General features: G+C 70.6%; 109 protein-coding genes and 3 pseudogenes (1 of these 112 cut by a window edge). 43 read left to right on the top strand and 69 right to left on the bottom strand.

Annotated features, from left to right (window positions below; genetic code table 11):
- The 4 genes from ABEA24_RS22355 to ABEA24_RS22340 all read right to left on the bottom strand — a co-directional run.
- Positions 1 to 1,313, bottom strand: the 5' portion of a protein-coding gene (locus ABEA24_RS22355) for a RecQ family ATP-dependent DNA helicase (protein ID WP_345432927.1). Its footprint begins 802 nt before the window's first position; the window shows 1,313 of its 2,115 coding nt (coding positions 1-1,313); it begins with the start codon at positions 1,311 to 1,313; the stop codon falls past the left edge of the window.
- Positions 1,314 to 2,891: 1,578 nt separating this feature from the next.
- Entirely contained in the window at positions 2,892 to 3,221 is a 330-nt protein-coding gene (locus ABEA24_RS22350) for an ArsR/SmtB family transcription factor (RefSeq protein ID WP_345432926.1), read from the bottom strand.
- Positions 3,222 to 3,235: 14 nt separating this feature from the next.
- Positions 3,236 to 3,619, bottom strand: a complete 384-nt coding sequence (locus ABEA24_RS53625) for an ATP-binding cassette domain-containing protein (RefSeq protein ID WP_425551219.1) — start codon at positions 3,617 to 3,619, stop codon at positions 3,236 to 3,238.
- Positions 3,620 to 3,709: 90 nt separating this feature from the next.
- A complete protein-coding gene (locus ABEA24_RS22340) occupies positions 3,710 to 4,843 on the bottom strand; it encodes a lactate 2-monooxygenase (RefSeq protein ID WP_345432925.1) in 1,134 nt (377 codons plus the stop codon).
- A 159-nt stretch (positions 4,844 to 5,002) separates the two neighbouring features.
- Here ABEA24_RS22340 and ABEA24_RS22335 point away from each other — a divergent pair, with 159 nt between their 5' ends.
- Entirely contained in the window at positions 5,003 to 7,519 is a 2,517-nt protein-coding gene (locus tag ABEA24_RS22335; protein ID WP_345432924.1) for a DNA gyrase/topoisomerase IV subunit A, read from the top strand.
- Positions 7,520 to 7,605: 86 nt separating this feature from the next.
- On the opposite strand, the gene ABEA24_RS22330 is transcribed toward ABEA24_RS22335, so the two are convergent.
- The 7 genes from ABEA24_RS22330 to ABEA24_RS22300 form a co-directional block, all read right to left on the bottom strand.
- Entirely contained in the window at positions 7,606 to 9,018 is a 1,413-nt protein-coding gene (locus tag ABEA24_RS22330; RefSeq protein WP_345432923.1) for an MFS transporter, read from the bottom strand.
- Between the two features lie 66 nt (positions 9,019 to 9,084).
- Positions 9,085 to 9,702: a TetR/AcrR family transcriptional regulator gene (locus ABEA24_RS22325; RefSeq protein ID WP_345432922.1), complete on the bottom strand. Its 618-nt coding sequence runs from the start codon at positions 9,700 to 9,702 to the stop codon at positions 9,085 to 9,087.
- Positions 9,692 to 10,207 carry a GNAT family N-acetyltransferase gene (locus ABEA24_RS22320; RefSeq protein ID WP_345432921.1) on the bottom strand — a complete coding sequence of 172 codons (516 nt, stop codon included), beginning with the start codon at positions 10,205 to 10,207 and terminating at the stop codon, positions 9,692 to 9,694. Before ABEA24_RS22320 ends, ABEA24_RS22325 begins: the two co-directional genes overlap by 11 nt.
- A gap of 121 nt (positions 10,208 to 10,328) precedes the next feature.
- Entirely contained in the window at positions 10,329 to 10,685 is a 357-nt protein-coding gene (locus ABEA24_RS22315) for a hypothetical protein (protein WP_345432920.1), read from the bottom strand.
- A gap of 151 nt (positions 10,686 to 10,836) precedes the next feature.
- Positions 10,837 to 11,493: a response regulator transcription factor gene (locus ABEA24_RS22310; protein ID WP_345432919.1), complete on the bottom strand. Its 657-nt coding sequence runs from the start codon at positions 11,491 to 11,493 to the stop codon at positions 10,837 to 10,839.
- Positions 11,490 to 12,653: a sensor histidine kinase gene (locus ABEA24_RS22305; RefSeq protein WP_345432918.1), complete on the bottom strand. Its 1,164-nt coding sequence runs from the start codon at positions 12,651 to 12,653 to the stop codon at positions 11,490 to 11,492. The genes ABEA24_RS22310 and ABEA24_RS22305 overlap by 4 nt, the downstream gene beginning before the upstream one ends.
- Entirely contained in the window at positions 12,650 to 13,126 is a 477-nt protein-coding gene (locus ABEA24_RS22300) for a hypothetical protein (RefSeq protein WP_345432917.1), read from the bottom strand. Before ABEA24_RS22300 ends, ABEA24_RS22305 begins: the two co-directional genes overlap by 4 nt.
- Positions 13,127 to 13,473: 347 nt before the next feature.
- On the opposite strand from ABEA24_RS22300, the gene ABEA24_RS22295 reads away from it, so the two are divergent.
- Positions 13,474 to 14,775, top strand: a complete 1,302-nt coding sequence (locus tag ABEA24_RS22295; RefSeq protein ID WP_345432916.1) for a cation:proton antiporter domain-containing protein — start codon at positions 13,474 to 13,476, stop codon at positions 14,773 to 14,775.
- A 141-nt stretch (positions 14,776 to 14,916) separates the two neighbouring features.
- On the opposite strand, the gene ABEA24_RS22290 is transcribed toward ABEA24_RS22295, so the two are convergent.
- From ABEA24_RS22290 to ABEA24_RS22260, 7 genes and pseudogenes are all read right to left on the bottom strand, one after another.
- Positions 14,917 to 17,178, bottom strand: coding sequence for an MMPL family transporter (locus tag ABEA24_RS22290; RefSeq protein WP_345432915.1), 2,262 nt, complete (start codon positions 17,176 to 17,178; stop codon positions 14,917 to 14,919).
- Positions 17,179 to 17,295: 117 nt separating this feature from the next.
- Positions 17,296 to 17,568: a hypothetical protein gene (locus tag ABEA24_RS22285; RefSeq protein ID WP_345432914.1), complete on the bottom strand. Its 273-nt coding sequence runs from the start codon at positions 17,566 to 17,568 to the stop codon at positions 17,296 to 17,298.
- Positions 17,565 to 17,900, bottom strand: coding sequence for an ArsR/SmtB family transcription factor (locus tag ABEA24_RS22280; RefSeq protein WP_345432912.1), 336 nt, complete (start codon positions 17,898 to 17,900; stop codon positions 17,565 to 17,567). Before ABEA24_RS22280 ends, ABEA24_RS22285 begins: the two co-directional genes overlap by 4 nt.
- 162 nt (positions 17,901 to 18,062) lie before the next feature.
- Positions 18,063 to 18,233: pseudogene (locus ABEA24_RS22275) on the bottom strand (hypothetical protein); the annotation flags it as partial.
- A 9-nt stretch (positions 18,234 to 18,242) separates the two neighbouring features.
- Positions 18,243 to 18,527, bottom strand: coding sequence for a hypothetical protein (locus tag ABEA24_RS22270; RefSeq protein ID WP_345432910.1), 285 nt, complete (start codon positions 18,525 to 18,527; stop codon positions 18,243 to 18,245).
- Between the two features lie 4 nt (positions 18,528 to 18,531).
- The gene (locus ABEA24_RS22265; protein WP_345432909.1) at positions 18,532 to 19,818 is read right to left on the bottom strand and encodes an LAGLIDADG family homing endonuclease; all 1,287 of its coding nucleotides are present in this window, start codon (positions 19,816 to 19,818) and stop codon (positions 18,532 to 18,534) included.
- A 224-nt stretch (positions 19,819 to 20,042) separates the two neighbouring features.
- On the bottom strand, positions 20,043 to 22,136 hold the full coding sequence (locus ABEA24_RS22260) for a DNA gyrase/topoisomerase IV subunit B (RefSeq protein WP_345432908.1): 2,094 nt from the start codon (positions 22,134 to 22,136) through the stop codon (positions 20,043 to 20,045).
- Between the two features lie 186 nt (positions 22,137 to 22,322).
- Between ABEA24_RS22260 and ABEA24_RS22255 the strand changes: the two genes are divergently transcribed.
- The 4 genes from ABEA24_RS22255 to ABEA24_RS22240 all read left to right on the top strand — a co-directional run bounded on the left by ABEA24_RS22255 (position 22,323) and on the right by ABEA24_RS22240 (position 25,462).
- Positions 22,323 to 23,225, top strand: a complete 903-nt coding sequence (locus tag ABEA24_RS22255) for an ABC transporter ATP-binding protein (protein WP_345432907.1) — start codon at positions 22,323 to 22,325, stop codon at positions 23,223 to 23,225.
- Complete coding sequence (locus ABEA24_RS22250; protein WP_345432906.1) at positions 23,222 to 24,286, top strand: ABC transporter permease; 1,065 nt, start codon at positions 23,222 to 23,224, stop codon at positions 24,284 to 24,286. The genes ABEA24_RS22255 and ABEA24_RS22250 overlap by 4 nt, the downstream gene beginning before the upstream one ends.
- A 133-nt stretch (positions 24,287 to 24,419) precedes the next feature.
- The gene (locus tag ABEA24_RS22245; RefSeq protein ID WP_345432905.1) at positions 24,420 to 24,650 is read left to right on the top strand and encodes a DUF7455 domain-containing protein; all 231 of its coding nucleotides are present in this window, start codon (positions 24,420 to 24,422) and stop codon (positions 24,648 to 24,650) included.
- An 89-nt stretch (positions 24,651 to 24,739) separates the two neighbouring features.
- A complete protein-coding gene (locus tag ABEA24_RS22240; RefSeq protein ID WP_345432904.1) occupies positions 24,740 to 25,462 on the top strand; it encodes a YaaA family protein in 723 nt (240 codons plus the stop codon).
- 199 nt (positions 25,463 to 25,661) lie between these two features.
- Here ABEA24_RS22240 and ABEA24_RS22235 read toward each other — a convergent pair whose 3' ends face one another.
- The 3 genes from ABEA24_RS22235 to ABEA24_RS22225 all read right to left on the bottom strand — a co-directional run bounded on the left by ABEA24_RS22235 (position 25,662) and on the right by ABEA24_RS22225 (position 30,520).
- On the bottom strand, positions 25,662 to 27,293 hold the full coding sequence (locus ABEA24_RS22235) for an RNA polymerase sigma factor (RefSeq protein WP_345432903.1): 1,632 nt from the start codon (positions 27,291 to 27,293) through the stop codon (positions 25,662 to 25,664).
- Positions 27,294 to 27,491: 198 nt separating this feature from the next.
- A complete protein-coding gene (locus tag ABEA24_RS22230; RefSeq protein ID WP_345432902.1) occupies positions 27,492 to 29,549 on the bottom strand; it encodes a SpoIIE family protein phosphatase in 2,058 nt (685 codons plus the stop codon).
- 398 nt (positions 29,550 to 29,947) lie between these two features.
- On the bottom strand, positions 29,948 to 30,520 hold the full coding sequence (locus tag ABEA24_RS22225; RefSeq protein ID WP_345432901.1) for an HhH-GPD-type base excision DNA repair protein: 573 nt from the start codon (positions 30,518 to 30,520) through the stop codon (positions 29,948 to 29,950).
- A gap of 245 nt (positions 30,521 to 30,765) precedes the next feature.
- Between ABEA24_RS22225 and ABEA24_RS22220 the strand changes: the two genes are divergently transcribed.
- From ABEA24_RS22220 to ABEA24_RS22180, 9 genes are all read left to right on the top strand, one after another.
- Positions 30,766 to 31,452: a molybdopterin-dependent oxidoreductase gene (locus ABEA24_RS22220; RefSeq protein WP_345432900.1), complete on the top strand. Its 687-nt coding sequence runs from the start codon at positions 30,766 to 30,768 to the stop codon at positions 31,450 to 31,452.
- The gene (locus ABEA24_RS22215; protein ID WP_345432899.1) at positions 31,449 to 32,162 is read left to right on the top strand and encodes a cytochrome b/b6 domain-containing protein; all 714 of its coding nucleotides are present in this window, start codon (positions 31,449 to 31,451) and stop codon (positions 32,160 to 32,162) included. The genes ABEA24_RS22220 and ABEA24_RS22215 overlap by 4 nt, the downstream gene beginning before the upstream one ends.
- An 81-nt stretch (positions 32,163 to 32,243) precedes the next feature.
- Positions 32,244 to 32,495, top strand: a complete 252-nt coding sequence (locus ABEA24_RS22210) for a hypothetical protein (RefSeq protein WP_345432898.1) — start codon at positions 32,244 to 32,246, stop codon at positions 32,493 to 32,495.
- A gap of 238 nt (positions 32,496 to 32,733) precedes the next feature.
- Positions 32,734 to 34,230 (top strand): hypothetical protein, encoded by a 1,497-nt coding sequence (locus ABEA24_RS22205; RefSeq protein ID WP_345432897.1) that lies wholly within the window; start codon positions 32,734 to 32,736, stop codon positions 34,228 to 34,230.
- A 255-nt stretch (positions 34,231 to 34,485) separates the two neighbouring features.
- Entirely contained in the window at positions 34,486 to 35,253 is a 768-nt protein-coding gene (locus tag ABEA24_RS22200) for a TetR/AcrR family transcriptional regulator (protein ID WP_345432896.1), read from the top strand.
- 56 nt (positions 35,254 to 35,309) lie between these two features.
- A complete protein-coding gene (locus ABEA24_RS22195) occupies positions 35,310 to 36,095 on the top strand; it encodes a putative hydro-lyase (protein ID WP_425551226.1) in 786 nt (261 codons plus the stop codon).
- Positions 36,092 to 36,835: a LamB/YcsF family protein gene (locus ABEA24_RS22190; protein WP_345432894.1), complete on the top strand. Its 744-nt coding sequence runs from the start codon at positions 36,092 to 36,094 to the stop codon at positions 36,833 to 36,835. Before ABEA24_RS22195 ends, ABEA24_RS22190 begins: the two co-directional genes overlap by 4 nt.
- The gene (gene pxpB, locus ABEA24_RS22185; RefSeq protein WP_345432893.1) at positions 36,832 to 37,479 is read left to right on the top strand and encodes a 5-oxoprolinase subunit PxpB; all 648 of its coding nucleotides are present in this window, start codon (positions 36,832 to 36,834) and stop codon (positions 37,477 to 37,479) included. Before ABEA24_RS22190 ends, pxpB begins: the two co-directional genes overlap by 4 nt.
- Positions 37,476 to 38,321 carry a 5-oxoprolinase subunit C family protein gene (locus ABEA24_RS22180; RefSeq protein WP_345432892.1) on the top strand — a complete coding sequence of 282 codons (846 nt, stop codon included), beginning with the start codon at positions 37,476 to 37,478 and terminating at the stop codon, positions 38,319 to 38,321. The genes pxpB and ABEA24_RS22180 overlap by 4 nt, the downstream gene beginning before the upstream one ends.
- A gap of 16 nt (positions 38,322 to 38,337) precedes the next feature.
- Here ABEA24_RS22180 and ABEA24_RS22175 read toward each other — a convergent pair whose 3' ends face one another.
- Positions 38,338 to 38,736, bottom strand: a complete 399-nt coding sequence (locus ABEA24_RS22175; protein WP_345432891.1) for a tautomerase family protein — start codon at positions 38,734 to 38,736, stop codon at positions 38,338 to 38,340.
- A gap of 230 nt (positions 38,737 to 38,966) precedes the next feature.
- Here ABEA24_RS22175 and ABEA24_RS22170 point away from each other — a divergent pair, with 230 nt between their 5' ends.
- Positions 38,967 to 39,209, top strand: a complete 243-nt coding sequence (locus tag ABEA24_RS22170) for a type 1 glutamine amidotransferase family protein (RefSeq protein ID WP_345432890.1) — start codon at positions 38,967 to 38,969, stop codon at positions 39,207 to 39,209.
- Here ABEA24_RS22170 and ABEA24_RS22165 read toward each other — a convergent pair.
- The 5 genes from ABEA24_RS22165 to ABEA24_RS22145 form a co-directional block, all read right to left on the bottom strand.
- Complete coding sequence (locus ABEA24_RS22165) at positions 39,173 to 39,478, bottom strand: metallophosphoesterase family protein (protein ID WP_345432889.1); 306 nt, start codon at positions 39,476 to 39,478, stop codon at positions 39,173 to 39,175. The genes ABEA24_RS22170 and ABEA24_RS22165 overlap by 37 nt on opposite strands.
- Positions 39,475 to 39,732: a BON domain-containing protein gene (locus tag ABEA24_RS22160; protein WP_345432888.1), complete on the bottom strand. Its 258-nt coding sequence runs from the start codon at positions 39,730 to 39,732 to the stop codon at positions 39,475 to 39,477. The genes ABEA24_RS22165 and ABEA24_RS22160 overlap by 4 nt, the downstream gene beginning before the upstream one ends.
- A 191-nt stretch (positions 39,733 to 39,923) precedes the next feature.
- Positions 39,924 to 40,331 (bottom strand): ChaB family protein, encoded by a 408-nt coding sequence (locus ABEA24_RS22155; RefSeq protein WP_345432887.1) that lies wholly within the window; start codon positions 40,329 to 40,331, stop codon positions 39,924 to 39,926.
- A 96-nt stretch (positions 40,332 to 40,427) separates the two neighbouring features.
- Positions 40,428 to 41,321: an LLM class F420-dependent oxidoreductase gene (locus ABEA24_RS22150; RefSeq protein WP_345432886.1), complete on the bottom strand. Its 894-nt coding sequence runs from the start codon at positions 41,319 to 41,321 to the stop codon at positions 40,428 to 40,430.
- A 23-nt stretch (positions 41,322 to 41,344) separates the two neighbouring features.
- Positions 41,345 to 41,719 (bottom strand): nuclear transport factor 2 family protein, encoded by a 375-nt coding sequence (locus ABEA24_RS22145; protein WP_345432885.1) that lies wholly within the window; start codon positions 41,717 to 41,719, stop codon positions 41,345 to 41,347.
- 101 nt (positions 41,720 to 41,820) lie between these two features.
- On the opposite strand from ABEA24_RS22145, the gene ABEA24_RS22140 reads away from it, so the two are divergent.
- The gene (locus ABEA24_RS22140; protein ID WP_345432884.1) at positions 41,821 to 42,306 is read left to right on the top strand and encodes a MarR family winged helix-turn-helix transcriptional regulator; all 486 of its coding nucleotides are present in this window, start codon (positions 41,821 to 41,823) and stop codon (positions 42,304 to 42,306) included.
- A gap of 104 nt (positions 42,307 to 42,410) precedes the next feature.
- Here ABEA24_RS22140 and ABEA24_RS22135 read toward each other — a convergent pair whose 3' ends face one another.
- From ABEA24_RS22135 to ABEA24_RS22120, 4 genes are all read right to left on the bottom strand, one after another.
- Positions 42,411 to 42,791 carry a DUF2255 family protein gene (locus ABEA24_RS22135; RefSeq protein WP_345432883.1) on the bottom strand — a complete coding sequence of 127 codons (381 nt, stop codon included), beginning with the start codon at positions 42,789 to 42,791 and terminating at the stop codon, positions 42,411 to 42,413.
- Between the two features lie 26 nt (positions 42,792 to 42,817).
- Entirely contained in the window at positions 42,818 to 44,200 is a 1,383-nt protein-coding gene (locus ABEA24_RS22130) for an MFS transporter (RefSeq protein WP_345432882.1), read from the bottom strand.
- Between the two features lie 117 nt (positions 44,201 to 44,317).
- Positions 44,318 to 45,352 carry a zinc-binding dehydrogenase gene (locus tag ABEA24_RS22125; protein WP_345432881.1) on the bottom strand — a complete coding sequence of 345 codons (1,035 nt, stop codon included), beginning with the start codon at positions 45,350 to 45,352 and terminating at the stop codon, positions 44,318 to 44,320.
- Between the two features lie 50 nt (positions 45,353 to 45,402).
- Complete coding sequence (locus ABEA24_RS22120) at positions 45,403 to 46,380, bottom strand: aldo/keto reductase (RefSeq protein ID WP_345432880.1); 978 nt, start codon at positions 46,378 to 46,380, stop codon at positions 45,403 to 45,405.
- 127 nt (positions 46,381 to 46,507) lie between these two features.
- Between ABEA24_RS22120 and ABEA24_RS22115 the strand changes: the two genes are divergently transcribed.
- Positions 46,508 to 47,431 carry a helix-turn-helix transcriptional regulator gene (locus tag ABEA24_RS22115; RefSeq protein WP_345432879.1) on the top strand — a complete coding sequence of 308 codons (924 nt, stop codon included), beginning with the start codon at positions 46,508 to 46,510 and terminating at the stop codon, positions 47,429 to 47,431.
- Positions 47,432 to 47,570: 139 nt separating this feature from the next.
- On the opposite strand, the gene ABEA24_RS22110 is transcribed toward ABEA24_RS22115, so the two are convergent.
- From ABEA24_RS22110 to ABEA24_RS22080, 7 genes are all read right to left on the bottom strand, one after another.
- Complete coding sequence (locus ABEA24_RS22110; RefSeq protein ID WP_345432878.1) at positions 47,571 to 49,307, bottom strand: FtsX-like permease family protein; 1,737 nt, start codon at positions 49,305 to 49,307, stop codon at positions 47,571 to 47,573.
- On the bottom strand, positions 49,307 to 50,032 hold the full coding sequence (locus tag ABEA24_RS22105) for an ABC transporter ATP-binding protein (RefSeq protein WP_345432877.1): 726 nt from the start codon (positions 50,030 to 50,032) through the stop codon (positions 49,307 to 49,309). The genes ABEA24_RS22110 and ABEA24_RS22105 overlap by 1 nt, the downstream gene beginning before the upstream one ends.
- Before the next feature lie 2 nt (positions 50,033 to 50,034).
- A complete protein-coding gene (locus tag ABEA24_RS22100; protein WP_345432876.1) occupies positions 50,035 to 50,541 on the bottom strand; it encodes a PadR family transcriptional regulator in 507 nt (168 codons plus the stop codon).
- Between the two features lie 179 nt (positions 50,542 to 50,720).
- Positions 50,721 to 51,749 carry a helix-turn-helix transcriptional regulator gene (locus ABEA24_RS22095; RefSeq protein WP_345432875.1) on the bottom strand — a complete coding sequence of 343 codons (1,029 nt, stop codon included), beginning with the start codon at positions 51,747 to 51,749 and terminating at the stop codon, positions 50,721 to 50,723.
- A gap of 146 nt (positions 51,750 to 51,895) precedes the next feature.
- Entirely contained in the window at positions 51,896 to 53,062 is a 1,167-nt protein-coding gene (locus ABEA24_RS22090) for an RNA-guided endonuclease InsQ/TnpB family protein (protein ID WP_345432874.1), read from the bottom strand.
- A gap of 334 nt (positions 53,063 to 53,396) precedes the next feature.
- Entirely contained in the window at positions 53,397 to 54,248 is an 852-nt protein-coding gene (locus ABEA24_RS22085; protein ID WP_345432873.1) for an EamA family transporter, read from the bottom strand.
- Between the two features lie 115 nt (positions 54,249 to 54,363).
- The gene (locus tag ABEA24_RS22080) at positions 54,364 to 55,101 is read right to left on the bottom strand and encodes a hypothetical protein (protein WP_345432872.1); all 738 of its coding nucleotides are present in this window, start codon (positions 55,099 to 55,101) and stop codon (positions 54,364 to 54,366) included.
- A 200-nt stretch (positions 55,102 to 55,301) separates the two neighbouring features.
- On the opposite strand from ABEA24_RS22080, the gene ABEA24_RS22075 reads away from it, so the two are divergent.
- Entirely contained in the window at positions 55,302 to 57,188 is a 1,887-nt protein-coding gene (locus tag ABEA24_RS22075; protein ID WP_345432871.1) for an N-6 DNA methylase, read from the top strand.
- A 46-nt stretch (positions 57,189 to 57,234) separates the two neighbouring features.
- Positions 57,235 to 58,014: pseudogene (locus ABEA24_RS22070) on the top strand (serine/threonine-protein kinase); the annotation flags it as partial.
- Between the two features lie 819 nt (positions 58,015 to 58,833).
- Here ABEA24_RS22070 and ABEA24_RS22065 read toward each other — a convergent pair.
- Positions 58,834 to 59,985 carry an FAD-dependent oxidoreductase gene (locus ABEA24_RS22065; RefSeq protein WP_345432870.1) on the bottom strand — a complete coding sequence of 384 codons (1,152 nt, stop codon included), beginning with the start codon at positions 59,983 to 59,985 and terminating at the stop codon, positions 58,834 to 58,836.
- A 119-nt stretch (positions 59,986 to 60,104) separates the two neighbouring features.
- Here ABEA24_RS22065 and ABEA24_RS22060 point away from each other — a divergent pair, with 119 nt between their 5' ends.
- On the top strand, positions 60,105 to 60,734 hold the full coding sequence (locus ABEA24_RS22060) for a TetR/AcrR family transcriptional regulator (RefSeq protein ID WP_345432869.1): 630 nt from the start codon (positions 60,105 to 60,107) through the stop codon (positions 60,732 to 60,734).
- Between the two features lie 240 nt (positions 60,735 to 60,974).
- Here ABEA24_RS22060 and ABEA24_RS22055 read toward each other — a convergent pair whose 3' ends face one another.
- Positions 60,975 to 61,517, bottom strand: coding sequence for a hypothetical protein (locus ABEA24_RS22055; RefSeq protein WP_345432868.1), 543 nt, complete (start codon positions 61,515 to 61,517; stop codon positions 60,975 to 60,977).
- Positions 61,518 to 61,690: 173 nt separating this feature from the next.
- Between ABEA24_RS22055 and ABEA24_RS22050 the strand changes: the two genes are divergently transcribed.
- Complete coding sequence (locus ABEA24_RS22050) at positions 61,691 to 62,401, top strand: hypothetical protein (protein WP_345432867.1); 711 nt, start codon at positions 61,691 to 61,693, stop codon at positions 62,399 to 62,401.
- 150 nt (positions 62,402 to 62,551) lie between these two features.
- Here ABEA24_RS22050 and ABEA24_RS22045 read toward each other — a convergent pair whose 3' ends face one another.
- Positions 62,552 to 62,809 carry a cupin domain-containing protein gene (locus ABEA24_RS22045; protein ID WP_345432866.1) on the bottom strand — a complete coding sequence of 86 codons (258 nt, stop codon included), beginning with the start codon at positions 62,807 to 62,809 and terminating at the stop codon, positions 62,552 to 62,554.
- Between the two features lie 332 nt (positions 62,810 to 63,141).
- Between ABEA24_RS22045 and ABEA24_RS22040 the strand changes: the two genes are divergently transcribed.
- The 4 genes and pseudogenes from ABEA24_RS22040 (at position 63,142) to ABEA24_RS22025 (ending at position 66,386) form a co-directional block, all read left to right on the top strand.
- Entirely contained in the window at positions 63,142 to 64,605 is a 1,464-nt protein-coding gene (locus tag ABEA24_RS22040) for an MFS transporter (RefSeq protein ID WP_345432865.1), read from the top strand.
- A 90-nt stretch (positions 64,606 to 64,695) separates the two neighbouring features.
- Positions 64,696 to 64,905, top strand: a pseudogene (locus tag ABEA24_RS22035) (transposase family protein); the annotation flags it as partial.
- 123 nt (positions 64,906 to 65,028) lie between these two features.
- A complete protein-coding gene (locus ABEA24_RS22030; protein WP_345432864.1) occupies positions 65,029 to 65,835 on the top strand; it encodes an alpha/beta fold hydrolase in 807 nt (268 codons plus the stop codon).
- Positions 65,832 to 66,386 carry a TetR/AcrR family transcriptional regulator gene (locus ABEA24_RS22025; RefSeq protein ID WP_345432863.1) on the top strand — a complete coding sequence of 185 codons (555 nt, stop codon included), beginning with the start codon at positions 65,832 to 65,834 and terminating at the stop codon, positions 66,384 to 66,386. Before ABEA24_RS22030 ends, ABEA24_RS22025 begins: the two co-directional genes overlap by 4 nt.
- A gap of 166 nt (positions 66,387 to 66,552) precedes the next feature.
- On the opposite strand, the gene ABEA24_RS22020 is transcribed toward ABEA24_RS22025, so the two are convergent.
- Entirely contained in the window at positions 66,553 to 66,909 is a 357-nt protein-coding gene (locus ABEA24_RS22020) for a MerR family transcriptional regulator (protein WP_345432862.1), read from the bottom strand.
- A 41-nt stretch (positions 66,910 to 66,950) separates the two neighbouring features.
- On the opposite strand from ABEA24_RS22020, the gene ABEA24_RS22015 reads away from it, so the two are divergent.
- The gene (locus tag ABEA24_RS22015; protein ID WP_345432861.1) at positions 66,951 to 68,192 is read left to right on the top strand and encodes a hypothetical protein; all 1,242 of its coding nucleotides are present in this window, start codon (positions 66,951 to 66,953) and stop codon (positions 68,190 to 68,192) included.
- A gap of 136 nt (positions 68,193 to 68,328) precedes the next feature.
- Here ABEA24_RS22015 and ABEA24_RS22010 read toward each other — a convergent pair whose 3' ends face one another.
- The gene (locus ABEA24_RS22010; RefSeq protein WP_345432860.1) at positions 68,329 to 69,135 is read right to left on the bottom strand and encodes an alpha/beta fold hydrolase; all 807 of its coding nucleotides are present in this window, start codon (positions 69,133 to 69,135) and stop codon (positions 68,329 to 68,331) included.
- 86 nt (positions 69,136 to 69,221) lie between these two features.
- Between ABEA24_RS22010 and ABEA24_RS22005 the strand changes: the two genes are divergently transcribed.
- Positions 69,222 to 69,770: a TetR/AcrR family transcriptional regulator gene (locus tag ABEA24_RS22005; RefSeq protein WP_345432859.1), complete on the top strand. Its 549-nt coding sequence runs from the start codon at positions 69,222 to 69,224 to the stop codon at positions 69,768 to 69,770.
- Positions 69,771 to 69,869: 99 nt separating this feature from the next.
- Here ABEA24_RS22005 and ABEA24_RS53620 read toward each other — a convergent pair whose 3' ends face one another.
- Positions 69,870 to 69,998, bottom strand: coding sequence for a DUF397 domain-containing protein (locus ABEA24_RS53620; RefSeq protein ID WP_425551218.1), 129 nt, complete (start codon positions 69,996 to 69,998; stop codon positions 69,870 to 69,872).
- Positions 69,995 to 70,795 (bottom strand): helix-turn-helix domain-containing protein, encoded by an 801-nt coding sequence (locus ABEA24_RS22000; protein WP_345432858.1) that lies wholly within the window; start codon positions 70,793 to 70,795, stop codon positions 69,995 to 69,997. Before ABEA24_RS22000 ends, ABEA24_RS53620 begins: the two co-directional genes overlap by 4 nt.
- A gap of 100 nt (positions 70,796 to 70,895) precedes the next feature.
- Between ABEA24_RS22000 and ABEA24_RS21995 the strand changes: the two genes are divergently transcribed.
- Genes ABEA24_RS21995 through ABEA24_RS21985 form a run of 3 tightly spaced genes read left to right on the top strand, consistent with a single transcriptional unit; the run spans position 70,896 to position 72,631 of the window.
- On the top strand, positions 70,896 to 71,186 hold the full coding sequence (locus ABEA24_RS21995) for a hypothetical protein (RefSeq protein WP_345432857.1): 291 nt from the start codon (positions 70,896 to 70,898) through the stop codon (positions 71,184 to 71,186).
- Positions 71,167 to 71,430: a hypothetical protein gene (locus ABEA24_RS21990; RefSeq protein ID WP_345432856.1), complete on the top strand. Its 264-nt coding sequence runs from the start codon at positions 71,167 to 71,169 to the stop codon at positions 71,428 to 71,430. Before ABEA24_RS21995 ends, ABEA24_RS21990 begins: the two co-directional genes overlap by 20 nt.
- Positions 71,431 to 71,440: 10 nt before the next feature.
- Positions 71,441 to 72,631: a low temperature requirement protein A gene (locus tag ABEA24_RS21985; protein WP_345432855.1), complete on the top strand. Its 1,191-nt coding sequence runs from the start codon at positions 71,441 to 71,443 to the stop codon at positions 72,629 to 72,631.
- Positions 72,632 to 72,728: 97 nt separating this feature from the next.
- On the opposite strand, the gene ABEA24_RS21980 is transcribed toward ABEA24_RS21985, so the two are convergent.
- On the bottom strand, positions 72,729 to 73,688 hold the full coding sequence (locus tag ABEA24_RS21980) for an alpha/beta fold hydrolase (RefSeq protein WP_345432854.1): 960 nt from the start codon (positions 73,686 to 73,688) through the stop codon (positions 72,729 to 72,731).
- Between the two features lie 86 nt (positions 73,689 to 73,774).
- The gene (locus ABEA24_RS21975; RefSeq protein WP_345432853.1) at positions 73,775 to 74,320 is read right to left on the bottom strand and encodes a TetR/AcrR family transcriptional regulator; all 546 of its coding nucleotides are present in this window, start codon (positions 74,318 to 74,320) and stop codon (positions 73,775 to 73,777) included.
- 89 nt (positions 74,321 to 74,409) lie between these two features.
- Between ABEA24_RS21975 and ABEA24_RS21970 the strand changes: the two genes are divergently transcribed.
- Positions 74,410 to 75,318 carry a TIGR03564 family F420-dependent LLM class oxidoreductase gene (locus ABEA24_RS21970; protein WP_345432852.1) on the top strand — a complete coding sequence of 303 codons (909 nt, stop codon included), beginning with the start codon at positions 74,410 to 74,412 and terminating at the stop codon, positions 75,316 to 75,318.
- A 129-nt stretch (positions 75,319 to 75,447) separates the two neighbouring features.
- Here the strand turns inward: ABEA24_RS21970 and ABEA24_RS21965 are convergent, their stop codons facing one another.
- The 8 genes from ABEA24_RS21965 to ABEA24_RS21930 all read right to left on the bottom strand — a co-directional run bounded on the left by ABEA24_RS21965 (position 75,448) and on the right by ABEA24_RS21930 (position 84,086).
- A complete protein-coding gene (locus tag ABEA24_RS21965) occupies positions 75,448 to 76,515 on the bottom strand; it encodes a winged helix DNA-binding domain-containing protein (protein ID WP_345432850.1) in 1,068 nt (355 codons plus the stop codon).
- Between the two features lie 361 nt (positions 76,516 to 76,876).
- The gene (locus ABEA24_RS21960; RefSeq protein ID WP_345432849.1) at positions 76,877 to 77,569 is read right to left on the bottom strand and encodes a hypothetical protein; all 693 of its coding nucleotides are present in this window, start codon (positions 77,567 to 77,569) and stop codon (positions 76,877 to 76,879) included.
- A gap of 195 nt (positions 77,570 to 77,764) precedes the next feature.
- Positions 77,765 to 78,613 carry a SigE family RNA polymerase sigma factor gene (locus tag ABEA24_RS21955; RefSeq protein WP_345432848.1) on the bottom strand — a complete coding sequence of 283 codons (849 nt, stop codon included), beginning with the start codon at positions 78,611 to 78,613 and terminating at the stop codon, positions 77,765 to 77,767.
- 339 nt (positions 78,614 to 78,952) lie between these two features.
- Positions 78,953 to 79,543 carry a TetR/AcrR family transcriptional regulator gene (locus tag ABEA24_RS21950; protein ID WP_345432847.1) on the bottom strand — a complete coding sequence of 197 codons (591 nt, stop codon included), beginning with the start codon at positions 79,541 to 79,543 and terminating at the stop codon, positions 78,953 to 78,955.
- Positions 79,544 to 79,697: 154 nt separating this feature from the next.
- Positions 79,698 to 82,043: an AAA family ATPase gene (locus ABEA24_RS21945; protein WP_345432846.1), complete on the bottom strand. Its 2,346-nt coding sequence runs from the start codon at positions 82,041 to 82,043 to the stop codon at positions 79,698 to 79,700.
- 185 nt (positions 82,044 to 82,228) lie between these two features.
- Positions 82,229 to 82,861 (bottom strand): HhH-GDP family DNA glycosylase, encoded by a 633-nt coding sequence (locus ABEA24_RS21940; protein ID WP_345432845.1) that lies wholly within the window; start codon positions 82,859 to 82,861, stop codon positions 82,229 to 82,231.
- A 27-nt stretch (positions 82,862 to 82,888) separates the two neighbouring features.
- Positions 82,889 to 83,587, bottom strand: coding sequence for a sugar isomerase domain-containing protein (locus ABEA24_RS21935; protein WP_345433323.1), 699 nt, complete (start codon positions 83,585 to 83,587; stop codon positions 82,889 to 82,891).
- Between the two features lie 85 nt (positions 83,588 to 83,672).
- The gene (locus tag ABEA24_RS21930; protein WP_345432844.1) at positions 83,673 to 84,086 is read right to left on the bottom strand and encodes a hypothetical protein; all 414 of its coding nucleotides are present in this window, start codon (positions 84,084 to 84,086) and stop codon (positions 83,673 to 83,675) included.
- A 319-nt stretch (positions 84,087 to 84,405) separates the two neighbouring features.
- On the opposite strand from ABEA24_RS21930, the gene ABEA24_RS21925 reads away from it, so the two are divergent.
- Together ABEA24_RS21925 and ABEA24_RS21920 are read left to right on the top strand one after the other, a co-directional pair.
- Complete coding sequence (locus ABEA24_RS21925) at positions 84,406 to 85,608, top strand: sensor histidine kinase (RefSeq protein ID WP_345432843.1); 1,203 nt, start codon at positions 84,406 to 84,408, stop codon at positions 85,606 to 85,608.
- A complete protein-coding gene (locus tag ABEA24_RS21920; RefSeq protein WP_345432842.1) occupies positions 85,605 to 86,210 on the top strand; it encodes a response regulator in 606 nt (201 codons plus the stop codon). The genes ABEA24_RS21925 and ABEA24_RS21920 overlap by 4 nt, the downstream gene beginning before the upstream one ends.
- 7 nt (positions 86,211 to 86,217) lie before the next feature.
- Here ABEA24_RS21920 and ABEA24_RS21915 read toward each other — a convergent pair whose 3' ends face one another.
- The 6 genes from ABEA24_RS21915 to ABEA24_RS21890 are packed head-to-tail and all read right to left on the bottom strand — an operon-like array spanning position 86,218 to position 90,508.
- Positions 86,218 to 86,925 (bottom strand): ribonuclease HII, encoded by a 708-nt coding sequence (locus ABEA24_RS21915; RefSeq protein WP_345433322.1) that lies wholly within the window; start codon positions 86,923 to 86,925, stop codon positions 86,218 to 86,220.
- A gap of 60 nt (positions 86,926 to 86,985) precedes the next feature.
- Entirely contained in the window at positions 86,986 to 88,521 is a 1,536-nt protein-coding gene (locus ABEA24_RS21910) for a polyamine aminopropyltransferase (RefSeq protein ID WP_345432841.1), read from the bottom strand.
- Complete coding sequence (locus tag ABEA24_RS21905) at positions 88,521 to 88,946, bottom strand: DUF350 domain-containing protein (RefSeq protein WP_345432840.1); 426 nt, start codon at positions 88,944 to 88,946, stop codon at positions 88,521 to 88,523. The genes ABEA24_RS21910 and ABEA24_RS21905 overlap by 1 nt, the downstream gene beginning before the upstream one ends.
- A 10-nt stretch (positions 88,947 to 88,956) precedes the next feature.
- Positions 88,957 to 89,379, bottom strand: coding sequence for a DUF4247 domain-containing protein (locus ABEA24_RS21900; protein WP_345432839.1), 423 nt, complete (start codon positions 89,377 to 89,379; stop codon positions 88,957 to 88,959).
- 16 nt (positions 89,380 to 89,395) lie between these two features.
- Positions 89,396 to 89,890: a DUF2617 family protein gene (locus ABEA24_RS21895; RefSeq protein WP_345432838.1), complete on the bottom strand. Its 495-nt coding sequence runs from the start codon at positions 89,888 to 89,890 to the stop codon at positions 89,396 to 89,398.
- Between the two features lie 3 nt (positions 89,891 to 89,893).
- On the bottom strand, positions 89,894 to 90,508 hold the full coding sequence (locus tag ABEA24_RS21890; protein ID WP_345432837.1) for a DUF4178 domain-containing protein: 615 nt from the start codon (positions 90,506 to 90,508) through the stop codon (positions 89,894 to 89,896).
- A gap of 168 nt (positions 90,509 to 90,676) precedes the next feature.
- Here ABEA24_RS21890 and ABEA24_RS21885 point away from each other — a divergent pair, with 168 nt between their 5' ends.
- Positions 90,677 to 91,585: a DoxX family protein gene (locus tag ABEA24_RS21885; RefSeq protein WP_345432836.1), complete on the top strand. Its 909-nt coding sequence runs from the start codon at positions 90,677 to 90,679 to the stop codon at positions 91,583 to 91,585.
- A 75-nt stretch (positions 91,586 to 91,660) separates the two neighbouring features.
- On the opposite strand, the gene pgi is transcribed toward ABEA24_RS21885, so the two are convergent.
- From pgi to ABEA24_RS21860, 5 genes are all read right to left on the bottom strand, one after another.
- The gene (pgi, locus tag ABEA24_RS21880) at positions 91,661 to 93,307 is read right to left on the bottom strand and encodes a glucose-6-phosphate isomerase (RefSeq protein WP_345432835.1); all 1,647 of its coding nucleotides are present in this window, start codon (positions 93,305 to 93,307) and stop codon (positions 91,661 to 91,663) included.
- Positions 93,308 to 93,398: 91 nt separating this feature from the next.
- Positions 93,399 to 94,313 carry an IS200/IS605 family accessory protein TnpB-related protein gene (locus ABEA24_RS21875; RefSeq protein WP_345432834.1) on the bottom strand — a complete coding sequence of 305 codons (915 nt, stop codon included), beginning with the start codon at positions 94,311 to 94,313 and terminating at the stop codon, positions 93,399 to 93,401.
- The gene (locus ABEA24_RS21870; RefSeq protein WP_345432832.1) at positions 94,228 to 94,959 is read right to left on the bottom strand and encodes a hypothetical protein; all 732 of its coding nucleotides are present in this window, start codon (positions 94,957 to 94,959) and stop codon (positions 94,228 to 94,230) included. Before ABEA24_RS21870 ends, ABEA24_RS21875 begins: the two co-directional genes overlap by 86 nt.
- 380 nt (positions 94,960 to 95,339) lie before the next feature.
- Entirely contained in the window at positions 95,340 to 96,389 is a 1,050-nt protein-coding gene (gene lplAB / locus ABEA24_RS21865; RefSeq protein ID WP_345432831.1) for a lipoate-protein ligase LplAB, read from the bottom strand.
- Between the two features lie 95 nt (positions 96,390 to 96,484).
- On the bottom strand, positions 96,485 to 97,084 hold the full coding sequence (locus ABEA24_RS21860) for a TetR/AcrR family transcriptional regulator (RefSeq protein WP_345432830.1): 600 nt from the start codon (positions 97,082 to 97,084) through the stop codon (positions 96,485 to 96,487).
- A gap of 102 nt (positions 97,085 to 97,186) precedes the next feature.
- Between ABEA24_RS21860 and ABEA24_RS21855 the strand changes: the two genes are divergently transcribed.
- From ABEA24_RS21855 to ABEA24_RS21835, 5 genes are all read left to right on the top strand, one after another.
- On the top strand, positions 97,187 to 98,305 hold the full coding sequence (locus tag ABEA24_RS21855; protein WP_345432828.1) for a Gfo/Idh/MocA family protein: 1,119 nt from the start codon (positions 97,187 to 97,189) through the stop codon (positions 98,303 to 98,305).
- 37 nt (positions 98,306 to 98,342) lie between these two features.
- Positions 98,343 to 98,831, top strand: coding sequence for a MarR family winged helix-turn-helix transcriptional regulator (locus ABEA24_RS21850; RefSeq protein ID WP_345432827.1), 489 nt, complete (start codon positions 98,343 to 98,345; stop codon positions 98,829 to 98,831).
- 74 nt (positions 98,832 to 98,905) lie between these two features.
- Positions 98,906 to 100,372 carry a DHA2 family efflux MFS transporter permease subunit gene (locus tag ABEA24_RS21845; protein WP_345432826.1) on the top strand — a complete coding sequence of 489 codons (1,467 nt, stop codon included), beginning with the start codon at positions 98,906 to 98,908 and terminating at the stop codon, positions 100,370 to 100,372.
- Positions 100,373 to 100,417: 45 nt separating this feature from the next.
- Complete coding sequence (locus ABEA24_RS21840) at positions 100,418 to 100,912, top strand: TIGR03618 family F420-dependent PPOX class oxidoreductase (protein ID WP_345432825.1); 495 nt, start codon at positions 100,418 to 100,420, stop codon at positions 100,910 to 100,912.
- 186 nt (positions 100,913 to 101,098) lie between these two features.
- Complete coding sequence (locus tag ABEA24_RS21835) at positions 101,099 to 101,992, top strand: esterase/lipase family protein (protein ID WP_345432824.1); 894 nt, start codon at positions 101,099 to 101,101, stop codon at positions 101,990 to 101,992.
- A 17-nt stretch (positions 101,993 to 102,009) separates the two neighbouring features.
- Here ABEA24_RS21835 and ABEA24_RS21830 read toward each other — a convergent pair whose 3' ends face one another.
- Together ABEA24_RS21830 and fusA are read right to left on the bottom strand one after the other, a co-directional pair.
- Entirely contained in the window at positions 102,010 to 102,981 is a 972-nt protein-coding gene (locus ABEA24_RS21830) for a hypothetical protein (protein WP_345432823.1), read from the bottom strand.
- Positions 102,982 to 103,144: 163 nt separating this feature from the next.
- Positions 103,145 to 105,238 (bottom strand): elongation factor G, encoded by a 2,094-nt coding sequence (fusA, locus tag ABEA24_RS21825; protein WP_345432821.1) that lies wholly within the window; start codon positions 105,236 to 105,238, stop codon positions 103,145 to 103,147.
- A gap of 340 nt (positions 105,239 to 105,578) precedes the next feature.
- On the opposite strand from fusA, the gene ABEA24_RS21820 reads away from it, so the two are divergent.
- Positions 105,579 to 106,577, top strand: a complete 999-nt coding sequence (locus ABEA24_RS21820; RefSeq protein WP_345432820.1) for a zinc-dependent alcohol dehydrogenase family protein — start codon at positions 105,579 to 105,581, stop codon at positions 106,575 to 106,577.
- A gap of 42 nt (positions 106,578 to 106,619) precedes the next feature.
- On the opposite strand, the gene ABEA24_RS21815 is transcribed toward ABEA24_RS21820, so the two are convergent.
- Positions 106,620 to 107,171, bottom strand: a complete 552-nt coding sequence (locus ABEA24_RS21815; protein ID WP_345432819.1) for a TetR/AcrR family transcriptional regulator — start codon at positions 107,169 to 107,171, stop codon at positions 106,620 to 106,622.
- Between the two features lie 95 nt (positions 107,172 to 107,266).
- Between ABEA24_RS21815 and ABEA24_RS21810 the strand changes: the two genes are divergently transcribed.
- Positions 107,267 to 108,007 (top strand): SDR family oxidoreductase, encoded by a 741-nt coding sequence (locus ABEA24_RS21810; protein ID WP_345432818.1) that lies wholly within the window; start codon positions 107,267 to 107,269, stop codon positions 108,005 to 108,007.
- A 363-nt stretch (positions 108,008 to 108,370) separates the two neighbouring features.
- Positions 108,371 to 111,334 (top strand): DUF4185 domain-containing protein (locus ABEA24_RS21805; RefSeq protein WP_345432817.1); only part of this gene is annotated, 2,964 nt, incomplete at its 3' end.

Below are 111,334 nucleotides of genomic sequence, written 5' to 3'. Positions count from 1 at the left end.
GCCCACGGTCGGCCGGTCGCGGTCCAGCCGCCCTTCACGCGGTGCACGGCGCCGTCGACGTCGAGCACCTTGAGCATCATCTCCAGGCGGCTGCGCCCCAGGTCGACGCGGGTCTCGAGGGCCGCGGTGGACAGTGTGCCCGTCTCCTCCAGCGCCCCCAGCGCCTGGCGTACGACCGGCTCGGGGGGAAAGGCCAGACCGGCGAAGTAGGCCCAGATGTCCCGGTCCTCGCTGCCCGGCAGCAGGATCACCTCGGCCCGCTCCACGCCGCGCCCGGCGCGGCCGATCTGCTGGTAGTACGCCACGGGCGACTGCGGCGCGCCCAGGTGCACGATGAACCCCAGATCCGCCTTGTCGAACCCCATGCCGAGCGCGCTCGTCGCCACCAGGGCCTTCACCTTGTTGTCGAGGAGGTCCTGCTCGGCCTGCAGGCGCTCGGCCTGCTCGGTCTGCCCGGTGTACGCGGCGACGGCGTATCCGCGGTCGCGGAGGAACCCGGCAACCTCATGCGCCGCCGCGACGGTGAGCGTGTAGATGATCCCGGAGCCGGGCAGGGCGTCGAGCCGTCCGGCGAGCCAGGCCAGCCGCTGCTCGGCCCCCTGGAGCCGGACGACGGACAGGCGCAGGCTCTCGCGCTCCAGCGGGCCGCGCAGCACGAGGGTCTCCTGGTCGGATCCGCCCGTGAGCTGATCGGCGACGTCATGGGTGACCCGCGCGTTGGCGGTCGCGGTGGTGGCCAGGACCGGCACGCCGGGCGGCAGCTCGGCGAACAGCGTGCGCAGTCGGCGGTAGTCGGGCCGGAAGTCGTGCCCCCAGTCGGAGATGCAGTGCGCCTCGTCCACCACGACCAGGCCCGCGCCTGCCGCCAGCTCGGGCAGGACCTGGTCACGGAAGTCGGGGTTGTTGAGCCGCTCCGGGCTGACCAGCAGCACGTCGACGGCACCGTCGCGGACGTCGGCGTAGACCCGCTCCCAGTCGTCGAGGTTGGCGGAGTTGATGGTCGCCGCGTGGATGCCGGCCCGCTCGGCGGCGGCGATCTGGTTGCGCATCAGGGCCAGCAGCGGACTGACGATCACGGTCGGCCCGGCGCCGCGCCGCCGCAGCAGGGCGGTGGCCACGAAGTAGACCGCCGACTTGCCCCACCCGGTGCGCTGCACGACCAGGGCCCGCCGCCGCTCGACGACCAGCGCGCGGATCGCGGTCCACTGGTCCTCCCGCAGCCGGGCGTGGTCCCCGGCGAGCGATCGCAGGCACGCCTCGGCATCCTCTCGCAGGGCGTCTTCGGCCGGTCCCCGGTGCGCTTCGTCAGCCATGCCGTCCTTCGTACCAGCCCGCACCGACCGCGCGCGACGAATCGGCCCGGGAGACCGGCGACCGGTACGGAACATCGGGGTCGGTGACATCGGACCGCGTGGCTCTGGCGCGTCCGCCTGCCCTCGAAGGCGCCCAGGCGACCTCGGTGAGCTCCAGCCGGAGGCGCTTCCGTTGATCCTCGCTACGACAGCGTCATCGCGACCATCACCGAAGAGTTTCGGTCAGCCTCATCCGGTCGCCCCATATCCAGCAGGAGCGACGTTCGGCATCCATAAGGAGTGACGCGTAATAGCCGTGGCTATCGTTCGAAACGGGTCTCATGGAACATCAGGCGGGGTATCCACCTCTCACCACCGCTGCGCTACACCATAAAGCCCGAATCCCCAGCTTGTAACGAAGCGCCCGGAGCTACCGGTGCGGGCGCCACGGGAGCCACCGGAGCGACGGGAGCCACCGGCGCCACGGGGGCAACGGGTGCGACCGGAGCCACGGGTGCAACCGGAGCCACCGGCCCCACCGGCCCCACCGGCCCCACGGGTGCGACCGGAGCCACGGGTGCAACCGGAGCCACCGGAGCCACGGGTGCAACCGGAGCGACCGGAGCAACCGGCGCGACGGGCCCCAGCCGGCGCCACCGGGCCGACCGGCGCGGGCGGGCCGTGCATCGCCGCGGAAACCGCCCCTGGCGAAAGCAACAGAAAGTGGGTCGCTGTGACCCAGAATGGCCAGGTCTTGATCGCACTGGTCGATACGTCAGGCCAGACGCCTACTGTCAGGCCGTTCACGCCGCTCTCCAACTCTGTGTTCCCGACCGGATTCGTGCCGAGCTGCGTCACGTTGTCCAACACCAGCAATCGCCTGCAAGTCACTGTGCTCGGAACCAATGGCGGGGTCCAGGAGTCCGAATGCCCGATCACCGGTAATACGCCGGCGACGCAGCCGCCTGCCAACTGCGGGCAATCGATCCCGATCCCGTTCAGCGCGTTCCTCGCCCGAGCCTTTGCGGCGAACCAGAGGGCCGCTGCAGCCGGCCTACCGCTGCTCAACGGCGGCCAGCGCGCCATTTCGGCCCCAGGTTGCTGCAAGGCCGGAACACCCGATGAAGAATCATCGAGTGTTCTGACATCCACCGATAACTATTCACCAAGCCATGGAGTCCTGGGCGTACTCGAAAGTGGGAGCGCCCAGGACTCCCTGGCACCACCGCGCGAATCGCGGTCCACTGGTCCTCGCGCAGCCGGGGCGCGGTCCCCGGCGAGCGATCGCAGGCACGCCTCGGCGTCCTATCGCAGGGCGTCTTCGGCCGGTCCCCGGTGCGCTTTCGTCAGCCATGCAGTCCTTTGTGCCGGCCCGCACCGGCGGCGCGCGACGGATCGGCCCGGAAGCCCGGCGACCGATCGAGCCTCGAGAGACCGACGACCGGCCCGAGTTCAGGCGACCGGTGACCGGTCCAAGCGCAGGAGGCCGGTGGCCGACCCGAGCCGCGAAAGACCGGTAACCGGTGCGGGCTCGGGGCCGGTGACCTTGCCGGCCCCAAGCCGTGTGACCCCGACTCGTCCGCCCGCCGCCGAGAGCGCTCAGGCGACTTCGGTGAGCTCCGGCTGGAGCACGGCGTCGAGCAGACCAGGGAAGCGGCGATCGAGGTCGTCGCGGCGGAGCGTGAGGAGGCGGCGGGCGCCCTGCACCCGGGAGTGGGTGATGCCCGCCTCACGCAGGATCCGCAGGTGGTGGGACATGGTGGACTTGCTGACCTCCAGCCCCGCGTCGTGCTGGATCCGGCCGCACGCCGACTCGCCCACGCGTGCCAGCGTCTGGACGGTCGCCAACCGCGCCGGATCGGCCAGGGCGGCGAGCACCTTGGGCAGGGTCAGCTCCTCGACTGGGGGATGGAAGACCTCATCGCTCACGGCCCGAGCATATTTCACGACGCCGTGAGTTCGACCATCGTCGTAATCGGCCCGGCACAGTCGCCCCGGAGCCCCGGAGCCGTCTCGGCGTAGTCAGCCCTGAGCCCCGGAGCCGGCCCGGGAGCCGTCCCGGCGTAGCCGGCTCGGAGTCGGCCCGGGAGCCGTCCCGGCGTAGTCGGCCCGGTCTGATCGGACGGATCGGCGCCCAGCACCCGTACGTCGCCGGATCCCGCCCGCTCGTAGCCCTCGATCACGTCGAGCGTGGTCGTCTTGCCCGCCCCGTTGGTCCCGAGCAGGGCGTACACCTCACCCGGACGGACCGCGAACGACACGCCGCGTACGGCGGTGAAGTCGCCGTAGCTCTGGTGCAGATCCCGCACCTCGATCGCCGTTTCCATGCTCCGAGGGTCCCGGGACGACGGGCGGCGCGGCAGTGCGCGGCGTCACCGGACGGGCATGAGGTTCGCGGGTGCCGGCCATGACATTCGTCAGGTCGGCTGCTCGAAGAGGGACTCCGAGGACAGGGCGGCGACGCCGTCGTGGCCGGACAGGCGAAGCGTGAGTTCGAGTTCGGCGAGCAGGCAGCGCAGCACGTGCCGGACGCCCTCCTCGCCGTCGAGCGCCAGCCCGTACACGTACGGACGGCCCAGCAAAACCGCCTTCGCGCCCAGGGCCAGGGCCTTGACGACGTCCGCACCGGTCCGTACGCCGCTGTCGAACAGCACCTCGATCTGGTCGCCGACCGCGTGGGCGACGATCGGCAGCGCGTCGAGCGAGGCGACGGCCCCGTCCACCTGGCGCCCACCGTGGTTGGACACGACGATGCCGTCCATACCGGCGTCCACGGCGCGGCGGGCGTCGTCGCTCTGCTGGATCCCTTTCAACGCGATCGGCCCGTCCCAGTGCTCACGCAGGAACGCCAGGTCGTCCCAGGTCAGGCCCGGATTACCGAAGACGCCGGCCCAGTGGGCGATCGGGTCCTCCCCGGCCTCGGCGGTGAAGACCGGGTCGGCGAGGTAGTTCTGGATCCCGACGCCGCGCAGGAACGGCAGGTAGGCGTTGTCGAGGTCGCCGGGCCGCCAGGCCAGCGTGAACGTGTCGAGCGTGACGACGAGGGCGGTGTAGCCCGCGGCCGCCGCCCGCTCCAGGAAGCTGACCGCCAGGTCGCGGTCGCCCGGCCAGTACAGCTGGTACCAGCGCGGACCCGCCACCTCCGCGACCTCCTCCATGCTGTGCGACGCGGCCGTGCTCAGGACCATCGGCAGGCCGAGGGACCGCGCCGCCCGCGCCACCGCGAGCTCCCCCTCCGGGTGCGCGATGCGGAGCACGCCGACCGGTCCCAGCAGCAGCGGAGCCGGCAGTTCCGCGCCGAGCACCCGCGTGCTGAGATCGCCGCCCGTGACGCCGCGCAGCATGCGCGGGACGATCCGCCGGCGCCGGAACGCCTCGCGGTTGGCGACCGCGGTGTCGCCGGTGCCCGCCGACCCGGCGATGTAGTCGTACGCCTCGGGCGGCAGCTTCTCGCGGGCGAGCGCCTCCAGGCGGGTCAGGTCGGCCGGCAGTGAGGGCAGGACGTCGTTCAGGCCGTTGAGGTAGATCTCGAACTGGAAGTCGGCGTACATCCGCGCTCCTTTTCCCGAGAGGGCCTCACGTTAACCCGCTCCGGCGGCCGCCTCACGTCAGCCGCCCGGGCCTCGCCGGGATCGCCCGTTTCACGATCAAAAACGGGTACGCCGCGGGTACGGGCCGAAGATGTCGTCGGAACCGGCAACAATGTCCTCATGGCACGACGCGGTTCGCAGACCCCTCCCCCGCCGGACTTCGAAGAGAACATCGTCGACGTCGATGTCTCCGAGGAGATGCGGGGCAGCTACCTCGAGTACGCCTACTCGGTCATCTACCAGCGGGCGCTTCCCGACGCGCGCGACGGGCTCAAGCCCGTGCAGCGCCGCATCCTCTACTCGATGAACGAGATGGGCCTGCGGCCCGACCGCGGGCACGTCAAGTGCGCCCGCGTCGTCGGCGAGGTGATGGGCAAGCTGCACCCCCACGGTGACAGCGCCATCTACGACGCGCTCGTCCGGCTCGCCCAGCCGTGGGCGATGCGGATGCGCATGGTCGACGGGCACGGCAACTTCGGCTCGCTCGGCGGCGACGACTCGCCCGCCGCGATGCGGTACACCGAGGCCCGCATGGCCCGCGAGGCCATGCTCATGGTCGAGAGCATCGACGAGGAGACCGTCGAGTTCCGGCCCAACTACGACGGCCAGGAGACCGAGCCGGAGGTCCTGCCCGCCGCGTTCCCGAACCTCCTGGTCAACGGCGCGTCGGGCATTGCGGTCGGCATGGCGACCAACATGGCGCCGCACAACCTCACCGAGGTGATCGCGGCCGCCCGCCACCTGATCGACAACCCCGAGGCGTCGCTCGAGGAGCTCATGCGCTTCGTGCCCGGCCCGGACCTCCCCACCGGCGGAAAGATCGTCGGCCTGGAGGGCATCCGCGACGCGTACGCGACCGGGCGCGGCACGTTCCGCACCCGCGCCACCGCGCACATCGAGCAGGTCACGCCCCGCCGCAAGGGCATCATCGTCACCGAGCTGCCGTACGCCGTCGGCCCGGAGCGCGTCGTCGCCAAGATCAAGGACATGGTCAACGCGAAGAAGCTGGCCGGCATCGCGGACCTGAAGGACCTCACCGACCGGCAGCAGGGCCTGCGCCTCGTCATCGAGATCAAGAACGGCTTCCACCCCGAGGCGGTGCTGGAGGAGCTCTACCGCCTCACGCCGATGGAGGAGACGTTCGGGATCAACAACGTCGCGCTGGTCGACGGCCAGCCGCGCACGCTGGGCCTGCGCGAGCTGCTCCAGGTGTACGTCGACCACCGCATCGAGGTCGTGCGCCGCCGCAGCATGTTCCGCCGCACCAAGCGGGAGGACCGGCTGCACCTCGTCGACGGCCTCATGATCGCGCTGCTCAACATCGACGAGGTCATCCAGGTCATCCGGTCCAGCGACGACTCCGCCGCCGCCAAGGCCGGGCTGATGGAGACCTTCGAGCTGTCGGAGATCCAGGCGCAGTACATCCTCGACACGCCACTGCGCCGCCTCACCAAGTACGACCGGCTCGAGCTGGAGAAGGAGAAGAAGCAGCTCACCAAGGAGATCGCCGCGCTCACCGCGATCCTCGAGTCGGAGCGGAAGCTCCGCAAGGTCGTCTCCGACGAGCTCGCCGAGATCGCCAAGACGTTCGGCACGCCGCGCCGCACCGCGCTGCTGGAGTCCACCGGCGAGACCACGACCGCCGCGGTGCCGCTGGAGGTCGCCGACGAGCCGTGCTTCGTCCTGCTGTCCTCCACCGGCCTCCTCGCCCGCACGATGTCCGCCGAGCCCCTGCCCGCCGACGGCCCCCGGGCCGCACACGACGTGATCGTCTCGGCGGTCACCGCCACCGCGCGCGGCCAGGTCGGCGCGGTCACCGACGCCGGCCGCCTGATCCGGGTGGACGTCATCGACATCCCCGCCATACCGCCGACGGCGTCCCCGCCGTCCCTCGCCGGCGGCGCGCCGGTGAGCGAGTTCGTCGCCCTCCAGCAGGACGAGACGATCGTCGGGATCGCCTCGCTCGACACCCGCGGCTTCGCCCTCGGCACCGAACAGGGTGTCGTGAAACGCGTCGCGCCCGACTACCCGAAGAACGCCGACGAGTTCGAGGTCATCGGCCTCAAGGACGGCGACCGGGTCGTCCGCGCGGTGCAGCTCGGCTCCGAGGACGACGACCTGGTCTTCATCACCAGCGACGCGCAGCTGCTGCGCTTCCCCGCCTCGTCCGTACGCCCGCAGGGCCGCGCGGCGGGCGGTATGGCCGGCATCCGTCTCGGCTCCGACGCCAAGGCCATCTGGTTCGGCGCCCTCGACGGCTCCCGTGAGTCCTTGGTCGTCACGATCGCGGGCAGTTCGACCGCGCTGCCCGGCACCCAGACCGGTGCGATCAAGGTCTCGGACTACGCCGACTTCCCGGCGAAGGGCCGCGCCACCGGCGGCGTCCGGGCGCAACGGTTCCTCAAGGGCGAGGACACCCTGCTGTTCGCCTGGGCCGGCCCGGTCCCGGCGAAGGCCGCCGGGATGACCGGCAAGGCGACCGAGTTGCCCACCGAGCTGGGCCGCCGCGACGGATCCGGCGAAAGGCTGGCAGCGCCGATCGCCGCGATCGCCGGCCCCGTCACGCTCGGCGCCCCAGGCGCAGCCGACCAGGCCGGAGACGCCGCCCCCGAGGCGGGAGAGCCTCCTCAGGAGTAACCCCGAGACGGACGGGCCGCCCACACGGTGGGCGGCCCGCCGTGCGGGAGGCCTGTCACGGGTGCGTGTGGGCACGCGAGGAGATGTCAGGAGACCAGGGCTTCGGGCTTGTCCGTGCTCGGCCGGCGCTGCGCGACCACGGCTCTGGCCAGCCGTGCCGTCAGCACCATCATCGTGAGCACCAGGGCCAATGCGATCCATGCGGCCACCTCTGCCGCCGTCGCGTACCCATCACGGTCGAGCACCGCGAAATAGATCCCGCCCACGACGGCAACACCGGTCACGCCGGCGAACTGCTGGATGGTGGAGAGCGTGCCCGAGGCGACGCCGGCCCGCTCGGGGGTGATCCCGGTCATCGGCGCGCCGACCAGGGACGGCAGGATCAGGCCGTTGCCGACGCCCATCAGGCCCATCGCGGTGAGCAGCCACGGGACCGCGACGCGGTGCCCTTCGGCCTGCAACCCGACCGCGACCAGCAGCACGCTGAGCCCGGTGATCGCCGCGCCCGCGGTCATGACCCGCAGGCCGTACTTGACGATCAGGCGCTTGCCCGCCAGCGACGTGACCATGGCCAGCACCGCCGTAGGGGTGAAGACGAGCCCTGCCCCGAGCGCGCTGTACCCGAAACCGGTCTGCAGGGTGAGGCTGATCACGAAGATGTAGCTGGAGAAGTAGGCCATGAACGCGGCGTTGATGGCCATGCCGATGGTGAACACCTTCCGGTGGAACAGCGTCAGGTCGAGCAGCGGCTGACCGCCGCGGGCGGCCAGGCGGCGCTCCCACATCACGGCGGCCCAGAACGCGGGCACGGAGGACACCAGGAGCACCCAGGTCCACACCGGCCAGCCTTCCTCCCGGCCGAGGACCAAGGGCACGAGTGCCAGCGCCAGCGATCCGGAGACGCCCAAGGCACCGATCCCGTCCAGGGCCGGGCGGCCGTTGGCGGTGGTGCGCGGCAGCAGGGCGGAGGCGAGGGCAAAGACGATCAGGCCGACGGGCAGGTTGATGAAGAAGATCGCCCGCCAGCCGAGGCCGAGGACGTCGGCGCCGAGCAGCAGACCGCCCAGCAGTTGGCCGCACACGCCGCTGAGTCCGCCGGTGACGCCGAACCACGCCAGCGCGCGTGGCCGTTGCTCCCCAGGGATGACGGTGGTGATGAGAGCGAGTACCTGCGGCACCATGGCGGCGGCCGTCAGTCCCTGCAGCATGCGGGCGAGCACGAGTTGGACCGGACTTTGCGCCAGCCCGCAGAGCACGGAGGCCAGGGTGAAGGCCGCCACACCCGTCAGGAACATCCTCCGTCGGCCGAGAAGGTCGCCCAGACGGCCCCCGAGGACGAGCCCGGCGGCGTAGCTGAAGACGTAGCCGCCGACGACCAGTTCCAGTGCCGCCGCCCCGGCACCGAGGTCGGACTGGATGGCGGGAAGAGCGACGTTGACCACGTTGCCGTCGAAGCCGTACATGAAGAAGGCCGCCAGGATGACGGGCAGAAGGGGCATGAAATCCTCCGTTATTGACAGATCAGTCAAAAACTTGGGCACACGAAGACGCTTTCCCGCCAACACTCAGGCGCGCAGGTCGGCGACCACCGCGTCGACGGTCTCGTGCAGCGACCCGGGGTCGTAGCCGGCCTTGGCCTGCACGAGCAGACCATGGAAGGCACTCATCACCTGGCGAGCGAGCAGGCGGGCCGGCCGGTCGGCCCGGATCTCACCCTGGACCCTGCCGTCCTCGATCGCCTCCACCAGCGCCGCTTCGAGCTGAGTGAAGCACTGGCGGGCCAGCGCTGACAGCTCGGGTTCCGCACCGGCCAGTTCAGTGACGGTATTGACCGCAAGGCAGCCGCGACGGTCGGCCACCGTCCGATCCACGCCACTGAGCATGAGCCACCGAATGCGCTCAAGCGGCGGCCGGTCGGCCTGAATCGCGTTCTGCCCGGCCGCACCCTTGTCCCGGTAACGGTGCAGCGCCAGCTCGAACAGGCGCCGCTTGCTGCCGAAGGCGTTGTAGAGGCTGCCGCGGAGCATCCCGGCCCCGTTGATCAGATCATCGGTCGAGGTCGCGGTGTACCCCTTGGTCCAGAACGTCTCCATCGCCGCCTCGACGGCCGCATCGGCGTCGAACTTCCTTGGGCGTGCCATACCGGCAGATTGCCAGTTTTTGATCGACCTGTCAAAAATCATCCAGAGGACGCAGCATGCAGACCCGCGGCCAGCGGCCCAGGCCGAGGGCGGCCTCTCGTCGGCGAATGGCGCGCAGGTCAGGGGTGAGCTCGTCGTCCGTCATCGGCCGGAATCCGCACCGCAGGTAGTACGGAGCGTTCCACGGCACGTGCTCGAAGGTCGTCAGGGTGAGCGCGGACGCCCCTTCGCCCCCGGCCTGGGCGGCCAGGTGGTCGAGGAGTGACCGGCCGATCCGGCGGCGCGCGCTGTCCGGATGCACCGACACCTGCTCCACGTGCACCCCGGCGTCGATGCGCGCGGCGATGAGGTAGGCGACCGGCCGGTCGTCCGCGTCCACCGCCGCCCACGCCATCCCGGCTTGTTGGTAGTGGGCGAGCTCGCCGAGCGGAAGCGGCTCGTCCCCGGCGATCTCCGGCATGTCGACGTCGCGGAACAACCGGCCGGCGACCACCTCGATGTCCTGGAGGATCGGGAGATCATCGGCGTCCACCGCACGGATGCGCATCCGGTCATCTTCCCCGCCCCGCCGGCGACGGGCATCCGAATTTCCGTACGGCCGGTGACGACCGGCGCCCTGTCGCCCGTGCGGCGGGCGCCCGGAGTCCGGGCGCTCGCCGCTCCGCCGGTCAGCGGCGCAGTGAGCGGCCGCCGCCCCGCTGTGCGGGGATCTTGGGAGGTTGGACGGTCTCGGCGATTGCGTCGAGCAGGTCCGCCGGCCCGCCGCAGGCCTCCTCGTAGTGCCAGAAGCGCACGATGCGCTCGGCGACGTCGTTCAGGCGGAACTCATCGCCCGAGAAGCACCCGGCCGCGGCGAGACGGGCGATGACGGCCGCGTCGTCCGGGAGATCGGCGGCGTACGCCGCGGCGTCGAGGAGGGCGACCGCGCTCCGCGCGTTGCGCCCGTCGTCGCGTGCGTCGGCTCGATTGAGTCGCCACCAGGCGTGACGACGCAGGCATTCAGCGATCATGCGGGACTTCCGCATGCGGCCTCCTTGGAAAGGCATTCACTCCGAACAATGGCGCACAGTAGTCGACAAAAGACTCACTGTCACCGCCGATGTCGTCAGACCGCCGAGAACACACCGACCCCTTGCCTTCCGATGAGCCGCGATTGCCCTCACGTCCAGGGTTGGATCATCCGGGCGAGGCGAGCCCCTTGCGGTAGGCGTACGTCACGGCCTGCGCCCGGTCGCGCAGCCCGGCCTTCGCGAACAGGTTGTTGATGTGCGTCTTCACCGTGGCCTCGCTGATGAACAGCTCCTGGGCGATCTCCGCGTTGGACTTTCCCTCGGCGATCAGCACGAGGACCTCCGCCTCTCGCTGGGTCAGCCCGTCCGGCAGGTCGCCCTTGCGGCGCCGCGACGGCTGCGCGCCCGCGGCGAGCGCGTCGACGAGCCGCCGCTGGACGGACGGGTCCAGCTGCGCGTCTCCGTCGCGTACGGCCGCGATCGCGCGGGCGATCTCGTCCGCGCCGGCGTCCTTCGTCAGGTATCCGCGGGCGCCCGCCTGCAGGGCGGCGAACACGGACTCGTCGTCGCTGTAGGTCGTCAGCACGACGATCTGCACGGCGGGATGCGCCGCCTTGATCCTGCGGGTGGCCTCCACGCCGTCGACGCGCGGCATGCGCAGGTCCATGAGCACGACCTCCGGCTCGTGCTCGGCGACGAGCCGCAGCGCCTCCTCACCGTCGGCCGCCGACCCGACCACCTCGATCCCGGGCAGCAGCCCGAGCAGCAGGACGAGGCCGTCGCGTACGACGGTCTGGTCGTCGACCACGAGGACGCGCGTCACAGCGGCACCCTGAGCAGCACTCCGAACCCCTTCTCCTGCGGACCGGCGTCGAGCGTGCCGCCGATCAGTTCGGCGCGCTCGCGCATCCCGACCAGACCGTAGCCGCCCCCGGTCGCGGCGAGCGGCCCGGGCCCGGCAGCGCCCGTGTCCCGGACCTCCAGCTCGCACCAGTCGTCGAGGTAGCGCAGGTCGATCGCGACGTCCGCACCCGGCGCGTGCTTGCGGGCGTTGGTCAGCGCCTCCTGCGCCGTGCGGATGACCGCCAGGCCGGCCTTCGGTTCCAGCTCGCGGGGCTGCCCGGTGATCGTCACCTCGCAGCGGACGTCGGCGAGGGACCGATGCTCGTCGGCGAGCTCACGAAGCACTTCGTCGGTCGGCGGAATGTCCCCGCGCAAGGTGGCCAGCGCCCGGCGCGTCTCCTCCAGCCCGCTGCGGGCCAGACCGCGGGCGCGCTCGACCCGGTCGAGCGCCTCGTCCGACCTGCCGTTCGCGATCAGCAACCGGGCCCCTTCCAGGTGGACGAGCTGGGCGGACAGAGAATGGGCCAGAATGTCGTGGATCTCCCGGGCGATGTGGGCCCGCTCGGCGAGCACGAGGTTCTCCTGCTCGGCCCGCCGCGTCGCCTCCCGGATCTTGCTCCCCCTCACCCCGGCGAACATCCCGGCAAGACCGATGAGCGCCCATAGGTCTCCCAGCCGACCGTGCTGCAGTACGTACCCGAGCCCGATCGCGAAGCCCGAGATGAAGAACGTGGGCAGCGAGCGGCGCACCGAGTAGTACTCCGCGGCGAACCCGGACACCGCGAACAGCAGGGCACTGGCGGGCCGGGCCGGCGCGCTCACGTAGAGCAACAAGCCGACGAAAGCGTCGGCGGCGAAGATCAGATGGCCGTACGGCCACCGGGACCGGTGGGAGATGATCCCCAGGACGAACCCGGACACCGCGAGGAGCACTCCGACGGTGTACGCGAGGTCCGTACCGTGCAGTCCGAAACCCGGCCGGCGCGGACCGTGCAGCATCGCGTAGCCGAACCACAGGAGGCCGGCGACGAGCGCGCCGATCCGGATCAGCGTCCGCTCCCGGCCGTCCGCACCGTTGACGGCGGCGCGCACCTGGTCGAGCAGGTGGCGCCGGCCGCGGAGGAAACCGGGGGTGGTCACGCGTCAACGCTAACCGGCACCGGGAGGGTACGGGCACGCCAGGCGAGCACGAGGTTCTGGGTGAGCATCCAGGCGGCCACGGACACCAGGATGTCGCCCGTTCCGGCCTCGACCCCGGCGGCGTACCCGAAGGCCACGGCCCCGCCCCGTACGGCGATCGAGGCGAGGAAGACCCCGAAGGTCGCCCACGTGCCACGGCTCCAGACGGACCCGTCGCTCTCCCGCCACACCCGCATCGTCGCACCGAGCCCGCAGCCGAGCGCGAGCGCGGCCACGACCTCCCCGGCCAGCAGGACGGTGGCGAGCACCGGGTGGTGGGGATCGATGACATGGCCCTGGCCGAACCCGACGACGGCGAGGATGAGGGGGAGGACGTACGGCCTGTCCGCAGCGACACGCCGCGCCGCGAACCGGCGGTAGATCACGAAGACGACGACGGCGGCGATCAGCAGGCCGTTGAGCAGATCGTGCATGACCTCCACGGTAGGAATCCGTCGCCCGCGACGGATCGGAGCCGGGTTGGATCCCTACCTCCTCCACCCCCGGGTGGAGCCCTCACGGCCGTGATCGACATATGGGTGCGAGCGGACTTCTAAAACACGGCAAAGGTCCACACTCGGCGACGGAGCACTCACAATGTGAGCCGATATGGAATTGGATTATTCGCATGTCCGGAAACGGCCAGGCAGTTCGCCCGTTGTTCTCCGTCGTGACCGTGGTCGGCGACCGCGTCGGCGTGTGAGGATGTCAATCTGTTCGATCGATTCCTCCTGGGCAAATTCCCGACTTACCGCCGGCAATCCCTTCTGTGGAGCCCTTGATGAAGAGTCTCGCTCAGCATTCCGATCTCGTGATCGCGGCCGTGATGGCCGACATCGCCATCGTCCTGCTGGTCGGCGCCGTCCTCGGCCGGCTGGCCCGGTATCTGAGACAACCGCCGGTCGTCGGTGAGATCGTCGCCGGCATCGCGCTGGGCCCCAGCCTCCTCGGGCTGCTGCCGGGCAACCCGACCGCGCACATCTTCCCGACCGAGGCACGGCCGTATCTGTCGGCGATCGCGCAGGTCGGCCTGCTCGTCTTCATGTTCGGCATCGGCTGGGAGTTCGACAAAAGGCTCCTGAACGGGCGGCGCGGCGCGGCGGGCGCGGTCTCGATCAGCTCCATCGCCCTCGCCTTCGGGCTCGGCGTCGGCCTGGCCACGATGCTGTACTCCCACCATGACACGGTGAAGGGCCACCACACCTCGTTCACCGCGTTCGCGCTGTTCATGGGCGCGGCGATGTCCATCACGGCGTTCCCGGTGCTGGCCCGGATGCTGACCGAGCACCGGATGATGGGCACGCGCGTCGGCGCTCTCGCGCTGGCCAGCGCGGCCGTCGACGACGTGCTCGCGTGGTGCCTGCTCGCGCTGACCGCGGCGATCGTCACCGCGGGCGGCGCCGCCGGGGACATGGCGCAGATCGGCGTCCTGTCGGCGATCTACGTGGCCGTCATGGCGCTGGTCGCGCGCCCGCTGCTGGCCTACCTGACCCGCCGGATGGTCCGCGACCGGGTGCCGCCGCTGTACGTCATCATGCTCGTCGCCGGGCTCTTCCTGTCGTCCTACGCCACCACGTGGATCGGCATCCACGCCATTTTCGGCGCCTTCGCCTTCGGCTTCATCATGCCGCGCGAGCCGTTCGAGGTGCTGGCCGACGGCGTCAAACGGCCGTTCGATGGAATCAGCATGGTGCTGCTCCCGGTCTTTTTCATCGTGACGGGCCTGAACGTCGATATCAGCGCCATTTCCGGCCGCGGTGTCATCGAACTGATCGCCATCGTCCTGGTCGCCTGCGCCGGCAAAATCGTGGGCGCGACGATCCCCGGAAGGCTGACCGGGATGCCGTGGCGTGAGGCCGGCACCCTGGGCCTGCTGATGAACACGCGCGGCCTGACGGAGCTGATCATCCTCAACGTGGGCCTCAGCCTCGGCGTCCTCGACAGCCAGATGTTCACGATGATGGTGCTGATGGCCCTCGTCACGACGGCACTGGCCGGCCCGCTCCTGCCGAACGCCCCGGCGTCCCCGGACGAACTGGCCGGCCGGCGCTCCACACGCTCGGACCAGACGCAGGCGGCATAGCCGCGGCGGTCCCGCGCGATCGCGTGCGGCCGGCGGGGCCACGACCCTGCCGGCCGCCACACGGGCCGGCCCTGTTGCTCAGTGGCTGGGTCAAGACGGCCCGCGCCCCAGGCCGGAACCTCGACGTACGGCGATGCGGACTCAGCTGGAACCGTGGCGGCGCCGCCGGGTGGGCAGGGTCCAGCTTCGGGGGCCGAGCAGCGCGATCGCGGCGGGGAGGAGGACTCCGCGCACGATCGTCGCGTCGATGATGATGGCCACCGCCATGCCGACGCCCATCATCTTGTACTCGATGGCCGTCAGCGTGACGAAGACGCTGAACACCGCGGTCATGATGACGGCGGCGCTGGTGACGACCCCCGCGCTGCCGGCGATGCCGCCGACCACCGCGTCCCGGGTGTCCGCTCCCGTGGCCCAGCGCTCGCGGATCCTGCTGAGGATGAAGATGTGATAGTCCATGCTCAGCCCGAACAGGATCACGAACATGAACACGGGCAGCCACCCGACCACCCCGCCGTACGAGCGGAAGCCGAGCAGCGAGCCCAGGTGACCGTCCTGGAAGACCCAGGTGAGCACCCCGTACGCCGCGCCGATCGACAGCAGGTTCAACGCGATCGAGATGACCGGGACCGCCAGGGAGCGGAACGCCAGGACGAGCAGGACGAACGCCAGGACCAGCACGAAGGCGAACACGAACGGCGTGCGGGCCTCCAGTTGCCCGGCGAAGTCGTGGGCGACGGCGGTCTTCCCGGCGACCGCGTAGTCGATGCCGTCCACCCGGCCGAGCGTCGCGGGCAGGGTCCGGTCGCGCAGCGTCTCCAGGGCGTGGTTCGCCGCGTCGTTGTTCCGGAAGTCCGCCAGCGGCACTCGTACGACGACGACGCGGTCCACGGTCACCGCGGAGATGGGCTCGCCGAGGGCGCGGTCACCGGCGGCGACGCGCCCGCGCAGGTCGTCGATCGCCCGGTTCACCACCGAGCCGTCCACCGAGCCGCCGTTCTTCGCCCAGATCACCACCCGGGCCGGTGCGGGCGTACCGGGGAACGCCTCCTGCATGCGGAGCGCGGCGTCCACCACCGGAACGCTGCGCGGCAGGCTGTCGGTGGTCGCCGCGTCCTGCAGCCGCATCCCGAACGCGGGCAGCGCCAGCACGGCCAGGGCCACGGTCGCGGCCCCGCCCCACAGCAGCGGACGCCGTACGACCGCACGGGCGACCAGTGACCAGGCCCGGGACTCCGTGGCCGTGGTGCGGCGGCGGCCGAGCCACGGAACGCGGGCCTTGTCCACCCACCGGCCCAGCAGCGCCAGGAGAGCGGGCAGGACCGTGACCGAGCCGACCATCGCCAGGCCGACCACGAGGACCGATCCGGCCGTCAGCCCGCGGAAGTTGTCCAGTCCGGTGAACAGCAGCCCGCAGAGGCACAGCATGACGGTCAGCCCCGAGACCACCACCACGCGACCCGACGTGCGCGCGCTGATCCGCAGCGCCTCGGCGACCCCGCGCCCGGCTGCGCGTTCCTCCCGCTCACGGCGCAGGTAGAACAGGGAGTAGTCGATCGCCACGGCCATGCCGATCAGCAGGACCATCGACGACGTCGCGCTGTTCACCGGGACCCAGTGGGCGATCACCTGCAGGAAACCGAACGTGCCCACCACGGTGGTCACCGCCAGCAGCAGCGGAATGCCCATCGCGATCAGCGACCCGAAGACCACGAGCAGGATGAGCACGGTGAGCGGCAGCGAGACGAACTCCGCGCTCTTGAAGTCCCCCTTGATCCCCTGGTCCACGGCGAGCGTCAGGCTGTGGTCCCCCGCCTGCGCCAGCCTGACCTGCGGATGGCGGGCCTGGACCGACTCCACGGCCCGTACGGCCGCGTCGTAGTGGGCGTGAAGCAGGTCGTCCGGACCCGCGATCTGGAACGTGACAAGCCCGGACCGGCCGTCCTTCGACACCAGCCGGTTCACGACCGACGGCGAACCGTCGTCGCCCAGCGGGGAACGTACCTCGGCCACCGCGCCCGGTGTCCGGCGCAAGGTCAGCACGAGATCGCGGGTGGCGTTCCGCAGCTCGGCGCTGTCGGCGAACCGCTCCCCCGCCGGCGTACGGGCCTGGACGAGGACGTTCTCCTCGATCGGCACGTACGCCCGCTGTGCGGACAGCACCCGATCGGCACGGCCGGACTCTCCGGGGTCCGTGCTGTTCATCGTGTCTCCCGGCATCAGCGCGCTCGAGAGTACGGCGACGATGACGAGCGCGAACCAGCCGATGATCGCCAGGAGGCGGTGCCGGATCGACCAGCCGGCGATCCGCTCGACCAGGGCCCCCTGCCGGGGTGGGTCGGTCGCGGCCGAAGGATCGGCCGGCCCGGCAGGCGGGCGGGTCGATTTGCCAGTAGGCAGCATGAACTGCTGTCCTTTCCGAGAAGGAGCGTTCCTGTGAGAGCTCGCCCTGAGGGCGAGGTGGTGCTTCTTCGTCACCTGGGCCGTCGAGTTGCAGCTCGGCGGCCCAGGGCAGGTCTGTCACTCGACCGTCTGCAGGATCCTCTCGAGTGACTCCATCCGGGACTGCATCTCCGCGAGACGCCCGCCCAGCTCCGTCAGCAGTTGCTCGGTGCTCCGCTGGGCTGCGAGGGCCTCTTCGGCGATCCTGCGATACTCCTGCTCCCGTATGACGAGGACCTTGGCCCGCCGGGTGGCGGCGAGCTGCCAGATGGTCACCGTGATCACGCAGGTCAACAAGGCGAACAGACCGAAGGCGCCGACGGCCTCCGCCAAACCGTGCCCGTCACTCATGAAGATCCCTTCGTTCCGTCGCCCGGCCCTTCGCCCGGCGTGCTCAAGGTTCGTTCCGCGGCTTCGAGAACCTCGGGCGTCAGCTCGATCGCGAACGCGTTGACCTCGTAGAACTTCATCGCCTTGCCGTCCTCCGACACCTCCATCCGCGCCGAGACGAGGCCCGCCGCCTCCAGCTTCCGCAGGTGCACCTGGAGCAGTGGCCGGCTGATGCCCAGCGTGCGGGCGAGTTCGCTCACGTACGCGCGCTCCCGCGCCAGCGCCGCGATCACCCGGATGCGGTGGGGATTGGCCAGCGTCGCCAGTACGCGCACCAGCTCGTCGCCGTTCATCTGAGCCGGCCCATCGCGATGGCGGACATGCAAAGAAATGTTAGCAGGTGCCGTATCGCATTGGCATGAGGCCTCAGCCGGACACGACAACGGCCGGCCTACCCCGATCGGGGCAGGCCGGCCGTTGTCACGCGGCGCGCCGTCGGCGGCGCGCCGGGGATGTCAGATGTCGATGCGAGCCTCGTCGAGCTCGGTGGCGCCGGCGGCGATGAACTGCCGGCGCGGGGCGACCTCCGACCCCATCAGCAGGCAGATCTTCTCCGCCTCCTCGGCTCCCTCGATACGGATGCGGCACAGCACCCGGTGACGCGGATCCATCGTCGTCACGGCGAGCGTCCGCACTCACCAAGCACGACTTGCCGCTTGATCGGCGCTGCAGGTGAGCAGGCCACCGATACCGGAGACCAGATTCGCATCTTCATAGACGGACAGGTCATAGGTATCTCCGTCGTAATTGAAGGCCGCGATCTCCCGTACAGGAAGTCCAGCAAGGTCTTCGGAGATCCATTCGTAGCCGGGCCGGGTTAGTTCGCTTGCGATGCGCGCTTCATATGCCGCCGCACAGGGCGTTTGCCTCCAAAGGAGACTGAGCCGCGAAAGCCCTTCCTTCGAACTGATGGCGATCATGAAGCTAGGCTTGGTGAGGACGTCGCCGCCGCGGATCGGGGGTTCCGCCGCGGCGAGTATACAGGCCAGCGATCACACCGAGTTGACCAAGCAAGTAGAGCAGGCCGTCGACCATTTCGACCGAAGATGTACTAAAAACTATCTTTCGACCATTTGTATCCTTGGTGCCATCCCCAAGAAAGTATCCCTCCAGGAACGCAAATTGCTGCTCCTCTGAGCAGTTCATAAGCAGGTCAGGAACTCGTTTTTCACACGCCCCTTCACCCAGGCCGATTGCCCGGATCAAGCGACCCATCAGGGGAGCATGAACGTAGACATGCCGGGAGTTCGGCCGCCCCTTGGGAACGGAGACGACGGGTGCGCGGCCGGTCACTCGCTCAACGGCCTCGCACAGCCCAGGGATATATGGCTGATCACCGGCGCCGAGTGAGAAGTTCATGCGACTCCCACGGCTGCCCAGTGATCCCTCTGCCATGTACCAGCCAAGGACGTAGCAGAGGTCCTCCGTCACCGGCAGGTACCTGGCAAGCCCCTGATCTCGATGGGCGCGCGGATACAGCACCACATCGCGCCCATCTGGCTCTGCGGCGAGCCGGGCCAGATCCTTCTCGTCAAGATCGCTAAGCCACACGGCAGCGGACGTGTTGCGATAGCGCTCGTGAGCGGAGGGTGAAAACGCCCACTGGTCTATAACGGAACGAACGAGCTTCGTCTCATCCGGCCATGGCTCGTCGAGTTCGGTCAGATAACGCATGAAAACCGATACAGGCGGACGGCTGCGGCAGCGCTCGAACTCGCTGATGCTGCAGGCCTGGCGGTAACCGAGCCGCTTGGCCATCTCGGCGCAGGTAATACCCTTCCATGTCCGTTTCCTAGCGAGCCTCGCCCATGCTTCGACGGGAACAGCGACCCGCTCCTCATCGCGGCGGAGCTCCGCCGGTTGACGACCGGCGATTCTGGCCGCGATGAGCCTCCGTACAGCCTCTCCCTCAATACGCACGGCGTGATCCTGTCCGGCACGCTTTAACACGGCGGCGAGATCCACCTCTGCCTGAGGAACCGGCCGAGGTAGCCGACGTGACGCCACGACCACATCACCGACTCGAAGGTCTCTCGCAGGTTTGAGAGTGAAGTCGCCACATTCGTAAGTGATAAACGAACGGTCAGCCGCCACTGTGATCGAGCGGCCGTACACCGTCTTGACCGAGCACATCTTTCCGCGCTGCCGCGGCCTGATGAGCTGCTTGATCGGGCTGACGTGGGGTGCACGATCGATGAGATCGACGGTCACAGCGCCACCAAGATCGCCAATCGCTCCAGCAGCGATCTTCGTGTCAACGGAGGGACCGATTCTCCGCAGCACCAACCTTCCGGAGTGATCGGACAGCAGGATTGGCCCGCTCGGCGCAACCGACATCAGAACGACCCGCCCATGCCCCACCCCGCGGTCTCGACGACCTAACCGAGGGTAGCCGCTACTATCGAACGTAGTCACGCGTTTACGTAAAGCGACCCTCAGACGTCAATGCGAGAGTCGTCCAGCTCGGCGGCCCCTGCGGCGATGAACTGCCGGCGCGGGGCGACCTCCGACCCCATCAGCAGGCTGAAGATCTTCTCCGCTTCCTCGGCGTCCTCGATGCGGATGCGGCGCAGCATCCGGTAGCGCGGATCCATCGTCGTCTCGGCGAGTTGGTCGGCGTCCATCTCACCCAGACCCTTGTAACGCTGGATCGGCTCCTTCCACCGGACGTTGCGGCGCTCCAGCTCGACGAGCTTCTTGCGCAGCTCCGCGTCGGAGTAGGTGTAGATGTGCTTGTCCTGCCCCTTCTTGGGCTTGACGAGCTCGATCCGGTGGAGCGGCGGAACGGCGGAGAAGACCCGCCCGGCCTCGAGCATCGGCCGCATGTAGCGGTGCAGGAGGGTGAGCAGCAGGGTCCGGATGTGAGCGCCGTCAACATCAGCGTCGGCCATTAGGATAATTCGCCCATATCGGGCGGAGTCAAGGTCGAAGGTGCGGCCGGAGCCGGCGCCGAGGACCTGGATGATGGAGGCGCACTCGGCGTTCTTGAGCGTGTCGGCGACGGACGCCTTCTGCACGTTGAGGATCTTGCCGCGGATCGGCAGGAGCGCCTGGAACTCGGAGTTGCGCGCCAGCTTGGCGGTGCCGAGCGCCGAGTCGCCCTCGACGATGAACAGCTCGCTGCGGTCGTCGGTGGTGCGGCAGTCGACCAGCTTGGCGGGGAGCGCGGAGTTCTCCAGGGCGCTCTTGCGGCGCTGGTTCTCCCGCTGCGTGCGGGCGGCGATGCGTGCCTTGGACGCGGCGACGACCTTCTCGAGCACGGCGCGCATCTGCTGCTTCTGGCCGCGCTTGGGGCTCTCGAACGCCTCCTTCAGCTCCCGGCCCACGACCGCGGACACGATGCGGGTGGCGGCCGAGGTGCCGAGGACCTCTTTGGTCTGACCCTCGAACTGCGGCTCCGGCAGGCGCACGGTGACGACCGCGGTGAGGCCCTCGAGGATGTCGTCCTTGATGACGGGGTCGTCGCCGTTCTTGAGCAGCTTGGTGGCGCGGAGCTGGTCATTGATCAGCTTGACCAGGGCGCGGTCGAAGCCGGTGACGTGGGTGCCGTGCTTGGGCGTGGCGATCACGTTGACGAACGAGCGTGTGATCGTGTCGTAGCCGGTGCCCCACCGCAGGGCGACGTCGACGTCGATGTCGCGCTCGACGTCGGTCGGGGTGAGGTGGCCCTGCTCGTCGAGGACGGGCACGGTCTCGGTGAAGTGCCCGCGGCCCTGGATGCGCAGGACGTCGCAGACCGGCGGGTCGCTCGCCAGGTGGTCGCAGAACTCGCTGATGCCGCCGTCGAACCGGAACTCGTGCTCGACCGGCTCCTCGCCCCGCTCGTCGCGGACGGCGATGGTGAGGCCGGGGACGAGGAAGGCCGTCTGCCGCATGCGGTCGACGACGGTGTCGCCGGCGATCGCGGCGTCCTTGAGGAAGATCTGACGGTCGGGCCAGAAGCGCACGCGGTTGCCGGTGATGCCCTTGGCCACGCGCTTGGTCTGGTGCAGCCCCCGCTGCTTCGCCGGCTTCTTGGTGAACTTGGCGCTGGGCCCGTCGTCGGCGAAGTCGCCGGGGAGGCCGCGCTTGAAGCTCATCGCGTGCGTGTGGCCGTCGCGGTCGACCTCGACGTCGAGCCGGGCGGACAGGGCGTTGACGACGGAGGCGCCCACGCCGTGCAGACCACCCGACGCGGTGTAGGAGATGCCGCCGAACTTGCCGCCCGCGTGGAGCCGGGTCATGACCAGCTCGACGCCGGTCAGGCCGGTCTTGGGCTCGACGTCGACCGGGATGCCGCGGCCGTCGTCACAGACCTCCATCGAGCCGTCGGCGTACAGGATGACGTCGATGCGGGAACAGTGACCGCCGAGCGCCTCATCGACGGAGTTGTCGATGATCTCCCACAGGCAGTGCATGAGGCCGCGGCTGTCCGTCGACCCGATGTACATCCCGGGCCGCTTGCGGACGGCCTCGAGCCCTTCGAGCACCGACAGGTGCCGCGCGGTGTATCCGTGCGGGTCCTCAGTCGTGATGGTGGCGGCGGTCAACGGCTCTGCTCCTCGGGGGTAGGGCGTGCGGGCAGCAGAGTACCCGTCGGCACCGACACTACGCGGATTGGCGCGCCGTCCGGTACGTCCTCCACCCCCGGGCGGAGACGGCCACGAGGCGGTCCAGACGGCGGAATCCACCGCAGGGAGGGTGTTCGGCGATCAATGCGTCCCTAGGGTTCAGCCATGCCCAACACGATTGTCGCCACGGATCTGCGGAAGCGCTACGGCGACGTACGAGCGGTCGACGGAGTGACTCTGACGGTCGAGGAGGGGGAGTTCTTCGGCATCCTCGGGCCGAACGGCGCGGGGAAGACGACGACTCTCGAGATCATCGAGGGGTTGCGCCAGGCGGACGGAGGTGAGGTCACCGTCCTCGGCCGGTCCCCGTGGCCGCGCGACCCGGAGCTGCTGCCGAGGATCGGCGTCCAGCTCCAGGCCTCCTCCTTCTTCGAACGGCTGACCGCGCGGGAGCAGCTGCGGACCTTCGGTTCGCTGTACGGCGTGCCGGACCGCAAGGCCGACGCGATGCTGGAGACGGTCGGCCTGACGGAGAAGGCCGACACTCCGGTGGAGAAGCTGTCCGGCGGCCAGGCACAGCGCCTGTCGATCGCCTGCGCGCTGGTGCACGAGCCGGAGCTGGTGTTCCTCGACGAGCCGACGGCCGCGCTGGACCCCCAGGCGCGCCGCAACCTGTGGGACGTCCTGCGGGCGATCAACACCGAGGGCCGCACGATCGTGCTCACGACGCACTACATGGACGAGGCCGAGACCCTGTGCGACCGGGTGGCGATCATCGATCGGGGGCGGATCCTGCAGAGCGGTCCGCCCGCCGCGCTGGTCCGCGACCTGGACTCCGCGACCCGGATCGGCGTGGTGAGCGGCGTGCTGAGCGTGGCGGAGGCCCGTGCGCTGCCGGACGTGGACGACGTGAGCGACGACGGGGTCTCGCTCGTCATCGCCACCCGCGATCCGTCCTCCGTCGTGGCGGCGCTGGCCTCCCGTGGCGCGCTGGACGGCGTCCAGATCAAGGGCGCCACCCTCGAAGACGTCTTCCTCAATCTGACCGGGCGGGAGTACCGAGCGTGAGCAGTTTCCAGAGCCTGGCGCGGGCGATGTTCCTCGGTTTCCGCCGGGACCGGGGGGCGCTGTTCTTCACGGTCGCGCTGCCCCTGCTGTTCCTGGTGATCATCGGTGGGGTGTTCGCCCGGCAGTCGACCCCGAAGTCGAAGGTGCTCGAGATCGGCTCGGTGGCGATCGTCGACCAGATGCCGGCGGACATGCGGGCGGGGGTGGACAAATCGCTGAAGTTCACGAAGATCTCCGACCGGAACGCCGCCCTGGAGAAGGTCCGCAAGGGCGACTACGCGGCGGCGATCGAGCAGAGCGGCGATCGGATCGTGCTGCACTTCTCGGCGGCCGACCAGGTCAAGACCGGGACCACCCAGGGCCAGATCGAGGGCCTGGTGCAGGCGGCCAACCAGGCAGCGTCCGGGCGTCCGCCGAAGTACAGCCTGGTGGGGCAGCAGGTCGAGGACAAGTCGCTGAAGCCGATCCAGTACATCACCCCGGGCCTGCTCGGGTGGGCGCTCGCCTCGGCCGGCATGTTCGGCGCGTCCACCACACTCGTGACATGGCGGACGAAGGGCCTGCTTCGCCGCCTGCGCCTGTCGCCGGTGCCCATCCGGAGTGTGTTCGCCGCGCGGGTCGTGGTCAGCCTCGGGGTCGCCCTCGTGCAGACCGCGTTGTTCATCGGCGTGGCGACCATGCCGTTCTTCGGGCTCAAGCTGGCGCACTTCTGGTGGATGTCGATCCCGATGGTGCTGTGCGGGGTATTGGCGTTCCTCGCGATCGGCATGCTGATCGGATCCTGGGCCAAGACGCAGGAGGCGGCACAGGGGGTCACCCAGATCATCGTGCTGCCGATGGCCTTCCTGGGCGGGTCGTTCTTCAATATCGACGACGCGCCGCGCTGGCTGCGGATCGTGTCCGAGATCTTCCCGTTGCGTCACCTCAACAGCGGGATGCTCAAGGTCCTGGTGCGCGGGGAGGGGCCGGCGTCGGTCCTGCCGGAGATGGGCGTCCTGCTGGGTTTCGCGGTCGTGGCCACCCTCATCGCCGTGCGGGTATTCCGCTGGGAACAAATCTGAACAATCCGCGCCACGGTGACCTTTGTCACCTCACGGCCTATTCCGCTCTCGGCGTACACAGAACCCGCATGGGAACGCTCGCGTCAGGTTAGATGTTGTCCTAAGCGACCGACCCCGAGACGAGGAAGGCGACGTGACTGGAGCTCTTGCCCCAACAAAGCCGCTGACGGCCGTGGACCGCTGCGACCGCTGCGGTGCTCAGGCCTACGTCCGCGCGGTCCTCGCGGGCGGCGGAGAGTTGCTGTTCTGTGCGCACCATGGCCGTAAGTACGGCGAGACGCTTCGTGCGAAGGGCGCTGAGATTCACGACGAAACCGACCGGCTGCTTGAGACCCCTGCATCCCCCACGGAGGACGACCGGTAGGCCAGGCCAGCCGACCCGATAACCCATGACGGCGGCCACCCAGCCAGGGTGGCCGCCGTCTCGCGTGCCGCCCCCCTCGAAGGAGGACGATGCTGATCCTGTTGCCGCCCTCGGAGGGCAAGGCCGCCGAGGGGGACGGGCCGCCGCTGGACCTGACGGCGCTGAGCCTTCCCGGGCTGACCGCCACCCGGGAACGGGTGCTCGGCGCGCTGGAGGCCCTGTGCGCAGGTCCGGAGGAGGAGGCGCGGCGCGTGCTGGGCCTGTCCCCCGGGCAGGCCGACGCGATCGGACGGAACCGCCTCCTGCGTACCGCGCCCACGCTGCCGGCGTGGCGGCTCTACACCGGCGTGCTCTACGACAACCTCGGCCTGTCCACCCTGGATCCGGAGCGCACCGCACGCTCAGTCCTGATCTTCTCGGCCCTGTGGGGCGCTCTGCGGCCCGCCGACCGCGTCCCCCCGTACCGGCTCTCCATGGGCGTGAAACTGCCGCCCCTGGGCCCTCTGGCGGCCGTCTGGCGCCCCGTCCTCACCGAGACCCTGCCCGCGGGCGGCCTGTTGGTGGACATGCGCTCGGCGCCGTACGCCGCCGCGTGGAAGGCGCCGGTGGTCCGGGTCCGCGTCTTCCGCGAACAGGACGGCCGGCGGACGGTGGTCAGCCACATGGCGAAGGCGACCCGTGGCGCGCTGGCCCGCGACCTGCTGGCGAACGGCGCCGACCCGGCCGGCCCGGAGGAGCTCCTGAAGACCGTGCTGGACCTCGGCTACACCGCCGAGTTGACCGGCACGGACCTCGACGTGATCACCGGCTGACGGGCCGTCCACCGCTCACGTACGGCGGGTCACCGCCTGTACGTGCGCCGCTCCGTCACTCACACGCATGGCGGGCCGTCGCCCGCAGCTACGGTGAGTCACCATCCGAATGCGTACGGCGAGACTCCGGTACGCGAAAGGGCCCGGATCGGCGATGCCGACCCGGGCCCTTCGTTATCGGAACGTTAGGCGGGGCACCTCAGTCGAGGTAGTCCCGCAGCACCTGCGACCGGGACGGGTGGCGCAGCTTCGACATGGTCTTCGACTCGATCTGGCGGATCCGCTCGCGGGTGACGCCGTAGACCTTCCCGATCTCGTCGAGGGTCTTCGGCTGCCCGTCCGTCAGGCCGAACCGCATCGAGACCACGCCGGCCTCCCGCTCACTCAGCGTGTCGAGCACCGAGTGCAGCTGCTCCTGCAGGAGCGTGAAGCTGACCGCGTCCGCGGGGACGATCGCCTCGGAGTCCTCGATCAGGTCACCGAACTCGCTGTCGCCGTCCTCGCCGAGCGGAGTGTGCAGCGAGATCGGCTCCCGGCCGTACTTCTGGACCTCGACGACCTTTTCAGGCGTCATGTCCAGCTCCTTGGCCAGCTCCTCCGGGGTCGGCTCGCGGCCGAGGTCCTGGAGCATCTGCCGCTGCACGCGGGCCAGCTTGTTGATGACCTCCACCATGTGGACCGGGATACGGATCGTGCGCGCCTGGTCGGCCATGGCGCGGGTGATCGCCTGCCGGATCCACCACGTGGCGTAGGTCGAGAACTTGTAACCCTTGGTGTAGTCGAACTTCTCCACCGCGCGGATCAGGCCGAGGTTGCCCTCCTGGATGAGGTCCAGGAAGAGCATCCCGCGCCCGGTGTAGCGCTTGGCGAGGGAGACGACGAGCCGAAGGTTGGCCTCGAGCAGGTGGTTCTTGGCCCGGCGGCCGTCCTCGGCGATCCACTCGAGGTCCTCGCGAACCTGGAACTCGAGCGTGCCGCCCTCGAGGGCGAGCTTCTCCTCGGCGAACAGGCCGGCCTCGATGCGCTTGGCGAGCTCGACCTCCTGCTCGGCGTTGAGCAGCGGGACCTTACCGATCTGCTTGAGGTAGTCCTTCACCGGGTCGGCGGTGGCGCCGGCCGCGGCGATCTGCTGCGCGGGGGCGTCCTCGTCGTCGTCTCCGATGACGAAGGAGTCGTCCTCCGACGTGGGCTTCTTGTCGGCCGTTGCCGCCGCGGCGGGGGCCTCTTCGGCCTCCGCCTCGACCTCGACGGCGACGTCGGCGTCGTCTCCCGTCTCCAGGTCGGCGGCGTCCTCGACGTCGTCGAGGTCCGTGAGGTCCGCTTCGTCGAGGTCGGTGACCTCGAGATCGGCCTCGGAGACCTCGTCGGTGTCCTCGGAATCCTTGGCCGCCTTCTTGACGACCGGCGGCTCGGCGGTCTTCTTCTTGGGCGCCGCTGCCTTCTTGGGCTTGACCGCGGTCTTCTTGGCGCGGGCCGGCCGCACCGGCGTGTCGACCTCGTCGTCGACGACGGCGGTGACCGTGTCCTGTTCTTTGGCGGCGGCGGCGGTGGTCGTCTTGGGCTTCTTGGTCGCGGGCGTCGCACGCTTGCTGCTGTTGCGCGCGCGCTTAGGCGCCGCGGAGTCGGCAGCGCTCACCATGACGGTCACACCCTCCTTGCTGAGACTCCGCAAGATGCTCGAGGCCTTCGACACGGGAATGTCGGCCTCCTCGAACGCACGGCGCACGTCATCGGCCTCGAGGTAGCCCTGGGAACGCCCACGCTCGATCAATTGCCTGACAACGTGCTCGTGCAGCTCGGACGGCTTGGAGGTCGAACTCGCAGGCGACACAAACACCTCTCGAACGAAACGTGTGGCTATGTTTACCCAGTGCTCTGTCGGGCGCCGGCCCTGCAGGCTCTATGCGCTGAGCAGCGTACCCCTGCCTCACAGTCGGTTTAGCAGTCTGGCACGCTCGCCTATTCCGCGCGGTGGAGTCCTGCCCGGTGACACCCACCTTAGAGGGCACTGAGCGGTCCTTCGTACGTGCTACGCCGTCTTCGGCGGAACATGTAGGGCAAGTACTGTCACGTCATCATCATGGTCGTACCCGGCCAGCATCCGGTCGACCAAGAAGTCAACGAGTATCTCAGGATCTGCAAGCACCTCCGATGGGGCAGCGGCGGCGATCGAGACGATCTCGTCGAGACCGGCATCGAGCCCCCGTCTACGGTTCTCCACCAGTCCATCGGAGTAGAAGACCACAGTGTTGCCGGGTGGGACCGAAAAAATTGTCTCTTCTCGCTCGGAGGGCCAGCCGAGCGGCGTGCCGGCCTCCGCGGTGCTGACCCGCGGAGGCGCGTCCGGGAAGATCCGCAGCGGCGGGAGATGACCCGCGTTGCTGATCATGCCTTCGCCGGTCGCGGGGTCGATGACGGCGTACGCGAGGGTGGTGATCTGCTCCCATCCCTCGGTCGCGGCGAACAGCCGGTCGAGGCCGGTGATCACCGCGGCCGGACGCGGATCGTTCAGCGCGAGGGCGCGCAAGGCGTTGCGCACCCGGCCCATGCCCGCGGCCGCCTTGACGCCCTTGCCCATGACGTCACCGATCGCGATGGCCACCCGGCCGTCCTGCAGCGGGAAGGCGTCGTACCAGTCGCCACCGACCTGAACGTGTCGCGTCGCCGGGTGGTAGCGGGCGGCCAGGCGCATCGCCGGCAGCTGCGGGAGCCGGTCGGGCAGCAGGCTGCGCTGCAACGCCTCGGCGGTCTTGTGCTCCCGCTCGAACAGCGTCGCCCGCTCGACCGCGAGCGCGCACTGACCGGCCAGGGCCTCCAGGAAGACCCGCTCCTCCTCGGTGATCTCCCGGGGCCGGGTGAAGGAGAACCGCAGCGCGCCGAGGGCGCGGCCGGCGGCCAGCAGCGGCAGGCCGACCCACGCGCGCTCGTCGGTGCGCCGGACGAAGTCGGCGATCTCGTCGCCCTTGAGCTGCAGCCGCAGGCTCACCGGGTTCTCCGCCAGGAACGGGCGCCGCTCACGGACCGCGATCGACATGACGCTGGCGCCGTCGATGCCGATCTCCTCCCGGGCGGGGCCCGGGAGCTCCGGGATGCCACCCGGAGTGATCATGCGCAGCCGGAGCTTGTCGTCCTCCAGGAGGGCGACGGCCGACCGGTCGGCGCCGATCGCGGACCGGCCGACCTCGGTGATCACCGAGACGACCTGGTTGACGGTCAGCGCCTCGGCCAGCATGGACGTCGCCTGCTGGAGCCGCGCGGTGCGCAGCGCGGCGGCCGACAGCTGCTCGGTGAGGCGGCCGCGCATCTCCTCGGCCTCGCGCTTGCCGGTGACGTCGGTGTTGGCGCCGACCCACTCGACGATCTCGCCGTCGCGGCGGATCGGCACCGCGCGCACGTCGTAGTTGCGGTAGCCGCCCGCGCGCGTGCGGATGCGGTAGGTGGCCTCGAAGATCCGGTCGTTGGTGACGCAGGTCCGCCAGGTCTCCTCGATGCGCGGCCGGTCCTCCGTGTGCACGGCGCCCAGCCAGCCCTCGGTGGCGTACTCCTCGTGCGTCTGGCCGGTGATCGCCCGCCACTCGGGCGCGTCGTCGACCACCTCGCCGGACGGCGTGGTCACCCACACCACCTGGGAGCTGGCCTCGACGAGGGAGCGGTAACGCTCCTCCTTGCGGCGGATCGACCGCTCCGCAAGGACACGGTCGGTGACGTCGACGGCGACCATGACGACCCCGGACAGCTCGCCCTCGGCGCTGTGTGCGGGGAACCAGGAGTGGGCCCAGTGCCGGTCGCCGAGCGGCAGGTCGACGTCCAGGACCGGGCGGTCCTCCTCGAGGGCCTTGCGGGCGGAGGACTCGATGAGGCCACCGATCTCCCCGGAGATGACCTCGGCGGGCCGGTTGCCCTCGAGGTCGGCGACGCTCACGCCATGCATGCGCGCCAGCATCTCGTTGGCGCGCTTGAAGCGCAGGTCGTTGTCGAAGAGCGCGAACCGGATCGGAGCCTCCCGAAGCAACGTGGCGAACAGCGCCGAGTCCGACGCGTCGAGACCGGAGATCCGGGGGTGCGGCACAGACGTATCGGTGCTCACCGTCGACACCTCCGTCGCGCGCTCGGACCTACTGCGAGGCATTTCCGCATCACTATGGGTGAATGGGAGCAGGCTAGCGCTCCCGCCTCCATCACAACACCGCTCGGAGTCAGGTTTTCATCATCTCGATGCTTCGGCGCCGACGGAAGCCCCGTACGGCATCGTTATTCCGGCGACCGCGCCAGGCGCGCCCTCCGGTCACCCTCCGATCACCCGGTACGAGACCGCGCGTCCGGCGGGAAGCATGATGATAGGGGCCGATCGTCACCTGGCGGGCGACATCCCCGATCTCGGCGAGTCCCGTGTCGTCCCGCAGGTGCGGTGAGCGCTCCGAACGGGGTGGTTCCAGCGACTTGTCGACTCCATGGCACATTTCCCGGTTTTACAAGCTTTGTAAATCACGTCCGGGCCTTGGCCGCGGCCTTCATCTCCTGTTTGTAGGCGCGGACCAGGCCCAGGGACTCCTCGTCGACGATGTCCGCGACCGAGCGGTGGGCGCCCTCGTCGCCATAGTGGCCGGCCGCCTCGCGCCAGCCCTCCGGCCGTACGTCGAGCCGCTTGCCGAGCAGCGCCAGGAAGATCCGGGCCTTCTGGTCGCCGAACCCGGGCAGCGCGCCGATCCGGTTCAGCAGCTCGCGGCCGGTCGCCGCCTCCGTCCAGATCCGCTCGGCCGCCCCGTCGTACTCCTCCAGCACGGCGCGGCTGAGAGCCTGCACACGGGCCGCCATCGCCTTGGGGTACCTGTGCAAGGCGGGACGCTCGCTGAAGACCGCCACGAGCGCGTCAGGGTCGTACCGGGCCAGTTCCTCGGCGTCGGGGTCACGCCCGAGCCGGCGCGCCAACTCGTACGGCGCCGCGAACGCGCGCTCGAGCGGCACCTGCTGGTCGAGCAGCATCCCGATCAGCAGCGCCAGCGGGCTGCGGTTCAGCAGCGCGTTCGCCTCGGTATCGATGGGCAGCGAGATCGTCATGGCGTCCTCCCGGAGCGTCCGGCCTTCATCCTGCACCGTCCGGACCCCGGCGGTCACACCGGGTCACCGAAGACGCGCGTACGAGACGGCCCGCGCCGTCCCCCGGAGGCACGCAGGGTGATCGGTTCCGGCACCCGGCGGTAAGGACGATTCGCGCGGTCGTCAAGTGCCGGAGATGTGACGGTTCGCTGACGTATCGTCCGCCGCCGTTCCGAAGACGGCCTCCGCGGTGCTCGAATATAGACATGACCAGCGAAGGTTCCCCTGTCGGACGGCGCGTCGTCCTCGGCATGGTCGGTCTCGGGGCCGTGGGCGTCGTCGTGGGCGCGCGCGTCCAGAGTGGTGTCAACCGCGCGGTCGGCCCGGTCGGCTCCCGGGTCTCGGGCCTGATCCCGGCGGCCGGCGGCTTCCGTTTCTACTCCGTGGTCGACTCCGTCAAGCGCGTCGAGCCGGCGGACTACCGCCTCACCGTCGGCGGGCTGGTCGATCGCCCGCGGACGTTCCGCTTCGCCGACCTGCAGGCGCTGCCGCAGACGCGGATGACCGACGACTTCCACTGCGTCACCGGGTGGACGGTGTCCGACGTCGCATGGGCGGGAGTCGCCCTGCCCGACCTCCTGAACGTCGTCGGCGTACGGCCGGGGGCCAAGGGCGTCCGGTTCACCTCGTTCGACGGCGCGTACACCGAGACGCTCACCCTCGAGCAGGCACGCCGGCGCGACGTGATCGTCGCCACGAGCATGCTGGGGGGCCCGGTGAGCCACGAGCACGGCGGCCCGGTGCGGATGTACGTCGCGCCGATGTACGGCTACAAGTCGACCAAGTGGCTCGGCGGGATCGACCTGGTGGACCGGGTCAAGCCGGGCTACTGGGAGGTCCGGGGCTACGACGTGGACGCGTGGATCGGCCGCTCGAACGGATACACGTCATGATCCGGTTCACCCGCGCCGTGCGGAGCGTGCACCACATGACGGCCGTCCTCCTGCTCGTCTGCCTCGCGACCGCGGCGGTGCTGTACGTCCCGGCGCTGTCCGAGACGGTCGGCCGGCGCCACCTGTTCCGGATGATCCACATCGTCGCCGGGTTCGGGCTGCCGGTCCCCGCGCTGCTCGGCTGGGCGTCGCGCGCCTTCCGTGACGACCTCCGGCGGCTCAACCGGTTCTCCCCGGCCGACTGGGGGTGGCTGCGGGGCCGGGACCGGCGGGCGACCGTGGGCGGCCGCGGGATCCACCCGGTGGGCAAGTTCAACGCGGGTCAGAAGCTCAACGCGGCGTTCGTCGCCGGCGCGATCCTCGTCATGCTGGGCACCGGGACGATCCTGACGTTCCCCCACCCGTGGCCGGACATGTACCGCACCGGGGCGACCTTCGTCCACGACTGGCTGACCCTGGCGATCTTCGTGGTGTTCCTCGGCCACCTCTGGTACGCCCTGCGGGACTCGGGCGCGCCGTCCGGGATGTTCCTCGGGCACGTCACGCGGGAGTGGGCCGCCCGGCACCACCCCGCCTGGCTCGACGAAATGGAGGGCTCCGCCCGCTCTCGTACTGTTTCGACCAGGAATTTCGGCGCGCCCGGTGAGCCCGCCGACCCCAGCGGGAACACTGAGGAGGGCAAGGACGACCTGTCCCCCCGGAGGTCTTGACACTGCTTCGGGGGAGGATCGAGATTGGGCGCTGAGCGGGACGCAGGTGGACTGAGATCGTCTGAGGCGAGAGGGGTCCGCATGACCTCCACGCAGCTGATCACGCAGGTCGACGTACGGGATCCGGTGGTGGGACGGCTCTGCCGGGACTTCCCCACCCTCTCCCGCGACGCGGTGGAGCGCTGCGTCTGCGACCTCCGGCTGCGTGCCCGACATCTCGGCGTCGACCTGACGCCGACACTGGTCGAGGTGGTCGCGCGCGAGCACCTGATGTCGATGATCAAGTCGGAACCACCCTCGGGACGCCGACCCGAACGCCCCTCGGGCGAGTAGGGTGAGTGGCCGGACACTGGACCACTAATCCCTCGCGTACCCGTCACGGGCGCGCATCGGGACGTACTCGGAAAAGGTAGACCGTGAGCGACCTGCGCGAGGTGGGCCCGCGCGCCCCCGCGGACGCCGCTCCCCGGGCGTGTCCGGCGAATCCGGCAGTCAGGCGACGTCGATCGATGCGCGAGTCCCTCGGCGGGTCCCGCCGTGGCACGGGCACGTCCTTTCGTGGGGAGGTCGCATGACCCGGCGCCCCGCGCCGCCCCCGGACGCCGTGTTCGCCGAGATGCTCCGTGCCGCCCGTGAGCTCCTGGCCGTCCGCAGTCCGCTCGACGCCGAGCTGATCGTCAGCGAGATGCTCGGCACCTGGTGGGGCAAGCGCCTCGTCCAGGAGGACGTCGAGAAGCTCATCGGGGAGGCGCTGGTCGAGTACGCCGCGAAGGCGCGTACCCCGGCGGCCCTCGCCCTGCTCACCGGCATCGCGGCCCTGGGCACGCCGCGCCAGGCCGCCAAGGCCGAGAACGCCGCGCTCCCGCTCATGGAGGCCGGGGTCGCCCGGCCCGGCTGGGCCGACCGCGTCGGCATGGTCGTCGCCGAGGAGAGCTACGTCTCCCACGACGTCTACGGCGACCAGGACTCCATCGTCTGCACCTACACGTACGGCGGGGAGGAGCGCCACGCGCTGGTGGTCGTGATCGACCACAACGAGCGCGGCATGGTGATCGACGCGTGGGTCTCCTCGCAGGTGGACAAGCTGCTCGGCTACTGCCGCAAGGAGGCCGAGGAGAACGCCCTGATGCGGTTCGACCCGATCCCCGCCGCCCAGGCCCGGGCGCGGCTGGAGAGGGCCCTCGCCGTCACGGACGGGACCGAGGATCCGCCGGTCAAGGAGACCTTCGGCAACTACCACGCGTTCGTCCGGGCCCGGGTGCGCGCGCTGCCGCCCGGCGGCCGGCTGGCCGCGCCGCCGGTGTACGGCCACGACCGCCGCGCGACGATGGCCGCGCAGTTCCTCGCCTCGGACGAGGCGGAGGAGCTGTCGGACCGGTCCGCGGCGAGCCGCTGCGTCGACCGCATCATCGACTACGGTTGCGACCACGACTTCGGCCGCCCGCTGCGGGTCAGCCCGATCAAGTGCGAGACGTTCCTGCTGCACTGGCTGCCGCGGAAAGTGATGCTGTCGCCCGCGGAGCAGGAGGCCATGCCGCACGTGCTCGCGGCGTGGGTGCGCTGGGCGAGCAGGCGGACGGGCCTGCCCGAGGAGGGCGTCCGCCAGACCCTCGACAAGGTCTGGGACATCACCGGCAAGTTCGCCAAGGCGTACCGCGACCCGACCACGTTCGGGCTCGACCGGGAGCTCGTCGAACGGCTGCTGCCGGACGGCGACCTGGAGGCCCTGGCGCGGCGGGCGTTCGCGTTCCCGTTCCTGACGGGCGGCAACGCGGACATCGACCTGACGCGCCTGGACCCGTCGAACGACCACGATCGGCGCCTGCTGCTGACGTTCGAGCATCCGGACGCCGACCCGGTGCACATCGAGGCCCACCTCCGGCTCGCCACGCGCATCTGGGACGGTGACCCGCCGCACCTCTGGACGGTCGCCGAGCGCCTGCTCGACCGGGGACACGACCGGCACTCCATCCTCCACCGGTTCATGACGATCCTCGCCGAGACCGATGGCGATCCCCGGGCGCTCCGGGCGGCGCTGCTCGCCCTGCGCGACAACCCCGAAGACTAGGGTTTCCGGTGGATCCCTTTCTGGCCGCGCGGCGCCCAGAGCGTGCCTCGCCGCGTCGTCGCCCCGCCCTGCGGCCGACGGCTTCGCCGACCTCCGCGTTTCCGCGTTGCCTCCGGAAGGAGCCGGTGGCCGAAACCAGGCTGCCTCCCTCGTCCACCTCGCGAGGCACCTTCTGGACCGCCGCTCGCTTGGAACAAGATCCGGCGGAGACCCCCTACGCTTGACTGGTACAGCTGTGCCAGTACTGGAGAGGTCATGGCCTGGGGCAAACGGATGCCGCCCCGCGGGCGCGCGGAGGCCGCGACGAACAAGCCGGAGAGGCGTGACGCCGCCCGCGCCGGGGAGCCGGCCGAGGCGGAACGACGGTCGACGACACCCCGCGCGGACACGGCCTCCCAGCGGGGACCCACCCGGCAGGAGCCGGCCCAGGCACGGGGGCGGCAGCGCAAGGAGGCGCTGCTCGACGCAGCCGTCGACCTCATCGAGGCGGGCGGGTTCGCCCAGGTGACCCACCGCGCCGTGGCCGACCGGGCCACGCTGCCGCTCGCCGCGACCACGTACTACTTCCGCTCCCGCGAGGACCTGCTGACGCAGGCGTTCGCCCGGTTGGTACAGCGCGACGTCGCGGCCATGCGCGAGCGACTGCGGCCGGTCGCCGACACCGGGCCTGCCGCGGTCGCCGACGCCGTCGTCAGCGCGCTGGCCCCCGCCGGCGAAGCCGAACGGAGCCGTCAGCTGGCCCTTTGGGAGCTGTACTTCCAGGTCGGACGCGAGCCGGCGTTCCGGCCGTTCGCGCGGGCCTGGACCGACGGCTGCCACGAGATCGTCGCCGAGGTGCTGGCGGAGGCCGGCTACCCGCACACTCCGTGGGACGTCGATATCCTCGTCGCCACGATCGAGGGCATGATCGCCCGCGATCTCGTCGAGGCCCGGCCGGACGCGATCCGGGCGATGATCGACACGGTGGCGCGACTGCTCCCCGCCCTCCAGGCGACCGCTCCGGCCGACGGTCCGGCCGGATGATGCGGGCGGGTGCGCTGCAAAGGGCGTTCAGCGGGCATGAACCTGCCATGACGACCATGGACCAACCGGGGATCCTCACCCCGTCCCAGGCCCGTGAGGTGTTCCGGACCGGTGAGACGCCGGTGACCACGAGCGGCTGGTGCCGCGGATACGTCCAGGCGAACCTCCTCGCCGTCCCCCGTGACCTGGCCTTCGACGCGCTGCTGTTCGCGGTGCGCAACCCCCAGGCCTGCCCGATCCTCGAGGTCACCGACCCTGGGGACCCGTACGCCCGCGAGGTCGCCGCCGCGGACCTGCGCACCGACCTGCCCGCCTACCGGGTGTACCAGAACGGCGCCCTCCTCGCGGAGGTGCCCGACGCCACCGCGTACTGGCGGGACGATCTCGTCGCCTTCCTGATCGGCTGCAGCTTCACGTTCGAGGCGGCGCTCGCGGCGGCGGGCGTGCCCCTCCGCCACATCGAGCAGGGCCGGAACGTCCCCATGTACGTCACGTCCCGGCGGTGCCGGCCCGCCGGGCGGCTGGCCGGCCCGCTCGTGGTGTCCATGCGCCCGATCCCTGCCGACCTGGTCGAAATCGCGATCGAGGTCACCGCCCGCTACCCCGCCATGCACGGCGCTCCGGTGCACGTCGGTGACCCCGCCGAGATCGGCGTCGCCTCGCTCGCCGTCCCGCAGTTCGGGGAGCCGGTCGAACCCGAGCCGGGCGACGTGCCGGTCTTCTGGGCGTGCGGCGTGACCCCGCAGGCGGTTGTGATGGCGAGCGCTCCCCCGTTCGCGATCACGCACGCGCCGGGCCGGATGCTCATCACCGACCGTTCGGATGAGAGCGTGGCCGGATGATCGACCTCAACGCCGACCTGGGCGAGGGATTCGGGCCGTGGCGGCTCGGCGACGACCTGGCCCTCATGTCCGTCATCACCAGCGCGAACGTCGCGTGCGGCTTCCACGCCGGAGATCCGTTGATCCTCCGCCGTACGTGCACGGCGGCCGTCGAGCGCGGCGTGGTGATCGGTGCCCAGGTGTCCTACCGGGACCTGGCCGGATTCGGCCGCCGGGAGATGGACGTCGCCGCCGAGGAACTGACCGCCGAGGTGCTGTACCAGATCGCGGCGCTGGACGGCATCGCCCGCGCGGAGGGCGGCCGGGTGCGGTACGTCAAACCCCACGGTGCGCTCTACAACCGCATCGTGCGCGACCCGGTGCAGGCCGAGGCGGTGGCCGCCGCCGTCACGGCGTACGACCCGTCGCTGCCCGTGCTGACGCTTCCCGGCTCGGTCCTGCACGAGGTCACCGACCTGACGATCGTCCACGAGTGCTTCGCCGATCGCGCCTACACCCCGGCCGGAACGCTGGTCTCCCGGCGGGAGCCCGGCGCGGTGATCCATGACGTCGAGCGGGTGACGCGGCGGGCGCTGCGGATGGCGGTCGACGGCGTGGTCGAGGCCGTCGACGGCACCGAGGTACGCCTCGACGCCCGGTCGATCTGCGTGCACGGCGACACCCCGGGCGCGGTCGAACTGGCCCGCTCCGTACGGGAGACCCTCGAGAAGGCGGGCGTGACCGTGGAGTCGTTCGCTTGAACGCGGCGGACGCGATCACGGGGGTACGCCGCGCAGGGGACGCCGCACTGCTGATCGAGACGGACGTGCCGCACCGGCTGCACGCCGCGGTGCGCGCGCTCGCGCGGCCGGAGATCGTGGAGGTCGTTCCCGGCGAGCGGACGCTGCTGGTGACGGTGCGCCCCGGCACGGATCTGGGCCGTCTGGACGGGCTGTTGCGCGATCTGCCTCTGCCCGAGACGACGGAGGCCGGCCGCGATCCGCTGCGGATCCCCGTCGTGTACGACGGGGAGGATCTAGAGGAGGTCGCCGCGCTCACCGGGCTGTCCCCGGAGGAGGTCTCCGGACGCCACGCCGCGGGCGAGTACGTCGTCGCCTACCTCGGCTTCGCCCCCGGATTCGGTTACCTGACCGGGCTGGAGGAGGCGCTGCACGTCCCCCGGCGGGAGTCCCCGCGAACGGCCGTCCCGGCCGGCGCGGTGGCCATCGCCGGGCCGTACACCGCCGTCTATCCGGCGCGGTCCCCCGGCGGCTGGCGGCTGCTCGGCCGTACGACGCTGCGGCTGTGGGATCCGGACCGCGACCCGCCGTCCCTGCTGCAGCCGGGCACCCGCGTCCGGTTCGAGAGGGTCACCGACGACGCCGCCGGGGGTGGGGAGCAGTGAGCGGGGAGGTCAAGGTCGTCCGGCCTGGACCGCTCGCGACGGTGCAGGATCTCGGCCGTCCCGGCCACGCCCACCTCGGGGTACCGCATTCCGGCGCGGCGGACCCTGGCAGTCTCCGGCTGGCCAACCGGCTGGTCGGCAACGCCGAGGACGCCGCCGGGCTGGAGCTCACCTTCGGCGGCGCGGCACTGCGATTCCACGCGCCTGCCTGGATCGCGGTGACCGGTGCGCCGCTGCCCGTACGGCCCGGGGGGATGAACGCGCCCTGCCACGTCCCGGCGGGGGGCGTCGTCGAGTTCGGCACCCCGTTCGGCGGTGTCCGCACGTACGTCGCGGTGCGGGGCGGTCTCGACGTCCCGGCGGTGCTGGGCAGCCGGTCGACCGACCTCCTGTCGGGGCTCGGACCGGCCCCGCTCGCCGCCGGCGACCGGCTCGCGGTCGGCCGCGCCTCCGGGCCGATCACCGTGGACGTCGCCCCCGGCTACGAGCCGGAGGACGAACCGGTGCTGCGGATCATCCCCGGGCCGCGCGACGACTGGTTCGAGAGCTTGGAACCGCTCGTCCGCGGGACGTACGAGGTCAGCTCGCACAGCAACCGGATCGGGGTGCGGCTGGAGGGGCCGCCGCTCGCCCGGCGGCGGGAGGGCGAGTTGCCGAGCGAGGGGATGGTCACCGGCGCGCTGCAGGTGCCCCCGAACGGCCTGCCCATCATCTTCCTCGCCGACCACCCGACCACCGGCGGCTACCCGGTCGCGGCCGTCGTGACGACCGCCGACCTGAGCCGTGCCGGGCAGCTCCGCCCGGGGCAGCGCGTCCGGTTCCGGTTCGCCGCCCGCTCCTGATCCGAAGATCCGTGCGTCACCGGGCAGGCGGATCGTCGACGTACTGCGCCGCTCCGTAGCCGAACGACCAGTCGATCGGCTCGTTCTCGGTCACGGTGATGAAGACGTTTCGCGGCTCGGTGTCCGCGTACTCGTGGGCGAGTTCGGCGATCCGCCGGTACAGCGCCTTCTTCTGCGTGGGCGGGCGCCCCGAGCGCATCGTGATCGCGATGTAGACGACGCCGTCGTCGCGGTGCACGCCGAGGTAGTCGTCGTAGCGGACGGTGCTGGTGGTCCCGTCGTGACCGACCAGGACCTGGAACCTGTCGTCCGGCGGGGCGCCCATGGTCTCGACCCAGGCGTCGTGCACGGCGCGGCCGAGCGCGTCGAGCCGCTCACCGGCGGCCCCCAGCGCGTCGATGCGAACCAATGGCATGTCAGCGGTCCTCACTTCTCATAGCTGTCAGCACCGTACATACTAGTAGGTACAGCCGCCGGAGAGCGTTCGGCCCTGCCGGATCGCACAGGGGCGGGTTCCGCAGGGTCAGGTCTTTCGGGAGGAGGGCTCGGCGCCCCATACGTCCCAGTCGTTCTTGCCGATCTCGATTCCCTCGCGGCCGTTCACGATCATCTCGCGCGTCGCCGGCGTGTCGATACGGGAACGCCGTGCAGTTCGTCGCGGAGGCGTTCAAGCACGGGAAGGCCATCGGGGCGGTCGCCGACGGCATCCGGCTCCTGTCGAACGCCCGGCTGAACGGCGTGCAGAACCACGGTGAGGCCCTGACCGCCGACCAGGGCGTCGTCCTACAGTCGTCTCCCGGCGCCACCGGCGAGTTCGTCGAGCAGTTCGTGGCCGCGATCGCGGCGCATCGTCACCACAACCGGGACCTGGCCCCCGCACCGGCCTGATCCCGGGCGCTGTGAAGGTCCGCGTCCGGCGGGACGCGGACCTTCGCGAGACGATAGTCGTGGTTGCCGAGCACGGCGATGACCGGAACGCCGATGTCGCGGAGCTCCTCCGCGGCCATCCGCCCTTCCTCGGCGGTGCCGTGCCGGGTCAGATCGCCGGCTACGAGCAGTACGTCGGCGTCGTCGGCGATCCCGGTCAGTCGTTTGCGGTACAGGCCGCGTACATCCTCGCCGACGTGGATGTCGCCGACCGCGGCCACACGAATCATCTGGGCGTTTCCTCCGTCTTCGGGGGGCGGATCTCGACCACGGTCACGTCGTTGGAGATCCGTCTTCCGCCGGCCGCCTCGCGGGCGACCGTCTCGATGAGTTCCCGCCTCCGGGGAGTCGCCACCTGGCCGCGCAGGAAGACGACGTCACCGCGGACGTCGACCTGGATGCCGAGCTCGACCGTACGGGCGTCCTCGGCGAGGCGGCTCTTGATGCGGGCGGCAAGGTAGTGGGGCGGGTCGCTGGGCGTCATCCGTCACTCCCTTCGTACGGCGGCCCGTGCTCCATCACGCGCAGGCGATGTGCTCGCGCACGACGTCGAATGCGTTCGGAATTCGCTCCTCCCGTTCGACTGACGATGCGCCCTCCCTGCCCGCGAGGTGGTGTTCAAAACGCCGTCCCGTACGGCCCCGGCAGCCGTCCGCCGCGTCGTTCGCCGGGCTTTCAGCCGCGGGCGCGGGCCGTCTTCCGGCGGTTCTCCTCCATGATCGCTACGACGAGCTGTTCCTTGGTCATCGAGGAGCGGCCCTTGATCCCGAGACGCCCCGCGACCTCATACAGGTGGCTCTTGCTCGCGTTGGCGTCCACGCCCTCCGCGCTCGGCTCGTTCCGGGATCGCGGCCGGGACGCCGCCGACCGGCGGTCCGAGGGGCCCTTGGCCCCGCCGGCCTTACGCTCCCAGTGATCGCCGACCTTCTCGAACATGTGCTTCAGCGCGCCGAACGCCGTCCGGTGGGCACGCTCGCCCTCGCCGTACTCTTCGACGGCCGCGTCGTGGGCCTTGATCCACGTCCGCTGGGCCTCCTCCGGGGAGCGGCGCAGCGTCGAGGGCAACTCCTCGCGGCCGGGCATGGCGGCCTCCTTTCCGATGCCGTTCTCTCCCTCATGAGTCGGCGTATCCGCGTCCCCCAAGATCAAACGCGGTGCACGGACGGGTAGGAGCGCGGCTCAGGCCGGCTGTTCGCGGCCGGCCGCCTGGCCCAGGCGGTCGGCTGCCTGGGCAAGGCGCTCGACGGCGTCCTGGGTCCAGGGGCCGTCGGTGATGACGACGACGTGGTCGAGGCCGAGCTCGGCGAGGGCCGCGCAGCGTTCGGCGAACCGGTCGGCGGGCTCGGTCTCCCCCAAGCGGGTGCTGACCGTCTTCTCGATCTCGTCGCAGGGCCGTCCGACGTCCTCGCAGTGCCGCTCGAGGACCTGCAGTTTGTGGCGGATGGTGCGCCCGCCGTCGGGAATGTCGAACAGGTTGCAGGCGTCGGCGTGAAGAGCCACCAGCCGCAGGGTCTTCTGCTCGCCCGTGCCGCCGATCAGGATCGGCGGGTGCGGGCGCCGCAGCGACGGCGGGTTGTTGACCGGGCCTCCCAGCCGGAAGTGACGGCCCTCGAAGGGTCGGGTGTCGTTCGCCCACATCCGGGTGGCGATCTGCAGCGTCTCCTCCAGCCGTTCGAACCGTTCGGGCAGCGGCGGCAGCGGCAGTCCCATGGCGTCGGCTGCGCCTTGGTGGTAGCCGGTTCCGATGCCCAGCCAGGCCCGGCCGCCCGACAGCACGTCCAGTGTCGTGACGGCCTTGACCAGCAACGCGGGCGGCCGGAAGGTCGCGCCGGTCACCATGGTGCCGAGCCGGACGCGGCGGGTGTGTGCGGCCAGGAAGCCCAGCGTGGTGTAGGCCTCCAGCATCTCGGCGTCCAAGGTGCTGGCCGGGTCGGCTTGGAGCAGGTGGTCGCACACCCAGACGGTGTCCAGGCCCACCTCGTCGGCGAGCCGGACGATCCGCTCGAGCTCGGCGCCCAGGCGTGCCGGGCCGCCCGGCCACGAATAGCGGGTGATGTTGATGCTGACGCGCATGATCCGTCCTTGCTGCGTCGCCGTCACGGACCGGCGATCGGGCTCAGGTGCAGGCCGGCCAGCAGCCATCGGCCGTCCTGCGAGACGGCGATGTGGGTGACCCGGAACCGGCCGTCGGCCGGATGCCCTCGGTATTCGGCCTTCTGGGTGTGCCGGCCGACGGCCACGGCGGTGGTGCCGTAGTCCCGGATCTCCACCTCGTCCCAGACCAGGGAGTGGGTGGTCAGGGAGCCTGTGCGGTAGCGGTCCAGCCATTCGGGCTTGTGCAGCACGAACCCGGCGGGCCCGACGAGGGTGAAGTCGTCGGCGGACAACTCCTCCAGCGCGGCGACGTCGGCGTTCTGCTCCGCCTCGGCCCAACGGCGGCCCAGCTCCAGAACCTGCTCCTGAGCACTCATGATCGACCCTTCCCATCGACGACGTTTGGACAACTATTAGATATCTAACGGTGAGATGTCAAACGCTTAGACTCGATTCGAATGGATTAGGGTGTTCGGGTATGGCTGACTCCTTCGGGCCCCCCATCGGACTGGTTCTGTCCCAGACGGCCAAGACGGTCAGTCGGGTCTTCGACGACGCCCTGGCCGCGGTCGGCGGCTCAGTGCCGATCTGGCTGGTCCTGCTCACGCTCAAGAGCCGGCGGCCGGCCAACCAGCGCGAGCTCGCGCGCGCCGTCGGAATCCAGGGCGCCACCCTGACCCACCACCTCAACGCGATGGAGGCCGACGGTCTCATCACCCGGCGGCGGGACCCCGCCAACCGTCGCATCCACCAGGTGACCCTGACCGAGCGCGGCGAGGAGCTCTTCCTAAAACTGGCAGCCGCCGCGCAGTCTCACGATCAGCGCCTCCGCCAGGGTCTTGCCCCCGAGGAGATCGCCACGCTGCACCGCCTGCTCAACCGGCTCCAGGACAACGTCACCGCCGAGCCCCCCGACACCGGCCGACCCGACGGCTCCCTGCAATGCCCGCCCGAGAACGAATGATCCCGTTGCCGTTCCGCCGAGGGTTCTCGTGACAGGAGCCACGAGAGATCACGCCTTCAGTACCGGGCCTCGGCGTAGGCGTTGACGGTGGGCACGTTGGAAGGTCAGTGGCTCCGCGGGACGAGCCGGATCGTGGTGGCGTTCGCCTTCGGGCTCGTGATGGACGCGATGATGGACGCGGCGTAGTGGCCGTACTTGGCGCGGTAGGCCGCGTCGATCCGGTCGTTCAGGTCGTGGTCGGCGTCCACGAACGTGACGTTCTTCTCCACCCCGCCCGCCCGGATCCGGCCCTCCTGGCGTGCGCGGGTGCCGCGGTACCAGGCGGAGGCCGGCCCGTTCACCGAGCGGACGTAGACGTCGTCGCCCAGCCGGACGACCCAGATCGTCCGCCGGTCGCTCAGCGTGCCGTCGCGCCGTAGGGACGCGATCCGCAGCTCCTCCACCGTCTCGATTTTCGTGAGCTCGTCGCTCGTCCATGCGGTCATCGGGGTGTCTCCTTTGCTCGTACGGGTCACGGGGCGGGCCGGAGCAGCAGGCTGGTCGCCGCGGCCGCGAGCACGAGCAGCGCGGCCGTCAGCAGGCTGGTGTGCAGACCGGTGAAGAAGTGCGCCTGGTCGGCGACCAGGGCGCCGAAGACGGCCACGGCCAGCGCGCCGCCGATCTGGCGGGAGGTGTTGAGGACGCCGCTCGCGGTGCCGGCGCGCGCGGCCGGGACCCTGTCGAGGAGCAGCGAGGTCACCGCCGGTACGGCCAGGGAGCCACCCGTCCCGACGGGGATCATCAGCAGGACGAGCAGCCAGGTGGGCGAGGCCGCCGGAGGGACGCAGAGGATCAGCAGGCCCACGGCCATCAGGCACTGCCCGGCGACGACCGGCATCCGCGGACCGAATCTCGCGGCGAACCAGGCCGAGGTCGGGCTCACGAAGGCGGTCAGCACCGTCATCGGCAGGAACGCCAGCCCGGTGGCCAGGGCGGACAGGCCCCGTGCCTGCTGGAGGTACAGGCTGAGCAGGAAGACCATGCCGTAGAAGCCGACGTTCAGCGCGAAGCCCACGGCTGCCGCGATCACCATCGTCCGGGAGCGGAGCAGCGGCAGCGGCACCATCGGGTGCCTCCCGCGCGCCTGAGCGACCAGGAAGACGACCGCCGCCACCACGGCCACGGCCAGCGCGATCAGGACGCGTGCCGTGCCGAAGCCGTCGGCGCCGGCCTCGATCGCCCCGTACGTGAGGGAGCCCATCGCCAGGACCGCCGCCCCCTGCCCGATCCAGTCGAACGGGGCGTCCCGGCGCGGTGAGCGCGGCGTACGGGTGAGCAGGAACAGCGCCACCAGTCCCACCGGCAGGTTGACGAAGAAGATCATCCGCCAGCTGATCAGACTCAGCAGGCCGCCCGCGACCGGTCCGGCCGCGGCGCCCACCGAGCCGCCCAGCGCCCAGATCGAGATCGCCCGGGCCCGCCTGGCCGGGTCCGGGAACGTTTCGCGGATCAGGGCCAGCGAGGCGGGAACGATCACCGAGGCTCCCGCGCCCTGAACCAGCCGCGCGACGATCAGCACGCCCAGGCTCGACGCCAGTCCGCAGGCCGCCGAGGCGGCCACGAAGACCGCCAGCCCGGCCCCGAACGCCTGGCGCGCGCCGATCCGGTCACTGACCGCCCCGGAGGACAGCAGCAGGGCGGCGAACATGAGCGTGTAGCCGTCGACCACCCACTGCAGCCCGGTCATACCGCCGCCGAAGCCGCGCCCGATGGCGGGCAGCGCGACGTTCACCACGAGGGCGTCGAGGGTTATGACGAAGAAGCCGAGGAGCGCGGCCGCCAGGGCGGGGCCGGACCCGCGTCGCACGGCGGTGCTGCCGGCGGATCGCCGGGCGGACGCGGAGGAAGTGAACACGGGGAAGGTCTCCTGAAGAGGGAATGGATAAATGACCGCCTCGCAGCGCTCCTCGACGCCCGCCACGGACCGGGAGCGCTGAACCCGCGGTCCACGGCGGCGTCCGGCCGGGACGGATCAGGGCTGGATGAGCACCTTCAACGCCTCGCGGTCGGCCATCGCGCGGTAGCCGTCCGGGACCTCGCCCAGGCCGATGGTGCGGTTGAACACCCGCCCCGGCTCGATCGTGCCGTCGAGCACGTCGGGCAGCAGTTCCTCGATGTACGCGCGGGCGGGCGCCACGCCGCCGGTGAAGGTGATGTTGCGCATGATCGTGTCCATGCCCATCGGGCCCTTCTGGTACTGCGGCACGCCGAGCCGGCTGATCGCGCCGCCGTGGCGGACCACCCCGAGCGCCATGTCCAGGGCCTGCTCCGCGCCGACGGCCTCCACCACCGCGTGGGTGCCGTCGCCGCCGGTCAGCTCGCGGACCCGTTCGATGCCCTCCTCGCCGCGCTCGGCGACCACGTCGGTGGCGCCGAAGTCCCTGCCGAGGTCGGTGCGGTCCTTGTGCCGGCCCATGAGGATGATCCGCTCGGCGCCGAGCCGCCTGGCGGCCAGCACCGCGCAGAGCCCGACCGCGCCGTCGCCGATGACCGTCACCGACCTGCCGGGCGCGGCGCCCGCGGTCCGTGCGCCGTGGTGCCCCGTGCAGAGGACGTCGGACAGGGTCAGCAGCGAGGGCAGCAGGGCGGAGTCCTCGCCGACCGGCAGCCTGACCAGGGTGCCCTGCGCCTGCGGCACGCGCACGGCCTCGCCCTGACCGCCGTCCACGCCGTTCAGCCCCCACTGGCCGCCGTTCCGGCAGGAGGAGTGCAGGCCCTCGCGGCAGAAGTCACAGGTGCCGTCCTCCCAGAGGAAGGGCGCGACCACGAGGTCCCCGGAGGTCAGCCCGGGCACGTCCGAGCCGACGTCCTCGACGACGCCGAGGAACTCGTGGCCCATCCGGCGTCCCTGCTCCGACGCCGGCATCGCCCCGTACGGCCACAGGTCGCTGCCGCAGACGCAGGAGCGCAGTACTCGTACGACGGCGTCCGTCGGGTTCTGGATCTTCGGGTCCGGCACGTCCTCCACGCGCACGTCACCGGCGCCGTACATCACCGTTGCTCGCATCGAGCTCTTTCCCATCGTTGTTCGTCACGGAGGCGACGAGATGTCGCCGGTCAGTAGCGGCCGCCGGTCGGCGCGGGCAGGGCGTCGAGTGCGGCCAGGTCCGCCGCGCTCGGCTCGACCTCGCCGGCCCCGGCGTTGTCCACCAGGTACTTCGGGGTCTTGGTCCCGGGGATCGGCACGACGTACCGGCCCTGGGCCACCACCCAGGCGAGCGCCACCTGTGCCGGGGTGACCCCGGCCCGCTCGGCGATCTCGCGTACCCGGCCGACGATGGCCAGGTTGGCGCGCAGCGCCTCCTGCTGGAAGCGCGGCAGCCGGCGCCGGAAGTCGTCTTCGGGCAGGTCGTCGAAGGAGGAGAACCGTCCGACGAGGAATCCTCGCCCCAGCGGCGAGAACGGCAGGAAGCCGATGCCCTGCTCCTCGCAGTACGGCAGGACCTCGTCCTGCACGTCCCGGGTCCACAGCGAGAACTCCGACTGTACGGACGTCACCGGGTGTACGGCCTGGGCCCGCTTGATCTGGTCCACGGTCACCTCGGACAGGCCGAGGTAGCGGGCCTTGCCGGCCGCCACGGCCTCCGCCATCGCTCCCCAGGTCTCCTCGATCGGCACCTGCGGGTCGACCCGGTGCAGCTGGTAGAGGTCGACGTGGTCGGTGCCGAGACGGCGCAGGCTCTCGTCGATCGACCTGCGGACGTGCTCGGGGCGTCCGTCATTGACGATGAGCGGGGAACCGTCGGGGCCGCCGGTCGGGTCGCTCACGACCAATCCGACCTTGGTGGCCAGCACCGCGCGGTCGCGGTGGCCGCCGGCAAGGGCCCGGCCGACCAGCTCCTCGTTGGTGTACGGACCGTAGACGTCCGCGGTGTCGATCAGCGTCACGCCCAGGTCGAGGGCCTGATGGATCACCGAGATCGACGTCTTCTCGTCCCGCGGGGCTTTCATGTCGTACGAGAAGGTCATCCCCATGCAGCCCAGGCCGATGACGCCGACCGCCGGGCCCGTGCTGCCGATCGTGGTGGTACGCATGCCATCGATCCTCCCCGCCGGGTTCGCCATGTGGCAGACCGCGCCGTGCCGGGGACTCGTGTTCGGGGGTGTGACAGGGCCCCCCACCCGCGTTCCGCGCCGGTCCCGGCGCCGCCAGACTGGAGACATGACGAGGCAGCAGAGCGGCGGTGACGGCGGCACGGAGCTGGGGCGTTTCCTACGCGCCCGCCGCACCCAGGTGACCCCCGCCGAGGTCGGCCTCACGATCGGCCCCGGCCTGCGGCGCACCCCCGGCCTGCGCCGCGAGGAACTCTCCACCCTCGCCGGGGTGAGCATCGACTACTACACGCGCCTGGAACGTGGGAAGGAGACCCGCCCCAGCCCGTCGGTCGTCGACGCCCTCGCCCGCGCCCTCCGCCTGGACGAGGAGGAACACGAGCACCTGCGCGAACTCGCGCTGCGGGCCGCCCGGCAGGCCCCGGAGCCGCCGACCGCCCCCAGCCGGACCGTACGGCCCGGTGTCAAGCTGCTGCTGGACAGCCTGCGACCCAACCCCGCGTACGTGGTCAGCCGCACGATGGACCTGCTCGCCTGCAATCCCGCCGCGCTGCGGCTGTTCGCCGGGATGGAGGACTGGCCGGTCAAGCAGCGCAACATCGCGCGTTTCGTGTTCCTCCACCCCGCGGCCCGCGACCTGTTCGACGACTGGGACAACCAGGTCCGCGGCTGTGTCGCCCGTCTGCGAGCCCTGGCCGGCACCGACCCCGACGCCCCCGACCTCGCCCAGCTCGTCGGCGAGCTGCTGCTCAAGAGCCCCGAATTCGCGCGCCTGTGGGAGCGCTATGAGGTGAAGGCCCGCCCCCACGGCCGTAAGACGTACCACCATCCGGAGGTCGGCGACCTGACCCTCGGCTTCCAGTCCATGCAGCTGGAGGGCACCCCCGGCCACCGCCTCAACGCCTACTACGCCGAACCCGGCAGCCCCGAGTACGACGCGATCGTCCTCCTCGACATGGCCGGCTCCGTGCCCGCCGTCCGCCGTTCGGCCAAGGATTCTCTGGGTTCCAGCCCCGAAGGCCCTCGGCGATGACCCCTGCTCCTGCCGGTCAGTCGGTGCGGGGGCTTCGTCGCGGCGGTTCTGCCGGGCGGGCCGGGTGCCGTCGCCCTTCTCGGCTCGCGCGCCGACCGTGGGCCGCCTCACCGGGCGGCTAGGGCCTCTCTCAAAGCCGTCACTCGGCGCGCAGCGCCTCGGCGACGGGGCGACGGCCGGCCATGCGGACCGGAAGGGTGGTGAGCAGCGCGACCGCCACGAGGGTTCCCGGGATGACGGCGGGCAGCGACGCGTACGGGATCGCGCCGCCGCCCGACGCGCCGCCGGCCGCCCGGGCCGCGGCATAGACCGCCAGGCCGAGGGGGATGCCGAGGGCCCCGGCCAGGGCGGCGGGGAGCAGCTGTGCCGCCGACAGTCCGGCGGTCACCTGGCCCGGGGTCGCGCCGAGGGCGCGGGCGAGCGCGGTCGGCCGGCGGGAGTCGAGCGACGTCGCCCAGGCGATGAGGACGGCGTTGACCGCCGCGAGCGCCAGCAGCGCGACGGTGAGCGCGAACACGACCTGGTTCACCTGCTCGGTCACCGGGTTGGGGACACCGGGCACGAACATGATCCCGGTCGTCCGGGCGTCCTTCCGGGCGATGTCGCCGTGCATGGCGAGCGCCGCGACGACCATCGCGGCGGTGATCGCCAGACTGATCAGGGCGAACACGGCCCGGCGCGGGCGGCGTACCGCGAGGCGTACGCCCAGCAGGAGCGGCACCGGGAGCCGGGCGGACAGCGCGATCAGGCGAGGCGAACGCCGGGGCGTCCGCGCCGGGCCGGACAGCGCCCGTACGGTGCTGGTGCGGGCGCCGCGGATCGCCGGGACCACGGTCGCCGCGCCGGTCACGGCGAGGGCCACGACGACCACGATCAGCGCGGAGCCGAAGGTCAGGTCCGGGCGGCCGGCGTCCAGCAGCCCGGCGCTCGGCCGGGCCAGCGCCGGGGCCGCCGCCCAGCCGGCGACGAGCCCGACGGCCGCCGCAGCGAGGGCCACCAGCAGGTGCTCGGCGAGCAGGACGAACGCGACCAGCCGGGGTGTCGCGCCGACCGCCTTCAGCAGCCCGACCCGGCGGGTCTGGTCCGCGAGACGCCCGCCGACCAGGACCGCCACGAACGCGACGGCCAGCAGCGCCAGCGCCCAGGTGCCGGTCACCAGGGCCTGGTTCACCAGGTGGAGTTCGGCGGTGGCGTACGCCCCCATGTCCTGCCAGGAGCGCACGTTCCGGTGCGCGGCGGCGAAGGCGGGCGCGGCGGCCGGGTCGGCGAGGCGGATCGGCATCACCTGGGAGGTCACCGGCCTGCCGAGCGCCTTCAGGTCGGCCCGCGCCGTCCAGACCAGGCCGGGCGTGGCGGAGGGATAGGGCACCCGGGCTGCGGTGACGGCGACGCCCGCGACGCGGAGCCGACGGCCGGCGATCGTGAGCTCGTCGCCCGGCCGTACGTTCAGCGCGTGCGCGAAGGCGCGTTCGACGACGACGCCGCCGCGCCGGGCCCAGCCGCCCGCGGTGAGCCGCGGCCGGTCGATCGGCCCGGCGGCGGTGTCGCGTCCCTGCACGACCGCCGCGACGCGCACGTCCCGGACGCGCAGGTCCTCGACGGCGACCATGGCGTACGGGCCGGCCGTCCCGGTGACGCCGGGCGCGTGCGCGAGCGCGGCCAGGTCGGCGGACCGGGGCGCCGTGGCGACCGCGTCGGGTCCGGCGGTCGCGGCGCGCGTACGGTCCCAGGGCCGGTCGGCCGCCCCTCCCACCGTGAGTCCGACGGTGAGCGTCGTCGTGGTCGCCGCGAGGGCGACCAGCAGCAGGAACGCCTCGCCGCGGCGGCGGCGCAGGTCGCGCAGGGCCAGGCGGATCATCACGGTGAGCACGCTCATCAGCCCTCCAGCCCGGCGTACGCCCCGAGGCCGCCGCCCGCGCCGGCCATGTCGGTCTCGCCGACCAGCACGCCGTCCCGCATGGTGATCACACGGTCGGCCGTGGCCGCGACCCGGGACTCGTGCGTGACCAGCAGCAGGGTCTGCCCCTCGGCGCGGAGCGCGGCGAACAGCCGCAGCACCTCGGTGGTCGCCGCGCTGTCGAGGTTGCCGGTGGGCTCGTCGGCCAGCACGATGAGCGGCCGGCCGATCAGGGCGCGGGCGACCGCGACCCGCTGGCGCTGCCCGCCGGACAGCGCCGCGGGCAGGTGGCTCGCGCGGTCGGCCAGCCCGACCCGCTCCAGCAGTTCGGCGGCCCGCCGCCGGGCCTCCCGGGGGCCGACGCCGGCGAGCAGGGCGGGCAGCTCGACGTTCTCCCGGGCGGTGAGCTCGTCGACGAGCTGGAAGGCCTGGAAGACGAACCCGATCGCGTGCCGCCGGAGCCGGGCGAGCTCGGTCTCCGACATCCGGTCGATCCGCCGGTCGGCAAGGTGCAGTTCGCCGCCGGTGGAGCGTTCGAGCCCGCCGAGCAGGTGCAGCAGCGTCGACTTTCCGCAGCCGCTCGGCCCCACGATGGCGACGGTCTCCCCGGGCGCCACGTCCAGGTCGACGTGGTCGACCGCGCGGACCAGGCCCGCTCCCCTGCCGTACTCCTTGCGCAGCCCGCGAGCCCGCAGTATTGCCATGGTCAGCCCTTTCGGTCCCAGTGCCGGGCGCACGCGTCGAGCCAGCGCAGGTCGGCCTCCAGCCGCAGCGTCACGCCTTCGAGGAGCAGCGCCGCCGCCGAGCCGTGCGGCTCGTTCAGCACGGCGCGCTGCACGTCGGCCAGCCGGCGCAGCAGCTCCCGGCGCTGGGCCTCCACGAGGTCCAGCGGGTCGGCGAGCCGGGCCGCCGCCGCGGCGACGAGCTTCAGGTGGAACTCACTCGGCTTGCCCCAGGTCAGGTCCGCGAGCCAGGCGTCGACGCGCCGGCCGCCCTCGGCCGTCAGCGCGTACACCTTCCGGTCCGGCCGGTGGGCCTGGCCGACGTGCTCGACGGACACCAGCCCGGACTTCTCCAGCCGGGAAAGGGTGACGTAGACCTGCCCGGCGTTGAGCGCGTCCCCCATCGGGCCGAGCGCATCCTGCAGCCGGGCCCGCAGCTCGTAGCCGTGGGAGGGCTCCTTGGCCAGCAGTGCCAGCACGACGTCCTGCACGAGTGATCACCTCTAACGGTTATCCCTATAGATAACGGCTAGCCATAGGGGGCGTCAAACGCGAGCCGCCCGCGGTGCGCGGGCGGCTCGCGTCAGGACGCCGTCATAAGAGTGCGAATCGTATGGGTGCGGGCGGCCGTCGCCCGGGGCGACCGTGCCGTTCCTGCGTGCCGATGCCGTCAGTTGGCGATGGCGGCGAGGAGTTCGTCGCGGGAGCCGGCGCCGGTTTTGCGGTAGACCGCCTTGAGGTGGTCGTTCACCGTGTGCACCGACATCTCGAGGCGGCGGGCGATGCGCTTGGCCGCCAACGCGTCGCGCAGGTGCGTGACGACCTGGCGTTCGCGGGGAGTGATCCCGTACCAGTCGCAGAAGTGCGGGAGCAGCCGCTCGCCGTCCGCGGACTGGATGATGACCGCCACGTCCCCGGTACTGTCGCCGTCCAGCGGTTGCGCCTCGCACACCATCCACCGGCCGTAGCTGGCCGCCGGCCCGAAGGCCAGCACAGGTTGTGTGCTGCCGGCCCTGTGGGCGCGCATCGACAGACCGGACAGGAACGAGAGGAAGGCCCAATCGGGCGAGGTGTGGTCGCCGTCCAGCCGGTCTCGCAGCGCGTGCGCCTGAGGGGTGGCCGATCGGATCGCGTGGTCCGGGCCGAGGATGACCACGCCGGGCGGTGGCGCGGGACCGGCAGGCGTGAGCGGGCCCGCGGTGACATAGCCGCGCACGACCTTGGCCAGCGCCGGCGCTGCCTGCGCCGCCCGCGCGATGTCACGGCCGTCGAACGGTCTGCCTCCCTCGGCGCGCAGCAGCCCCAGAATTCCCCATGTCCCCCAGGAGTCCCGCAGCAGGAGCCGCAGCTCGCACCCGACTCCGTGGGCATCGAAGAGGCGCCGGGTCCGACCGTCACCGGGCCCGACCACGCCCGCGGGAACCGGCAACCTGGCGAGGTCCTCGGGCGGGCACGGATGGAGGCCTGCGTGGTAGTCGCGCAGCAGCGCCCGGCCGAAGTCGGCTTCCACGCCGTGCCAGAAACTGAACGACGCGGGCCCGAACCCCGCCGCCGGACACGTACCCGCCAGGTGCACCGCGTCGTGCGCCACGGCCCCTAAGGCCCGGGAGATCGCCTCCCCCAGCTCGTTGCTGGTGGCCCCCTGCCTCGCCGCCGCGTACAGCTCGCGCGCCATCCGGTCCGGGTGCGCCAGACTCATCGTGCCCCACTGTCGTCAGAAGTGAACACCAAGGCGATGCGCTAGATCTTCATATCCGGGTAATCAGTCAGCTTCTCGGTCCGGAAGGGACCGAGCGTGCGGCTAGAGCCTCACTGGCTGTGAGGTGATCCGCCGCATCTTGGCCATCAGCGTCGTGGGCTGGTGGCCGGGACGTGTGACGTCCGCCCCGCATCCCACGCGTCCTGGCCCCTTCGAGCCAGAACACGGGAAGCATTCCGGTCCGCGTGCGCAACGACGCCGCAACCCCGGCAGATGAACAATGCTTGAGACACCCGGTTGAGCCGGTCGATGTGCCCGCACTCGGCGCACTGCCTGGAGGAGTACGCGGGGTCGACGAACACGACAGGCACACCGACCCGGCGTGCCTTGTAGACGATGAAGTCCGCGAGCTGGGCGAAGGCCCAGGTGTGCAGGGCGACCCGTTGGGGCTTGCGGAGCCGTACCCGGTCACGAATCCCCGTCAAGTCTTCGAGGGAGATTCCGCGTCCGGTGCGTTCAGCCTCGGTCACGATCGTCTTGGAAACACAATGGTTGATGTCTTTAGCGCGCCGCGATTCCTTCCGGCGCTGCTTGGCCAACAGGCGTTTGGCGGACTTGGTGCCCTTCTTCTGCAGCTTGGCCCGCAACGCGAGTTGCCGCTTGCGGTAGCGGTTGAGGTTGCGTCCGGCGGCCCGGTGGCCGGTGGAGGTGGTGGCGATGTTGACGATGCCCAAATCCACCCCGATAAAGGTGCCCGGCTCACGAGTCTCGGCCTCGGGCACCTCACACGTTGCGATCAGGAAGAACACGCCATCGCGTTCGACCAGATCCGCCTCACCCTTGCGGTGGGCGGTGAGCTGCTTGAGCGCGTTCGGTGAGCAGGCGAAGCGCACGCCCTTCAACCGGCCCGCCATCGTCCAGATCGAAACGGTCTGGGCGTCGTACTGCCACGACAGGCACCGGTCGTCATACGGCTGCGCGGCCTGGGGCCGGAAGGTGATCGGCTTGGAGACGGCCTTGACCCAGCGCTTGGAACCCTTCTTCCCCAGGTTCCCCGCCCGCAGGTTGGCGTGCAGGCTGGTGTAGGCATCCCGAACCTTCTTGATCACATGCTGGGCGACCTGCGCACCCAGACCACGTTCCTTGAGCTGGGCATAGGTGTGTTTACGCAGTTCGTACTCACGCGGAACCCCGCGCTCGAAAGCCACACCAGAGACCCAGCACGCGGCCTCGTTGACCGTGCGCAGGGTGTGCTTCAGCGCCGCCGCCTGCACGGGCGTCGGCACCAGCTTGACCTGCACCACGACCTTCACAGTTCGTGACCATATCATCGCTTTACGTCATCACGCCGGGAAATCGAACCCATATTCGCAGGGGAAGCAAGAGCTGGCCACATTCGCACGTAGCTGTGGGGCGACCGCTTCTGGTCCCCCTTCCACTTCGCCGGCGCAGGCGAGCGCGTCCCACTGCCGAGCATCAAGGAGTCCACCGACCAGGGGGCACCGCCTGAACGGGCGACCTTCCACAACGCTGCTGCTGCGCTGCCCGCCGCAAAGATCAGGATGCGATTCAAGAACACGCTGAAATCGACGCGAGGCGCCCTGTCGAGGCGAGGCTCGTCCGGCCGGGAACGGCTCGGGCTCGCTCTCAGTGCAGGTTGATCAGGGCGACGCCCGTGACGACGACGCCCGCGGCCGCCAGTCTCGGCAGTCCCATGCGCTCGTGGAAGAAGACGGCGCCGATGATCGCGCCGGTGATGACGCCGGTCTCGCGCAGGGCCGCCACCGCGGCGAGCGCGCCGCGCGTCTGCGCCCAGACGACGATGCCGTAGCCCAGCACCGAGATCAGCCCGCCGGGCAGGCCGGTCCACCACTGGGCCCGCACCCCGGGCCACACCGACCGGCCGCGCGCCGCGGCCACCCAGGCGACGACGACGGGCCCCATGCCGAAGAACAGCCAGCCGCTGTAGCCGACGGCCGTGCCCGCGTGCCGCACGCCCACGCCGTCGACCAGGGTGTACGCGGCGATCGAGATGCCGGTGAGCACGGCCGCGCCGATGGCGCGCCCCTGCCGGCGCGACGCGCCCCCGGCGAGCGCCAGCGCCCCCAGCCCGCCGCACACCGCCGCCACCCCGGCGAGCTGCGTGACGCTCAGCCGCTCGCCCAGCGCGGTCGCGGCGACGAACGCGACGATGAGCGGCCCCGTGCCCCGGGCCAGCGGGTACACCTGGTTGAAGTCACCCAGCTCGTACGAGCGCGCGAGCAGCCAGGTGTAGACGGCGTGCAGGACGACCGAGGCCGCGATCCACGGCCAGGAGGCGCGGGCGGGCGCGGCGGCCAGGCACAGCATCAGCAGGCCCGCGCCGCCCTGCGCCACTCCGATCAGCGCGAAGCCGGCGTAGCGGTCGGTGGCCGCCTTGGCGAGGGCGTTCCAGATCGCGTGGAGGACTCCTGCGAAGATCACGGCCAGGGCGGGGGCGAGAGGGGACGAATGACTCACCCGTCCACCTCACCCGATCGCCATGATCTTGGGAAGTGCCCGGCCGGAGACCAGGACCGGGGCGGGGGCTCTTCGTGTCCCGCCGCGACGCGAGGGCGGCCCCGGAGCCGGCCGGTCAGCTCGCGGCGTTGACCTTCTTGGCCACCTGCTCGGTCATGGTGACCGCCGCGGCTCCCTTGTCGGCGTGGCTGGAGCTGTAGAGGGTGGTGACGATCGCGTTCCCGACCCTGACCGCGGCCAGCGTCGTGCCGCCGTCCCAGGCCGACGACGTCGCGACGGCCTTGACGCCCTCGTCGCCCACGCCGTGCAGCTTCGCGCTCGTCACCTTGACCTTTGCCGTCGCGCCGCTCGACTTGTCGGTGAACGTCGCGCAGTGGGCGAAGACCTTCCGCAGTTCCGCCATCGCCTGGCGCGCGTCGTCGCCGTGGTAGGTGTCGATCTCCTGTGCGATCTCCTCGGTGTTGCCGGCGTTGCCGAAGTCGGTCTGCGCGAACGCGGCCTCGCCGATCCCCGTGACGCGGATCCAGGACGTCTGGCCGAGCGCGCCGCAGACCTTCTTCGCCGGGACGGGGGCGCTGGTGCGGGGCGCGACGGCCTCGCCGCTGTTCCGGGTGCCGTCGGCCTCGATCCGGAAGCCCTTCGGCATGGCGCTCGCGGGGAGCAGGAGTCCCTTGAGGGCGGAGCCCTTCAGGATCTCCGGCGCGGCCGGGGCGGCCGGCGCCTTGGAGCCGGTGGCCGAGTCGTGCGTCGCGGCACCACCGCTGCCGCCGCAGCCGCCGACGGCGAGAACGGCGGCGCCGGCCGCGGCGAGGATCGCGCCGGTCCGGATCCGGCGGGCAGGGGGGATCTTCATCTCCGGTCTCCAAGGCTGAAGTAGTTGATCATGCTCACCGGACACTCACTGGTTCCGGCGCTCGCCAAGAAAAGCACATGTGAATCCGATTAACAACTGTGACGGTTGTGGTCGACTGTTCGATCACTTGGCTGTAACGTGGCGACGCAACAGCCGGGGCGCCGGGTCGCGTTCAGGGACCGTGAGGGGAACGACGGACCGTGCAGGACGACGCAACTGTGAGCGCGGCGGACATCGCCCGGCTGGCCGGGGTCGGACGGGCGGCCGTGAGCAACTGGCGCCGTCGGCACCCCGACTTCCCCCAGCCGGTGGGAGGCACCCCCACCAGCCCCGTCTTCGCGCTCGCCGAGATCGAGGCCTGGCTCCGCGACCAGCACAAACTCCGGGAGCTCCCGCTGGAGGAGCGCGTCTGGCAGCAACTACGGGCCGAGGCCCGCGACGATCTGCGGGTCGCCGAGGTCCTCGCGGACGCCGGAGAGCTGCTCCTCGAGCACCACACGACCGGAGCGCTCAGGCTCGGCCGCCCGGCGGGCCCGCTGAGCACCGAGACGGCCCAGGCGGTCGCCGAGCTCGCCGACGCCCGGGGCGCGGTCGAGGCGTTCGAGTTCCTCTTCACCCGCTATCGGGAGACGCAGACCCGTCGTGCCTCCACCACTCCCCCGGAGGCAGCCGCCCTGATGGCCGCGCTCGCCGGCGACGCCCGTACGGTCCTCGACCCGGCCTGCGGCACCGGCGACCTCCTCCTCGCCGCGATCGGTGAGGGCCCGGACCAGCGCCGTCTGCTCGGCCAGGACACCGACCGGGACGTCGCCCGGCTGGCCGCCGTCCGGCTCACTCTCCTCGGCGGCGAGGCGACCGTCCTGGACGGCGACTCGCTGCGCCGCGACGCCTTCCCCGGGGCCCTGGCCGACGTGGTCGTCTGCGATCCCCCGTTCCACGAGCGCGCGTGGGGGCACGAGGAGCTCACCGCGGACCCGCGCTGGGAGTACGGCCTGCCGCCGCGCCTGGAGCCGGAGCTGGCATGGGTGCAGCACGCGCTCGCCCACCTCGCGCCAGGCGGGCGGGCGGTCGTCCTGATGCCCGCCGTCGCGGCCGGCCGCCGATCGGGCCGCCGGATCCGAGCGCAGCTGCTCCGCAAGGGCGCGCTGCGCACCCTGGCGGGACTGTCCGCGACCCACCACCTATGGATCCTGCGCCGCCCCGAGGGCACCCCGCCGTCGACCGTCCTCATGATCGACAGCGCCGACCCGGACACGGTCGTCACCACGTGGCGGCGGCACGCGGACGACCCCGACCACGACGCGGCGGGCGTCAGCCGGGCCGTCCCCGTGATCGACCTGCTCGACGAGGAGGTCGACCTGACGCCGTCCCGTCACGTGTCCGCCGCCCGGTCCGAGCGCATCGCCGAACGCTTCGCCGAGACCCACGACCGGCTGGCCTCGACGCTCGAGAAGGCCGGTGGTCTCGTTCCGGCACTGCCTCCGGCGGCGGGCCGTCCGGAGGCCCGGTCCGTTCCGCTGTCCGAACTCGCCCGGATGGGGCACCTCACGATCCACCACACGCCGATGCGCGGGGACACCGAGGACGGCGGCGGCGGCGACCCTCCGCTGCTCACCGCCGAGGACGTCATCGAGGGTCGCGCCCCGACGGGCAGTGGCCCCCGCGACGACGCCCGCTGGATCCCCATCGAAGCCGGCGACGTCGTGGTGGCCGTGGTCGCCCGGCGCTTCGCGGTCCGGGTCGCCGAGGCCGACGGGCCCCTCCTCGGCCCGCAGCTGTGCCTGATCCGCGTCGATCCCCGGCACCTCGACCCGTACTTCGTCGCCGGTGTCCTGCGCAGCTCGGCCAACGCCCGCGCGACGATCGTCCAGTCGACCGGGACGATCGGCCGGGCCGACATCCGGCGCGCCCAGGTGCCCCGCCTGCCGCTGGACGACCAGCAGCGGTACGGCGCCGCCTTCCGCCGGATGACGGAGTTCGAATCGGCCCTGCGGAACACCGTCGCCATGGGCACCGAGCTCGCGCAGCTGCTGGCCGACGGGGTCGCCGAGGGCACCCTCGCACCCCCTCCCCCAGCGTCCCGGTGACGCCACCGTAAGGTCCAATTGTCATGGCACGGCGAGAAGAGGGAACGTGGGGCGGCACCTGGTGCTGGCCGGTCGCTACGAGCTGCTGAGCCCGCTCGGCCGCGGTGGCATGGGCCAGGTCTGGGAAGGCGAGGACCGACAGCTGGAGCGCCGCGTCGCGGTCAAGCTGCTGACCGAGGACACCCTCGCCGGCCACACCCACCCGGACGAGCTCGCCCGCCGGTTCGCCCGCGAGGCGGCCGTCACGGCCGGGCTCCGGCACCCCGGGGTTCCCGCCGTGTACGACGCCGGCACGTACGACGGCGGGCTGTTCCTCGTCCTGGAGCTCGTCGAGGGCCGCACACTCGGCGACCTGATGGCCGAGGAGGGCCCGCTGCCGCTGCCCTGGGCGGCCGGGATCGGCGCGCAGGTCGCGGCGGTGCTCGCCGCCGCGCACGAGCGCGGCCTCGTCCACCGGGACGTCAAACCGCAGAACGTCATGGTCACCGGCGACGGCGCCGTCAAGGTGCTCGACTTCGGCGTCGCCACCCTGATCGACCAGACGGCGATCTCCCGGCTCACCCGGACCGGCCAGCCGATCGGCACCCCCGCGTACATGGCGCCCGAACAGCTGCGCGGCCTGCCCACCGGCCCGCACACCGACCTGTACGCGCTCGGGTGCGTGCTGCACGAGATGCTCGCCGGCGAACCCGTCTTCGACGCCGCCTCACCGGCCGAGCTCATGCAGCGCCAGCTCGAACAGGCCCCCGCGCCACTGCCTCGCGACGACGTTCCCGCCGCGCTCGACATGCTGGTCCGGCAGCTCCTGGAGAAGGACCCGGCACGCCGCCCCGCGACCGCCCGGGAGACGTACGACCGCCTGCTCCCGCACGTCGTCCCCCCGGGCCCGCTCGGCGAGATCGACGTCGCCGGAGACCGCGGCCCGCACCTCTACTCCCGCGTCCTCGTACGCCTGGCGGGCACGGCCGACCCGCAGTCCGCCACCGGTCGTACGGCGACCGCCGATCGAGCGGCACAGCCTCCGCCCGCCCAGGCCGGTCCGGTGCTCGCTGCCCTGCAGGAACAAGCCGACGTCCCCGCACTGGGCAGTCCGCACACACCCGGCGTTCCCTCCGTATCCGACGGTCGTCATGCGCCCGGCGGTCCTCACCCGTCCGGCGCCCTGCATGCCACCGGAGCCTCGCATGGGACCGGCGCTCCACATGCGACCGGCGGTGTTCACGGCACGGGCGGTCATCGACCGGCGGCCGTTCCCGGCATGGACGCCGGCACCGTTCCGGGGCGTGGCGGCGCCGCACCTGTCAGGCACGGTCCGTCGGAGCCGTACGGGATCGGCTGGAAGGTGCTGCACAGTCTCTGGATGGTGCCGACGCTCGCCTTCGGCGCGGGCACCTGGCTGTCGTTCGGCTACATCGCGGTCCGGCACCGGCGGCCGTCGTGGCTCATCACCGCCGGGGTCTACCTCGTGCTGGCGGTCGTCGCCTTCGTCCTCATCGGCAGTGGCCCTGATGACGACACCGACACGGTCCAGACGACGGCGGGCATGGTGCTGGGACTGCTGCTGTGGCCGGCCGGGATCGTGCACGCCCTGTGGGTCAACGCGACGACGCACCTGCGCCTGCTCGAACCTGCCAGAAGCCCCTTGTCAGTCGGCCGTGCCGAACATCCGGCCGGCCATCCGGAGCGAGTTGTCGACGGTGTCGAAGCCGCGCGGGAGCATGGTGCGCTCGTACGCGGCGACCGCGTCGATGAGGGATTTTTCTCCCCGAACGGCGGCGAGTAGTTCGTCGGCCAGTGTCGCGGCGTCCTGTAGCGCGGTGTTCGCGCCGACGCCGCCGGCCGGCGGCATGGTGTGGATGGCGTCGCCGAGAAGCGTGACCGGGCCGGACTTCCACGCGTCGACGCGTTCACCGGCGCGGATGGCGATCGGGAAGAACGTGTCGGCGTCGGCGTGCGCGAAGAGCTCCCGGACCGCCGGGTGCCAGTCGGTGGTGGCCTCGACGGTGATCTTCCATAGATCTTGCGGCGGGAGCTTGAACAGGTCCTCATCGGACGTCCCGAGACGCTCCGGAGTCCCGATGAGAGTGGTCATCAGGTAGTCCGACGCGCCCTCCGGCCGTGAGCGGAACCGCACCGGCGCGAATCCGGCGCCGAGCCCCTTGTCGTCGGCGACCCAGGACAAACCACGGTTGAAGGCCTCCGGGATGAGCGCATCGGTGGTCTCGTTGATCGTCATCCGACCGTAGACGCACCGGACGCCGAGGTCTTTGACGGTGGCGTGCGGGAGCAACCGCCGACGTACCGCCGACCCGACGCCGTCCGCGCCGACGAGCAGGTCGCCCTCCTCGCCGCCGCCTTCGGCGAACTCCACTCGTACCCGGCCGGAGCCGGTGATCCGGTAGCCGGCCACCGTCCGCCCGAAGTGGACGACGTCGGCCAGGCCGGAGAGCAGGCCCTGCCGGAAGGCGTTCCGGTCCACGTTGGTGATCTCGTCGTCGGCGATTCCCGGGAAGGTCTGCGTCGTCACCTCCTCCAGGCGATGGGTGTATCCGGCCACCAGGTCACCGTTGACCCCACTCGTACGGCGCACCAGGTCGAGCGCCTCCGATGCCAGGCAGGTCCTCAGCGCGGCGTTGCCGTTGGCGTCGATGTGGATGCGGTAGCCCTGGTTGCGGATCGTCGGCGTGGGGTCCTGCTCGTACACGGCGACGTCCAGGCCGTCGCGGCGCAGCGCCTGGGCGAGCGCCAGGCCGCCGACACCGCCGCCGGCGATGAGAATCCGTGGTCGATCTGACATCTCGGTGCCCTTCGTCGTACGGGACTGCGACTGTCAGCCGCAGCGGATCCATAATCAATCGTCCATATGACTAGGTCAACCGAATGTTTGATTATCTCATTCGCGTGTACGATTCAGGGGTGCCACCGTCGAAGAAGCACAGGTCGCCCGAGCCGCAAGAGCGGCAGCGCGACCCTGAACGAACCCGCCGGCTCATCCTCGACGCGGCGGAGGCCGAGTTCGGCGCGCACGGTTACGCGGGTGCCCGGGTCAGCGCGATCGCCGCCAGGGCAGGGGTCAACCAGCAGCTGATCTCCTACTACTTCGACGGCAAAGAGGGCCTGTACGAGGCCATGTCGCAGCAGTGGCAGGAGCGGCGACGCGAGCTGACGCCACCGGGCACACCGCTACCCGAACAACTGCGGCGACATGCTCTGGAGGCCTTGCACAACCCCGATGGCCCGCGACTGCTGGCCTGGAGCGGCCTGCAGTACACCGGGCCGGACGACGACCCCGATCACGCCTCGCGCGCCCAACTGCTCGGCGAGAGCCTCGAAGAGCTTCGCGAACTGCAACGATCCGGTCGGCTACCGGCCGAGGTGGATCCGGCCTGCCTGCTGGTCATGCTGATGGCCGCCGCCATGGCCACCACGACGCTGCCGCACGTCATCGAAGGCGTCTGCGGCACCGATCCCCGATCCCCCGAACTCATCGAGCACTTCGCCGACCAGGTGGCCGTCCTGGCCCGGCTCATCGGTCTCGAACCGTAGGTGAGCGACCTACGGCCGTTCGAGGGCCGGGCGGAGACGAGAACGGGCCCCGCGCGGGAACGCGCGGGACCCGTGACGAGCCCCTGCCGAGGGATCTGCGCCGGCCCGCCACCGAGGGCGGCGGGCCGGCCAGATCGCGGCGGTGATGACCGCACGCCCGACTTCAGACCAGGAAAGACGAGCGCCGCGGCAAAGGCGCTGGGGGCTCTTCTCCCGTACGCCTCCGGCCCCGATCGGTCACTACTTGATGGGCTTCAGGCTCAGGTGGGTGACCCAAGCCTCGCAGTGGCCGCCGGTGCCCTTGTCGAAATCGACCCAGAAGACGTTGGCGAGCGCACCGAGGTTACCGACGCCCAGGTAGGCGTACTGGATCCACGGGGCCTTGTGCCAGTGGTTGTCCTCTTTGGCGTTCCAGCCGGTGTAGCCGGCGCCGCCGCTGTACCGCCAGGTGCCCGTGGCCTGCTTGACGGCCTCGATGTCCATCACGCGGGTGTTGGCGTGGTTGCCCTTGGTCTGCTGGATGGCATAACCCCACTCGACGATCGGGACGACCGGTTTGCTCTTGGTCGGCTTGGCGGTAGTCTTCACGTAGCCCTTGAACCAGCGGCCCTTGGCCTTACAGGTCGCGTAGGCGATGTACTTGCCCTTGGGCAGCCCCTTGACCTGGTGGGTCACAGACCGCGTGTCCTGGCCGGTGTCAGCGGACGCAGTGGGGGCAAGCGCGGCGAGACCCGCCGTCGCGAGAACTGCGGCGATACCGATCCGCTTGATGCTGCGTGACATGCGCGTTCCTTCCTTGACCCCGCCGGGCACGGGGTGCACGGGAGCAAGATCACTAAAAACGATCTTCAGCCCGGCCGAACGCGGCATTAACGCCTCCCGGACCCCAGATGAAGCGTGACCGGCCAATGGGAACTACCGGGCCGGCCGCCGGCGGACTCGGGTGAAGGTGACTGATGTCGTTCAAGACCGAGCAGATCGCGAGGCTGGCCGAGTCGGGGTGGTCTCGCTGTGAATCCGTGGCCGAAGCGGTGGCGCGGGCCGGGCTCCCTGCGGTCACGCCCGACTACCTGGCGACCGCGTTCTCCGACGATCTGTGGGGGACCGCCGAGCGTACGGTGCTCGCGCTCCGAGACCACTTCGCCTCGGCTCGTTTCGCGGACGAAACGACGTACGGCCTCCTGCTGGTACCCGACCCCGGCAGGCTGGACACCCGACGCCCGATGGCCGCGGCCGTGCGGACGGACCAGCTCGGGGCACCCACGGACGACGTGTTCGACACGCGGTTGCCCGCGGGTGCCCTCGGAGTCCCGTCCGGGAGGCCGTGGACCATGGTCGCCACGGTCACCGGCGTGTACGGTCCGTCTCTGGGCAGCCACAACCAGATCGTGGCCGGCCCGGCGGCGTCGTTCACGGTCGCCGGTACGGACACCAGGGCGTTGATGATCCGCCGGCTCTGGGGTGCCCGCGTCCTGCAAGGCGGCCGCCACCTGCCTGACTGCGAATCCAACCCGAGGTGGACGTTCACCCTGTTCCCCGGCGAGGGCCTCACCGACGGTCAGGCCGAGTCCGGCACCGTGCTCAAGGGCAAGGTGCGTTTTCGGCTCGGCAAACCCGACCGCGGCATCGGATCCGCCCGCGTCGCGCCCGCCATCGCCGTCACCTAGGACCTGTCTCGAAGTCCCGCTGTCCTACTGCGCGGCGACTTCGAGAGAGGTCCTAGCGCTGGGGTGTAGCCGAATCCGGATGCGCGTCCGGGCATACCGTCGACGTACAGAATGCTCGGCGACCGCGCCCCCGAAAGGGGCGGCAACTCGTCAGATTGGAATGAACAGCGCCTCGAACGGCGGGTCGCCGACGCCGGTCGTGATGTGCCCCATTCCCGTGGTGTCGGCGGCGAGCACCAGGTCGCCGGGGCCGAAGCGACGCCGGCTGCCGTCGCTGACCGTCACCTCGATCGTTCCGCGCAGCATCACCACCCACTGCTCACGCGGTGCCGGGTGTGCGGTGCTGTCGAACGCGGCGCTGCGCAGGAACTGCACGCCACCGTTCGACGGCACTCCGCCGACTGACATGGCCGGCACTCCGTCGGTGACGTGCCGGCTTTCGAGCGCGATCTCGCCGTCCTCGAACGCCGACCTGCCATCCTCAGTACGGACAATCTTCGTAAAGTGCACCAATTCGGTTCGATGAACCGGTTGCTCGACATCGAGTGAATTACTCATGCGCAGCAGTGTGCAGCCCGACCTCCGGTACGGCGATTCCCTGCAGGGAATCGCGCCCTGATGTCACGGGGGCGTCGCACCCGGTCGGCACCGCCCCGGTGGGCGGCGTGCAACCGAGATCGGCGGGCCGGGGTTCCCACTCCTGTACGAGCCGACCCCCCGTTCGTCAGGAGCATGAGCCAATGAGCTGGCAACGACATGGCAGGGCGCTGCTCGCGGTCCTGCTGACGGCGCCCTTCCTCTCCCAGGCCGACGCCACGATCGCCAACGTCGCGACACCGGCCATCCAGAAAGGCCTGCACGCGTCCGCGACATCCGCCGAGCTCGTCATCGGCGGATATCTGATCGCCTTCGCGGTGCTGCTGATCACCGGGGCCCGGCTGGGGCAGACGCACGGGTACAAGCGAGTCTTCATGCTGGGGACCGGCCTGTTCATGGCGGCGTCGCTGCTCGCCGGCCTCGCGCCCGACGCGGCGGTCCTGGTGATCACCCGGGTCGTCCAGGGCGCGGGCGCGGCGCTGATGTTCCCCCAGGCGCTCACCGGCATCCAGCTGAACTTCGCCGGAGCCGAGCGCATCCGCGCGATCGGGCTCTACGGGATCGCGCTGTCCGGGGGCGCCGTCACGGGACAGATCCTCGGCGGTGTGCTCATCACGGCCGACCTCGCGGGTACCGGCTGGCGGGCCATCTTCCTCGTCAACGTGCCCGTGTGCGCCGCCGCCCTGGCCGCCGCGGCACGCCGCCTGCCCGCCGACGAGGGGCACGGCGACCAGAAGGTCGACTTCGCGGGCGTGGCGATCCTGTCGGTCACGGTGCTGCTGATGGTCCTCCCACTGATCCTCGGACGCCCCGAAGGATGGCCGGCCTGGACGTGGGTGTCGCTCGTCGCAAGCGTCCCGGTTCTCGCGGTGTTCATCGTCGTCCAGCGGCGCACGTCCGCCCGCGGGAATGCCCCACTGGTCAACCTCCAGGTGCTGACCAGGCCGACGGTCGCGTGGGGTCTCTTCACCCTGATGACCGCGACGGCGACCTACTACGCGCTGCTGTTCACCCTCGCGCAGTATCTGCAGAACGGCCTGGGACACGGCCCGCTGGTCTCCGGGCTCATCCTGGTTCCCTGGGTGGCGGCGTTCGGGCTGGCCGGCCAGACCGCCCGGCGCATGCCCGGGAGGGTCGCCCGTGTGCTGCCGGCCGCCGGATGCGCGCTGCTCACCGCCGCCTACCTGGCCATCAGCGCCGACCTGTTCGCCGGTTCCCACGGCCTCGGGCCGTTGATCCCGTTGCTCGCCGCCGGCGGATTCGGGCTCGGGACACAGTTCAGTTCACTGCTCGGCCGTCTCACCAACGCGGTCCCGCCGCGCTACGCACCCGACATCAGCGGTGTCAGCACGACGGTCCTGCAGATCGGCGGGGCGCTCGGCGTGGCCGTCTTCGGCGCGGTCTACCTGAGCGGCGCGGCACCGCACGACACGCCGCGGACCACCCACGCGTTCGCCGTCACCGCTCTCGTCCTGGGCTGTGCCGCGCTGCTGTCCACCGCGTGCTCCTGGCTGACGATTCGCAGCGGCGACGGCCCTGCCGAGGAATCCTCTCCCACCGGGTCCGGCGAATCGCCCGCCGACGCCCAGGTCATCGCCTCCGCGTGAAAGCCGCCGACTCTCGCTGCCGTGAGTGAGGCTCTTGACCCTCACGAGGCGTCAGGTCGACCAAGATCCACGCCATCACCAGGGGCTCTGTTGCTTTTCTGCCGTGCCGCGCTGCCGTTGTCGTCCCGGACCCTGAACTACGTGTCAGGAGTCACCCGCCGCCACCGCAAGTCGATCGGGTCAAGATGGCGGGCGCTGAACCCCGGGCAGCAGGCCCTGCTGGTGCTCGTTTACCTGAAGGAAGGCGAGACGCTCGCGCAGGTCGCGGCCAGGTTCGGCATGGTCACCGCGATGACGTGTCGAGCAGGCTGATTGGGATTTCCCTCGGCGCGCCCCTCCTTTGCTGACCGCGTAGGAGTTGCCTTCACTTGGGCAGGAAGTTACGCTGACCGACCGGTCGGTCAACCAGCGGAGGGATTCGCGATGCCTTTTGTCCAGACCAGAGCGGGGCAGGTGTTCTATACCGAGCAGGGAAGTGGCCGGCCGGTCGTGCTGTTGCACGCCAGCCTGCACGACCACACCGACTTCGACGCCGTCGCCGGACCGCTGGCGGCCGCCGGCTATCGCGTACTGGCCGTGGACTGGCCGGGCCACGGCCGTTCCGAGATGCCGGACGGGCCGCGGTCGGTGACCGCGCCGCTGCTGGCCGGCGTTCTCGCCGATTTCGCCGCCGAGCTGGATCTCGCGCGGGCCGTGTTCATCGGCAATTCGGTCGGCGGGTACGCCGCGGCCAGGATCGCGCTGGAACACCCGGACCGGGTCGCCGGGCTCATTCTGGTCAATGCCGGCGGGTTCGTTAAGGTCCCCCGCCTCGCGGCCCGCGTCCTGGGCGTCCCGGCCGTCAACCGGGCGGTGCTCCCCCGGCTCGTTCCCCGGTATATGAAACCGGACAGCGACCGGCTCCGCGCCCTCACCCGCCGGGTCCAGGACCGGGCGCGCAGTAGGACAGGCGCCGCTGTCTCCGCCGCGCTGTGGCGGAGCATCGCCGATCCGACCTACGACCTGCGGGCCGACGGGCCCCGGCTCGGCGTGCCCGTGCTACTGGCATGGGGGGCGCGGGACATCGTCCTCCCCCTGTCCGCCGCACGCCAGACGCAGGCGGCGATACCCGGCGCGGACCTGCGGACGCTGAAGACCGGGCACGTGGCCTTCGCCTCCGATCCGGATGGGTTCCTGGGCCTGGTACTGCCATTCCTCGAATCGGTGGCGACTGCCGGGAGCGCGCAGTGAGTACCGGCGTCCGGCAGCAGCGCGCGGCGGCCACCCGCAAGCAGCTCATCGCCGCGGGCCTGTCCCTGGCGGAGCGGACGGGCCTGGCCGGCATGAGCGTCAACCTCATCGTCACCGAGGCGGGCGTGGCCAAGGGCACCTTCTTCCACCACTTCCACGACCGGTCGGAATTCCTGCTGGCGCTTCACACCGAGTTCCACGACCGCACGTTCGCGGAGATCGAGGAGAAGATTGCGGGGATGACACCGGGCCGAGGCAGGCTGCTCGCGGCCGCGAACGCCTACCTGGATGAATGCCTGAGCCATCGCGGCGTCCGGGCACTGCTGCTGGAGGCCCGTGTCGACCCCGCGATCATCGAGGCGATCGCGGCCCGGAACAAGCTGGTCATCCAGCTGACCAGCCCCGACTTCGCCGCAATGGGCTGGGCGCACCCGGGGCCGAGCGCGGCCATGTGGATCAGCGCCGTCGTGGAGGCCGCCATCCTTGAGCTGGACGGAGGCGGCTACCAGCCGGAAGTCCGGGCGGCGCTGGCGCAGTTCCTCCGGGAATAGTGGATCCCCCGGGAATGGCGAAGCAACGGACCGCCGCCGCAGCACCCAAGCGCCGTGGCGGCAGCGGGTGCCGATGTCGGCGATTCGGACGAATCGCACACCACAACCCACGCCTTGGCATCGATGATCGGCGATCCCGCAGCCGCCTAACGACGAAGGACGGCCATTAGCGGCCCGGCGCCGCAGCGATTATCAAGCCGAGGATTCGCTTGGATTCGAGGAGTTCGGTGACCTGGGCATCGATGCGTGCGCATTCGCGGCGAAGCTCGTCGGCCAATTCCGTTGTACACGGTCGTAGTACGCCGTCGACTTCACAGACGCTCGGCAGCAATCGCCCGATCATCGTTGTGGTCAGACCGGCGGACAGCAGCGTACGGATGCGGGCGACCAGCCGAATGTCGTCCTCGGTGAAGGTGCGGTAGCCGTTCGTCTGCCGCTGGGATCGCAGCAGCCCTTGCTGGTCGTAGTAACGAAGTAGCCGCACGTTGACGCCGGTGCGCTCTGCCAACTCTCCGATTCGCACAACTTGAGTGTGACACTGGTTGGAGGGTTTACCGTCCAGGCATGCCCCGCCCCTCCTATCGTTCGCTTGCCACCCGCCCCGTTCTGATCTGGGCCGCCGTCGCCTTCGCGGCGCGTATGCCGGTCGCGATGGCCCCGCTTTCCTTCGTCTTTCTCAGCAGACTCCGGCCCGGTGGTTACGCGCTGGGCGCCGGCCTCGCGGCCGCGTACGTGGTCGGTGAGGTGGTGGGCGCACCGGTGCTGGGGGTACGGCTGCGGCCCGCGAGAGCCCGGATGCATCTGCTGTGGGGCCTGGTAGCGGGGGCCGCGGCCTTCGCCGGGCTCGGCGCCTTCCCCACTGCTCCCCCCGTGTTGCAGGCGGCGCTGGCGCTGCTCGCCGGTGCCGCACCGGCCGCCGCTCCCGGCTGCCTGCGGACCATGCTGACCGAACAGCTGGGCGAAGAGCTGATAGCCAAGGCGCTGAGCGCGGAGTCGATGCACACCCGTGCCGTCTGGACCCTCGCGCCCGCTGTCACCGGAACGCTCGCGATCGGCGTCGCGCCGAACGCGCCGATCCTGCTCGCCGCAGCCCTGATGGCCGTCGCGGCCGCCGGGCTGAGGTGGCTACCGCGTGGCTGGGAGGCGGACACATCCGATCGCGGAGGGATCTCGATCGTCCGTACCCTCGCGATGGCCTGGCCGGTGTACGTCTCCGGTGCGGCGGCCATGTCGTTGCCGGCGCTCGCGGAGCTGGTCCTGCCGGCGCTCCTGGCGCAGCGTGCTATCGCGGCCGGATGGGCAGGACCGCTGCTGGCCGGTTATTCGCTGGCGTCGGCGTTCGGGGCGTTCCTCTACGGCTTGCGGACCTGGCCGGGGCGCCTGCACTCGCAGGGACTCGTCCTGCTGCTCGGCGTCTCCGCATGCGTGGCCATGGCCGGGGTCCTGCCCCATCTCGGCTGGATCGCGGTTGCGCTGCTCACCGCCGGGTTGCTGGCGTCCGGCTTGCAGGTGACGCGGTCGATGGGTCTGCGAGAAACGCTTCCGCAAAGCGCGCTGACCGCCGGATCTTCGGTGATGTACGCGGCGGTCGGAGCCGGTTACGTCGGCAGCGCGTCGCTGTCCGGCGCGGTCATGGGCATGGCCTCACCCGCAGCGGCGATCTTGTGCGGCGTCGCACTGACACTCGTCCTCGCCACGGCAAGCGCGGTCGGTGAACGCAAACTCATGCGGGCCAGATCCAGAAAATCCGCCGCGCCGAGACCATGGGCAACGCCTTCCACCGCCCAGCCGCGTATCGGTCCCTGACCGATGCCCACATTGCCGGCATCTCCGTTCGAGTGGACCGCTACGGCCGCCCGCCAGGTGTCCGGCGCGGTGTCCACCAACGTTCGCCGGGCCTGGTGACACGCCGGTGGACGTCGGTTGGTGGCCACGCGCCCTTTCATCGGTGTGCGGCGAAGATCGTGCGCAGCTGAACGGCGAGGGCACGGGGGTGGGATGCGAAACCGTTGTGGCCGCCGGGCAGGGTCGTCACGGGCGTGTTCAGCAGGTCTGCCAGCGCGTGCGCGCATTGTGCGATCGGGCCGGTCGTGGTCGCGCCGACTGCGGGGACGATCTTCGTGGCGTGGGCGCGCAGGGCGGTGATGTCGGGGTGGTATCGGCGTACTGCGGGGGCGTCGTGGGTGAGGAAGAACTCCAGGTTCGGCAACCGTTCCGGGCCTGGCGGTGTGAAGTGGACGTCGGGTTCGCGGTCGCTGAAGTCCAGCCGGGCCAGCCGTACGAACTGCGCCATTGCTGCGAGGGCCCCATCACGGCGGTGCGCCTTCTCGACGGCCAGCTGGTCGCCGGCCAGTTCGGCGTGGGTGTCTGCGGGCAGCAGCGTGCCGACCGGCGGTTCGTGGGCGATGGCGAGGCGGACCTGGTCGGGGTGGCGGGTTGTCAGTTCCAGGGCGATCAGGGCGCCGATACTGGCGCCGAATACCAGGGCGGGCTGGTGGGTGACGGCGGCGAGGACGCGGGCCGCGTCGTCGGCGTGGATGGTCAGGTCGGGTGCCGCGCCGGTGCTGGTGCTGCGGGACAGGCCACGGCGGTCGAAGGTGACGACTGTGAAGGCGTCCTCCAGGTGAACGGCCAGGCTGTCGCAGGCGTCGGCATCGCCGTCCCCGCCGGGCAGGAGGAGCAGCACCGGGCCGCTCCCGCGCGTCCTGTAGAAGATCTCGGCACCCGGGACCTTGAGTGTGCTCTCCAACGATGCCTCCATAAGGAACTCGAGGTTTCTTATGATGAGGCTAGCCCAGCCCAGGGACAATAGGAAACTCGGGGTATCTTAAGCTTGTGGGTGAGAGCAGGCGTCGTGGTGCGGTGCTGGAAGAGGCGATCCTGGACGCCGCCTGGGCGGAGCTTGTCGCGACCGGCTATGGCGGGCTCACGATGGCGAGCGTCGCAGCCAAGGCCGGGACCAGCAAGGCGGTTCTGTATCGGCGGTGGCCGGGCAAGGAGGATCTGGTGGTCGCTGTGCTTGAGCGGCGGGTGCCCAGGCTCGGCCGTCCAGCTCGCACCGGCGACCTGCGGGCGGACACGCTGGCGATCCTGCAGAGCGTGGCCGCCGGACATCGTGGGCTGCTGGCTGTCGGCCTTGATCCGGGGCTGACCGCGGTATTGCGGCGCCGCACGGCCGATGAGGCTACGGCACAGCTGGCCGAGGTGGTGGCCGCGGCCGGCATCGACCCGGCCGCGATCGGCCCGCGAATCCTGCGCCTCCCCATTGTTGTGCTGCAGCATGCCCTACTGGACGGGTCCGCCTTCCCCGACATGGCCGAGACCGTGGACGAGATCTTCCTGCCACTCGTCCACCTGCGCGACGGCGTGTCCCAGACCCGGTGAAGGTATGTGGTCACCGCACTATCCGCCGGGCGTTCAGGCCCGGGGCCGTCGGTACGACAAGCTCGGCCAGGTGGTGCAGCGAGTTGGTATCGACCTGACCTAAGCGTCTCGACCAGCGCTCCGGGTCTCGCAGAGGACGAGATGTGCGACTTCCACGCAGGTGTCGCTGACGTTCTGGCCGGAGTAACTGGACTTGCGCCAGGTGCCGCCTGAGGGGGTGAGGTTCACATCTGCTCCATGATCGCGCGGATCAGTTCCTCGGACTCAGAGGTCGGGAGCGCAACGCCCCGAATCTGGTCGAAAAGTACCGCCAGCGAGTGAACCTGTCGAGGAGCGCTGATCAGCTGCCCGTTTCCTTCTGCGCCGTCCACATAGGCCAGGTCTGCGCCCTCCATGTGGCCAAGCAGCGTGAAGCTGCTGACCACGTAGACCGGCGCCCGAGCCGGGATCGCCTGAATACTGATGTTCGGCCGCCGCGCCATCTCCAGCAGGTGAGCGAGCTGCTCCTTCATGACCCCAGAGCCACCGACGACCTCGCGCAGCGCGGACTCCCTCATGAGAACCACGAGGAATGGCGGATCGTCACGGTCCAGGATGTCCTGGCGGCCCAGTCGAAGCGCGACGGCTTGGGCGAGCCGGTCATCCCGCTGCCCGGCGCATAGCACGCCCCTGGCGTACGCCTCCGTCTGCGCCAGGCCGGGGACCAGCAGCGGATCGAATATGCGTAGGGAATCGGCCAGTTGTTCCTGCTCGGCGTAGCTGATGAACGCCGGGCTCAGCGCCGCCTCTCGTACGACGTGCGGGTGGAGTTCTTCGAAGTACTTGTCCAGGTCGAAGAGGCGATCCAAGTCTTTCGACACATCCAAGGTGGGGATGCGGCGGCAGTTCTCGAAGTGGCCGATCATCTTGCCGCTGATGATGCATTCCCGGCCCACGTCGTCCTGGGTCAACTCCGCGCGCTCGCGATGGAGGCGCAGCCGGTAGGCGTACTGCTCGGCGGCCGAGGCCGAGGGGTCGATGTCCACGTGGTCTCCACAGGGGGTTGGAGAGCTGCAGATATAGCCGAGCGTAGCCGTACGGCGACAGCCTGGAACGGGAAACCGATCGAATTCCAGGAGGTCACGGATGGGCAGAGAGACGACGGCCGGGGCGGTCGCCCGCCATCTGCACGAACTGCGGGATTGGCTGGACGCCGCGGGCTTCACCGCCACAGTCGAGAGGCCGCGCGGCGGCATGCCGTACGTGCGGGTCGGGAACCGCCATGCGCCCGTCCTCTCCGAGAAGATCCGGATCGATCGCTACCGGGCCGACGGCGACGCGCTGTGGTTCTTCTACTCCTGGGGCGATCCGATCTGTCCCGCTCGAGAGACGAGCCGGGCCGCCCAGGAGATCACCAATGTTCTCGGCAACCGGTGACTCCCCCGGACCGGTGACGCGCGTCGATCAGGTCGCGTTCGGGCGGGCGCCGGACCCGGTCTGGGAGACACGCTGGGTGTGGCTGGATCGGCTTCGCCGGGAGTTCCCGGGGTGGGTGGCGCTGTTCGATCCGTTCGCGTCCGTCTGGGTCGCGGTGCGGGGGCGGGAGGCGTACGTGACGGGTGCGACGGCGTACGAGCTTCGTGATCGTCTCGAATCCCTGCGCAGGTCCGCGCTGCCGTAATCTTCGGCGCATGGAGCATGGGACCCCGGCGGGGCTGCTGCGCTCCCGCGACGACGGGGCGGCGCGTGTCACGTTCTTCGAGTTGTTCTTCGACCTGGTCTTCGTCTTCGCGGTGACGCAGCTGTCCCACCGGCTGCTGAAGGATCTCACCGTGAGCGGCGCCGGTGAGACGTTGGTGCTGCTGCTGGCCGTCTGGTGGGCGTGGATGTACACGTGCTGGACGACCAACTGGCTCAATCCCGACCATCCCGCCGTACGGATGACGCTGACCGGGACCATGCTCGCCGGGCTGCTGATGGCGGCCGCGATCCCCAAGGCGTTCGAGGGCCGGGCCCTGTGGTTCGCCGTCGCCTACGTCGCCTGCCAGGCCGGGCGGACGGCCTTCGTGGCCTTCATGACCCGGCGGGATGAGCTGTCCGCGAACTTCGTGCGCATCCTGGCCTGGAAGCTGACCACGGCCGTGCTCTGGATCGGCGGCGCCTTCGCCGACCATCCGGCCCGGATCGTGGCCTGGGTGGGGGCGCTGACGCTGGAGTACGCCGCGCCCTGGCACGGCTACACGTTCCCGGGGCTGGGGCGTTCGAGGACGTCGGACTGGACGATCGACGGCGGGCACATGGCGGAGCGCTGCCAGTTGTTCGTGATCATCGCTCTGGGCGAGTCGCTGCTCGTCACGGGTGCCACGTTCAGTGACCTGAGCGGCGTGGGGACGGCCGCGGGCGCGGCCTTCGCGGTCGCCTTTCTCGGCAGTGTCGCGATGTGGTGGATCTACTTCGACCGGAGCGCGGAGGCCGCCGCGGAGCGCATCGCGGCCTCGGCCGACCCGGGCCGCCTCGGCCGGTCCGCCTACACCTTCATCCACCTGCCGATGGTCGCGGGGATCATCGTGAGCGCCGTCGCCGACGAACTCGTCGTCGCGCACCCGCACGGGCACGTCACGGGCGGTACGGCGGCGGTGGTGCTCGGCGGTCCGGCGCTGTTCGTGGCGGGGCACGCGCTGTTCAAGCGGGCGGTGTGGGGTCACTTCACGACCGCGCGCCTGCTGGCGCTGGCGGCGCTCGCGGCCCTCGCGCCGGTCTCGAAGCTGGTCGACCCGCTGACGCTGTCGTTCCTGGCCCTGCTGGTCATGGCGGCACTGGCCGGCTGGGACGTACGGTCGCGCCGGTCGTCCATCGTGGTGGTGCCCGAGCAGGCCGCCTGACCTGCGCATCGCACGGCGCGCCCGCCCGGGACCTCCCTCTCCGGTCAGGTCCCGCTCGACACGCGCGGCGCGCCCGCCTGAGGCCTCCCTTCTCTGGTCAGGCCCCGCTCGACACGTGCGGGGCGGTGTCCTTCGGCTTTTTCCGGTCCTGGGCTCGGCCGGCGCGCAGGAGCCGCCGCCACTTCGCCGGGTCGTGCAGCGCCGGGTCGGTGCTGTCCAGGAACCGCTCCACGGTGGTGACGAAACGGTCCGGCTCGTCGTGGTGCGGGAAGTGCCCGGACCGGCCGAACACCTCCAGGATGCTGCCGGGCATGGCGGCGTGGGCTACCCGCGCGTGGCGTACAGGGATCACGTGGTCCTCCGCGCCCCAGACGATGAGGATGGGCATGCCCTCGGCGAGGTAGCAGCGGTCCAGCATGGTGATGACCTGGCCGCGTATGTCGACGCCGGCCCGGAGGGTACGCAGGAACGCCTGGCGGGCGGTCGTGGAGCGCAGTCCCCGGTAGCGGCGGAGCATGTAGTCGAAGTCCGTACCCAGGAACAGGCCGCCGGTGAGGCGCAGGACGGGGGCGGCGAGCCGCACGGCGGTGCGCGCCGGGGCGGACGTCGCCAGTGCCAGGCCGACCTCGGCGCCGGGTGCCGCCGCCGCGCGGAGGATGGGATGGACCTCGCGGCCGATGCCGCCGCTGGCGACGAGCACGAGGCGTTCGCAGCGTTCGGGGAACTGGTAGGCGAACTGCATGGCGATGCCGCCCCCGAGCGAATGACCGATCACCGAGACGCGGTCCACGTCGAGAACGCTGAGCAGGTCGCGCATGCCGCAGGCGTACGCGGCGATGCCGTAGTCGGCGCGCGGTTTGGCGGACTCGCCGTGGCCGAGCAGGTCGGGCGCGATGACGGTGTGGTTCTCCGCCAGGCGCGGGATCACGTCGAGCCAGGTGCCGGAGTTGTCGCCGATGCCGTGGATCAGCAGCACCGGAGGCCCGCTGCCGACCATGCGGAAGGCCCGCCAGTATCCGTGGATGTCACGGAACCGGATGAGAGATCCTGGCATCATGCCTGCTCACCACCCGAGGTCGCTTATTCGCATCGTGCGGCGGGCACGTTACGTGTTCACTACCGGGCTGTAAGTCCACCGTAACGTCAGGGCGCCGCGTCGGCCCCCGCTGAGGTCTTGAGCCCGTCGAGGATGACGGTGGTCAGGGTGTCGTCCGCGCGGGCCCCGGGCCGGCAGACGGCGATGCTGAGCACGTCGACGACTTCACGGGGCGGGATGTCGGGACGCATCGAGCCTTCCCGCTGTGCCTGCTCGGCGATCCGCGCGATGAGCCCGTCGACGCCGCTGATCAGCTCGGCGACTTCGGGAGGGTGGGACGGGCCGTCGGAGAGCGACTTGGCCAGCGCCAGCGGCAGCCCGGCGCAGTGCCGGACGAACAGCATGAGCACCTCCCAGCGCGGCACCGGACGGTCGGCGAACTCCTGGGCGGCGGACAGAAGCCGCCGCAACGTGTCGACGGCGATCTGCTCCAGCAGCGTCCGCCGATCGGGAAAGTGGCGGTAGAGCGTGCCGACGCCCAGGCCCGCGGTCTGTGCTATCTCCTCCATGGAGACCGCCGGACCTCGCGCGGCGAAAAGGCTGAGGGCGGTATCGAGGATCAGCGCACGGTTGTGACGGGCGTCGGCTCGCACGGATCTCCCAGTCTGCTAATCGGAATCCGATCTTCATGTTAGCGTGGCGCCTCGGAACCGGAAGCTCCGCTTCATATTGGAGGTCGGCCATGCGGCTCGGCGTGTTGATCGGGACGGAGAACACCCCTCTCCCCGATGTCATCGGACAGGTGCGCGCGGCGGCCGAGGCGGGGCTGGACAGCGCCTACTTCAGCCAGCTGTTCTCCTGGGACGCGGTCGGGCTCGCCGCGCTCGCCGCCCGAGAGGTTCCGGGGATCGACGTCGGGACGGCGGTGACCCAGACCTATCCCCGCCACCCGCTCGCGCTGGCAGGTCAGGCGCTCACCGCGCAGGCGGCGAGCGATGGTCGGTTCATCCTCGGAGTCGGCCCGAGCCATCCGCACATCGTCGAGACGCGGTTCGGTCTCTCCTACGAACGGCCGGCCCGGCACGTCCGCGAGTACCTGACAGCGCTCGTGCCGCTTCTGCGGGGTGAGGAGATCGACCACCACGGTGAGGTCCTGACCGCCGTCGGAGCCGTCGGTGTGCCGGGTGCCGCGCCGCCGCCCGTCCTGCTCGCGGCCCTGGGCCCGGTGATGTTGCGGATCGCCGGGGAGCTCGCCGACGGCACGGTGACCATGTGGACCGGTCCACGCGGGATCGGCGAACACATCGCGCCGGCCATCGGCCGTGCCGCCGCGCGGGCGGGACGGTCTGAACCTCGCGTCGTCGCCGGCGTCATCGTCAGCGTCACCGATGACCCCGACGGAGTCCGGCAGCGCGTCGCGGCCGCCCTGGGCCCCGCCGCGGGGTTGCCCAACTACCGTTCGGCCCTGAACCGCCAGGGCCTGTCGGGTATCCAGGAGACGGTCATCGCGGGCGATGAGAGCACGGTCGAGCGGGCCGTCCGGGCATACGCGGACGCCGGCGCGACCGAGCTGGTCGCCAGTCGGACCGGCGGCGAACGGGATTGGCCGCGCACGCTCGCGTTCCTGTCGGCGCTGCGCACCCGTCTGTGAGGAGGGGGTCTCTCACTCAGGCCTACGGCGCCGGCAACCCCGGCGAAGGGAGGGGGCGGTCACTCATGCCTACGGCGACGGCGATTCCGGCGAAGCGCGCCCTCGCGGCGGCGGTCGTACGGCGGGCGGTCAAGCAGGCGAGCACGGCTCCGGAGAGATCCGGGTGAGGCGCGCGCGCTCGGCGGCGATCGCCTCCTCCGGGACGTCCTCCCAGAGCGTGGTCCGCTCGTCGTCCCACACGCCGGCGACGCGGCCGCCGCGCAGGACGACCGGGGAGATCCAGCCACCGCTGCGGCTCACGGCGGCGCGGTGTGCGGCGGGGATGATCTCGGTGGCGCCCGTGCCCGCGCCCAGGACGTACGCGTCGAAGGCGCCGAGGAGCCGGACGGCCGTGCTCGGCGGGGTCGCGGCCAGCTCGGCGACGTGCTCGGCGAGCATGACGCGCCGCTCGCCCTCGACGTCGACCTCGGTGACCTCGACCGACTCGGCGAACCAGCTCTTGAGGAGGGCCTTGCGGGTAACGCCCCGGCTCAGCCACGCCTTGTCGAACAGCTCCGGCGTGGTGGGGCCGTGGGCGCCCAGGAACGCCCGGAGCACGGTGGCCACCGGGTCGGGCGTCTCCGGCAGCCAGGCGGCGCTGACGAAGGTGACCCGGTTGCCCTGCGGCGGGCCGAAGCACAGGACCTTCCACCACGCCAGGGGCTTGAGGAGGGTGCCCCAGCCGGATCCGAGCACCTCGGCGAGGTGGCCGGAGCCCGTACGGTCGACGATCTCGGCGGTGAGCTCCTCGCGGGTGAGGGCCGCGCCGCCGGACAGCGCCTCGGTCGCGGCCGCCGCGATGGCCTCCAGGTCGGCGGGGGTGGCGCCGAACGTCTTCTGCCAGCTCGCGCGCTCCCAGTTGCGGTGGGCGCCGGACACGGTGAGGTAGGCGGCGGCCTCGTCGGCGGGCAGGAGGTGCAGGGTGCCGCGCATGGCCCAGGTCTTGACCAGTCTGCGGTCGGCGAGGGCCTCCGTCACCGCGCCGGGGCGGGGCGCGGCCTGCCGTACGGCGATCGCCAGCTCGGCCGCCGAGGCCACCTGCGCCTGCACGCCGGCGAGCCGCCGCGCCACCTCGACCGGGTCGCCGCCGTCGGCCGGCTCGAGGAACTGCCGCCGCAGCCGCCAGGCCAGCACCTGCCCCCACGTCACCTTCTCCACGAAGGGCACCCTAGAGGGCCGAGCCGACAGTCAGCGGCGGCCGATCGGCTCGGTGCGGCCCGTCCGAAGTCCTCACCGGTGTTCAGCGGCGCGGGCCGACGGTCAACGGCGGCGGTCCAACTCGGAGCGGGCGGCGCCGGGCCGCCTCTCCGACGGTCAGTAGCGGGCCGGCTCGGAGCGGGTGGCGCCGGGCCGCCTCTCCGACGGTCAGTAGCGGGCCGGCTCGGAGCGGGTGGCGCCGGGCGTCGCCGACGGTCAGTGGCGGCGGGCCGCCTCGGAGCGGACGGCCCCAGAACTCCTCACCTACAGCCAGTGGCAGCGGCCGGATCGGAGCGGGCGGCGCCGGGCCTCCTCTCCGACGTCAGTGTTCGGCGGCGTTCCGGAAGTCGAACGCGGTGCCCGCCAGGTCGTCGGCAGCGGCCTTCGTGGCCAGGAGCATCCCGACGGTGGAGCCGTCGACCCAGACGCACATCGACGAGAAGGAGAAGCCGGCGTCTCCGGTACCGCAGCGCAGGACACCGCCGAAGCGCCCGGCTTCGAAGTCACGTTGGCTCGAGAAGTGGCCCTCGCCGCGAAAGAGCCCATCGGCCTCGTGAGAGGCCGAATGGGATCGCAGCTCTCGGCCCATCTCCGGATCGGCGTCCGTGGTGAACCCAATGAAGATCAACCGTTGGTCGGGCTTCTGGTTCTTGTCGTACACGGCGATGGCCGCCGCGTCGGCGCGCGCTGCCTCGCCGGTGTTCTTCGCCGCCGCGGCCCGCATACTCGCGATGACGCGGTCCGCGACGTTTCCGGTCAGGCGGTTGTACTGATCGATCGAGTCCGGGACCGTGATCGTGTGCGACGGTCCGGCGTTCTTCCAGCCCCGCATCACCGAGCCGGCGGTAGCGAGCGCCGTGAACACGAGGATGCCCACCCCCACGTACCGCCCGATTTTCCGGACGGTGCCGCGCTCTTCCGGAATCGGGGAAAGCGGCTCGGCCGGGGCCTGCCGGGTGGACCCGGCGAGCGGAGCCGACCAGTACCGCGTCGGCCGTCGCTCGCCATCGCCCATCTCACCTTGTCTCACGTCGGAAGCCGGTACGGGCGGTACAGGCGGTGCGGGTTCGTCGTGTGGGGCGGTCACGCAAAGATGGACGCGGTATTCCCGGAACGCGTTTACGCCGCCGACGGCCGGCTCGGTCTCGGCGGAGCGTCATATGGCTGCGCAGCCTGCCGGCCCTCCCATGATCCGAACTCCGATCAGGCCCTAGGAAATCGCCCCCATGTCGACGATCAGGTAGTCATCTCCGTTCTTGACGAAGCCGAGCCGGTTCGCGGGGTTCTGCGACCCGGGACCGAACCCGTCGTCGTTGACAGCATCGACCCCCAGGTCGCCCATCCGGCCCGTCTCCAGGTCGTACAGGGCGGTTTTGCCGTAGGCGTGCGGGCCGGGCTTGAGCGAGAGCGACGGGTTGATGAGGACGAATCTGTCGAGCATGGGCACCTGCTCGACCACGCCCGCCAACCCGTTCGGGATCGCGTGCCGCCCACCGCCGTCGCGGCGCTGTACCTCACTGGCGCCCGCGGGCCCATCCCCGGTGCACCAGGTCACGCCGCACTCCCACCCGTCGTGATCGGTGAGGTCGGCCGATCGTTTCTGGCCGGTCCGCGCGTTGAGCAGGTGCTCGAAGGTGACCGCGTGGTCGCTCACGGGACCCTCCAGGCTGTACGGCCCGCCGATCCACGGCCAGTCGAGGATGTGCGTGCCGGCACTGCCCGGCACCGCCTGCGGCGTGCCGCCGGTGAGCGGCGCCCGGTAGACCCCGCCGGTGCCCTCCACCGACCACACCGCGTCGTTCCCGTCGATGACCAGGCGGGTCAACTGCGTGTTCTTGCCCGGCAGATCGGCCACTCGGTGCGCCGCGCGCCCGTCGGCCGGCGCCGCCCAGATCTCGGCCTCGGCGTTGTCCCCCGCCCAAGCCGCTCGCATCCGCGCGAGCGACTCCTGCAGCAGATCCGCCGCGTCGTGCGGATCGCCCGTCAGCACGTACGCATACCGCATCAGCGCGTCCGCTCGGGAGCTGACGAACTCTTCGAAGCTCGGTACTTCATTCAAGGCACCCTCCTCGCACCGAGGACGCGAACGGCACGGGAACTGTTGCACGCTCTCAACGGGCCCGGCCGCCACTACCGCGATGGCCGGGCACGATAGGAGGCGAGGCGATCCCGCCGGAGATCTCCGGCGACCACGGGCCGCCGCCGAAACGCATCGTCGGCGCCCCACTCTCGACGCCGTCTACCAGGTCGTCGCCGAGGACGGCCGCAGAGGGACGGACCGACACTCAGCGGGCCCGGGCGTCAGCGGCGGCGGGCCAGTTCGCGGTGTAGGCGGACCGGACGTCGTCGGTCGTCAGGGGGGTCAGGTCGGCGGTGGTGACGTCGGCGCTGCCGCCGGTCATGGGGCGATGCCGCGACGGAGGAGTTCGAGGCACCGCTCAGCTTGATCGCTGCCGCTGCTGGCCACAGCGATGCCATTGGCCAGTGTGAGCAGGTCGGAGACATTGAGATCGGCATCGACGGCACCACGGCTTTGGGCGTGTGTCAGCAACGTGGATGCGGTCGTGTGCATCGCCTTGTGCCAGCGATCGAACAGTGCCGAGCGCTGCCCACCCTGATCGTTGGGGATGGCCAGCGCCAACTCTCGTTTCGCGGCTACGTGCGCGATGAAGGCTTGCAGCCAGTCGAAGAGCGCGTCAGCAGGCGATTCATCTTTGAGCAGGGCCTCGCCCTGGGTGCAGAGCGCGGTCACCTCGTTGGCGTAAACGGCGATGATCAGCTCTCGGCGCGTCGGGAAATGTCGGTACATCGTGGCGTTGCCGATCCCGGCCCGGCGGGCGATGTCGTCGAGAGGTACGTCGACACCACGCTCGCTGAAGATCTCCCTGGCGGTGGCCAGCAGTCGCTCGTAGTTGCGCTGTGCGTCGGCCCGGCGGGGTCGCTGCGGCGGTCCTAGGTCTGGCGCGGGGCCGGCACCGGCCGATGACATGGTCCTCCTTGCTAATCGGGGACATCCCCGATTAAAGTACCGGAGCAGATTAATTGGGGAGTTCCCCGGTTATGCTCGTGCTCGATTCGGCCGCGATGCGGCACCAGTTGGGCGTCGGCGAAGACGCTTGAGGTATGGGCCCCCTTGCCGACGGTCAGTGGCGGCGGGCCAGTTCGGTGTAGGCGGACCGGACGTCCTCGGTCGTCAGGGTGGTCAGGTCGGCGGTGGTGACGTCCGCGCCGAGTTCGGCGACGCGCAGGTCCCGGAAGCCGCAGGCCTTCTCGTACACCGAGCGTACGAAGCGGCCGTTGCCGAGCTCGCCGATCTGGCCGAGGCCGCAGACGCGCTGGAAGATGCCCGCGAGGTCGTCCAGGGCGCCCTCCTCCCAGGTGTCACCGCCCTTCACGGCCAGCGCGAGGGCGATCTCCAGCAGCTCGTCGGGGCCGTAGGAGGGGAACGCGACGCGTTCGGAGAAACGGGACGCCAGGCCCGGGTTGGAGCGCAGGAACCGGTCCATGTCCTCGTCGTAGCCCGCGAGGATGATCACGAGGCGCTCACGGTCGTCCTCGGCGCGTTTCAGCAGGGTCTGCACGGCCTCGGCGCCGAACGCGTCGCCGCCGGCGTACCCGGGGTTGACGAGGGAGTAGGCCTCGTCGATGAACAGCACCCCGCCGAGCGCCGAGTCGATCACCTTGTTGGTCTTGATCGCCGTCGATCCGAGGTGTTCGCCGACGAGGTCGGCGCGCTGGGTCTCGACGACCTCGGGCCGGGCCAGCAGGCCGAGCGCGGCGAAGACGCGGCCGAGCACGCGCGCGACGGTCGTCTTGCCGGTGCCGGGTGGGCCGGCGAAGACGAAGTGCCGCATCGGCGGGTGGGTGCGCAGGCCCTGCTCCTCGCGCAGCTGCGCGACCTGCAGCTGCGCGGCGATCGCGCGGACCTGCTGTTTCACCGGCTCCAGGCCGATCATCGCGTCCAGGTCGGCGAGCGCCTCTTCGATGGTCGGGGTCTCGGCGTAGCCGCGGTAGCGCTCGGTGAGCTCCGCGAAGGCGATCTCGACGTCGACGGCGTCGATCGTGACGAGCTCGTCCGGTGTGGGCTCGGCTCGGGCGTGGACGATCCGGACGTCGCGGGCGCGGGCCGCGGACTCGACCAGGGAGCGCACGAAGCGGCCGTTGCCCAGCTCGTCGATGATGCCGCGCCGCGAGACCTCCTCGAACTTCAGCCGCAGGCACGGCCCGGCGTCGAGGCCGAGGCGGTCGCCGCGCAGCCCGGTGTGGTAGTCGGCGATCCTCAGCAGCTCGGCGGGCTGGTACGCGGGGAACTTCACGCGCGTCCCGAACCGCGAGGCCAGGCCCGGGTTGGACGCGAGGAAGCCCTCCATCTCCTCCTCGTAGCCGGCCAGGATGATCACGAGGTTGTCGCGGTCGTCCTCGGCGCGTTTGAGGAGCGTCTGGACGGCCTCGCTGCCGAAGCGGTCGGGCTGGCCGTCGCCGGTGTTGACCAGGGAGTACGCCTCGTCGACGAACAGGACGCCGCCGAGGGAGCGGTCCACGACCTCGTTGGTCTTGATCGCGGTGGCACCGAGGTACTCCCCCACCAGGTCGGCGCGCTGCACCTCGACGACCTGCGGGGTCGGCAGCAGCCCGAAGGCGTAGAAGATCCGCGCGACGGCCCGGGCGACCGTCGTCTTGCCGGTGCCGGACGGCCCGACGAACACGAAGTGCCGCATCGGCTTCTCGGTGGGGAAGCCCGCCGCGGCGCGCATCCGGGCCGCCTCGATCGAAGCGGCGATCGAACGGACCTGCCGCTTCACCGGCTCCAGGCCGATCATGGCCTCCAGCTCGGCGAACGCCTCGTCGACCGAGATCTCCGGGACGTCGTCGGCCGCGCGGGCCTGGGCGGGCGGGGCGTACTCGTCCTCCTCGGCGTAGTCCTCCTGGGCCCAGCCGGTGTCGTACGCCTCGGCGGGGACGATGCGGCGCACCTGCCACCAGCGGTACGCGAGGACGGCCAGCGCCGCGGCCCACGCGGGCGCGGCGTTCAGCCGGGGCAGCGGGTTGGCGAGCGCGGCGGCCACGATCCCGGCCAGGCCGAGGGACAGGGCCGCGGTACGCCACGGCGCGTACGCGTGGACGCGGTGCGCGAGGAAGGCGACCGGCAGCGCCAGCGCCCCGAGGAAGACGGCCTCGTGCCCGCCGGCCGGGTAGAGGCGGCTGAGTGGGATCACGGCCGCCAGCCAGCAGGCGACGACGAAGGCGGTGGCCATGCCGCTCGGCGAGCGCAGGGTGAAGTCGATGACGAGCAGCAGCGTGGCCGTGAAGACGACGGTGGTGAGCAAGGGCAGGTTCGCGACGATCGCGACGGCCGCCGATCCCACCACCAACAGCAGAAACGTCAGTCTCCGCAAACCCGGCTGAATCCTGAAATACCGCCAGCGGGCACGTTCGAACAGATCACGCGCCACCGGAGGGCGCGATCGGGATCTGCCGAACGGTCGCATCGCTCTCCCTCATGCCTGAGCACGTGTATAGCGCAGCTTGGGCACCGAATGGCAGATCCCATTGCGTGGCGCGTCCCTATCAAGACCGTTATCGGACAGTGGCAACGCCTCTGACACGCCCTCCCCGGCCGACGCCGACCGGCCGGCCGGGCGGCAGATCCCGGCCGGACGCCGATGGCTCCTCACTATCCCTTCGCCACCTGATCGGCGAGCTTCTTGTCCTTCGCCACGCGGACGAGAGCGGCCGCCAGCTGCGCAAGGTCGCGCTCCTTGACCAGGTCGGCCAGGCGCTTGGGATCGGTCGGCAGGCCGACGCGCTCGGCCCCCTTCACCGTCAGGTCGTCGAGGTACGGGCGCAGCCACGGCCATACGGCCTGCGCCTCACGGCAGAAGATGTCCGACCCCACCGGGCCGATGCCGGGGAACTCCTCCAGCAGTTCCTTCGCGTGGCCGATGTCGCGCTCGGCCTTGAGCGGCAGCTTCCGCAGGTCACCGTCGTACTCCTCGAGGACCTGCTCGGCCATGTCCCCGAGACGGCTGGAGGTGCTCTCGTCGTACCGGACGTAGTGTGCGCGGTCGAGCGCGTCGACGCGCTGCTGCCAGGTGAGCTTCGCCAGGCCGCGCGGCGTCCCTCCGCCCGCCTCGAACAGCTCCCGCGCCGCGGCGACCGCGATGTCCGCGCCGATCCGGGTGCTCAGCAGGTTGGCGAGGACCAGGAGCTTGAACAGCGCGGCCGGCGTGTCCTTCAGCTCAATCCCGGCCTCTTCGGCGAAGGTTCGCCCGGCCTCCGACAGCAACGCCTTGACCGTCTTGTCCATGACGCCACCTCCAAGTAGGTCAGGTCTCTACCCCATAACCGACGTTCTTAGTACGGGCACGCGTTCCGAGTAGCGGGCCAGCAGTTCCGCATTGCGTTCATCTCCCCCAGGGACGTTGGCACTCACCCACAGCGGCAATTCGGCACGATCGGACATGCAGGCGAGGAGGAGATTCCACAGGTAAACGGAGGACAGCGACGACAGCGCCGCCGTACGCGGGGCGTCGGGGGGATGGGACACGTCACCGGGCGGCGCCAGGGTGTCGAGCACCAGGTCCGCGACCTCGCCGAGCTTCACGCCCGCCCGCGCCGGGGCGATCTCCATCGACGGGCCGGACGCCACCGCGATGACCGGCAGGCCGTACGACTTCGCCGCCATCGCCAGCTCGACCGGGTAGGGGTTCGCGCCGCTGTTGGAGAAGATCATCACCAGGTCGCCCCGCCGGGGCGCCGCGGCCTCCAGGACGGGAGCGGCCATGCCGGAACGGCGTTCGGCCTGCGTGGCGGGCCAGGCCCCGTGCAGCGGGGAGATCTCCGGCCGGTACAGCGGGTACACGCACGCCAGTCCGCCGGCGCGGAAGAACCCCTCGAGGACCATCCCCAGCGAATGGCCCGACCCGCCGAGGTAGAGCAGGCCGCCGCCTGTGACCGTGTCGAGGATCAGGCCGCAGGCACGATTCAGGGCCTCGGCGTTGTGCCGCTCGACACGGTCGAGGTGGGCTCGCATCCAGTTCACACGAACGGGTCTATCAGCTTTCCGGCCCGCCGCTCCAGATGTTGATCACGATCTCACGGGTCGGCCTGAAGATCGGTCAGGGAAGGTGGAGGGTGCCGTTGATCGTCCCGGCGTCCGAGCGACCCGCCTGGACGCGGAAGCAGGTGCCCTTCTTCACGCTCTTGTCGAATTTGAAGTAGTGGTTGTAGGCGTTGAGTTGCCGCCAGCCGGTCAGCGCGCTCTTCTTCCCGCAGGTGACGAGCCGTACGCCGACGGCGTGATTGCGGTGCTTGTAGGTCAGATCGACCTGGACCTTCCCCGCACGACGCGTGATGAACTTCGCCGAGGCGTACTTGGTGTCCTTGCTCTCCGTCTTCTCCCAGAAAAGCGTCTGGATCTCGTATTCGCAGTAGCTGTTCTTGCAGGCGGCTTTGGCGGCGGAGGCCGGGGCCGCGGTGAGACCGGCGGCGGCGACGCCCAACACGGCGACGAGGGCGATTCGGCGATACATGGTGACCTCTTGATTCTTACGAGGGAATCGCGCGGCGATGAGCCTGCGCGGCATCGAGCGGGTCGACTATGGCGAGGGCGGCACGGGCCACGGAAGGGTCTGCAGACCTAACCGGCACCGGCTGCTTGGGACTCTCGGCTCAAAGCGGCTGAGCGGCGATCTGCGGTCACGGAACCGACGCCGTACGTTCCACGACATTTGTCCCACCGGACACCGGGACGGATGCATCTGCACGTCCCGCAGCCCCCGCCTTAGAGTGTGGGTCCGCGGGCGGACGAGGCCCGCGCGACGAGGCGAGACGACGGGGCGGGGCGGGCGCGTGAACAGGCGGATGAAGGCCGGAGCGGCCGGGGAGTCCCCCGCGCCGGACTCCTCCGACACGACCACCGGGCCCCGGACGACGATCGCCGACCAGGTCGACGACGCTCCCGGCCCGTTCGGGATGTACCCCTGGCTCCTGATCGGCTACAGCGCGTTCGCCGAGGTGGTGAGCGGCCGCGCCCGGCCCGTCTGGGCGTCCGGGCCGCTCCTGGCGATCTACGCCGGCCTGCTGGTCACGGCCATCTGGTACGGCTTCCGCCGGGGCCAGGGCGACCGGCTCGCGGTCACGCTCCTCGCGGCGGCCGGGGTGGACGCGTTCGTCCTGGTCGGCTGGTTCGCACACGGGATGAGCGCGCTGATGCCGACGCTGGCCCTGGGCTGCGGGGTGGTGATCCCGTGGGGCCGTCGCCCCTGGGCGGCCATGATCATCACGCCGCTGTCCGTCGTCGCGGGACTGCTGGCCTGGGTCCGGGGCGCGTCGGCGGGCGACGCCCTCGGCACCTGGTACGGCACCCTCATCTCCGGCTTCGTCATCGCCATGTTCCTGCGCCTGTTCGGCGCGATCCGGGAACTGCGGGAGGCCCGCGAGGAGCTGGCCAGGACGGCGGTCTCCGAGGAGCGCCTGCGCTTCGCCCGCGACCTGCACGACCTGCTGGGGCACACTCTGTCGGTGATGGTGGTCAAGGCACAGGCGGCCCGCAAGCTCGCCGCGCGCGACGCGGAGCTGACCGCGAGGCAGGCCGCCGACATCGAGGAGATCGGCCGCGACGCGCTCCGGCAGGTGCGCCTCGCCGTGTCCGGGTACCGCGGCCGCGGGCTCGCCGCCGAGATCGACGGCGCACGTACGGCCCTCCGGGACGCCGGCATCACGGCGACGGTCCGGCAGGAGGGCACCCCGCTGCCGGAGGAGGCCGACGCCCTGCTCGGCTGGGCCGTACGCGAGGGCGTGACCAACGTCATCCGGCACAGTGGCGCGGAGACCTGCGAGATCGCGGTGGTCCGGCAGGACGGCGCCGCCGTCCTGTCCGTCCGGGACGACGGGCGCGGAGCTCCGGCGCCGTCCGGCACGTCCCAGGGCAACGGCCTGCGCGGACTCGTCGAGCGGATCAGCGGTTCGGAGGGCCGGCTCGAGGCCGGGCCGGCCGACGGGGGCGGCTACCGGCTCACCATCACGCTGCCTTTGAAGGAGAGTATTTCTTGATCAAGGTGCTGCTCGCGGAGGACCAGGGCATGATGCGCGGCGCGCTGGCCCTCCTCCTGAACCTGGAGGACGACTTCGAGGTCGTCGGCCAGGTCTCCGCCGGCGATCAGATCGTCCCCACGGCGCTCGAGCTGCGGCCCGACGTCGCCGTCCTCGACATCGAGATGCCGGGGCGCAGCGGCCTCGACGCCGCCGCCGACCTGCACGCCGAGCTGCCGAACTGCAAGATCCTCATCGTCACGACGTTCGGCCGGCCGGGCTACCTGCGGCGCGCGATGGAGGCGGGCGCGAGCGGCTTCCTCGTCAAGGACGGACCGGTCGAGGACCTGTCGGCGGCGATCCGCCGGGTCCTCGCGGGCGAACGCGTGGTCGACCCCGAGCTGGCCACCGCCGCGCTGAGCGCGGGCCCCAGCCCGCTGACCGCACGCGAGTGCGACGTGCTGTCCGCCGCCGCGGACGGGTCCACCATCGCCGACATCGCCGGGCGTCTCCACCTGTCCGAGAGCACCGTCCGCAACTACCTGTCCGCGGCGATCGGCAAGACCGGCGCCCGCAACCGCATCGAGGCCGTACGGGCCGCCCGCCACAACGGCTGGCTGTGACGCACGATCAGATGAGGGAGAGCTGGCCCTCGATGTCCGGGCGGTGCTTCTTGAGGTGCCGCCACTGCGGCAGATCGTCGAGGTAGGACCAGGACAGCCGGTGGTGCGGCGTCGGGCCGAGCCGGCGCAGCGCCTCCTGGTGGACCGGTGACGGGTAGCCGGCGTTGGCGGCGAAGCCGTACTCCTCGTACCCGAGTTCGGCCATCAGCGTGTCGCGGTACACCTTGGCCAGGACGGACGCGGCCGCCACGGTCACCGACCGCAGGTCGGCCTTGATCTCGGTGCGCACCGGCCACGTACGGCCCCCGCCGAGGTAGTCGTGCTTGCCGTCGAGGATGATCGCGTCGGGGCGGTCCGGCAGCGCCTCCAGGGCCCGTACGGCCGCGCGCCGCAGCGCCTCCGTCATCCCGACCTCGTCGATCTCCTCGGGGCTCGCCGCGCCGAAGGCGTACGCGGACACCCAGCCCCGTAGCTCCCCGGCGATCCGCTCACGGCGGCGGGCGGTGAGCATCTTCGAGTCGGTCAGCCCGGCGGGCGGCGTGCCCAGGTCGGTGACGGCCGCGCACACGACGACCGGCCCGGCCCACGCGCCCCGGCCGACCTCGTCGACCCCGGCGACGCGCGCGGCCCCGGCCGCGATCAGCCGCTGTTCGATGTCGTAGTCCGGACCCGTCGCCCCGGGCGTCTCCCCTTCGGCCTCCTGCGGCCCCTCCATGAGCATGCCCTCGTCCTGACGCATGCGGGCCATCATGGCAGCCGCGCGGCCGCGAGCGCGTCAATAGTCGCGCCAGCCCTCATCCTCGTACCGCACCAGCACCGGGTCCATCAGCGTGTTGACCTTCACGTCGTCGCGGCGGAGGTCCTTGGCGAAGTTGCCGGCGGCCTGCAACGTCGCGTCGTCGAGGAACCGCAGCGACGGCACCTCCGGGGAGAGCGCCAGGCGAGGCGGCGGCCCCGGGGCGGCGAGCACGAACCCCCAGTCGCCGAAGCTCGGCACGTCCACGTGGTACGGGCGGATCCCGAAACCGGAGGCCTGGATGGTCTTGGCGATGCACCAGAACGACTTGGCGGCGAAGAACGGCGAGGTCGACTGCACGACCACCCGGCCTCCGGGCGCCAGCGTGCGCCGGACCATTCCGTAGAACTCCTCCGAGTACAGCTTGGCGGTGGAGACGGCGTCCGGGTCGGGCATGTCGACGATGACCGCGTCGAACTTCTCGGTGTTGTGGCGCAGCCAGGAGAAGGCGTCGGAGGTGACCGCACGGACCCGCGGGTCCGCGAACGAATGGCGGTTGAGCTCGCTCAGGTAGCCGTCGGTCCTGGCCAACTTGAGCATCGCCGGGTCGAGCTCGACCAGGGTGGCCGACCGGACGTCGCGGTACCGCAGCACCTCGCGCAGGGCGAGGCCGTCGCCGCCGCCCAGGATCAGCACCCGGCCGTGCGGCCCGGCCATCAGCGGGTGCACGAGCGACTCGTGGTAGCGGTACTCGTCCACGGAGGAGAACTGCAGGTCGCCGTTAAGGAACAGCCGCAGGTCGGGCCGGCCCGACAGCGCCACCTTTCGCGTCAGCACGATCTCCTGGTACGGCGTCCGCTCCGACACGACGATCGGGTCCCGATACAACGCCTGCCGCGCGGTCACCTCGAACCGGTCGGCGAGAGCGTAGGTGACCCCGAGGACGGTGAGGACCACGGCCATCGCGCCGCACAGCAGCACCCGCGCCAGGCGCCCCACCTCCCGGCGGAACAGCCACAGCACCACGGCCGTGCCCGCCACCACGTTGACCGCCCCGACCAGCAGCGCCCCCTTGATCTGCCCGAACACCGGCAGCAGCACGAACGGGAACGCCAGCCCGCCGACCAGCGCGCCGACGTAGTCGGCGGCGGACAGCTCGGCGACCGCGCTGCCGGCGTCCTGCCGCCGGATCCGCTGCAGCAGGGTCATCAGCAGCGGGATCTCCGCCCCGATGAGCGCGCCGAGCGCGAACGCCACCGCGATCAGCGCGGGGACGTAGAGGTCGAGCCAGGCGAACGCCGCGTACAGCCCGAGCACCGACAGCCCGCCCAGCAGCGCCAGCAGGCCCTCGACCACGGCGAACGCCTCGACGGCCCACCGCCGCAGCGGCTTGGTGGCCAGCGCGCCGACGCCCATGGCGAAGACCATGTCCGACAGGACGATGGACGCCTGGGTGACCGAGTCGCCCATGAGGTAGCTGCCCAGCGCGACCAGGGCCAGCTCGTACACCAGCCCGCAGGCGGCGCAGACGAACACCGCCGCGAACACCAGGGCCCGGGCGACCCGTACGGGCATCAGGACACCGCGCCGCAGATCACGCCCGCGACGGCCAGGTCCGCGGCGGCGACCACCCAGCCGGCCGGATGGATGCTGGTCTCGTCCACGAGGATCGCGCCGAGCCGGCCCGGGGTGACCATGTCCAGCAGGTAGAACGCGAGCACCGTCAGCAGCACGCCGAGCACGCCGAAGATCACCGTGTCGGCCAGGCCGGTGCCGAGGCTGTCGTCGCTGGTGGCGATGGCGACGGTCACGATCGCGCCGATCCCGAGCAGCCGGACCGACAGCAGCAGCGCGGCGCCGCGGTTGCGGTCCTCCCAGATCTGGCGGGACAGCCGTCCCGGCGTGGTCATCTCCACGGCCAGGTAGCTCAGCGCCATCAGCCCGATCCCGATCAGGCCGTAGGCCACGGTGGCGCCGATCTCGCGCAGGATGTCATGCATCAGGTGCTCCTCACTTGCCCGATCCCGAGCCGCCGCCGCGGAAGGACGCCCCGCCGCGCCGGTTCCAGCCGCTGCTCCCCGGACGCTGCCAGTGCCCGCCGACGTGGGAGGCGTAGCGGCTGTAACCGGCCGACGGGCCGTCGACGGTGATGTCGGACCCGGTGCCGCTCGGCAGCACCCCGACCACCCACTTGCTGTACTGCAGGTACGTGCCGGCGCTGTCGGTGACCCGGTCGAGCGGGCGGAACTTGCGGGTGACCTCGGCGGCGACCAGGGACGGTGGCTTCGGCGAGTGGTACCGGTGGTAGCCGACCGTGCGGTACCGCTTGGCGATCCACTTCTGCGGGTTGGTGGAGAAGTGGGCGACCGCGACGAAGGTCGCGATGATGGCGACCACCACACCCCCGGCGATCCCGGCGTACTTGTAGTTCATCGCCTGCTCACCAGCCTCATCGCGTGCTCACCAGCCGGCTGCGCGTCAACACGACCTCCTTGGTCTGCGGGTAGGCGTGCCAGGTCCGCCATGCGACACCGTCCGGCTCCTGCTCCACCGCGAGCGCGGTGACGGCGTACGGGGAGCCGGGAAAGGTGCCCGTCAGGGCGTCGTCGCGGCCGGACAGGCGAGCACGCAGCTCCTCCACGGCCCCCGCGAACGCCGGGTCGCCGTCATGGACCGTGACCTCGGCGGCGAACTCGTACGACCAGGACGACAGCGCCCGGCGCACGCGGCCGGGCAGCGAACCGCGGCCCGTCAGGCACGCCACCGTCTCGCTGACCGGCCCGGCCAGCACCTGGTGGGAGGCGCCGAGCAGCCGGAGCTCGACCCGCAGGCCCCCGCGCTCCACGGGGAGGACGGCGAGGGCCTCCTGCGGCGCCAGGCCCAGCGCGAACGACAGCATGTGCGCCCCGGTGTCGGCGTACGGGACGTCGAGGTCGGCGAGCATCGCTCAGCCGCCCGGGTAGATCGTGAGGGCGCCGGCGGGCACCGACTCGCCGGTGCTCATCTCCCAGGCGCCGCCGTCCCAGCGTTCGAAGGACAGGTACCTACCGCGAGGGCCTTCGAAGTCGACGTACTCGACGCGGCCGGAGGCGCCGAGGCCGGTCGTGCCCTCGGTGGTGTAGGCCGCCGTGCCGTGCTCGTCGCGGCGGTACTCCACGCCGTCCAGCGTGAGGGTCCGCCCGTCGGGCCGCAGCCCCGCGTCGCGCCCGGTCCACCAGACGACCTCCAGGTCCGGGTCCTCCTCGACCGAGAGCCAGACCTTGACGCCGTCGGCGCCATCGCCGTCCAGGAGATGCTCGCTCCAGGTGAAGCCGCCCTCGCGCAGCCGGATCGACCCGCGCACGAAGTACCGTCCGCCCAGATAGTCGATCATGTCGCCGGCCTTCAGTGACCGGGGGTCGCCACCGGCCTGATCCTCCTGGCCGAACGGATCACGCGGCACCGGAGCCGGCGCCGACCGCGCGTCACCGCCGCGCCGGCCCACCACAATGATCAACACCACGATCACGGCGATCAGCGCGAGCAAGATCAACGCCAGGAGAACGAGGACCGCCGCATTCATGACGAAACCTTCCCACAGGTAACAGCGGTCACATCATTTTGAAACCGGCCACACGCTGTCAAACTGCAGCAGGACGGCGGAACGTACGCCTTCGCCGTAACTCACGATCAAGCAACGGGCCGGAGAACCCGGTGGACGACGAATCCGCTCTGGAAGGATCATCGCGGGATGAAAACCTCGCCCGAGGACATGAACGCGTTCTGGACGGACGAGCGCGAGGAGAGGGCCGCCGCGCCACGCGGCCGACCCGTGTACGACGTCGTCGCGCTGCTCGCCCGCTGTGGCGTCGGCGTGGTGTTCCTGGCCCACGGCTGGCAGAAGATCCAGGTCGGCGTGAACGCGACCGGCCACAACTTCGACGCGATGGGCGTGCCCGCGCCGACGGCGGCGGCCGTCTACTCGACCTTCGTCGAGCTGCTCGGGGGGACGGCTCTCATCCTCGGCGCCGCACTGCCGGTGGCGGGCACGCTGCTCTTCCTGGACATGGCGGGGGCCTTCGTGTTCGTCCACGCCGAGCACGGGGTCTTCCTCGTCGACAAGGGCACGCCCCGGAACGGCTTCGAGCTGGTCCTCGTGCTCGGACTGGCGTCCCTGCTGTTCGCGGCGGGCGGCGGCGGGCGGCTCACCCTGGACCACCGTCTGTTCGGCTGGGGCGGGCCCGGCCGCCCTCCCAGACGCCGCCGGTCACGCTCCGACGAGACCCCGGCGCCCTTGGCGCCCGGCGCCTCCGCAGAGCCGGCGGGCGGCCTGGACGCGTCTGGAGCCTCGACCTCCCCCGGCAGCCTGGACACCCCGGCCACTCGCGGCCGGCGAGGCAGCCGCCGGAAATCGGCCACCTCGCCCTCCCCCGGCGCGCCGGACACGGCCGGCCCAGAGGCGCCAGACCCCTCCGGCGCCCCCCAGCAGCCTGACGCTGGCACGCCGGCCGGACAACCGAAGCGCGGCACGTTGGGCACGTCCCGCGACGTACGCGTCGCCGGGCCCAATCCGGAACAGGAGCCACCGGCCGAGGGCACGCCTCCGAAGGGCACGTCCCGAGCGAGGCCGCGCAAGGGCCCGTCCGCGAAGGGCTCCTGACCCGGCCGTCGTGTTCTGCGGCGTTCATTGAGGCGAGGGATCTTCTCGCCTCAATGAACGGCGCGGAGTGTCGCGTCAGCGGCCTCGGAGCGCGCGGTAGCGCTCGACCAGGGCGGCCGTCGAGCCGTCCAGGTCCGACGTGTCCGCCGTGGCGGCGGTCAGCTGGGGCTCCAGTCGCTTGGCGAGCGCCTTGCCGAGCTCCACGCCCCACTGGTCGTAGGAGTTGATGTCCCAGATCGCGCCCTGGACGAACACCTTCTGCTCGTACAGCGCGATCAGCTGACCCAGCACCGACGGCGTCAGCGAATCGGCCAGGATCGTCGTCGTCGGACGGTTGCCGGGGAAGGTGCGGTGCGGCACCTGCGCGGCGGGGATCCCCTCCGCGGCGACCTCCTCGGCCGTCTTGCCGAAGGCCAGCGCCTGACCCTGCGCGAACAGGTTCGCGATCAGCAGGTCGTGCTGGTCGGCGAGCTCTCCGAGCTCCTCCACCGGCCGGGCGAACCCGATGAGGTCGGCCGGCACGAGCTTCGTGCCCTGGTGCAGCAGCTGGTAGTAGGCGTGCTGGCCGTTCGTGCCCGGTGTGCCCCACACGATCGGGCCGGTCTCCCAGCTCACCGGCTCGCCCTCGCGGGTCACCGACTTGCCGTTGGACTCCATGTCGAGCTGCTGCAGGTAGTCGGTGAACCGGGACAGATAGTGGCTGTACGGCAGCACCGCGTGGGTCTGCGCGTCGTGGAAGTCGTCGTACCAGATGCCGAGCAGGCCCAGCAGGAGCGGCACGTTGCGCTCCGGCGGCGCCGTACGGAAGTGCTCGTCGATCAGGTGGAAGCCGTCGAGGAACTCACGGAACCGCTCCGGCCCGATGGCGATCATCAGGGACAGGCCGATGGCCGAGTCGACGGAGTACCGGCCGCCCACCCAGTCCCAGAACTCGAACATGTTGGCCGTGTCGATACCGAACTTGGCGACCTGCTCGGCGTTGGTGGACACCGCCACGAAGTGGTGCGCCACAGCCGACTCATCGCCCAGCTCCGACAGCAGCCACCGGCGCGCCGACGTGGCGTTCGTGATCGTCTCGACCGTCGTGAAGGTCTTGGAGGACACGATGAAGAGCGTCTCGGCCGGGTCGAGGTCGCGGATGTTCTCGTGCAGGTCGGCGCCGTCGACGTTCGAGACGAAGCGGGCCTGGATCGACCGGTCGGTGAACGGCTTCAGGGCCTCGTACGCCATCTTCGGGCCGAGGTCGGAGCCGCCGATGCCGATGTTGACGACCGTGCGGATCGGCTTGCCGGTGAACCCCTTCCACTCCCCCGACCGGACCCGCTCGGCGAAGGCGGCCATCTTGTCCAGCACCGCGTGCACGGCCGGGACGACGTTCTCCCCGTCCACCTCGATGCGCGTGTCCCGCGGGGAGCGCAGCGCGAGGTGCAGCACCGCGCGGCCCTCGGTCACGTTGATCTTCTCACCGCGGAACATCGCGTCGCGCAGCTCGGCGACCCCGCGCGCCTCCGCTAGCGCGTGCAGCAGGCGGAGCGTCTCGTCGGTGATCAGATGCCGTGAGTAGTCGATATAGAGGTCGCCGACCTCAAGTGCGTATCGGCGGCCTCGGTCGGGGTCGGACGCGAACAGCTCGCGCAGTGGCGGCTCGCCGAGCTCCCGGTGATGCTGCCGCAGCGCCCGCCACTGTTCCGTCTGATCCACCCGAACACGGTCGGACATCATTGCCTCCCCTTCATCGGATCCAGCCGAGCACTCTTGAGCGGGTGCCCTCTCCACGACCATCCAACCAGGGCCCGCGTCTCACGGACCGTTCCTAAAAGCTGAGCATGAGTTGCGGGTGCTCAGCCGGGCGCTCCGAACGGTGTTGGGCGTCCTGGTTCCCCGCGTTCGCTCCGCGTCCGGGCGGCACGGATCGTGTCCGTGGTCTGGGGGCGCGGGGGCTGGGTTCCTCACGCCGTGGGGCACCTGGTGCGGCCTGGACGGTCCGATGCCCCTGCTCATCGCTCTGGTGAGCAGGGGGCGGTGTCGTCCGTCGCCGGATCGGGTGTCCCAGGGCGCGTCGTCCGATCGCCACCGCTGCCGCCTGATGGCCGGTGACGGGGCGTCGCTTGGTGGTGAGTGGGCGTTTCCAGTGTTGGGCGCCCCATTTGGAGGTGTAGGCGGGGTCGACGGCGATGATGGTGATGCCGAGTTCGGTCGCCATCGCCACCAGCCTGTTGCGCAGCCTGGCCACGGGCATGCCGGAGATCAGGTTGCGGAACCGTTTGCGGCGGCCGTGTTTCTCCCGGCTCGTCTCCGCTTGGAAGTCCAGGTCTTCGATCGCGATGGCCAGGCCATGTCGTTTAGCCCAGTGCAGCAGGCCGATGAGGGCGTGCCGGACCTGGGCGTCGCGGTGGCTGGCGGTGCCGGTCAGGTCGTACTCGAATCGTCGCGGATCACCGACGGGGTTGCCGTACTCGTCGAGTCTCCAGGCGGCCAGGTGGTCGGCGTTGGTGTCCACGCCGATCAGAGCCCCGGCCCGGGCGGTTTCCAGGGGGACGGTCTTGGCCGGTGGGATGGTCCAGGAGGCGGTCAGGTACCAGCGCCCGCGCTGAACGTCCTCGCAGATGCGGTAGGCCACCGCCCGGTTGGCGCTCACCCGGTCACGCCACTGGTCGCCCCGATGCGGGAACGACACCTTCGCGGCCAGGACGTACCGGCCGTGCCCGGCGTTGGCCAGGTGCGCCAACGGGCACCGGGAGCTTGATGGAGACCTCGCCCTCGGGCGTGACGCGGATCGTCTCATTCCCATACCGCTTGCCCGACTCGCCGTCAGCGGCCAGGAACCGGCGCCCGGCCTGCCACTTTTCACGCCATTCAGCCTTGGTGAGCTCGGCGGCGTCCAGGTTGTGCCGGGTGCGCAAAAGCTTCTTGCCACCCCGCACGATACGAACGCGCCCGGCCTGGTGGTCGGCCCGCTGATGCTCGAGCCGATCCTGGAGCAGGTGCAGCCGCCGGGTCTTGGCGAACCACTCCTGCGCACTGCGGTAGCCGCCGGGCGCTTTCTTCGTGCCCTTTTCCCCGACCGGCAGGGACAGGCGGTGCGTGATCATGGCCACCGCTGCTTCGAGGTCGCGGATGTGGGCGAGTTGGCTGCGACGTGCCAGCGCCCACTGGTCATGTGTGGCCTTGGTGATCGAACCCGCCCACCGCGAGGAGGCGTCGACGGTTATTGCCCGCTTACGGTCCGCCCACTGGCCGGTGTCGTGATCCAGCCCAGCCGCACACCGCGCTTTCAGATCTCCGGAGGCCAGCGATCCAAGGTGGTCACCCACGAGCCGCAGCACCTTCTCGTCCTGTGGCGTCAGACCCTTGAGCCGGTCACGTATCGCCACGCCCGTCGGCCCCAGCGCAACGAACGGCGCGGCGAAACCACGGGCAGGGCCACCGGCTGGGGACGGAGCGGGACGCGAGGCTGAACGCACGTTCGAACGTTAGCGGCACCCTGACCGCAACGTCAACTCAGGGTAATCATTTGAATCCAATGCGTTAGTAGAAGTGTTTTCATCGCATGCGGCCGATGCCAGCGGGATGCCCTCCCGGGCCGACAGAACCGCATTCCCGATACCGCCCACGCTCCCTCGTATCCCCAGATTCGCTCCGGACGGCCAGGGCACTCAATCGTTCTTTTGCACACTTATACGACCTTGGAGACGAACTGGTCGCTACCCCGACAGGGGCCAGGGGCGCCCGGTTCGTGGGAGTCCGCCGCTGTTCAGGGCACGCGGGCCGTCCATTCCACGGTGCCGAACTTCTCGGCCACCCTCTTCTCGGCCGCGCGCAGCTCATCGGCGGTGATCCGGTCGTCGGTCAGCCCGTACCTGCCGCCGAAGTGCGCGATCATCCGGTCGATGATCTCCGATCGGGGCAGTCCGGTCTGGCGCCGCAGCGGGTCGACGCGCTTCTTCGCGCTGGCGATGCCCTTGTCCGACAGCTTCTCCCGGCCGATCCGCAGCACCTGCAGCATCTTGTCCGCGTCGATGTCGTACGACATGGTCACGTGGTGCAGGACCGCGCCCGCGCTGAGCCTCTTCTGCGCGGCACCGGCGATCTTCCCCTGGTCGGAGGTGATGTCGTTGAGCGGCTGGTACCACGCCCTGATGCCGAGCTCGCCGAGCGCGCCCAGCACCCAGTCGTCGAGGAAGGCGTAGCTGTCGGCGAAGGTCATCCCCTGGACGAGCGCGTCGGGGGCGTACAGCGAGTAGGTGATCGTGTTGCCGGGCTCGATGAACATCGCCCCACCGCCGCTGATCCGGCGGACGACGGTCACGCCGTGACGCCGCGCGGCGTCGGCGTCCACCTCGTTGCGCAGTGACTGGAAGCTGCCGATCACCACCGCCGGGGCCGCCCACTCCCAGACCCGCAGCGTCGGCGGCCGGCGCCCGGCCGCCACCTCCTCGGTGAGCACCTCGTCGAGGGCCATGTGCAGGGCCGGGTCCTGCGGCTCCTCGTGGATCAGCCGCCAGTCGTAGTCGCGCCAGTCGGCCGCGTCCGTCAGCGCCCGGCGTACGGCGATCCCGACCGCCTCCGTGGTGAACCCGAACATCGTGGTCCCGGCGGGCAGCCGCGCGTCGATGCGGGCGGCGATGTCCCGCGCCTCCAGGTGGACCGGCAGCCCGGCGAGGGTGTCGTCGATCGCGTCCAGGGCCTCGTCCGGTTCGAGGAAGAAGTCGCCGCTGACCCGGGCGTTCCGCAGTCGTCCGTCCTCGACGTCGAAGTCGACGACCACGAGCTTGCCGCCCGGCACCTTGTACTCACCGTGCATCCTGGCCCACCTGCCCTGACCGTTACCGCCGGGCCGCGCCCCGATGCGCGATCCCGGTGGTCATCAACCGCGCGGCCCCGGCGTGGATTCCTGGCTCATCGGCCGGGCGCGGCGTGGAGGCCGTCCAGGACGATCCGCAGATTGCGCCACCACTGGTCCGCACCCGCCCGCAGGCCGACCGTGCGGGTGGAGGTGGTCACCGAGGCGAGCACGAAGGCGACGTCCTCCCAGGGCACGTCCGGGCGCAGAACGCCGGCCCCATGGGCGTGCGCGACGAGCAGGCGGACGTACTCGCGCATCCGGGCGAGCTGTGGATCCAGCGCGAGGCCGCACTCTCCGCCGAGCGCGTCGTTCACGCCGCAGCTCGCGGCGCGCAGCTGGACGTACGCGGTGGCGAAGTCGGTGAAGCCGCGCCACGGATCGGGGTCGTCCATCGCCCGGCGGGCCACCGACGCCATCTCGTCCAGGAGCTCGGCCAGCACCGCTTCCAGCAGTGCCTCCCGCGACGGGAGCCGGCGGTAGAAGGTGCCGATGCCGACGCCGGCCCGGCGTGCGATCTCGTGCGCGGTGACGTCGACGCCGACCTCCGCGACCGCCGCATGGGCCGCCGTCACCAGCCGCTCCACGTTGCGCCGCGCGTCGGCCCTCGGCCGGCGCCCCGTGCCGCCGGCCGGCAACCGGTCCACCGCGTTCACGCGGCTCACTCCAGCAATAAGTGGACGGACGACGTCCGCTTATCGTACGCCCCCGACCCTAAGCGGACTTATCGCGTCCGGTTAGGATCGGGAGGGATATCGATGGACAGCATCCGCGTCGGCATCATCGGGGCGAGCCCGGAGCGAGGGTGGGCGGCCGCCGCGCACGTCCCCGCGCTGCGGGCGCTTCCGCAGTACGAGCTCACCGCCGTCGGCACGAGCCGCCCGGAGAGCGCCCTGGAGGCGGCCCGCGCGTTCGGCGCGGCGCACGCGTTCACCGACGCCCGCAGCCTGGCCGAGCACCCCGAGGTCGACCTGGTCGTCGTGACCGTCAAGGTGCCCGCCCACGCCGAGCTCGTCGGAGCGGCGCTGGCGGCGGGCAAGCACGTCTACTGCGAATGGCCGCTCGCGCTGACCACCGAGGAGGCGGAGCACCTCGCGGCCTCGGCGCGGACCGCCGGCGTGCACGACGCGATCGGACTGCAGGCGAGGTACGCCCCGGCGATCTCCTACGCCCGCGAGCTGATCGCGGAGGGGTACGTCGGCCGCGTCACGTCCGTGCACGCCCACGGCGTTCGGGGCAAGGGCGCCGCCGGCGGGATCCCCGTCTGGGCGGCCTACACGCTCGATCAGACCAACGGTGCGGGCCTGCTCGAGGTCGCCGGAGGGCACGCCCTCGACGCCCTGGAGTACCTGGCCGGCGACTTCGCCGAGCTCTCGGCCGCCCTGGCGGTCCAGCGCTCGCGGTTCACCGTCGCCGAGACCGGGGACGAGGTGACCTCGACCAGCCCGGACCAGGTGCTCCTGCACGGCGTCCTCACCGGCGGGGCGATGGCCTCGGCCCACCTGGAGGACGCCCGAGTGGGCGACAACCGGACCGTCCTGGAGATCGCCGGCACCGAGGGCGACCTGACCGTCGTCTCGGCGGGCGACTGGCGGTCCGCCCAGATCCAGATCTCCGAACCCCGGCTGCGCGGCACCCAGAAGGTCGGCGTTCCGTACCAGGACCTGCCCGTGCCGGAGCGCCACCAGAGCGTCCCGGCCGAGATCCCGGCGGAGGCCCGCAACGTCGCGCGGCTCTACGCGGCGCTCGCCGACGACATCCGCGACGGCTCCCGTCGCGTACCGGGGTTCGATCACGGGGTGCGGGTCCACCGACTGCTCGATGTCATCCGGAAGTCGGCGGAGACGGGTGCCAGGCTCATTTACGGCAAGCGATAGATAATCTGCAACGATACCTATTTGCTAGGTTGGGGTCATGACGACGAGCGCACCTTCCCGCACCGTTCCGGACCTGTCCTACCTGCTCATGCACACCGCCCACGTGCTGTCGACCCGGATGAACGCCGCCTTCGAGGAGATCGGGATCACGCCGCGGGCGTACTGCGTGCTGTTCCACGCGCTCGAGGAGGAGCGCACCCAGATCCAGTTGGCCGAGATCTCCGACCTGGACAAGACGACGATGGTCGTGACCGTGGACGAACTGGAGAAGGCCGGGCTCGCGGAGCGCCGGCCGTCGAGCCGGGACCGCCGCGCGCGGATCATCTGGGTCACCGAGGAGGGGAAGGAGGCCGTCGCGAAGGGGACGCGCATCGCCGACCGGGTGCACCGGGAGGCCCTGGAGGCGCTTCCCGAGAACGAGCGAGAGGTGCTCGTCGGCGCACTGACCAGGCTGGCCGAGGGCCACCTGTCGACGCCGGTGGAGTGCGACCGGCCGGTCCGGAGGGCTCGCCAGTCGCGCAACTAAGTCCGTTAAAGATGGTCTACAACAAAACTATCTGCTAGCGTCTCTCTCGGTTGCCCACGAAACCGGGAGACACCATGCACCCCTCTTCCCCTGTCCGCTCGCGTACGGCGGCGCTGATCGCGCTGTGCGCCGGAACACTAATGATCATCTTGGACGGCAGCATCGTGACGGTCGCGCTGCCGGCCATCCAGCGGGACCTGCGCTTCTCGCCCGCGAACCTCACCTGGACCGTCAACGCCTACATGATCGCTTTCGGCGGCCTGCTCCTGCTGGCCGGACGGCTCGGCGACCTGATCGGCCGCAAGCGGGTGTTCGTCACCGGCCTCGTGGTGTTCACGGCCGCGTCGCTGCTGTGCGGCCTCGCGACCGGCCAGGAGATGCTCATAGCCGCCCGGTTCATCCAGGGCATCGGCGGCGCGCTGACCTCCGCCGTGAGCCTCGGGATGATCGTCACGCTGTTCCCCGAGCCGCGCGAACGCGGTAAGGCGATCGGGGCGTTCAGCTTCGTCGGGGCCGCCGGCGCCTCGATCGGCCAGGTCCTCGGCGGCGTCCTCACCGAGGCGATCAACTGGCACTGGATCTTCTTCATCAACCTGCCGATCGGCGTGGCGACGCTCCTCCTGGCGATCCGGGTCCTGCCCGCGGACCGCGGCCTCGGCTTCGCGGCGGGCGCGGACGCCATCGGCGGCCTACTGGTCACCGCGGGGCTGATGCTCACCGTCTACACGATCGTCCAGACGAGCCGCCACGGCTGGGCCGCACCGTCCACGCTGGTCCTCGGCGCGATCTCCGTCGCCCTGCTGGCCGCCTTCGTCCTCCGGCAGGCCACCGCCGCCGCCCCCCTCCTGCCCCTGCGGATGTTCCGGTCGCGGAACGTCTCCGGCGCCAACGTCATCCAGGTCCTGATGGTCTCCGCCCTGTTCGGGTTCCAGATCCTCATCGCGCTGTACCTGCAGAACGTCCAGGGGTACGGCGCCCTCGCCACCGGCCTGGCCCTGCTGCCGGCCGCCGGGATGATCGCGGCCGTCTCCCTCCTCCTCTCCGCGCGGTTGATCGCGCGGTTCGGCGAGCGGACCATGCTGCTCACCGGCCTGGCGCTGCTGGTCGCGGGCATCGGGCTGCTGACGCGACTCCCCGTGCACGCCGACTACGTCGTCGACCTGCTGCCGACGATGCTGCTGGCAGGCGGGTTCGGCCTGGCGATCTCGGCGCTGACCGCCCTCGGCATGTCGGGCGCGCGCCCCGACGACGCAGGCGTCGCCTCCGGGCTGTTCAGCACGACGCAGCAGGTCGGCGGCGCGCTCGGCGTCGCGGTGCTGTCCACGCTGGCGGCCGCGCACACCACCCGGCTCGCGGCGCACGGGCACGACCGGGCGTCCGCGCTGACCGGCGGATTCCAGCTGGCGTTCGGCATCGGCGCGAGCCTGCTCGCCGTCGCCTTCGTCCTCGCCCTGACCGTGTTGCGACGGCCGCGCCGTACGGAGGCCATGACCGCCGACGCCCCGGCCGACCTTCCCGCGGCCGCCGCGCCCACGCACTGAAACCCGATCCACCAAACCCCGACCGCGGAAACAGGAGCACAGATCATGAGCCAGACCGACGACGCCCCGGGCTCGGGCCCCGCCCCCGTCGCGCTGTCCGACGACGCCCTCGTGCGGTTCCTCGCCGATCATCAGTTCGGCGCGCTGGCCACGAACAAGAGCAGCGGTCACCCTCATCTTTCAACGGTGGTGTACGCGTGGGACGAACGGGAGCGCGTCGCCCGGATCAGCACCACGGAGGACCGGCTGAAGGTTCGCCAGTTGCGCAAGGATCCGCGGAGCGCCCTGTACGTGAGCAGTGAGGACCACTGGACGTTCGCCGTCGCCGAGGGCACGGCGGAGCTCTCCCCGGTCACCACCACGCCCGGAGACCCGACGGGACAGGAACTCCTCGGCATGGTCCCGCCCTTGGCGAGCGACGAGGAGCGGGCCGCCTTCCTGAAGCAGATGGTGGCCGACCGGCGGCTGGTGATCCGGCTGCGCGTCGACCGTCTGTACGGCACCGCCCTGGACATCCCGTCCGACTCATCGTCCGGGTGACACCGTCGACGCGCAGGGCGCCGGATTCCGTCCGGCGCCCTGCCGCATACCGGCCGGTATTTCGTTACTTGACCGTTATTCGTAACGCCCTGGTCAGATAGTTAACCCGCAGGTAACTTCCCGCATAAGTGACCGGTTATGTGAACTGGTTCACATGGCGCTCCCCCACGCCTCCGGGAGGAACCGTTGCCCCCTCTCCCCCGCACCCTCCGTACGCTCTGCCTCACCGCCACCGCGATCCTGTCGACCGCCCTCGTCACCGTCCTGTCCGCCCCCGCGAACGCGGACACCGCCGTCGACGCGGCCAAGGCGCTCGCCGCGCCCGGTGTCCCCGGCGCGAACGACTGGTCGTGCCGGCCGACGGCCGCCCATCCTCGCCCGGTGATCCTCGTCCACGGCACGTTCGCCAACGGCAGCGTCAACTGGCTCACCGCGGCACCCGCCCTCGCCGCGCGCGGATACTGCGTCTTCGCCCTCACCTACGGCGAGGTCTCCGGCGTCCCCGTCCTCCGCGCCGTCGCCCCGGTGGCGGACTCGGCGGCGCAGTTGTCGACGTTCGTCACCGGCGTCCTGGCCGCCACGGACTCCGCCCAGGTCGACATCGTCGGGCACTCGCAGGGCGGCATGATGCCGCGCTACTACCTGCGGTTCCTCGGCGGCGCGGCCAAAGTACACACCCTCGTCGGACTGGCCCCCTCCAACCACGGGACCACTCTCGACGGACTCGCGGCCCTCGCCGCGTCCTTCCCCGGCGCGATCGACCTGCTGAACGCCGGCTGCCCGGCCTGCGTCGACCAGATGGTCGGATCCGCCCTGCTGACCAAGCTGAACGCCGGCGGCGACACGGTGCCGGGCGTCTCCTACACCGTGATCGCCACCAAGTACGACGAGGTCGTCACGCCGTACGGCACGCAGTTCCTCAGCGGCTCCGGCGTCCGCAACGTCACCCTGCAGAACCTCTGCCCGGTCGACATCTCCGAGCACGCCGCGATGGCCTTCGACCCGGTCGCCCTCCACGAGGTCGAGAACGCCCTCGACCCCGCCCACGCCACCACGACCACCTGCGCCTCCCACGGCTGACCCGCCACGGGGGCGGGTCAGCCGCCCCCGTGGCCTTCCCTCCGCACGACCCGGAGGACCGCCGTCAGCAGCGTCAGGCCGACGCCGACACCCAGGGCGTGCTCGGCGACCGCCACCCCGGTGTATTCGGCGGTCGTGAAGCCCCCGGGCCGCAGGATCACCATCGGCAGCTTCCAGCCGCTCCACGCGAAGAGCGAGCCCGACGCCGCGAAGGCCAGGGTCGCCGGAACCCACCGCCGGAGCCCGGCGGGCCGCCCCCGCGTGAGCGCCCACACGCTCCAGACACCGAGCAGGGCCCACAGTCCCGAACTGGCGTTCAGCAGCCGTCCGTTGAGATCCCACTGATCGCGATGGGCCGGGTCGAGGCCCAGCGTCCCGCCCACGCCCCAGAAGCACCAGAGCACGCCCAGCCCGGCGGTCACGGCGAGCGCCACCGTGACGAGCGGCGGCGCCCCCGCTTCGGCGCCTCGCAGCCGGCCGAGGAAGGCACGCGGCCATCGCTCCCGCAGATAGATCGGCAGGGCCACGGCGAGTCCGACGGCCATCCCCGCGAACCCGATCGCGATGAGCGCGGTCTCCCACTGCGGCGCCGGATCGGACCCGTCCTGCCCGCCGCCCAGGTCGGCCCCGAACGCGCCGAGGAGGCCCTTGGCCACCATGTAAGGGATCATGGGGACGAGGAAGCCCGCACCCACCCACGCGAAGAAGACCACCGGAACGGCCGGCAGCCGGCGCCCCCACCGCTGGGCCAGCGCCAGCCCGAGTCCGACCCCGGTCGTCGCCATCGCGACGGTGACGGTGTTCAGCGCCACCCAGCCGCCGGTGCCGAAACCCTCCGGGGCCCGGCCGATGAACGCCGCGACGATCCAGATGACCTTGACGATCAGGTACGACCCCATGCTGAGCGCCGCGCCGTAACCGGCGATCCTGCGCGCGGCGCTCCAGCGCGCGCCCACGCCCTCCAGCGATCCCGCCGAATCTCTCACCATCTGAAGCAGCACTCCACGTCGAGCCGATGTGACCCTGGCGAGCCTTCCGGAGACGCCGATCGCACAGGACCCTCCGCGGTGTGAACCGCCCGTGATCCGTCTCCCCTCCGCGGGGGAGGGGCCGGGCGTTCCGCCGCGGGACTGCGGCGGAACGCCCTCACGGTCAGGCCCTGAGGCCGATCGCCTCGGCCAGGTGACGCGGGACCTCGGCGTACGAGTCGAACTCCATCGAGTAGCTCCCCCGTCCCGAGGTCCGGCTACGGAGATCACCGACGTAGCCGAACATCTCCGACAGCGGCACCAGCCCCCGAACGATCCGGGCACCGGACCGCTCGTCCATGGCCTGGATGTGGCCACGGCGCGCGTTCAGGTCACCGATCACCTCGCCCGTGTAGTCGTCGGGCGTGGTGACCTCGACCGCCATGACCGGCTCGAGGAGCACAGGCATGGCCCGGCGGGCGGCCTCCTTGAACGCGTGGAAGGCGGCCTGACGGAACGCGAGCTCGGAGGAGTCCTGCTCGTGGAAGGCGCCGTCGAGGAGCGTGACGCGCACGCCCGTCATCTCGTAGCCGGCCACGACGCCGAACCGCATCGCGTCCTGGCAGCCGGCGTCCACCGCGGGGATGAACTCCTTCGGGACACGCCCACCGGTGACCGCGTTCACGAACTCGTAGCCGTCCGCGATCGGTTCGATGGAGAGCTGGACCTTGGCGAACTGCCCCTTGCCTCCCGTCTGCTTCTTGTGCGTGTACTCGACCTTCTCGGCCGGCCTGCGGATGGTCTCCCGGTAGGCGACCCGCGGCCGGCCGACCGTCGTCTCGACGCCGAAATCGCGTTTCAGCCGGTCGACGACGATCGACAGGTGAAGCTCGCCCATCCCGCCGATGACGGTCTGGCCGGTCTCCTCCCCGGTCCGTACGGTGAAGGACGGGTCCTCCTCCGCAAGCCGCTGTGCCGCCAGCCGGAGTCTCTCCTGGTCGCGCCGGGCCACGGCCTCGATGGCCACCTCGAGGACCGGGTCCGGGAAGTCCATGGACGCCAGGACCACCGGGTTCCGGCCGTCGCACAGCGTCTCGCCGGTCGTGGTGTCCTTCAGCCCCATGACGGCGACGATGTCACCGGCACCCGCGGACTCCAGCTCCAGCCGCTTGTCGGCGTGCATCCGGTAGAGCTTGCCGACCCGCTCCTTCCTGCCCTTGACGGAGTTGAGCACCGTGGTGCCCGGCTCGAGGCGGCCGGCGTAGACCCGGACGAAGGCCAGCCTGCCGAGGTGCACATCGGTGAGGATCTTGAACACCAGCGCGGCCAGCGGCTCGTCCTCCAGCGACCTGACGGCGACTCCCCGCCCGGCGTCGACGGCCTCGACGTCCAGCGGGGACGGCAGGTACCGGATGACCGCGTCGAGCAGCGGCTGCACGCCCTTGTTCTTGAAGGCCGTGCCGCAGAGCACCGGTGTGACCGTGACGCCCGCCGATCCGCCGGACGCGATCGTGATCCGCCGGATCGCCGCGTGCAGCAGTTCCTCGGGCGGTTCGACGCCGTCCGCGTAGAGCCGCATGACCTCCTCGTCGTACTCGGCGACCGTCTCCAGCAGTCGGGCGCGCCACTCGCGGGCGGCCGCGCGATGTGCGTCCGGAACGTCGACGAGGTCGTACGCCTCGCCGAGGCGCGCCTCGGTGGACCAGACGTACGCCTTCATCCGGACGAGGTCGATGACGCCGGTGAAGCCGTCCTCGGCCCCGATCGGCAACTGGACGACCAGTGGCACCGCCCCGAGCCGATCGGCGATCATGCCGACGCATCGGTGGAAGTCCCCGCCGGTACGGTCGAGTTTGTTGACGAAGCAGATCCGCGGCACGCCGTACCTGTCGGCCTGACGCCAGACGGTCTCGGACTGCGGCTCCACGCCGGCGACCCCGTCGAAGACCGCCACGGCACCGTCGAGCACCCGCAGGCAGCGCTCCACCTCGACGGTGAAGTCGACGTGCCCGGGAGTGTCGATGATGTTGATCAGGTGATCGGTGCCGTCGAGCGCCCAGTGACAGGTGGTCGCGGCGGACGTGATCGTGATGCCGCGCTCTCTCTCCTGATCCAGATAGTCCATTGTCGTATTACCGTCATGGACCTCTCCGACTTTGTAGGAGACACCGGTGTAGTAAAGAATGCGCTCGGTGGTCGTCGTCTTGCCCGCGTCGATGTGGGCCACGATCCCGATGTTGCGAACCTTGGCCAGATCCAGACGAGTGGTGGTGGCCATGAGCTGCGTCCTTTCTGCGCTGGGATGAGATGCGACGACCGGTCGTACCGGGTCATGAGTATGAACGCGTCGCCCAGAAAGTGCATCCGATTTTCGGCGGCGCGCCGCCGGCCACGCCGCTTCGGCCGGGGCGACTCAGCGCGATTAACCAATTGAATGCGCTGCCGAATGAGCCAGGTCTTCCGCAGGGTCCGGAAATGGCGCGTGGCCGTTAAATTGCTCACGGGAACGCCGGACGTCGGTACGAGCCACCACCGAAGTACGATGTCCGTCGAAGTTTGACAACCATCGTACTTCCGGCTTGAGTTGGGTCATCACGACCTCACGGAAGGACGACACGATGACCAGGACGGTGCTGTTCCACGAGCTCGGCGGGCCCGAGGTGATGCGGCTGGAGCACGTCGAGGTTGGTGAGCCGGGGCCGGGCGAGGTGCGGATCCGGGTGGACGCGATCGGCCTGAACAGGGCGGAAGTGCTGTTCCGCACCGGCCACTACATCGAGCCGGTGAAGCGGTTCCCCGCGAGATTGGGCACCGAGGCCGCCGGCGTGATCGAGGCGGTCGGCGAGGGCGTCACCCGGCTCCGGCCCGGGCAGCCGGTCAGCACCGTGCCCGCGTTCTCGCAGAACGACTACGGGGTCTACGCCGAGCGGGCGATCGTGCCCGCGGCGGCGGTCGTACGCCGACCGGAGGGGCTCGGCGCGGTCGAGGGCGCGGCGGTGTGGATGCCGTACGTCACGGCGTACGGCGCATTGGTGGAGGTCGGCGGGATGCGCCCCGGGGACACGGTGGTCCTGAACGCCGCGTCCAGCAGCGTGGGGCTGGCCGCCATCCGCGTCGCCGACCGCGTCGGCGCCACGCCGATCGCCCTCACCCGCACCGCCGCCAAGAAGGAGGCGCTGCTGAAGGAGGGCGCGGCGGAGGTGATCGTCACCGAGTCGGAGGACGTGGCCGAACGGGTGCTGGCCGCGACCGGCGGACGGGGCGCCGAATTCGTCTTCGACGCGGTCGCCGGTTCCGGGGTGACGGAGCTGGCCAAGGTGGTCGCCGACGATGGCACGCTCCTGGTGTACGGCGCGCTGAGCGGCGAGCCGACCCCCTTTCCGGGGATCGATCTCGGCATGCCGGCGCTGAACATGCGCACCTACACCCTGCATGAGACGACGAGACGGCCGGAGCGGCTGCGCCGGGCGGAGGCCTTCGTGGCCTCTGGGCTGCGTTCGGGCGCCTTCCGGCCCGTCGTGGACCGCACCTTCGACCTGGAGCGGATCGTGGACGCCCACCGGCACCTGGAGTCGAACACCCAGGTCGGCAAGGTCGTCGTCACCGTCGCACACTGACCGCCGAGTCCGGCCGGGGGCCGGGCGGATCGCCCGCGCCGGCTATTCGCGACCGCGCAGTCCGTCGAGGACGACGTGCAGCAGGTGCCGGGCGCGGGTGTCCCATTCGGCCTGCTCGAGGCGGGTCAGGTAGCCGATGAGGAGGATGACGTCGCGGGCGTCGATGTCAGGGCGGATGGTCCCGTCGGCCTTGCCGGCGTCGAGGAACGTGGTCAGCGCGTCACCGATCGGGCCGAGGCTGTGTGCGGAGAGGTCCTGCCACACCGATGCCTCGACGGCGGCGAACACTCCCCGCTTGACCTGCGCGTAGTCGACCACCCGGTCGAACCAGCGTGCCAGCGCGGTGAGCGGCTCGTGCTCGGCGAGGAGCGCCGGCGCCGCCGCCACGAGTTCGCCGACGTCCTCCCGGTAGACCTCGGCGAGCAGATCCTCGCGGGTCGGAAAGTGGCGGTAGAGGGTGCCCTGACCGACGCCCGCCTGCTTGGCGATCGCGTTGAGCTTCACCTCCTCCGCGTTCGCGATGACCTCTCGTGCGGCCCGGATGATGCGCGCGCGGTTGTCGGCCGCGTCGGCCCGGCGGCGGGTTGAGTCCATCGTTCCCCTGATCGGCGGCTGGCTAAGCGGACACGTGTCCGGTAGTGTTTCGAGCTATACGGACACGTGTCCACTTTACTGTGAAGGGGTCCCTCATGACAGCCATCAGCGGCAAGGTCGTCGCCATCACCGGAGCGAGCAGCGGCATCGGCGAGGCCACGGCGCGCCTGCTCGCCGAGCGCGGCGCGGCCGTCGTCCTCGGCGCGCGCCGCACCGAACGCCTCGACGAACTCGCCCAGGACATCCGCGACCGCGGCGGGCGTGCCATCGCCTGCGCCACGGACGTCGCCCGCCCCGAGGACCTCGAACGACTCGTCGACCGGGCCGTGGCGGAGTTCGGCCGGCTCGACGTGCTGGTGAGCAACGCCGGCATCGCCAAGATCGGCCCCATGGCCGACCTCGACGTCGAGGGCTGGTCCGCGATGATCGATGTCAACCTGCGCGGCGTGCTCCACGGCATCGCCGCCGCTCTGCCGGTGTTCCGCCGGCAGGGCCGAGGCCACCTGGTGACCACGGTGTCGACGTCCGGTCTGAAGATCGTCCCCACCCAGGCGGTCTACGCCGCGACCAAGAACGCCGTCCGCACCTTCCTGGAAGGACTGCGGCAGGAGTCGACCGACGGCGTGCTGCGGACGACCGCGGTGTCGCCGGGCTTCGTCCGCACCGAACTCACCGACTCCATGGACAACGCTCACGTCCGCGAACAGATCCGCCGCACCATGGACGAACTCGCCATCGCGCCGGAAGCCGTCGCTCGCGCCATCGCCTTCGCCATCGAACAGCCCCACGACGTCGAAATCGGCGAGATCACCATCCGCCCGACCGTCCAGGGCTGACTAGTGTCGGCGGGCTTCGCGGAGTGTCCGGCCGGGCCGGCCAGGGGGCGACGATGACGTCGGCGGGCCGTCATCGCGGCGGGAGCTTCCAGCCCCGCCTGAACGGCGCCTTTCGGCTGGGGAAGTGCGCTTGTTCCTGAAGTGCCGGCGCGGGCGTCGGTGCCGCGAGGATAAGGCGGCTGCCGACCGCTGCGGCGGCGAGGGCACAGATAGAGATAGACGTGGGCGTTTGATCCGTACCGAGTTGTCCTGAACCGGCCAGGTGGTTCGGATTCCACGCTTGGGTAACGCATGAGAATCTGGCGACGCGCGGCCAAGTCACTCTCAGTGCAGAGCGCGACGCCGTGCGTACCAGGAAGCGGGATGAGCGGAAACGCCGTCCGGGCAGGGGATGCCGCCAGGGGGAAGCCAATGGCGCGTGTAGGTCCAGGCAGTTTCATCCAATCGGACTTCCGATCAGGTGGGCACGGCAACTTCGAAGCGGTGATCGTCACCGGCACCGATCTATGGCACTGGTGGCGCGACAACTCCACCGACGTCCAGCCATGGCAGCGTGGCCAGCCGATCGCAGAGAATGTCGCCTTCCCGGCCGCCATGATCCAGTCGGACTACCGATCCGACGATCACGGTAACTTCGAGGTCGTCGTCCCGCTACGGCAGCCAGATGGCCGTGTCCGGCTATGGCACTTTTGGCACGACAACGGCAGCGTAACCAACCCGTGGCAGCGCGGCCAGCCGGTGACCGGAGACCTCGATGACGTGGCAGGGCCGCCCGCCATGATCCAGTCGGACTACCGATCCGACGATCACGGTAACTTCGAGGTCGTCGTCCCGCTACGGCAGCCGGACGGCCGTGTCCGGCTATGGCACTTTTGGCACGACAACGGCAGCGTAACCAACCCGTGGCAGCGCGGCCAGCCGGTGACGCCCTTGGGCTCGGAGGTTACCGATGGCGCTGCTTTGATCCAGTCGGATTATTTGTCTGATGGTCACGGTAACTTCGAGGTAGTCGTCCCGCTGCGTGTCTACGTTTCCCGCAGCAGCTTCCACACCGCCGCTTATCACTTCTGGCACGACAACAGCGACGTCAATAACCCCTGGCAGCCGTCCCTTCAAACGGCGAGGCCGTCCATCACCGGCGATTTGGATGTCGTCGGCTCACTCTCCTTGATCCAGTCGGATTTTCGTTCCGATGGTCACGGAAATTTCGAGATGACTGCGCCAGTGCGCCTGGCAAACGACAGGACCGGATTGCAGCACTTCTGGCGCGATAACAGCAAACACGGCGAGCAGCAGTGGCGGGACGGACAGTTCATCACCCAGTCGTGTGGCGGCGCGGGGAGTCTGATCCACAGCGATTACGGCGAAGGTCACCACCGCAACTTCGAGGTGATCATTGACGAGTGCACTGGCGTGACCGTGCATTACTGGCACGCCAATGACAACACTGACTATCCTTGGGTGCGCCGTACTCGCTTCAACAACACTGTTGACATTCCTCGGCTCGGATCAGCGGCGACAAAGATCGCTCAACTAACCGGAGAATATGACCGGGAGAACTGGACGGGGCCGCCGGGCGATCCTCCCCATGCCCTCAACCAAACCGAGACCCGCTGGCATATTACAGGTACGGACTTGGGCGTGTCGTTCCAGCATCACGACCGCACCTACTTTCTGTTCGGTGACACCTGGCGTAACTCCTTCACTGGGCCGAATGACGATCTGGATGCAATCGCCTACACCACAGACGCCACCGCCGAGGACGGCTTAGACCTGACGTTCCTGCCGCAACCCCCGCTCGTCCCCGGAATCAGCCAAGGCGGCTTCGAAGTTCCGATCGACGGCCTGAGCTATAACAATGCGATGTATGTGTTCTTCTCCACCGATCACTACCAGGCGCAAGGCCGAGATCTGATGGGAAGAACCGTACTGGCACGCAGTGATGACGACGGGCAGAGCTTCACACTGCTTCACGAGATATCCCGGTCCCATTTCATCAACGTCTCGGTCTCCGTTGTCGACGCTACTGAGCTCGGTTTGGACCAACACGATGGCCCGCAACTCGTGATGTTCGGCAGCGGCCGCTACCGATCCAGCGACGTCTACCTCGCATACAAACCGCTCAACGAGATCGATACTGCGGGTGGATGGTGGTATTACCGTCCGTTTCAGCTCCCGACCGTGGAACTGCAATGGACCGATCGAGAGGAGGATGCGGTGCCGCTGTTTTGCAGCGGAAATGTTGGCGAGCTGTCGGTGCGATGGAACCCGATCATCAAATCCTGGCTGTGCCTCCACAACGAAAACGACGGCATCCAAAACCGAATCCTCGCCCATTGGGCCGCACGCCCTATGGGGCCCTGGAGCGACGCCGGCGTAATCTTCAACCTGGATGACGGGCTCGGCCGGTTCATCCACTCGCCCGGCAGAGACAACACCACCCACTCCTTCATGGAGAACGCCAGCGACAAGTACGGCGATGTGTATGGCCCTTACCAGATCACCCGGTACAGCGAACGGCATGAAACCGCCGTACGGATCTACTTCACAATGTCGACGTGGAATCCCTACCAGTCGATGCTGATGCGCACGGACCTGCCCCTCCGCACGTTCGCCGACTCCCTACACAGCACAAGCCAGACCCTGAGCGCACAGGGCCACGACGCGGACGCTTCGGTGATCAGCGGGCGAGCCGTCCAGAGTTACCAACAGCTTGGCGCCGCCCAATACGACCAAGCCCAGCAGTTGTGGGGCGAGGGCCGTCAGGGCGATGCCGTACGGACGCTGCTGGATCGCGTCGAAGTATACGAGCGCCTGACTGAGATCGACGCGGCTCAGTTTCGCCCGCTGCTGGCCCAGGTACTCATGGATGTCTGCGTGCACCGGCGCATGGAAGACATCCCCATCCCCGAACAAGCCGGACAACGATCCGTACAGATCTACCAAGAACTCACCGGAATCACCGACTACAACCAACTCACCACACTCACACCAAACCGCTACTGGCACCACCCCGGACTCGGAGAAGCCCTCTACTACCTCGCCAACGCCCAATGGGACGCCGGCCACCGCACCGAAGCCACCCAAAACCTCCAAAACCGCATCAAAATCTACGAACGCCTCACCCAAACCGACCCCACAACCTACCGACCACTACTCGCCCAAGTCCTCATGGACATCTGCGTCTACCGGCGAATCGAAGACATCCCCATCCCCGAACAAGCCGGACAACGATCCGTACAGATCTACCAAGAACTCACCGGAATCACCGACTACAACCAACTCACCACACTCACACCAAACCGCTACTGGCACCACCCCGGACTC

The organism is Actinoallomurus vinaceus (assembly GCF_039542055.1).
Lineage (GTDB): Bacteria > Actinomycetota > Actinomycetes > Streptosporangiales > Streptosporangiaceae > Actinoallomurus > Actinoallomurus vinaceus.
This window is presented reverse-complemented; position numbering and strand designations above follow the sequence as displayed.

Excerpts from the sequence above, each read along its gene's own strand:
- ABEA24_RS53625 (WP_425551219.1), bottom strand. The coding sequence starts at position 3,619 with ATGGAAACGGCGATCGAGGTGCGGGATCTGCACCAGAGCTACGGCGAC.
- ABEA24_RS22340 (WP_345432925.1), bottom strand. The coding sequence starts at position 4,843 with ATGTACGCCGACTTCCAGTTCGAGATCTACCTCAACGGCCTGAACGAC.
- ABEA24_RS22335 (WP_345432924.1), top strand. The coding sequence starts at position 5,003 with ATGGCACGACGCGGTTCGCAGACCCCTCCCCCGCCGGACTTCGAAGAG.
- ABEA24_RS22330 (WP_345432923.1), bottom strand. The coding sequence starts at position 9,018 with ATGCCCCTTCTGCCCGTCATCCTGGCGGCCTTCTTCATGTACGGCTTC.
- ABEA24_RS22325 (WP_345432922.1), bottom strand. The coding sequence starts at position 9,702 with ATGATTTTTGACAGGTCGATCAAAAACTGGCAATCTGCCGGTATGGCA.
- ABEA24_RS22320 (WP_345432921.1), bottom strand. The coding sequence starts at position 10,207 with ATGCGCATCCGTGCGGTGGACGCCGATGATCTCCCGATCCTCCAGGAC.
- ABEA24_RS22315 (WP_345432920.1), bottom strand. The coding sequence starts at position 10,685 with ATGCGGAAGTCCCGCATGATCGCTGAATGCCTGCGTCGTCACGCCTGG.
- ABEA24_RS22300 (WP_345432917.1), bottom strand. The coding sequence starts at position 13,126 with ATGCACGATCTGCTCAACGGCCTGCTGATCGCCGCCGTCGTCGTCTTC.
- ABEA24_RS22295 (WP_345432916.1), top strand. The coding sequence starts at position 13,474 with ATGAAGAGTCTCGCTCAGCATTCCGATCTCGTGATCGCGGCCGTGATG.
- ABEA24_RS22290 (WP_345432915.1), bottom strand. The coding sequence starts at position 17,178 with ATGCTGCCTACTGGCAAATCGACCCGCCCGCCTGCCGGGCCGGCCGAT.
- ABEA24_RS22285 (WP_345432914.1), bottom strand. The coding sequence starts at position 17,568 with ATGAGTGACGGGCACGGTTTGGCGGAGGCCGTCGGCGCCTTCGGTCTG.
- ABEA24_RS22280 (WP_345432912.1), bottom strand. The coding sequence starts at position 17,900 with ATGAACGGCGACGAGCTGGTGCGCGTACTGGCGACGCTGGCCAATCCC.
- ABEA24_RS22270 (WP_345432910.1), bottom strand. The coding sequence starts at position 18,527 with ATGATCGCCATCAGTTCGAAGGAAGGGCTTTCGCGGCTCAGTCTCCTT.
- ABEA24_RS22255 (WP_345432907.1), top strand. The coding sequence starts at position 22,323 with ATGCCCAACACGATTGTCGCCACGGATCTGCGGAAGCGCTACGGCGAC.
- ABEA24_RS22240 (WP_345432904.1), top strand. The coding sequence starts at position 24,740 with ATGCTGATCCTGTTGCCGCCCTCGGAGGGCAAGGCCGCCGAGGGGGAC.
- ABEA24_RS22225 (WP_345432901.1), bottom strand. The coding sequence starts at position 30,520 with ATGACGATCTCGCTGCCCATCGATACCGAGGCGAACGCGCTGCTGAAC.
- ABEA24_RS22220 (WP_345432900.1), top strand. The coding sequence starts at position 30,766 with ATGACCAGCGAAGGTTCCCCTGTCGGACGGCGCGTCGTCCTCGGCATG.
- ABEA24_RS22215 (WP_345432899.1), top strand. The coding sequence starts at position 31,449 with ATGATCCGGTTCACCCGCGCCGTGCGGAGCGTGCACCACATGACGGCC.
- ABEA24_RS22210 (WP_345432898.1), top strand. The coding sequence starts at position 32,244 with ATGACCTCCACGCAGCTGATCACGCAGGTCGACGTACGGGATCCGGTG.
- ABEA24_RS22205 (WP_345432897.1), top strand. The coding sequence starts at position 32,734 with ATGACCCGGCGCCCCGCGCCGCCCCCGGACGCCGTGTTCGCCGAGATG.
- ABEA24_RS22200 (WP_345432896.1), top strand. The coding sequence starts at position 34,486 with ATGGCCTGGGGCAAACGGATGCCGCCCCGCGGGCGCGCGGAGGCCGCG.
- ABEA24_RS22195 (WP_425551226.1), top strand. The coding sequence starts at position 35,310 with ATGGACCAACCGGGGATCCTCACCCCGTCCCAGGCCCGTGAGGTGTTC.
- ABEA24_RS22190 (WP_345432894.1), top strand. The coding sequence starts at position 36,092 with ATGATCGACCTCAACGCCGACCTGGGCGAGGGATTCGGGCCGTGGCGG.
- ABEA24_RS22175 (WP_345432891.1), bottom strand. The coding sequence starts at position 38,736 with ATGCCATTGGTTCGCATCGACGCGCTGGGGGCCGCCGGTGAGCGGCTC.
- ABEA24_RS22165 (WP_345432889.1), bottom strand. The coding sequence starts at position 39,478 with ATGATTCGTGTGGCCGCGGTCGGCGACATCCACGTCGGCGAGGATGTA.
- ABEA24_RS22160 (WP_345432888.1), bottom strand. The coding sequence starts at position 39,732 with ATGACGCCCAGCGACCCGCCCCACTACCTTGCCGCCCGCATCAAGAGC.
- ABEA24_RS22155 (WP_345432887.1), bottom strand. The coding sequence starts at position 40,331 with ATGCCCGGCCGCGAGGAGTTGCCCTCGACGCTGCGCCGCTCCCCGGAG.
- ABEA24_RS22150 (WP_345432886.1), bottom strand. The coding sequence starts at position 41,321 with ATGCGCGTCAGCATCAACATCACCCGCTATTCGTGGCCGGGCGGCCCG.
- ABEA24_RS22145 (WP_345432885.1), bottom strand. The coding sequence starts at position 41,719 with ATGAGTGCTCAGGAGCAGGTTCTGGAGCTGGGCCGCCGTTGGGCCGAG.
- ABEA24_RS22140 (WP_345432884.1), top strand. The coding sequence starts at position 41,821 with ATGGCTGACTCCTTCGGGCCCCCCATCGGACTGGTTCTGTCCCAGACG.
- ABEA24_RS22135 (WP_345432883.1), bottom strand. The coding sequence starts at position 42,791 with ATGACCGCATGGACGAGCGACGAGCTCACGAAAATCGAGACGGTGGAG.
- ABEA24_RS22125 (WP_345432881.1), bottom strand. The coding sequence starts at position 45,352 with ATGCGAGCAACGGTGATGTACGGCGCCGGTGACGTGCGCGTGGAGGAC.
- ABEA24_RS22120 (WP_345432880.1), bottom strand. The coding sequence starts at position 46,380 with ATGCGTACCACCACGATCGGCAGCACGGGCCCGGCGGTCGGCGTCATC.
- ABEA24_RS22115 (WP_345432879.1), top strand. The coding sequence starts at position 46,508 with ATGACGAGGCAGCAGAGCGGCGGTGACGGCGGCACGGAGCTGGGGCGT.
- ABEA24_RS22110 (WP_345432878.1), bottom strand. The coding sequence starts at position 49,307 with ATGAGCGTGCTCACCGTGATGATCCGCCTGGCCCTGCGCGACCTGCGC.
- ABEA24_RS22105 (WP_345432877.1), bottom strand. The coding sequence starts at position 50,032 with ATGGCAATACTGCGGGCTCGCGGGCTGCGCAAGGAGTACGGCAGGGGA.
- ABEA24_RS22095 (WP_345432875.1), bottom strand. The coding sequence starts at position 51,749 with ATGAGTCTGGCGCACCCGGACCGGATGGCGCGCGAGCTGTACGCGGCG.
- ABEA24_RS22080 (WP_345432872.1), bottom strand. The coding sequence starts at position 55,101 with ATGAAGATCCCCCCTGCCCGCCGGATCCGGACCGGCGCGATCCTCGCC.
- ABEA24_RS22065 (WP_345432870.1), bottom strand. The coding sequence starts at position 59,985 with ATGTCAGATCGACCACGGATTCTCATCGCCGGCGGCGGTGTCGGCGGC.
- ABEA24_RS22055 (WP_345432868.1), bottom strand. The coding sequence starts at position 61,517 with ATGTCACGCAGCATCAAGCGGATCGGTATCGCCGCAGTTCTCGCGACG.
- ABEA24_RS22050 (WP_345432867.1), top strand. The coding sequence starts at position 61,691 with ATGTCGTTCAAGACCGAGCAGATCGCGAGGCTGGCCGAGTCGGGGTGG.
- ABEA24_RS22045 (WP_345432866.1), bottom strand. The coding sequence starts at position 62,809 with ATGTCAGTCGGCGGAGTGCCGTCGAACGGTGGCGTGCAGTTCCTGCGC.
- ABEA24_RS22040 (WP_345432865.1), top strand. The coding sequence starts at position 63,142 with ATGAGCTGGCAACGACATGGCAGGGCGCTGCTCGCGGTCCTGCTGACG.
- ABEA24_RS22030 (WP_345432864.1), top strand. The coding sequence starts at position 65,029 with ATGCCTTTTGTCCAGACCAGAGCGGGGCAGGTGTTCTATACCGAGCAG.
- ABEA24_RS22015 (WP_345432861.1), top strand. The coding sequence starts at position 66,951 with ATGCCCCGCCCCTCCTATCGTTCGCTTGCCACCCGCCCCGTTCTGATC.
- ABEA24_RS21995 (WP_345432857.1), top strand. The coding sequence starts at position 70,896 with ATGGGCAGAGAGACGACGGCCGGGGCGGTCGCCCGCCATCTGCACGAA.
- ABEA24_RS21990 (WP_345432856.1), top strand. The coding sequence starts at position 71,167 with ATGTTCTCGGCAACCGGTGACTCCCCCGGACCGGTGACGCGCGTCGAT.
- ABEA24_RS21985 (WP_345432855.1), top strand. The coding sequence starts at position 71,441 with ATGGAGCATGGGACCCCGGCGGGGCTGCTGCGCTCCCGCGACGACGGG.
- ABEA24_RS21980 (WP_345432854.1), bottom strand. The coding sequence starts at position 73,688 with ATGATGCCAGGATCTCTCATCCGGTTCCGTGACATCCACGGATACTGG.
- ABEA24_RS21970 (WP_345432852.1), top strand. The coding sequence starts at position 74,410 with ATGCGGCTCGGCGTGTTGATCGGGACGGAGAACACCCCTCTCCCCGAT.
- ABEA24_RS21960 (WP_345432849.1), bottom strand. The coding sequence starts at position 77,569 with ATGGGCGATGGCGAGCGACGGCCGACGCGGTACTGGTCGGCTCCGCTC.
- ABEA24_RS21950 (WP_345432847.1), bottom strand. The coding sequence starts at position 79,543 with ATGTCATCGGCCGGTGCCGGCCCCGCGCCAGACCTAGGACCGCCGCAG.
- ABEA24_RS21945 (WP_345432846.1), bottom strand. The coding sequence starts at position 82,043 with ATGCGACCGTTCGGCAGATCCCGATCGCGCCCTCCGGTGGCGCGTGAT.
- ABEA24_RS21940 (WP_345432845.1), bottom strand. The coding sequence starts at position 82,861 with ATGGACAAGACGGTCAAGGCGTTGCTGTCGGAGGCCGGGCGAACCTTC.
- ABEA24_RS21935 (WP_345433323.1), bottom strand. The coding sequence starts at position 83,587 with ATGCGAGCCCACCTCGACCGTGTCGAGCGGCACAACGCCGAGGCCCTG.
- ABEA24_RS21930 (WP_345432844.1), bottom strand. The coding sequence starts at position 84,086 with ATGTATCGCCGAATCGCCCTCGTCGCCGTGTTGGGCGTCGCCGCCGCC.
- ABEA24_RS21915 (WP_345433322.1), bottom strand. The coding sequence starts at position 86,925 with ATGGAGGGGCCGCAGGAGGCCGAAGGGGAGACGCCCGGGGCGACGGGT.
- ABEA24_RS21910 (WP_345432841.1), bottom strand. The coding sequence starts at position 88,521 with ATGCCCGTACGGGTCGCCCGGGCCCTGGTGTTCGCGGCGGTGTTCGTC.
- ABEA24_RS21905 (WP_345432840.1), bottom strand. The coding sequence starts at position 88,946 with ATGCATGACATCCTGCGCGAGATCGGCGCCACCGTGGCCTACGGCCTG.
- ABEA24_RS21900 (WP_345432839.1), bottom strand. The coding sequence starts at position 89,379 with ATGAACTACAAGTACGCCGGGATCGCCGGGGGTGTGGTGGTCGCCATC.
- ABEA24_RS21895 (WP_345432838.1), bottom strand. The coding sequence starts at position 89,890 with ATGCTCGCCGACCTCGACGTCCCGTACGCCGACACCGGGGCGCACATG.
- ABEA24_RS21890 (WP_345432837.1), bottom strand. The coding sequence starts at position 90,508 with ATGAATGCGGCGGTCCTCGTTCTCCTGGCGTTGATCTTGCTCGCGCTG.
- ABEA24_RS21885 (WP_345432836.1), top strand. The coding sequence starts at position 90,677 with ATGAAAACCTCGCCCGAGGACATGAACGCGTTCTGGACGGACGAGCGC.
- pgi (WP_345432835.1), bottom strand. The coding sequence starts at position 93,307 with ATGATGTCCGACCGTGTTCGGGTGGATCAGACGGAACAGTGGCGGGCG.
- lplAB (WP_345432831.1), bottom strand. The coding sequence starts at position 96,389 with ATGCACGGTGAGTACAAGGTGCCGGGCGGCAAGCTCGTGGTCGTCGAC.
- ABEA24_RS21855 (WP_345432828.1), top strand. The coding sequence starts at position 97,187 with ATGGACAGCATCCGCGTCGGCATCATCGGGGCGAGCCCGGAGCGAGGG.
- ABEA24_RS21850 (WP_345432827.1), top strand. The coding sequence starts at position 98,343 with ATGACGACGAGCGCACCTTCCCGCACCGTTCCGGACCTGTCCTACCTG.
- ABEA24_RS21845 (WP_345432826.1), top strand. The coding sequence starts at position 98,906 with ATGCACCCCTCTTCCCCTGTCCGCTCGCGTACGGCGGCGCTGATCGCG.
- ABEA24_RS21840 (WP_345432825.1), top strand. The coding sequence starts at position 100,418 with ATGAGCCAGACCGACGACGCCCCGGGCTCGGGCCCCGCCCCCGTCGCG.
- ABEA24_RS21830 (WP_345432823.1), bottom strand. The coding sequence starts at position 102,981 with ATGGTGAGAGATTCGGCGGGATCGCTGGAGGGCGTGGGCGCGCGCTGG.
- fusA (WP_345432821.1), bottom strand. The coding sequence starts at position 105,238 with ATGGCCACCACCACTCGTCTGGATCTGGCCAAGGTTCGCAACATCGGG.
- ABEA24_RS21820 (WP_345432820.1), top strand. The coding sequence starts at position 105,579 with ATGACCAGGACGGTGCTGTTCCACGAGCTCGGCGGGCCCGAGGTGATG.
- ABEA24_RS21815 (WP_345432819.1), bottom strand. The coding sequence starts at position 107,171 with ATGGACTCAACCCGCCGCCGGGCCGACGCGGCCGACAACCGCGCGCGC.
- ABEA24_RS21810 (WP_345432818.1), top strand. The coding sequence starts at position 107,267 with ATGACAGCCATCAGCGGCAAGGTCGTCGCCATCACCGGAGCGAGCAGC.